We start from the raw sequence: 111978 nt of genomic DNA, 5'->3' as shown, positions 1-111978 counted from the left end.
CCGCACTCACGGATCGCGTTGTCCGATCGGATGACCCGCGGCCTTTCACGCCTGACGCGTGCGCACCCATTCCGCGACGACCTGGTCCAGCACGGCCAGCGGCAGCGGTCCGCCGCCCAACACCACGTCGTGGAACTCGCGGATGTCGAAGCGGTCGCCCAACGCCTCTTCGGCCGCCGCCCGGACGCGCAGGATTTCGAGCCGGCCCACCATGTACGCCAGCGCCTGGCCCGGCGCGGCGATGTAGCGGTCGACCTCGTTCTCGATCTCGATCAACGCCAGCGGCGTGTTCTCGTGCAGGTACGCGACGGCCCGCGCGCGGCTCCACCCGTGCGCGTGCAGCCCGGTGTCCACCACGAGCCGCCCGGCGCGCATCGAGTCCATCGCGAGCATCCCCAGCCGCGCCACGTCGCCGGAGTACAGGCCCATCTCGTCGGCCAGCCGCTCGGTGTAGAGCCCCCAGCCCTCCAGGTACGCCGTGACGTTCGCGATCCGGCGCAGCATCGGCAGCTCGGTGAGCTGCTGGGCCAGGGTGATCTGGAAGTGGTGCCCCGGCACGGCCTCGTGGAACGCGATCGCCTCGGCCTGGTAGCGGAACCGCTCGCGCACGCGGTGGGTGTTGGCGTAGTAGGTGCCGGGTCGCGCCCCGTCCGGCGACGGCGGCGCGTAGTAGGCGATCGGCGCGCCCGGCGCGTCGGCCGCGGGCACCGGCTCGACGTGGCAGCGCTGCTCGGGCACCCGGCCGAACCAGCGCGGCGCGGCCTGCTCCGCCCTGGTCACGGCCTCGCGCGCGGCCGTGATCAGCTCGTCCTCGGTGTTCCAGCGCAGGTCGGGATCGGTGCGCATGCGCTCCAGCACCTCGGCCACGTCGGAGGTGCCGAACACCCGCTGCCCCAGCTCGGCGTACTCCCGCGCCAGGCCCGCCATCACGTCCAGCCCGGTCTGGTGCAGCTCCTCGGGCGTGCGGTCGGTCGTCGTCTGGGTGCGTGCCAGCGCCGCGTACATCGCCTCGCCGCCCGGCAGCGCGCACAGGCCGACCCGGTCGTCCGGACGGCCCCCGATGCCCGAGATCACGTCCCGGTAGGCGGCGAACGCCGGCCGCACCACGTCGGCCAGCAGGCGCTCCCGCTCGGCGTCGAACGCCTCGCCGCCGGTCGGACGGGCCAGCGGGTCCTCGTCGGCGGCCAGGTACCGGTCCAGGTGCGCCACGGCGGCGTCCACGAGGCGCTGGACCGGCGTGCGGCCCGCCACCGCGCCCGCGAGCTGCCGTTCGGCGACCCGGCGCAGGAAGTCCGGTACCGCGGCGAGCCGGTCCAGGTAGGCCCGCTCGGAGTCCGGTCCGGACAGCACGGTCGTCGGCATGATCGACAGCAGCTCGCCCGCGGGTGCGAAGAAGGAGTCGGTGATCGTGTACTCGACGCCGAGCGCGTCGAGCTGGTCCACGATCGCCTCGGCCTGCTGGACGACCACCGCGCGCGTCACCGGGTCGTCGTCCGCGGGCAGGGCGCGCGCCCGGTCGGCGATGTCCGCGGCCCGCGCCCGCGCGGCCTGCTCGGCCTCCGCTCGGTGATCGGCCAGCAGGTGGTCGTACCCCGGCACGCCGTAGATGGTCGCGCCCATCGGCGACTGCGTGAACATCAGGTCGAGCAGTTCGTCGGCCAACTCCGCCGTCGTGCCCATGCGCACCCCCTGGTCATCGTGGAACCAAGATGGTACTTAGCCTAAGAAACGATTTACACCCGGTCCAAATAGGCGAGCACGGCGAGCACCCGCCGGTTGTCGTCCTCGGACATCGGCAGGTCCAACTTGCCGAAGATGTTCGCGATGTGTTTGCCGACGGCTTTCTCGGTGACGAACAGCCGCCCGGCGATCGCGCCGTTGGAACGTCCCTCGGCCATCAGCGACAGCACTTCCCGCTCACGCGGCGTCAACGTGGTCAGCGGCTGGTCGCGCGCACCCCGGGCGAGCAGTTGGGTGATGACCTCGGGATCCATCGCGGTCCCACCCGCGGCGACCCGGCGAATGGCGTCCACGAACTGCTTCACGTCCGACACCCGGTCTTTCAGCAGGTAGCCCACGGCCCCGCCGCGGTCGGACAGCAGTTCGCGCGCGTACAGCTGCTCCACGTACTGGGAGAGGACCAGGATCGGCAGACCCGGCACCTGCTTGCGCGCCTCGATCGCGGCGCGCAAGCCCTCGTCGGTGAACGTCGGCGGCAGGCGCACGTCGACCACCGCCACGTCCGGGCGGTGGTCGACCAGTGCCTTCAGCAGGGCGGGACCGGAGTCGACCGCCTCCACCACGTCGAAGCCGTAGGCCTCCAGGAGCCGGATCAGGCCGTCCCGGAGGAGGACGAGGTCTTCACCGAGGACAACTCGCACGGCAGCTCCATGGTCACGATGGTCGGCCCGCCCACCGGGCTCGCGATGCCGAGTGTGCCGTCGAACGCGGCCAGCCGGCGCTCGATCCCGCGCAACCCACCGCCCTCGGTCGCCTCCGCGCCGCCGCGCCCGTCGTCGCCGATCATGAGCGACAGCCTGCCGCCCTCGTGCCGCACCCGGATCCACGCGCCGCCGGCACCGCTGTGCTTGGCCACGTTGGTCAACGTCTCGGCCACCGCGAAGTAGGCCGCTGACTCGACCGGCGCCTCCGGTCGCCCGTCCAGTTCCACGTCCACCTCCACCGGCAACGGGTGCGCCAGCGCCAACGCGCGCAACGCGCCGTCCAGCCCGCGGTCGGCCAGCACCGGCGGGTGGATGCCGCGCACCAGGTCGCGCAGCTCGGCCAACGCCTGCGTGGACGACTGGCGCGCCTCGGCCAGCAGCTCCTGCGCCGCCCGCGGGTCACGGGCCAGCAGCTCCTCGGCCATGCCCAGGCTCAGGCCGAGCGCGACCAGCCTGGCCTGCGCGCCGTCGTGCAGGTCCCGTTCGATCCGGCGCAGCTCGGCGGCCTGGGCGTCCACGGTGTCGGCCCGCGAGTCGGCCAGCACCCGCACCCGGTCGGTGAGGGCGGCGGTGGCGCTGGGCGCGAGCAGCCACTTGGCGACGGTCGCGTGCAGCCGGGCGGCGCGGGGCGTGGCCCACCACGCCAGCGCCAGGAAGGCGATGCCCAGCAGCGGGGCGAGCACGAAGTTGCCCGGGGTGTCGTGGTCGAGCAGGACGTACTCGACGTGCCCGTGGTCGAGCCAGATCAGCGGCACCACGAACCCCAGCACGCCGTTGATCCAGAACCCGGCCGGCAGCACGCCGCAGAGGATCCCGACGATCGCGTTGACCGGCAGGAACGCCAGGTCCCGCCACGTCGCCGGGTCGGTGACGACGGTGCGGACCCTGGTCATCGGGCCCCGGTTGGCGGGCAGCCGGTACGGCGTCGGGATCGGCACGTCCAGCACCCGCGCCGCCCACCAGCGGAAGAACCCGGTGTAGCGGCGGGCCAGCGCGGTGAACAGCAGCAGCAACGGCACGCCGACGGTCACCAGGATCAGCGGGTAGGTGTACAGCTGGAGCGGGATCAGCAGCAGCCCCGCCACGCACAGCGGCGTCCGGGCCAGGCCGAGCGCGGCCTGCGTCAGCCGGGTGCGGGCGGCGCGTACCAGGTCGTGGTCCGTCATGGCGCGGATTCTTCCGGCTGTCCACCGGTGAATCGGTGGGTTTAACCCCCCAATGCGCCTCAGATCGCGATCACCGTGCCGTCGGCGACGAGCTCGACGCCCGCCTCGGTGATCTTCGCGTGCTCCGGCGACGCCGGGTCGAGCACCGGGTTGGTGTTGTTCAGGTGGGTGTAGATCCGCCTGGTCGTCGGGTGACCCCGCAACTCCGGCAGGCTGTGCGCGATCGGCAGGTGCCCCATCGCGGCCTGGCCGCTCGGCCGGCCGGTGGCCGCGCCCATCTCCGACGGCGCGTAGAACGTGCCGTCCAGCAGCACCACGTCGGCCTCCGCCACCAGCGCGTCGAACCCGGCCGGCCAGGACGCCAGGCACGGCGCGTACAGCAGCACCCCGCCGGTGGCCGGGTCGCGGAACCGGTAGGCCACCACCCAGTGGCCCGCCACCGGCGAGTCGGCGGCGTAGCGGGGCCGCTTGCCGCTGACCGGGAACGCGGTGACCTCCAGGCCGCCCGCGAGCACGACCGGCTGCTCCGGCTCCACCTGCCGCCACGACCACTCGCCGTAGGTCTCCAGCACGGCGCGCGTGGGCGCGAGCGCGTGCAGCACGGTCGCGGGCGCGTGCACCCGCAGCCCGGGCGCGCCGCGCAGCACCGCCAGGCCCAGCGTGTGGTCCAGCTCGGCGTCGGTGAACAGCACGCCGCGCACCGGCGTCTGCCGCGGGCCGGGGCCCGGCGCGAGCGCGGGCGTGGCGGCGAGCTGGGCGCCGATGTCCGGCGAGGTGTTGACCAGCCACCACTGCGCGCCGTCCGCGCTGATCGCCAACGCGTCCTGGGTGCGCGCGGGCAGCTCACCGGCCCGCACCGCCCGGCACGGCCCGCACGCGCAGTTCCACTGCGGCACACCGCCACCGGCGGCCGTGCCGAGCACGACCGCCTTCACCGCACGACCGCCTTCACCGCGACCGCCTTGACCGCACGACCGCCTTCACCGCACGACCGCCCGGTGCTCCACGTCCGCCGGACCGCCCGCGAGGATCGCCTCGACCAGCCCGTGGTGCGGCGACAGCGTGCACACCGGGTCGGTCGCCGCCGCGTCACCGGTCAGCTGGAACGCCTGGCAGCGGCACCCGCCGAAGTCCAGCTCACGCCGTGCGCACGACCGGCACGGGTCGCGCATCCAGTCGAAGCCGCGGAAGGCGGTGAACGCGGGCGAGGTGTGCCAGATGTCGGCCAACGGCCGGTCCCGCACGTTCTCCACGCCCAACCCGTCGATCACGCCCGCCGCCGGGCACGGCAGCACGTCGCCGTTCGGCGCCACGGTCAGCTGCCGCGCCCCCCACCCGTGCATGCACGGCTTGGGGTGCGCCTCGTGGTAGTCGGCGATCACGTACACGATCTCCATCGCCGACCGCGCCTGCGCGGCCGCCACCACCTCGCCCGCCCGCGCCAACTGCTCGCGGGTGGGCAGCAGCGCCGCCCGGTTGCGCAGCGCCCACCCGTAGTACTGGGTGTTGGCCAGCTCCAGGCGGTCCGCGCCCATCCGCTCGGCCAGCGCGACGATGTCGCCCACGTGGTCGAGGTTGAGCCGGTGCAGCACCACGTTCACGGTCAGCGGCAGGCCCGCGCCCCGGATCGCCTCGGCGGCCCGCAGCTTGTGCTCGAACGCCCGCACCCCGGCGATCCGGTTCGCGCTGGCCTCGTGCGCGTCCTGCACGGACAGCTGCACGTGGTCGACACCGCGCAGGTCCGCCAGCCGGTCCGGGGTGAGCCCCAGCCCGCTGGTCACCAGGTTCACGTAGCAGCCGAGCCCCGCCGCGTGGTCGACCAGCTCCGGCAGGTCCTTGCGCGCCAACGGCTCGCCGCCGGACAGGTGCACCTGCAGCACGCCCAACGCGCGGGCCTGGTCGAACACCTGGCGCCACCGCGCGGTGTCCAGCTCGTCGCCGCGGCCGACCAGGTCGACGGGGTTGGAGCAGTACCCGCACCGCAGCGGGCACCGGTGGGTCAGCTCGGCGAGCAGGCCGAACGGCGCGTCCGCCCGGGGTGCCTCACCCATCGACGTCCACCACCCTCCGCGCCACGAGCCGTTCGACGAGCTCGGCCACGTCGTCCGGCTCGACGCCCTCGAACTGCTCGGCCAGCCGCAGGGCGATGCCCTCGACGGACCTGAGCCCGTCGCACAGCCCGACCACCGCGGCCGCCGTCTCGTTGAGCACCAGCACGCCCTCCGGGAACAGCACCACGTGGCTGGCGCGGGTCTCGTCGTAGGTGGTCTTCACACCCCGGCGCAGGCGCGGCACCGCGCTCAGGGCCGTCACGCGCGGGCCGGTCATGAGTAGTAGTCCACGGCGTCGAGCAGCGCCCGCAGCACGTCGCACTTGAACGCGAGCGCGGCGACCGCCGCCTCCTGCTGCTCGCGCGTGCGGCAGTTGCGCACCACGATGTCCAAAGTGGACCTCCCTTCGTCGGCGATCACCTGGAGCCTGGTGGTGAAGTAGGTGAAGCCCTCCTCGGCGATCCACGGGTAGGCCTCGCGCATGTCCACCAGCCGGCGCGCCATCAGGCCGCGGGAGAACATCTCGGTCAGCCCGGACGCCACCGCCTCCACCCAAGGCCGGGTGCGGGCGAACGTCACGTAGGCGTCCACCGCGAACCGCGTGCCGGGCAGCACGTGCCGCTCGTCCAGCACCTCCTCGCGGGTCAGCCCGACCGCCTCGGCCAGGCGCAGCCAGTTCTCCGCGCCGCCCTCGCCCGGCCCGCTGCCGTCGTGCCAGACGATCCGCTCCCGCCACACCCGCCGCACCTCCACGTCCGGGCAGTTGGCCAGGATCGCGGCGTCCTTGCGGGGTATCGCCCGCTGGTAGTACCAGCGGTTGGCGGCCCACAGCTGCAGCTCGTGCTTGCTCAGCCGGCCCTCGTGCAGCCGGAGGTGGAACGGGTGGCGGTCCCAGTAGCGGGATGACAGGGCGCGCAGGCGCGCGGTGAACTCGGACGGGGTCAACGTCACGGGTTCCGACACCTCGGGACGAGGCATCCCGGGGTCGGACATCCCGAGGTCGGGCATCCCAAGGTCGGGCATCCCAAGGTCGGACATCTCGGCGTCGGGCACGACGGGCAGGCACCTCTCGGTCCGCGGCGGCGCGCCCCTCGCGGCACCGGCCGCCAGGGGCGCGGCCGGTGGCTAGCCGCGAGCCGCGTAGGCGGTGACTTCCATCGGGGTGTCGACGTCCCGGAAATCGGGCTTGACCCAGGGGCGCTTCTCGGGCTCGGTGGTCATGCGCTACTCCTCGGATGTCGGTGCTTCTCCGTGGGGCGGCGGTAACCCACCGTAGAGCCTCCGGCGGCTACCGCGCTAGTTGCGGGCGGCGGGCATGCGTCTCAACTGCTCCAGCACCACCGGGTCCTGCAACTGCATCCACTGGATCACCTCCGTGTAGGTGGCGCACACCGTCTCGGGCTTGACGCACACCTCGCCCAGGAACCCCTCGACGGCCTGGCTGAACGCGCCGCCCGCCCACTCGTTGAAGTGGTTGCCGATCACGATCGGCGCGCGGTTGCCGTTGACCGCCGCCTGGTACACCGACCGGTAGGTGTCCAGCACGATCCGCGTGTAGTCGGCGGCCTTGTCGGGCTCGTCCTTGGCGCCGTTGAGCGCGTACCAGAGGTTGAAGTCCATCATCACGACCTGCTTGCCCAGGGCGGGCACGCGGACCTCGGGCATGGGGAACTCCCACATCCCGTCCTGCACCGACGGCCACACCACGCCCAGGCTCACGTGGCTGGTGTCGTAGGCCAGGCCGTGCCCGCGCATCGCCGGGAACGCCTGCCCCCAGTCGCCCTCCAGGCACGGCGTGCGCCCACCGCGCACGGTCGCCGGGTCCAGCTTGAACCCCTGCCGCCTGGCGTTCTCCACGATCGCGAAGAACTGGTCCAGCTCCCGGTTCCACTGGTCGGTGTTCCAGGTGCCCACGTTCGGCTCGTCGCCGACGCAGAAGTGCCCGTTGTAGTGGGTGCCGATCTCGTGCCCGGCGGCGATGGCGGCGTTGAGGTAGTCGATGCGCAGCGCCACGTCCGCGCGGCTGCCGCCGAAGCCGATGGAGGACAGGCCCCGCGGGTGGCCGGGACCGGTGTAGGTGGCGGCGTCCTCGTCGGCCACCAGGTACACGCCCGACAGCAGGCCGGTGACGTGCGCGTTCACCTGCCGGGCCAGCGGCATGATCCGGTCCCAGTGCGGCTTGGACGCCGCGCCGTCGAACGAGAACAGCACGAACTGCGGCGGCTTCTCGCCCGGCTGCATGCGCCGCATCCACGACGGCGGCGATGCCGCGGCGGGCACGGTCGGCGCGGGGACGGTGCTCGTGCTGCCGGTCGTGCGCGGCGCCATCGGCAGCGGTGTGGCCACGTCGCCCACGTCGTACCCGGGTCTGGGCTCACGGGCTCCCAGCACGGCCAGCACCACCAGGGTCAGTGCCAACGCGACGCCCGTGCTCAGCCAGCCCCATCGCTTCACAACAACAGGACGACGCGACGTAGTCGGAGGTTGCCTCTTCGTGACGTGACCGCGGCCCGCCGCCGCGACAGCGCACGATCGGACCAACGCCCGACCGGGCCGGCGGACCGGGCCGGCGGGCAGGATCAGGGCACGGGCGTGGCGATCACGACCTGGTTCTCCTCGTACCCGGTGGCGCCGCCGACCCAGCGCCCGCCGCACGTCACCAGCACCAGCCGGTGCTCGCCGCGCGGACCGAACAGCTCGACCGCCCGGGTGGGCAGCGCGTCCTTGCGCACCGTCTCGACCCGGCTGACCCGGAACGAGAACGTCCGACCCGCCGTGTCGACCACCGTCACGCCCTGGCCGACCGCCGCGCGCCACAGCTCGTCGAACGGCCCGGTCACGCCCTTCCAGTTCACGTGCCCGGCCAGCACGGTCGCGCCCTCGGCCGCGCCCAGGTCGACGCCCCACCACGTCGCCTCGCCGACGCCCTCGGGGACCGGCAGCACGCCGTCGGCGGTCACCTCCTCGCGCACCAGCGTGGCCAACCCGCCCTCGGGCAGCCGCACCGTCCCCGGCTGCTGCTTGGGCGGCTCGGCGGGAGGCGGGGGCGGGGCGGGCGTGGTGGTCGTCGTCGTCGGCGCAGCGGTCGGGAGCCGCACGCCGGCCGGCATACCGGCCAGGTCCACACCCCGACCGGAGCGCGCGCTGTCACCCAACGGATGCGGCACCGCGGCGTCGGCGGGCGCCGCGCGGCCCGCCGCCACGACGTCCGGCGACCGGGTGGCGACCAGCGCGGCGGAGGCGAGCAGAGCCGCCACCGCCGCGCCGGTCAACAGGGCCTTCACCGCGGCGGGTCCCATCGGCGAGGACCTCACCGGCGGGCGGTCGCCCGTCGCCGCACCAGCAGCCCGGCGAACGCCGCGCCGAGCAGCACGACACCGCCGAACCCGACCAGGGCGCCGGTCGACAGCCGCGTGGTGTACGCCGCCTTGGCGACCACCCCGGCGCCCTCGGAGCCGGCGTGGATCGTGATGGGCACGACCGGTTTGTCCGGTTTGTTGGTCAACGCGAGCGCCAACGTCTGCCCGGCCGCGACGGTTCCGCAGACCTTGGGCGGCGCGTTGGGGTCGAAGAACTCCTCGTAACCCTTGGCCGGGGCGACCTCGATCACGCAGATCTCCTGCGGGGTGCGCAGGTCGGGCACCTCCACCGTGCCGTCCGCGGTGGTCTGGAGCACGATCGGCGTGCCCTCGGGGCCGGCCAGCGCGGAGTCGTCCTGCCGCTTGGCGGGCGACGTGCCGTCGGGCGCGGTCACCTTCAGCGCCACACCCGCGATCGCCTTGCCGCTCTCCGCGTCGGTCTTGCCGACCTTCACCGCGCCGGGCGCGGTCTTCGCGGTGGTCGACGCGTTCGCGGTCAGCTTCTTCTCGCCGCCGGTGGTGACGATCCGCTGCATGTTGTCGTCGGCCGGGATGTGCACCTTCGGCCGGTCGGCCGGGCTGTCCAGCCGCACCGTGACCGACGGGTTCGGCCCGGTCGGCACCACCTGCACGGCCAGCGCCTTGCCGTCGGTCGGGGTGGCCAGCTCGCCCGTCGCCGCGCCGGTCTCCAGCGTCGCGTCGGCCAGCTCCACCGTGACGGGGGCGCCGGCCACCTGACCGCCGCCGGTCTTGGTGATGTCCACCACCCACGTGTCCGGCGTGCCGATGATCTGCTCCTCCTGCGGAGCGCTCACCTTGGCCGTCCACGGCCCGCGGTTGGCCGCCGCCTCGGCCTCCAGCCGGCCGACCGCCTGCTGGGCCTGGCCGAAGCGCCCGAGCTGCTGGAAGTGGAAGTCGGCGTTGTAGGCGATGTGCTTGTAGTCGCTGTTCGGGTCGAGCGAGATGCCCTTGCCCGGGTCCTCGTACGCGGTCCACGTGTGCAGCAGGTGCGCCAGCGCCGCCGACTCGTCGGCCGACTGGGTGTTGGCGTACCTCAACAAGAGGTAGGAGATGGAGCCCGCGACGTCGTCGGCCAGCCGCGCGCCGCCCTTGGAGAGCAGCTCGTCGCCTTCCTTGTACTCCACGTTGCCGTCCGGTGCGAGCAGCGAGTACTGCACGCACCACACCTGCTGGCCACGCCACTTGTAGGAACCCAGCCAGTCGCCGCCCGCCGGTTTGCCCCGGTAGCCCTGCGCGTCGGTCTCGTGTCCGGCGCCCCTCTCCACCGCGGGCTGGGCCCCGCCGGTGGCGGGCACGGCGAGCAGGGCCAGACCGGCCGCGAGCACCGCGCCGGCGAGTCGTCTCCACACCATGATGTCCTGAACCCCTCAGGGCGAGCCGGTGGGCGTCGCCGGTCGGTGGGAACTGCCGTCGTCGAGCCTTACGGTGATGAGATCACGTCGGCAAGCCTCCGCAGGGGTGGAATGCCGACTACGCTCCGCAGCGCGGGCCGTGGATCCGAGATCGACAGCCCGAGTAAAGTCGCTTTTACCCGGACGGGAACCGATCGACTCGTGTGGTCGTTGAACCCCGTGACGGCGTCAGCACGCCACAGGAGGACGAGGTGCGTACCACCAGCAACCCCGCGTTCCGCAACCTGCCGACCGGCGGCGGTAGCGGTAACTACGCAGGCTTCGGCCAGCCCTACGAGGCGCAGCAGCAAGGCGGCTACCAGGCAGCGCCGCCGACCACCGGCGAGCGCCCCATCACGATCGACGACGTGGTCACCAAGACCGCCACGACGCTCGGCGTCGCCCTGGTCACCGGGTTCATCTCCGCGTGGCTGGTGCTGACCGGGCAGGTCGCGCCGTTCGCGCTGGCGGTCCCGGGCATGATCATCGGCCTGGTCCTGGCCCTGATCATCATCTTCAAGCGCACGCCGAGCGGGCCGATGGTGCTCGCGTACTCGGCGGCCGAGGGCGTGTTCCTCGGCGCCATCACCGGCGTGTTCGAGTCGATCTTCCCGGGCATCGCCTGGCAGGCGATCCTGGGCACGTTCGGCGTGTTCGGCGCCATGCTCGTGGTCTACAAGACGGGTGCGATCCGCGTCACGCCGCGCCTGACCAAGTGGATCATCGGCGCGACCGTCGGCGTGGTCGTGCTCATGCTGGGCAACCTGGTCATGGGCATGTTCGGCGTGAACATGGGCCTGCGCGACGGCGGCACCCTGGCGATCATCTTCAGCCTGGTCGTGATCGGCATCGCGGCGTTCAGCTTCCTGCTGGACTTCGAGGCCGCCAACGAGATGATCCGGGGCGCGCTGCCGGCCAAGTACGCCTGGCTCGCCGCGTTCGGCCTGATGACCACGCTCGTCTGGCTGTACCTGGAGATCCTGCGCCTGCTGTCGTACTTCCAGAACGACTAGCAGCACCCGCAACCGCGAAGGGCGCCCCGGCTCCGCCAGGGCGCCCTTCGCGCGTGTCCTACCTCCAGAACGCGCGTGTCCTACGTTCGCGTCGCGCGTGTCCTACGTTCAGAACGCGCGTGTCCTACCTTCGGAACGCGCGAGTCGTACGTTCGCGTCGCGCGAGTCCTACGTCCAGGACCCCCGAGTTCAACGCTCAGGACGCGTCCGGCCGGTCGTCAGTCGCGCCAGCCGCGGTCCTCGTCCATGGCCGAACCCACCCGGACCAGGCACGGCACGCACAGCGCCCCGCTCGGCGACCGGACCACCAGGTCCGGCGGCACCGAGTGGGCGCAGGCCGCCTCGAAGTACGCCTCCGAGGCCTGCGCCACGGAAAAGGCGTGGCACAGCCGGTCGTAACCGCTGTGCCACCACACGTACGGCATCGTCACCCGACCTCCCCTTACTCAAGGGTAGGACGCCGGGTAACAGTCAACGTGACGCGGTTCAGCTCAGTCGTTCGATGACCATCGCCATGCCCTGGCCACCGCCGACGCACATGGTCTCCAGGCCGAACTGCTTGTCGTGGAACTGCAGCGAGTTGATCAACGTCGTGGTGATCCGCGCACCGGTCATCCCGAACGGGTGACCCACGGCGATCGCGCCGCCGTTGACGTTGAGCCGGTCCAGGTCGATCCCCAGGTCCCGGTACGACGGGATGACCTGCGCCGCGAACGCCTCGTTGATCTCCACCAGGTCGATGTCCGAGATCGACATCCCGGCCAGCGCCAACGCCCGCCGCGACGCCTCGACCGGCCCGAGCCCCATGATCTCCGGCGACAACCCGGACACACCGGTCGACACGACCCGCGCCAACGGCGTGATGCCCAGCTCCTTCGCCTTCACGTCGCTCATGACCACCAGCGCCGCCGCGCCGTCGTTCAACGGGCAGCAGTTGCCCGCGGTGACCCGCCCGTCCGGCCGGAACACCGGCTTGAGCCCCGACACGCCCTCGACCGTCACGCCCGGCCGCGGGCCGTCGTCGGCCGACACGACCGTGCCGTCCGGCAGCGTCACGGGCGTGATCTCGCGCGCCCAGAACCCGTTGGCGATGGCCTTCTCGGCGAGGTTCTGCGACCGCACGCCGAACTCGTCCATCTCCTGCCGCGACACGCCCTTGGTCAACGCCAGGTTCTCCGCCGTCTGGCCCATGGCGATGTAGATGTCGGGCACCTGCCCGTTCACCCGCGGGTCGACCCACTCCGACGCGCCGGACTGCGCCACGGCGGCCGTGCGCGCCTCGGCGTCGGCGAAGACCGGGTTGTGCGTGCCCGGCCACGAGTCGGACGACCCGCGGGCGAAGCTCGACACCGTCTCCACGCCGGCGCTGATGAACACGTCGCCCTCGCCCGCCTTGATGGCGTGCAGCGCCATCCGGGTCGTCTGCACGCTCGACGCGCAGTAACGGGTCACCGTGGTGCCGGGCAGGCTGTCGTACCCCGCCAGCACGGACACCACGCGGCCCAGGTTGAAGCCCTGCTCGCCGCCGGGCAGCCCGCAGCCGAGCATGAGGTCGTCGATGTCGTTCGGGTCGAGCTGCGGCACCTTCGCCAGCGCGGCCTTGAGGACCTGCACGGTCAGGTCGTCGGCGCGCATGTCCTTGAGCGAGCCCTTGCCCGCGCGCCCGATGGGCGACCGGGCGGCGGAGACGATCACGGCCTCAGGCATTACGGAACTCCTTTGTTTCGCCGCAACGAGTGACGTGAAGCCTAGTTAACGCGCGTTCAGCGCGGCCACCACTCGTGACGAACGACGCCGATCTCCCGACGTCCGTCGTCCACCGGGCCGGCGGCCCCACCACCGATATACGCTCAGCGGGTCATCTCAAGAAGTGGAAGGTCCGTCGTGGAGTACGTCGAGAGCGTCGTCGACCTGGTCGGCAACACGCCGCTGGTGAAGCTCAACGCGGTGGCCGAGGGCCTCCGACCGCTCATCCTGGCCAAGGTCGAGTACCTCAACCCCGGCGGCAGCGTGAAGGACCGCATCGCGCTGCGCATGGTCGAGGCGGCGGAGCGCAGCGGCGAGCTCAAGCCCGGCGGCACGATCGTCGAGCCCACGTCGGGCAACACCGGTGTCGGCCTGGCGCTCGTGGCCCAGCGCAGGGGTTACAAGTGTGTCTTCGTCTGCCCGGACAAGGTCAGCGTGGACAAGCGCAACGTGCTCAAGGCCTACGGCGCCGAGGTGGTGGTGTGCCCGACCGCCGTCGCGCCCGAGCACCCCGACTCCTACTACAACGTCTCCGACCGCCTGGTCGCCGAGATCCCCGGCGCGTGGAAGCCCAACCAGTACGCCAACCCGGAGAACCCGGCCAGCCACTACCACGGCACCGGCCCGGAGGTGTGGCGGCAGACTGAGGGCCGCGTCACCCACTTCGTCGCGGGCGTCGGCACCGGCGGCACCATCTCCGGCACCGGCAAGTACCTCAAGGAGGTCTCCGGGGGCCGCGTGAAGATCATCGGCGCGGACCCGGAGGGCTCGGTCTACTCCGGCGGCACCGGACGGCCCTACCTGGTGGAGGGCGTCGGCGAGGACTTCTGGCCGGACGCCTACGACCGCGACGTGTGCGACGAGATCGTCGCGGTGACCGACGGCGACTCGTTCGAGCTCACCCGGCGACTGGCCCGCGAGGAGGGCTTGCTCGTCGGCGGCTCGTGCGGCATGGCGGTCGCGGCGGCGCTGCGGGTGGCCGAGAGCGCGGGCCCGGACGACGTGATCGTGGTGCTGCTGCCCGACGGCGGGCGCGGTTACCTGGGCAGCGTGTTCAACGACAAGTGGATGGCCCAGTACGGCTTCCTGTCGCCCGACACGTCCGGCGCGACGGTCGGCGACGTGCTGCGGCGCAAGGACGGCACGATGCCCGACCTGGTGCACGGCCATCCCAACGAGACGGTCGCCGAGGCGGTCGCGATCATGCGCGAGTACGGCGTCTCCCAGATGCCCGTCGTCAACGCCGAGCCGCCGGTGATGGCGGCCGAGGTCTCGGGCGCGGTCAACGAGCGCGACCTGCTCGACGCGCTGTTCACCGGCAAGGCGCAGCTGACCGACCGGCTGGACAAGCACATGTCGTTGAAGCTGCCCACGATCGGCGCGGGCGAGTCGATCAGCTCCGCCATGGCCGCACTGTCCTCAGCGGACGGTGCGCTGGTGCTGGAGGACGGCAAGCCGGCCGGAGTGGTCACCCGGCAGGACATCCTGGGTTTCCTCGCCGGCCGCTGATCGACCCCCGGCCGGTCGCCGAACCGTCCCGGCCCGCGTCACCGAACCGTCCCGGTCCACGTCGCCGAACCGTCCCGGTCCAGGTCGCGGATCGGGACGGGTTGACCGGTTGCCCGTGGCCAGGGCGGTCGCATCCGCTAGCGTTGGCCACCGACTCATACACCTACGGCCCGTGCCAAGGGGGTTGGAAACTCCGATGAACGCTCCGCAGCCGCCAGGAAACCAGCAGTTCGGCGGTCACAACCAGCAGGAGCAGGGGCAGGGTGCCCAGCCCCCGAACGCCGACGCGACCCAGGTCGTGCCGAGCGGCGGCCAGCCCCCTGCCTTCCCGCCGCCGGAGGCGACCCAGGTCGTTCCCTCCGGCCAGCAGCAGCCGCCGTCGAACCCCGACGCGACCCAGATCGTGCCGCCGGGCGCGACGCAGCAGCAGCCGTCGAACCCGTACGGCCAGCCGGTGCAGCAGCCGGGCTCGGGCGCGTTCCCGGCCCAGCAGCCACCCGGCTACGGGCAGCAGCCGCCCGCCCAGTACGGCCAGCAGCAGCCGTACGGCCAGCCGCAGTCCAACCCGTACGGTCAGCCGCCGTCGAACCCGTACGGCCAGCAGCAGCCGCAGTCCAACCCCTACGGCCAGCCGCCCGCGGCGAACCCGTACGGGCAGCCGCCGCAGCAGCAGGCGTGGGGCGCGCAGCCCGGGTACGCCGCCCAGCCCGCTTACGGTGCGCCCGCGGGCAACTACGCGGAGTGGGGCAGCCGCGCGGTCGGCGCGTTGATCGACTACCTCGCGCCCGGTCTCGTCGTCGGCATCCTGGCCGGCATCGGCGCGGCCACCGGCGACCCGACGATCGCGTTGATCCTCAGCGGTGTCGGGTACGTGGGCCTCATCGGCTTCATGATCTACAACTCCTGGTACCTGGCCGGCACCACGGGCCAGTCGATGGGCAAGAAGATCGCCAAGGTCAAGCTCATCAAGGAGGAGACGGGGCAGCCGATCGGCTTCGGCAACGCCTTCGTGCGGCACCTGTGCCACTTCGTCGACTCGCTGCCCTGCTACGCGGGCTGGTTCGCCCCGCTGTGGGAGGCCAAGAAGCAGACGTGGGCCGACAAGATCATGGGCACCGTCGTGGTCAACGCCCCTGCGGGCGCGGCCCCCGGCGGCTACCCCGGCACCGGCGGGTACGGCCAGCAGCAGCCGAACCCCTACGGCCAGCCGCCCGCGGCGAACCCGTACGGCCAGCCGCAGCAGCCCAACCCGTACGGTCAGCAGCCGCCCCAGCAGTGGTGACCGCACCACACCGCGATGTCCCCAACCGCCCGTCGGCCGCCAAGCCGACGGGCGGTTGCCTTTTCCGCCGCCGTACCCTGAGTCCATGACGGACACCGGCCACTACGGTTTCGCGACCAGGGCTATCCACGCCGGGCAGGACCCCGACCCGACCACGGGCTCGGTCATCGTGCCGATCCACGCCACCTCCACCTACGCCCAGGACGGCGTCGGCGGCCTGCGCGGCGGGTTCGAGTACTCGCGCACCGGCAACCCGACCCGTGCCGCGTTGGAGGAGTGCCTGGCGGCGCTCGAAGGTGGCCGGCACGCGCGGGCGTTCGCCTCCGGCATGGGCGCGACCGACGCGGCCCTGCGGGCCATGTGCCGTCCCGGCGACCACGTCGTCATCCCGAACGACGCCTACGGCGGCACGTTCCGGTTGATCGACAAGGTGCTGTCGCACTGGGGTGTCGAGCACACGCCCGCGCCGCTGTCCGACGTCGACGCGGTGCGTGCGGCGGTCCGGCCGAACACCAAGGTGATCTGGGTCGAGACGCCGACCAACCCGTTGCTCAACATCGCCGACATCGCCGTGCTCGCGCAGGTGGCGCACTCGGCCGGGGCGCGGCTGGTGGTCGACAACACGTTCGCCTCGCCGTACCTGCAGAGCCCGTTGGAGCTGGGTGCGGACGTCGTGCTGCACTCGACGACCAAGTACGTCGGCGGGCACTCCGACGTCGTCGGCGGGGCCCTGGTCACGTCGGACGACGACCTGGACGCGCAGTTCGGGTTCCTGCAGAACGGCGCGGGCGCGGTGCCGGGGCCGTTCGACGCGTGGTTGACGTTGCGCGGCCTCAAGACGCTCGAAGTGCGCATGGAGAAGCACTCGGACAACGCCGAGAAGGTCGTCGAAGCCCTCGTGCGGCACCCGAAGGTCACCCGCGTCTACTACCCGGGCCTGCCCGAACACCCCGGTCACGAGGTCGCCGCGAAGCAGATGCGCCGGTTCGGCGGGATGATCTCGTTCACCGTGGAGGGCGGTGAGGAGGCGGCGCTGCGCGTCTGCTCCCGCACCCGCCTGTTCACCCTGGCGGAGTCGCTGGGCGGCGTCGAGTCGCTGATCGAGCACCCGGGCCGGATGACCCACGCCAGCACCGCCGGCTCCCTGCTGGAGGTCCCGGCCGACCTGATCCGCCTGTCCGTGGGCATCGAGTCGGCCGACGACCTGGTCACCGACCTCCTGACCGCCCTCGCCTGACTCCCGGGACTCCAACCCCAGCCCTCGCGGGTCCTACCCCCAACCCGCGCGTGTCCTACGTTCAGAACGCGCGTGTCCTACGTTCAGGACCCCCGAGTTCAACGTTCAGAACACCCGGACCCCACGCTCGGCACCACGGGCGTGGGGTCCGTGCCGTTCCGAGCGTTGAACTCGGGGTACGCGAACGTAGGACACGCGGGACGCGAACGTAGGACACGCGGGACGTGGAGGTAGGACTCGCGGGACGGGAACGTGGGACTCGCGGGTTTGGGGGTAGGGCGCGGGGGTCAGCGGGGGCCGAAGCGGGCGGCGGAGCGTTCCTTGGCCTTGGCGGCCTCGACCTCGCGGTCACGGGGCGGCGCGTTCGTGACCAGCGCTTCGAGCAGGACGCGAGTCGCCTCGGCGACCGCCTCCACGGCGGCGTCGAACGCCTCCTGGTTCGCCGCCGACGGGCGGGCCGACCCGCTCACCTTGCGCACGTACTGGACCGCCGCCGCACGGACCTCGTCCTCGGTGGCGGGCGGTTCGAAGTTGTGGAGCACCCTGATGTTGCGACACATGGTTCCACTATCGCCCACAACGTCAGGGCTTGACGTCGTACCGCGCGTTCTCCACCCGCGGCACGGCGGGCAGGTCGTTGCCGTCCACGCACCCGCCGACGAACTCCACCACGCCGTCGCGCTCCACGAACCGGCCGGTGTCCGCGCACCCGGCGTGGGCCACGGTGAAGAAGGCCGCGCCGGTCAACGCCACGGCCGTGGCCACCGCTCCGACGAGCGGGAGCACCGCGGTGACCCGTACCGCGAGCGCCATGCCACCCTCCAGGTGAATGCTGTGTGAGGTGTCCCCGAACCGAGAGTACCGGTCCCGGCGCGCCCGGTACGGGCATCGTCAGCGTTCCGACAGAAAAGGCCGGCCCGGGGTGCCCGGACCGGCCCGTTGCCGTCCCAACGCCGGGTCTCGCCCGACGGTTCCAGCGGCGACCTAGAGGTTGCCCCGCCGTTCCTGCTCGCGCTCGATCGCCTCGAACAGGGCCTTGAAGTTGCCCTTGCCGAACCCGAGCGACCCGTGCCGCTCGATCAGCTCGTAGAACACGGTCGGCCGGTCGCCGACCGGCTTGGTGAAGATCTGGAGCAGGTAGCCGTCCTCGTCCCGGTCGACCAGGATCCGGTGCTCCTTGAGCACCTCGATCGGCACGCGCACCTCACCGATGCGCGCCCGCAGCTCCGGGTCGTCGTAGTACGAGTCCGGCGTGTCCAGGAACTCCACGCCCGCCGCCCGCATCGCGGTCAACGTCGCCACGATGTCGTTGGTCGCCAACGCGATGTGCTGCACGCCCGCACCGGAGTAGAACTCCAGGTACTCGTCGATCTGCGACTTCCGCTTGGCCACGGCCGGCTCGTTCAGCGGGAACTTCACCCGGTGGTTGCCGTTCGAGACGACCTTGCTCATCAGCGCCGAGTAGTCGGTGGCGATGTCGTCGCCGACGAACTCCGCCATGTTCACGAAGCCCATCACCCGGTTGTAGAACTCGACCCAGTGGTCCATCCGGCCGAGCTCGACGTTGCCCACGCAGTGGTCGACCGCCTGGAACAACCGCTTCGGCGCGCCCGCGGGCCGCACGACCGTGCTCTCCCGTGCCTGGTACCCCGGCAGGTACGGCCCGCGGTACCGGGACCGGTCGACCAGGGTGTGGCGGGTCTCGCCGTAGGTCGCGATGGCGGCGAGCCGGACGGTGCCGTGCTCGTCGGTGAGGTCGTGCGGCTCTTCGAGGACCGTCGCGCCCTGGGCACGCGCGTGCTCGACGCACCTGTCGACGTCGACCACCTCCAGCGCGAGGTCCACGACGCCGTCACCGTGCCGGCGGTGGTGGTCGAGCAGCGGGCTGTCCGGCCGCACCCCGCCGTTGATCACGAACCGCGCCGAGCCGGACTTGAGCACGAAGGACTTGTGGTCCCGCTGCCCGGTCTCCGGCCCGGAGTACGCGACGAGCTGCATCCCGAAGGCGACCTGGTAGAACCACGCGGTCTGGGTCGCGTTGCCGACCACGAAGACCACGGCGTCCATCGAGCGGACGGGGAACGGGTCGCGCGTCCCGTCGTAGTCGACCAGGCCCACGAGTTGGCGGAGCTGGTCGTAGCTCACGTCGTCAAGCTGCTGCGTCATGCTTCACAGGATGTGCGCACTGGTCAGGGTGAGCAACAGTCTCTGATTGCGCTGGTCATCTTGTACAGTGCTCTATGCCTTCGGACCCGCAAACTGAACACTCTGACCAGGTCGTCGACGCCTTGGACGCGCGGCTGTTGCTGCTGCTCACGGACGAGCCGAGGTTGGGCGTGCTGGAGTGCTCGCGGCGGCTCGGCGTGGCCCGCGGCACGGTGCAGGCCCGGCTGGACCGGCTGGTGGCGCGCGGCGTGCTCACCGGCTTCCCGCCCGCGCTGGACCTGGCCGCGATGGGCTACGGGTTGACCGCGTTCGCCGTGCTGGAGATCGCCCAGGGACGGCGGCACGAGGTGTCGCAGGGGCTGGCCGCGATCAACGAGGTGTGCGAGGTGCACGCGACGACCGGGCCCGGTGACCTGTTCGCGCGGGTCGTGGCCCGGTCCAACGCCGACCTGCAGCGGGTGATCGACTCGATCGTGGACGTGCCGGGCGTGCAGCGGCTGTCCACGTCGATCGCGCTCTCGACCCCCGTCCCGCCCCGCGTGCGGCCCCTGCTGGAACGCATCACGTGACGCGACAGCAGGAGGGCGGCCACCCCGCGCGGTGGCCGCCCTCCTGGTGTCTGGGGATCAGCCGGAGTAAGGCACGGCCTTGATCAGCGTGACCTTCATCGTGCTGCCGTTGGGCAGCTCGTACTCGCGTGCCTCGCCTTCCTTCGAGCCGAGCAGGGCCTTGCCCAGCGGCGACGAGGGCGAGTAGACCTCAAGGGCGCCGTGCGCGCCCTCCTCACGGGTGGCGAGCAGGAACTCCTCCGTCTCGTCGTCCCCGTCGTAGCGCACCGTGAGCACCATGCCGGGCGCCGCGACGCCCGTCACCGTGGGCGCCTCGCCGACCTTGGCGACCCTCAACAGCTCCTGCAGCTGGCGGATGCGGGCTTCCTGCTTGCCCTGCTCCTCGCGGGCCGCGTGGTACCCGCCGTTCTCGCGGAGGTCACCCTCTTCGCGACGCGCGTTGATCTCCGCAGCAATGACCGGGCGATTCTCGATCATCTCGTCCAGCTCCCCCTTGAGCCGGTCGTAGGCCTCCTGGGTCAGCCAGGTCACCTCAGTGTCGCTCACGGTCACCAACTCCTCGTCTTGCTCCGGCCCACGGCGTGGGCTGGCAGTTCCCGGGCGCACCAGCCCGGAACGGAAAAACACGGCCCGCGTCGGGGCCGTGCTGAAAGGCCAGAGTAACACGCAGGGAACGTTCGGCGACGGCGTTTTGTTCCCGGATCCGCCAGTAAACCCGCAGATCACCCGCTTGGCCGCTACCTCGTGGACAGGTACGCCGGAACCTGGTAGGAGCAGCCGAAGACCTCACCGGTGACGGGGGGTTTGGACGCCTTCAGCACGGTCGTCGCCCGCACCGTGCCGGCTCCCGGCTCGACCAGCACCTCCCGCCGCCCCGCCTCGTCGCCGTCCTGGGAACGCGCGCGCACGATGCACACCACGGGTTGCTCCGGTGTCTGCCTGACCACCTCGAACGTGATCCGCACCGAGTTGTCGCCCACCACCTCGAACGCGGTCTGCTTGGCCTCGACGGGCATGGTGCCCAGGTTGCGGTAGCCCACCCACGCGACGACCCCGCCGATCAGCACCGCGATCACGGGGAGTGACCACCTTGCCCACCTCGGCAGGGCCCTTCGGGGTGTGCCGTACCTGCCCTCGGGCAGTGCCACTGTCCGAACCCTTCCTGCCCGTGGGGAACAATGTCCCTCGACCGCCGCGTTGAGTGTCGCAGGGACCGGACCTGAAGGGTCCGGCAGGGGCGAGGAGGAGCACCACCGTCATGGTTGACAAGCTGCGCCTGATGGCGGTGCACGCGCACCCCGACGACGAGTCGAGCAAGGGTGCCGCGACGATGGCCCGCTACGTCGCCGAGGGCCACGAGGTCATGGTCGTGACCTGCACGGGCGGTGAGGCGGGCAGCATCCTCAACCCCGCCATGGACCGCCCCGAGGTGCTGGACAACATCGCCGAGATCCGCCGCGCGGAGATGGCCCGCGCGGCCGAGATCCTGGGCGTGCGACACCGCTGGCTGGGCTTCGTCGACTCGGGCCTGCCCGAGGGGGACCCGCTGCCGCCGCTGCCCGAGGGCTGCTTCGCGCTCGTGCCGCTGGAGGAGTCCACCCCGCCGCTGGTCGAGGTGATCCGCGAGTTCCGCCCGCACGTGATCGTCACCTACGACGAGAACGGCGGCTACCCGCACCCCGACCACATCCGCTGCCACGAGGTGTCGGTGGCCGCGTTCGACGCCGCCGGCGACCCGGAGCGCTACCCCGAGCTGGGCGAGCCGTGGCAGCCGTTGAAGCTGTACTACTCGCACGGCTTCTCCCGCGCGAAGCTGCTGGCGTTCCACGAGGCGATGATCGCGGCGGGCCTGGAGTCCCCGTACGCCGAGTGGCTGGCGGGGTGGGACGCCGACCAGCCCGACGTCATCGAGCGGGTCACCACCCGCGTCGAGTGCGCCGACTACTTCCCGGTGCGCGACGAGGCCCTCAAGGCCCACGCCACCCAGATCGACCCGGAGAGCCGCTGGTTCGCCGTGCCGCGTGACATGCAGCGCTCGGTGTGGCCGACGGAGGAGTACGAGTTGGCGCGGTCGCTGGTCGACAGCACCGTGCCCGAGGACGACCTGTTCGCGGGCGTCCGGGAGAGGGTGACCGCGTGACCTCGTTCGACCCGATCCCGTGGTCCCAGACCACGGCGGTCGTGCTGGCCCAGCAGCCGTCCACGGAGAAGGACCCGGGCGGCCAGCAGGAGGACTTCGGCAAGTCCTCCCCGCTGGGCCTGCTCGTCCTGGTGCTGTTCTTCATCGCCGTGGTCTTCCTGGTGAAGTCCATGAGCAAGCACCTGAAGAAGCTGCCCGCGTCCTTCGACGAGCCGGAGGCCGGGGCCGGACCGGAAGCGACGCCGGAGTCGGGGTCGGAGTCGAAGCCGGCGGGGTCGAAGCCGGAGGCCAAGGCCGGCAACGGCAAGCAGGACGACTAGCCGCAGGCTGCGCGCACCCCGGTCTGATCGATGAGTCCGGGGGTGGTCCGCGAATTACTGTGGGGCCATGACGAACCGGCTCTCGTCCTCGACCAGCCCGTACCTGCTCCAGCACGCCGAGAACCCGGTGCACTGGTGGCCGTGGTCGCCGGAGGCCTTCGACGAGGCCCGCGAGCGCGACGTGCCGGTGCTGCTGTCGGTCGGGTACGCGGCGTGCCACTGGTGCCACGTGATGGCGCACGAGTCGTTCGAGGACGAGGCCACCGCGGCCTACATGAACGAGCACTTCGTGAACGTGAAGGTGGACCGCGAGGAGCGGCCCGACGTGGACGCGGTCTACATGGCGGTCACGCAGGCCCTCAGCGGGCACGGCGGGTGGCCCATGACCTGCTTCCTCACGCCCGGCGGCGAGCCGTTCTACGCGGGCACGTACTACCCGCCGTCGCCGCGCCCGGGCCTGCCGTCGTTCCGGCAGGTGCTGGAGGCCATCGACCACGCGTGGCACGAGCAGGGCGACCAGGTGCGCGAGTCGGCGGCGGCGATCGTGGCGCAGCTGGCGTTCAAGCCGCTGCCGCAGTCCACTGTGGACGACGACGTGCTGGCGGGCGCGGTGGTGTCGCTGCTCGGGCACTTCGACCGGGCCAACGCCGGGTTCGGCGGCGCGCCGAAGTTCCCGCCGTCCATGGTGCTGGAGTTCCTGGTGCGCCACCACGAGCGGACGGGCTCGGTCCAGGCGCTGTCGATGGCCCGCGCGACGTGCGACGCGATGGCCAACGGCGGGCTGTACGACCAGCTGGCTGGGGGCTTCGCGCGCTACAGCGTGGACGCGGCGTGGGTCGTGCCGCACTTCGAGAAGATGTTGTACGACAACGCCCTGCTGCTCCGCGCCTACACCCACCTGAGCCGCCGTGAGGACGACCCGCGCTACCGGGCCGTGGTGCGCGAGACGGCGGAATTCCTGCTCCGCGACCTCGGCACGCCGGAGGGCGGGTTCGCCGCGTCGTTGGACGCCGACACCGACGGCGTCGAGGGCTCGACCTACGTGTGGACGCCCGCGCAGCTGGTCGACGTGCTGGGGTTGGCGACCGGAGCGCGCGCCGCGGCGCTGTACGGCGTGACGGACGAGGGCACGTTCGAGCACGGCACGTCGACGTTGCGGATGCTCGGCACGCCGGATCCGGAGATCGCGGCCAAGCTGCTGGAGGCGCGCGACCGGCGGCCGCAGCCGGGACGTGACGACAAGGTCGTGACGGCGTGGAACGGGATGGCGATCGCGGCGCTGGCCGAGGCGGGCGCGGTGTTCGGCGAGCCGCGCTGGGTGCGTGCGGCGGTCGACGCGGCCTCGCTGGTCCTGGACGTGCACCTGGTCGACGGGCGGCTGCTGCGCACGTCCCGCCACGGCGTCGCGGGCACGGCGGCGGGCGTGCTGGAGGACTACGGCTGCTTCGCCGACGGGTTGCTGGCGCTGCACCAGGCCACCGGTGACGTCAAGTGGTTCACCACCGCCTGCGGACTGCTGGACACGGCGTTGGCGCGGTTCGCGGGCGACGAGCCCGGCGTCTACCACGACACCGCCGACGACGCGGAGGCGTTGGTGCAGCGGCCGTCGGACCCGTCGGACAACGCGAGCCCGTCCGGCGCGTCGGCGCTGGCCTCGGCGCTGGTGACGGCGTCGGTGCTGGGCGGTCCGTCGTCCTACCGCGAAGCGGCCGAGGCCGCCGTCGCCCGCGCCGGCCTGCTGGCCGCCCGTGAACCCCGGTTCGCCGGGCACTGGCTGAGCGTGGCCGAGGCGTTGGCGCTCGGGCCGGTGCAGGTCGCCGTGGTCGGTGACGCGCCGGACCTGGTCGGCGCGGCCTGGCAGGGCGTGCACGGCGGCGGCGTGGTGGTGGCGGGCGCCCCCGACTCCGCGCCGCTGCTGGTCGACCGGCCGCTGGTCGACGGCCGTGCGGCGGCCTACGTGTGCCGCGGGTACGTGTGCGACCGGCCCGTGACGTCGGTGTCCGAGCTGACCGAGGCCCTGGCTGTCCACCGGTAGCGAACCGGGCTGAGCGGTCGACGTAACGCGCGTAGCGTCAGCATCATCGTAATCATGTAATCAGAGGTGGTGCGAGATGCGACGTGGATGGGGAGGCCGAGGCGGTTGGCAGCAGGCCGACCAGCCGCCGGCGGACGACGCGGCGGGCTGGTTCGGCGGCAGGCTGCCCGACGGCTGGTTCACCGAGGCGCCGGTGGTGACGGTGGACCGGGAGGAGATCCTGGTCGTCGGCACGCTGCCCGCGTTGGAGGGCGAGTTCGCCGACGACGCGGAGCGGACCGCGGCCGAGTCGGGCCGCATCAGCCGGTTCCGCGAGCAGACGAGGGACGAGCGGATCGAGATCGCCCGCCAGGCCGAGCACCGCTACCGGCGCAAGGTCGCCTGGGGCGCCCGGCTCGGCGGTACGGAGGAGCTGTTCACCACGCTGTCGGTGCCGGTCATGACCAGGCTGCGGCAGCCCGAGCGCAAGGTGCTGGACACCCTCGTCGCGGCGGGGGTGGCGCGGTCGCGGTCGGAGGCGCTGGCGTGGGCCGTGAGGTTGGTCGGCGAGCACGCCGACACGTGGCTGACCGAGCTGCGTGAGGCGATGACCCGGGTGGACGACCTGCGTGCGCAAGGACCCGACCTGGCGTGACGACCACCCCCGTTTCCCGGCCGATCCGGGAAACGGGGAAGTCGGCCCGGATCGCGCGGCCCTGGTAATTCGATTGCCCCGCACCCGGCCCGCACTACGCTGCGACCAATGACCGAGAGCGCGTTGACCGCGGCCGGGCAGGACTGGGACGAGCAGGCGCGGAACTGGATCGCCTGGGTGCGCAAACCCGGCTTCGACTCGTACTGGCGCTACCGCGACGCGTTCTTCGCGCTGGTGCCGCCCGCCGGCCGGGCCACCCTCGACCTCGGGTGCGGTGAAGGTCGGGTGTCGCGCGACCTCGTCGAGCGCGGGCACCGGGTCACCGGCATCGACGCCTCGCCGGCGCTGCTGGAAGCGGCGCGACAGGCCGACCCCGAGGGGCGGTACCTGTTGGCCGACTCGGCTGACCTGCCGTTCCCGGACCACAGCTTCGACCTGGTCATCGCCTACTGCGTGTTGATGGACGTCGACGACCTGCCGGGCACCGTCGGCGAGATCGGCCGGGTGCTCGAACCGGGCGGCAGGCTCTGCCTGGCGATCACCCACCCGATCACCAACACCGGCAGCCGGCGCGACGGCCTGTTCGTCCTGGACCGCCCCTACTTCGGCCGGCACCGCTTCGAGGCCGAGGTCGAACGCGACGGAATGCGAATGAAGTTCCACGGCTGGAACCACCCGCTGAGCGCCTACACCACGGCCCTGGAGGACTCCGGCCTGCTCATCGAGGCCCTCCGCGAACCACAGGTCGACAACGACCCGACCCCCTGGCACCTGTGGATCAGGGCAACCCGTCCGCTTTAGCCCGCTTCCGGGCTCCGCAAGAATCAAGCCAGTACGCCACGACTTCGGCGCCGAGCTCTCATCAGCTGAGCAGGTTCACTCCGTCGTGAGCGCGGGTGCGCACCTCGCGCTCGAACGCGTCGGTGACTCGGATCGCGTAGGCGGGCGTCATCGTCTCGCGCACTTCATCGAGTGTCATCCAGCGGACCGCAGCTGCTTCGTCGGTCGTGCGGCTGACTCCGCCCAGTGGGGTGCAGCGGTAGACCAGGGCCACGACGGCGCGCCGCATGTTCTTGTAGACACCGGTCAGGCGTTCCACGCGGACGGAGATGCCGGTCTCTTCGAGGACTTCTCGCCGTACGCCTTCCTCGAACGTCTCGGCGATCTCCAGCACTCCACCTGGCGGCTCCCACCGGCCGTTGTCCCTGCGGCGGATGACGAGTACCCGGCCGACGTCGTCGACCACGATTCCGGCGACGCTGACCGAATGCCGTGGTGTACCGACCATTCTTCTGCTTTACGCAGGTCAGGAGTAGATCGCGTACCAGATGGCGATGTAGTGGCACAGTGCCGCCAGCACGGTGGCCGCGTGGAAGAACTCGTGGTAGCCGAAGACCTGCGGCCAGGGGTTGGGCCAGCGGGAGGCGTAGAAGATGGCGCCCGCGGTGTAGAGCAGGCCGCCCACCAGCAGCAGCACGAGAGCCGCCACGCCGACGTGGTGCAGCAGGTCCGGCAGGACGAACACCGCCACCCAGCCGAGGGCGATGTAGATCGGCACCCCGAGCCACCTCGGCGCGTGCGGCCACGCCAGTTTCAGCGTCACGCCGCCCAGGGCGCCCAACCACACCACGAGCAGCACCACGTTGCCGGTGTTCGGCGGCATCGCCAGCAGCGCGAACGGCGTGTAGGTGCCGGCGATGAACACGAAGATCATGGAGTGGTCGAGGCGCTTCATCCACGTCCGCGCCCGCACGCTGACCCAGTTCACCCGGTGGTACAGCGCGCTGACGCCGAACAGGCCGAGCACCGTCACCCCGTACACGGACGTGGCGAGCGCGGCCTTCGCCGACACGGTGGCCGCGGCCAGGGCGATCAGCGTCGCACCGGTCGCCACGGACACGACGAACGACCAGAGGTGCAGCCAACCCCGCAGGCGAGGCCGCAGGGCGGGCTCGGGCGGCTGGGGATGAGTCGACGTGGTCACCCCGCTGAGGTTACGGGAGCGTAGGAGACCGGGTCAGCACACGACGGCGTGACCGCGCCCACCCGGCGTACGCTCTTCCAGCGTGGGTCTTCGCGAACGGGTCAAGAGCGTCCTGCTCAAGGGTTACGAGTTCCGCCTCAACCGATGGCTCGACGGCAAGCAACGACCACGTCACGTCGGCGTGGTGCTCGACGGCAACCGTCGCTGGGCCAAGGAGGCGGGCTTCGACGACGTCGCGCACGGCCACCGCGCCGGCGCCCGCAAGATCCTGGAACTGCTGAGCTGGTGCCGCGAGGCCGAGGTCGAGGTGGTCACGCTGTGGATGCTGTCCACGGACAACCTCAACCGGCCCGTCGAGGAGCTCGGACCGCTGCTCGACATCATCGCCGACATCGTCGACGAGCTCGCCGAGCCCGGCAACCCGTGGCGCATCCGGCACGTCGGCGCGCTGGACATGCTGCCCACGGAGACCGCCGCCCGGTTGTCCGCCGCGGCGCTGCGCACCAAGGCCCGCACCGGCCTGGAGGTCAACGTCGCGGTCGGCTACGGCGGCCGGCAGGAGATCGCCGACGCGGTCCGCAAGCTGCTCCAGAAGCACGCCGAGTCCGGCGGCACGATCGAGGAGCTGGCCGAGGTCCTGGACGTCGACCACATCGCCGAGCACCTCTACACCTCCGGTCAGCCCGACCCCGACCTGCTCATCCGCACCTCCGGTGAGCAGCGGCTGTCGGGCTTCATGCTGTGGCAGTCCGCGCACTCCGAGTTCTGGTTCTGCGAGGCCTACTGGCCGGAGTTCCGCCGCACCGACTTCCTGCGGGCCCTGCGCGACTACGCCGTCCGGCACCGCCGCTTCGGCTCCTAGCCAATACCGAAGAGCGGCGCGGTCATGCCGATGGACGGTGCTGTGATGCCGAAGGGCGGCGCTCCCCCGACCGGGGAGCGCCGCCCTCAGCGGACGATCAGCGCAGGACTCAGTCGTCGATCGACTGGCCGGTGTCGCTGTTGCCGTCGTCGTCGGTGTTGATGCAGTAGTTCTCGTCGTTGTTCGAGAGGATCGGGATCGCGAGCACGTTGACCTCGACCTCGCAGACGTTGATGTTGCTCAACAGGTCGGAGTCGTTGGCGAAGTTGATCAAGCCGAACTGGTCCGCGTAGTCACCGTCGGGCGCCTCGGCCAGGTAGTGGTTCTCGAACTCGCCGACCGCGGTGTAGTCGTCGCCGAACCCGTCACCGTGGTGGTGCGGCGTCGCGAACGCGGGAGAGCCCAGCAACATGAGACCAGCCGCGGCGATGGCGACGGCGCCTGCCTTCTTCAACATGTGAAACACACTCCTCTAGTGGGGAATTAATGTGACGCCCAGAACCTCGTTCCACATTCCGAGCATTCGGGGAGTCTGGCGGCTCAGGCGGTTTGCCCTCGCTCGGTAATTTACCGGCTTGTGTTGTGGATTGCATCCGGGCAACACCATCGTGTGAACAATGTTTTACCGGTTTGGGTTCTCGGGTTTGTTCCGGACAACGCGGCCACATACTCGCGCCGTCCATTCACGCTAATTAACGCCGGGGCGCGTGCCCCGTGGTCCTCTGCACGCCGTTCGCCGGCGACCGGCAGTCGTTCGGTGGCTCACGGCACGAGGTCGGTCCGGCCTGACCGGTTCGACCGGTCGGTCGCTCAGCCGCCGTCGTTGTCCGTGTTGATGCAGACCGCCTGGTCGTTGTTGGACAGGATCGGGATCGCGAGGACGTTGACCTCGACGTTGCAGATGTTGATGTTGCTGAGGACGTCCGAGTCGTCGGCGAAGTTGATCAGGCCGAACTGGTGGACCTCGCCACCCTCGTCGTCGTCCTGCTCCACCCACGCCTGCCAGTGGCCGTCCTCCGAGTGGCCGTGGCCGTGACCCTCGCCCGGCGAGTAACCGTCGCCGTGCTCGTGGGGTTCACCGGCAACGGCGAATGCCGGAGCGCCGACCATCATCAGTCCGGCCATGACCGCGACGACGGTGCCTGCCTTCTTCAGCACTTCAACACTCCTCTTTGTGGGTTTCCCCGTCGATCCAGCGCTGCTCGGAAGCCCGGATGTGGTTCGTCTGCGGGGCAAGCTACCGAACCTCAGGCCCCATATGGATCTCTATAACACCATTGTGTGATCCACCGAAGGGTGTTGTCCCCCATTGCGGTGCCTTCGGTGGTCATAATTCGTCGGCCCGGCGCTCTTGTGGTAAACCGTCCGGTCATCTCTATGCTCTATGGTCTTCAGTTCGTGGACGGCGACCGGATCGTGCGTGAGTACCTGCTGCTCGGGCTGCGGCTGGACAGGCTGTCGCCCGGCCTGGTCGACTCGTTCACCGGCGACCGGGCGCTGCGCCGCGCCGTGGACGGCGAGCCGAGGCCCCACCCGGTCGCGCTGACCGAGCAGGCCGCGCTGCTGCGCCGGGAGCTGCCCGGCGCCGACCTGGAGCCCGACCGCAAGCGCTTCCTGGACGCCCACCTGGTGGCCGCGGAGACGATCGCGCGCAAGCTCGCCGGTGTCCGCGTCGGCTTCGTGGACGAGGTGCGGGCGTACTTCCAGGTCGACGTCCGCCCCGGCCACCCCGACACCTACCGCCGCGCGCACGCGGGCCTGGACGAGCTGCTGCCCGGCACCGGCACGCTGGCCGAGCGGCTCGCCGACCACCGCGCGGCCGACGAGGTGCCACCTCGTCGCCTCAAGGCCGCCGTGCACGCCCTGTCGAGCGCGCTGCGCGACCGCGTGCGTCAGCGGTTCGAGCTGCCGGTGAACGAGGTGGTGGAGTACGAGGTCGTCGTCGACAAGCCGTGGAGCGGCTTCAACTACTACCTGGGCGGCTTCCGGTCGCGGGTGGCGATCAACGCCGACCTGGGCCACCGGATGTCCAACCTGCCGCACCTGGTCGCGCACGAGTCCTACCCCGGCCACCACACCGAGCACTGCCGCAAGGAGGTGGGCCTGGTCGGCAAGCGCGGGCACGCCGAGCAGGCGTTGTTCCTGATCAACACGCCGCAGTGCCTGATGGCCGAGGGCATGGCCGAGCTCGGCCTGCACGCCGCGGTCGGCCCGGGCTGGGGCCGTTGGGCCGAGGAGATCATGGCCGACCTCGGCCTGCGGATGGACGGCGAGCTGGCCGAGCGCGTGGAGAACGCGCTGTCCGGACTGCTCACCGTGCGTCAGGACGCCGCCCTCATGCTGCACGACCGGCGTGCCCATCCGGACGACGTGGTGGACTTCCTGTGCCGGTGGCTGCTGGTCCCCGAACGCCGTGCCCGCCACATGCTGCGCTTCCTCGGTGACCCTCTGTGGCGGGCGTACACCACGACGTACGTGGAGGGCGTGCGCCTGGTCCGCGCCTGGCTGGACCTGCGTGCGCCCGCGGACACTTTGGGTGACCGGTATTTGAGACTTCTTGACGAACCACTAGTGCCGGCGGCGTTGGCGGAGGAGGTCGCGGCCGGGGTGCCCTGGCTGAACCGCGACCCTGGGTGACCGACTGCCGCACATCCGGCCGCACCGGCTCTGAGCTGCGTGGACGAGGTGGTGTTGCGCCGATGTGACGGCCCCGCGTCGGCCGCCGGCACCCCATGTCGCCATCTTTCGCCCGTTTTGCGACGAAGTGACGAATTGGCGAATCACCTGTGTGGCTGCCTGCATAAGAGGGACTGGCGGAGGTAACTTCCGGTTGGCGGGACGCGTCCACTGCGGACCGCGCAGGGAGGCCCTGATCGTGGCTGTCGTCGTATCGCCGGTTCCGCCGGCGGTGATGAGCGCGAGGGGGCCGGCACCCGGCCCTCGTGGCCGGCACGCCTGAGCTAGCGAGGCGGTCCGGTCGATCAGGGTGGTGCCTGGCCCAGCGAGGAGCGGACGCGGGTGCCGCGTTCGTGAGGGAGTTGCCGTGAACGCACGACGACCCGCGAGCCGTTCCTCAGGCTCATCGCGCAGCACTTCCCGGCGCCGTGGCGCGCCGACGACCAACACGTACGTGGTGGACACGTCCGTGCTCCTCTCAGACCCCCTGGCCACCACGCGGTTCGCCGAGCACGAGGTCGTGCTGCCGCTCGTGGTGATCAGCGAGCTGGAGGGCAAGCGGCACCACCCGGAACTCGGTTGGTTCGCCCGGGAGGCGTTGCGCCTGCTCGACGACCTGCGACTGCGGCACGGCCGGTTGGACCACCCGGTCCCGACCGGCGCGGACGGCGGCACGCTGCGCGTGGAGCTCAACCACTCCGACCCGGAGGTGCTGCCCGCGGGTTTCCGCACGGACTCCAACGACGCCCGGATACTGGCCTGCGCGCTCAACCTCGCGGCCGAGGGCAACAACGTCACGCTGGTCACCAAGGACATGCCGCTGCGGGTCAAGGCGGGCGCCGTCGGCCTGGCCGCCGAGGAGTACCGGGCCCACGACGTCACGTTGTCCGGTTACTCCGGGATGTCCGACGTGGACGTCGACCAGTCCGTGGTGGACGCGCTGTACCGCGACACCGTGATCGACCCGGCGCTGTTCGACCTGGCGCACGTCGCCGAGCTGCCGTGCCACAGCGGGTTGCGGCTGCTGGCGGGCACGTCGAGCGCGTTGGGCCGGGTCACGGCGGACAAGCAGCTCCGGCTGGTGCGCGGCGACCGGGAGGCGTTCGGCCTGCACGGCCGGTCGGCCGAGCAGCGCGTGGCGCTGGACCTGCTGCTCGACACCGAGGTCGGCATCGTCTCGCTGGGCGGACGGGCCGGCACCGGCAAGTCGGCGCTCGCGCTGTGCGCGGGCCTGGAGGCGGTCATGGAACGCCGCCAGCACCGCAAGGTCGTCGTGTTCCGCCCGCTGTACGCGGTGGGCGGGCAGGAGCTGGGTTACCTGCCCGGCTCCGAGAGCGAGAAGATGCAGCCGTGGGCGCAGGCCGTGTTCGACACGCTCGGCGCGCTGGTCAGCCAGGACGTGGTCGAGGAGATCATGGACCGCGGCATGCTGGAGGTCATGCCGCTGACCCACATCCGCGGCCGGTCGCTGCACGACTCGTTCGTGATCGTGGACGAGGCGCAGTCGCTGGAGCGCAACGTGCTGCTCACCGTGCTGTCGCGGTTGGGCGCCAACTCGCGGGTGGTGCTCACGCACGACGTGGCGCAGCGTGACAACCTGCGCGTGGGGCGGCACGACGGGGTGGCTGCGGTCATCGAGAAGCTGAAGGGCCACCCGCTGTTCGCGCACGTGACGTTGACGCGGTCGGAGCGTTCACCGATCGCCGCGCTGGTCACCGAGATGCTGGAGGACTACGCCTCCTGACGGTCCGTCCTCGGAGGGGCCTGCCCGGTCACGGTGGTCGGGCGGGCCCCTCCCAGGTTTTTGTCTACGATCTGCATTATCCAGGCCAGAATTCCGGCGGCGACCAGCACGAACAGGGCGTTGCGCAGTGCGGTGCCGAAGCCGATGTCGGTCACGTCCAGGAACGGGTACGGGTACCAGTCCGTGAGCGCGCCGTGGGCGAATGTATACAGGATCCACAGTACCGGCCAGATCAGCAGCGCCTTGGTGATCGTCGCCCGGTCGACGCGCGGCCGCGGGCCGAACAGCAGCCAGCCGAGCACGGCCAGCACCGGCGAGAGCCGGTGGAAGCCCAAGTTCACCCACCAGGCCACACCGACCGGGTGAACCAGCGGGGCGAGCACGAGGGCGAACACGACGCCGGTGATCGTGATGCCGAGCAGCGCGTCCAGCCGCGCCACCCGCCAACCGCGGCCATCCCGGGCCGGGTTCACCGCCAACGTGACCGCCACGAAGAGCACGAACAGGTTGCTCTGGATCGTGAAGTAGCTGAACAACCGGATGAGCCGCACACCCAGCGCCACCTGCACCTCGGCGTGACCCGAGTTGACGTCCGCCCCACCGGTGAACAGCAGCACCAACTGGGTGATCAGCGACGCGGCGATCACGCCCGCCAGCACGCCGTGCCACACCCGCGAGCCGGTGTGCCGGGCGGTGGAACGCGGTCCGGTGCTCATCGCCCGATCATCGGGCCGCCGCCCCGGTCCTGCTAGTCGAGCGCCCGCCGCAGGAAACCGCGCATGCCCAGCGCGCCGAAACCCAGCACCGACGCGACGAGCACCACCAAGCACACCCACAGCGGGATGTGCTCGACCTCCGGCACCAGCACGGCGCGCATGCCCTCGCTGACGTAGGTGAGCGGGTTCAGCGCGCACAGCACCTGGAACCACCGCAGGCCGTCCAACGCCGGCCACGGGAACTGCGCCGAGCCGGTGAACAGCAGCGGGGTCAGGATCACCGCGAACATCACGGTGATGTGCCGCGCCGACACCGACGTGCCGATGACCATGCCCACCGCCGCACCCGCCAGCGAACCCAGGACGATCACCAGGAGCGCCGCGGGCAGCCCGGCCGCGGGCCAGCTCACGTCCAGCATGACGAACCCGATCGGGATCATCAGCAGCGCGGCGAGCAGCCCGCGCAACGCGCCGAACACCATCTTCTCCACCGCGACCAGCGGGATCGGGATGGGCGCCAGCAGGCGGTCCTCGATCTCGCGCGTCCACGAGAAGTCCAGCACCAGCGGCAGCGTCGTGTTCTGCAACGCGCCCAGGAACCCGTTCATCGCCACGATGCCGGGCAGCAGCACGGCGGCGAAGTCGTCCTGCACGAACCCGATGTCGCCGAGCACCTTGGCGAAGATGAACAGGATGAAGAACGGCTGGATGATCACCTGCGCGAGGAAGCTCGGCAGCTCGCGGCCGGTCACGAAGACGTCCCGCCACAGGATCGCGTTGAACGTGCGCAGCGACGTCATCGCAGCTCCCTGCCCGTCAGGTGGATGAACACGTCTTCCAGGCTCGGCGTGCCGATGGACAGGTCGGTGACCGGTGCGCCCAGCCGTTCGAGGGTCCGCAGCACCTCCGGCAGCGCCACGGCGGGCGCGACGTCGGTGTAGAGGCGGAACGTGCCCCGCACGTGCTCCACTCGTTGCACGCCCTCGACCTCGGTCAGGCCGTCGGTCACCGAGGCGGTCGACTCAGGGGCTGCGCCGTCCAGGGTGACGCTGACGCTGAGCGTGGTGCTGCCGGGCAGGGTCCTGGTGAGCTCGGTGGGCGTGTCGAGCGCGAGCAGCCTGCCGTGGTCGACGATGCCGACCCGGTCGCACAGCTTGTGCGCCTCGTCCATGTCGTGCGTGGTGAGCACGACCGTGACGCCGTCGGCGTGCAGGGCGGCGACGCGGTCGTGCACGAACAGCCGTGCCTGCGGGTCCAGGCCCGTCGACGGCTCGTCGAGGAACAGCACCTTCGGCCGGTGCATCAGGGCGCGGGCGATCATCAGCCGTTGCGCCTGGCCGCCGGAGAGCGTGTCCACCAGGCTCTTGGCGTGGTCCTCCAGACCCATCCGCGTCAGGACCTCGTCGGCCAACCGCTGCCGTTCGGCGCGGCCGACGCCGTGGTAGGCGGCGTGGAACAGCAGGTTCTGCCGCACGTTCAGCGCGCGGTCGAGGTTGTTGCGCTGGGGGACGACGGCGAGCAGCCGACGTGCCCGCCGGGAGTCGGCGACCACGTCGACGCCTTCCACCAGGGCCGTGCCGGACGTCGGCCGGACCCTGGTGGTCAGCACACCAACGGTGGTCGTCTTGCCCGCGCCGTTCGGGCCGAGCAGGCCGAACACCTCACCTCGGCGGACCGCGAAGCCCAGCCCGTCCACGGCCGGTTTCCGACCGCTCTTGTAGACCTTCACCAGGTCCGTCACCACCACGGCTTCGTCCACCGGTCGAGCCTAGTGACGGGTGGCGGTCACCAGCCCGACGGCAGCGGACGGCCCTCGGCGAACCCGGCGGCGCTCTGGACGCCGACGGTGGCCTTGGCGTGGAACTCCTCCATGGTCTGCGCGCCCGCGTAGGTGCAGGCGCTGCGGACGCCCGCGGTGATGGCGTCGATCAGGTCCTCGACGCCGGGGCTGCCGGGGTCCAGGCGCATGCGCGAGGTGGAGATGCCCTCCTCGAACAGGCCCTTCTTGGCGCGGTCGAAGGCGTTGTCGGTGCGGGTGCGCGCGGACACGGCCCGCTTCGACGCCATGCCGAACGACTCCTTGTAGAGCCGGCCCTGCTCGTCGCGCTGGAGGTCGCCGGGCGACTCGTAGGTGCCGGCGAACCAGGAGCCGATCATCACGCTGGACGCGCCGGCGGCGAGGGCGAGGGCGACGTCGCGCGGGTGGCGGACGCCGCCGTCGGCCCAGACGTGCCTGCCGAGCCTGCGGGCCTCCGCGGCGCACTCGGCGACGGCGGAGAACTGCGGGCGGCCGACGCCGGTCATCATCCGGGTGGTGCACATCGCGCCCGGGCCGACGCCGACCTTGACGATGTCCGCGCCGGCTTCGACCAGGTCGCGGACGCCCTCGGCGGTGACGACGTTGCCGGCGACGACCGGGACGGTCGGGCGGGCCTCGCGGACGGCCTTGAGGGCGGCGAGCATCTTCTCCTGGTGGCCGTGGGCGGTGTCCACGACCAGGGTGTCGACGCCGGCTTGGAGGAGTTGCTCGGCCTTGGCGGTGACGTCGCCGTTCACGCCGATGGCGGCGGCGACGCGGAGCTTGTCCGCGCTGTCGAGGGCGGGTTGGTAGACGCCCGCGCGCAGCGCGCCCAGGCTCGTCATGACGCCGCGCAGCCGGCCGTCGGCGTCGACGCCCAGCGCGACCCGCTGGGTGCCGCCGTGCAGCCGGTCGAAAACGTCACGCGGAAGGGTGTCCAACGGAAGGGTGACGATCCGCTCGTCGGCGACGTCGTGCAGCCGGGTGAACCGGTCGACGCCGGCGCACGCCGCCTCGTCCACCACACCCGTCGGCCGACCGTCGTCGTCGATCACGACCACCGCCCCGTGCGCCCGTTTGTGCAGGAGGTTGACCGCGTCGGCGACCGAGTCGCCGGAGTGCAGCGTCAGCGGGGTGTCCCACACGGTGTGCCGTGCCTTCACCCACTGGACGATCTCCGCGACCGCTTCGGGCGCCACGTCCTGCGGGAGCACCACCAGCCCGCCGCGGCGCGCCACGGTTTCCGCCATCCGGCGTCCCGCCACCGCGGTCATGTTCGCGACCACGATCGGGATCGTCGCCCCCGTTCCGTCGGAGGTCGACAAGTCGACGCCGAACCTCGAATCGACGGCCGATCGGCCGGGCACGAGGAAGACGTCGTCGTAGGTCAGGTCGTAGCTGGGCCGATGCCCTTCGATGAACCGCACGAGACCTTGACGATACCCGCGTCGGGGCCGATTCGCCCTGGTTGTGCGCACCAAGGGGGTGGATCGGTACGGGTCTGTGGTTGTGGGTTCCTCCAAAGCCGCACTCGTGCGGCTCCAGCGCCCTCACCGGCTCCTAGGCCACCACTCTCGCCGGCTCCTGTGCCAGCGCTTTCGTCGACTCCTGTGCCGGCGTCCTGCCGGCTCTCGCGCGGGCGGCCTTGCGGGCTCCCGTGTCGGCGGCTTTGCAGACGTCCCCGCCGGCGGCCTTGCGGGCTCCTGTGCGGCGTCCTTGCCGGCGCGCTTACCACCGTTCCGCTTGCGTCCGGTCCGGGCGGCTGGGTGGTTGGCGGCACGGGGCGGGTTGGTCGGGGTTCCTCTTCGTTTCAACCGAGGTGCGGTAACAGTGTTTCCGTACATTTTCCGGCGATGTTCACTCGATCGTGTCGCCCGGATCGTCCTGGTGCTTCGGGAGCAGGGCGCGGACCGCGTCGATCGTGTCCGCCTCACCCGCGTCCTTGTCCGGTCGGTACCGGAGCACCCGGGCGAACCGGAGCGCCACACCGCCCGGGTACCTGGGGCTCACCTGGACACCGTCCAACTCGATCTCGATCACCATCTCCGGTCTGACCACCACCGCCCAGTCCGTCTTCTCCGTCGCGATCGCCATCAACTCACGCGTCTGCCAAGCCAGCAACTCGTCGGTCAGCCCCTTGAACGTCTTGCCGACCATGATCGGCGGCCCGCCGTCCGGGTCACGCGCGCCCAGGTGCAGGTTCGACAGCAGCCCCTTCCTCCTCCCGCTGCCCCACTCGACGCCCAGCACCACCAGGTCCAGCGTGTGCACGGGCTTCACCTTCTGCCACGCCCGCCCCCGCCGCCCCGCCGCGTACACCGACCCGAGCGACTTCACCATCACGCCCTCGTGCCCGGCGGCCAGCGCCTCGTCCAGCACCCGCGCCGCCTCGTCCTCGGCCGGCGACACCGCCCCCGGGATCACGTGCCGCCCCGCCACCCGGCGCAACGCCTCCAGCCGCGCCCGCAACGGCTCGTCCAGCAGGTCGACCCCGTCCAGGTGCAGGCAGTCGAAGAAGAACGGGCTGAGCAGCAGCTCCCGCACGTCCTGCGCCCCGAACCGGCTCATCGTCTCCTGGAACGGCCTGGGCTTGCCGTCGTCGTTCAACGCCAGCGTCTCGCCGTCCAGCACCACCGACGTGCACGGCAGCGCGCGCACCAGCTCCACCAGCTCCGGCACGGTGCCGGTGATCTCCCGCAACGTCCGCGTGAAGACCCGCACCGCGTCACCCGACCGGTGCACCTGGATCCGCGCACCGTCGAGCTTGTGCTCCACCACGCACGACCCGAGCTCGGCCAACGCCTCGGGCAACGACTCCGCCGGCGACGCGAGCATCGGCCGCACCGGCCGCCCGACCTCCAGCCGGAACGCCTCCAACGACTTCACACCGCTCATCGCGGCCACGGCCGTCTCCGGCAGCTTCCCCGACAGCATGAACGCCCGCCGCACCACCTCGCCGGGCACGTCGGCCGCCCGCGCGATCGCGTCCAACATCACCCCTTCGAGTGCACCTTGGCGCAGTTCACCGGTCAGCAGCCGCCGCAGGAAGTCCTGCTCGGCGGCCGTCGCCCGGCCGAACAGGTCGGTCAACAACGCCGCCCGCCGCGCCGTCGAGCCCTTGCCGCCGATCGAGGCGAACGCGCCCAGCGCCTCGTCCACATCGGACACGGTGAGCGAAGGGGCCGCTGCCGGTGCCACGGCCAGGTCGAACACGGTGCGCCAACCAGCACCGATGCGCCCCTGGCTCGGCACGCCGACCAGGAACGACACCACCGCGGGCGTGCTCATCCGGCGGATCAGCTCGGCCAGGGCGGCGACCTTGGCCAGGCGGGACCGCGTCGCCCCCACGGCGGCGGACGTCTCGACGACTTCGGTGAACAACACCCGACCATGGTGCACCCGACCCCCGACAAAAACCGGCTCAGCCGACAGCCGGCTCGGCACACAGCCGGCTCGGCCGGGAAGCGGCTCGACGAAGGTGGGTCACACCGCCGCGCGCAGCTCCCGGACCGCCTCGCGGAGCCGGTCGGGCGTCAACGCCGCGTACCCGAGGACCAGCCCGGGGAACGTCGGCGTGCGGGCGTACCGGGCCAACGCGGGGGCGTTGACGCCACGCCGGGCCAGCCGCTCCTGCAACGCCACGTCGTCCGTCCCGGCCGGCAGCCTCACGACCACGTGCAACCCGGCCGCCACCCCGATCGGCTCCCACGCCGGCAGCACGGCCCGCAGCTCGTCCAGCAGCGCGTCCCGCCGCGCCCGGTACAGCTGACGGGTGCGCCGCAGGTGCCGGTCGTACCCGCCGGTGCTCAGCAGCCGGGCGAACGCGGCCTGGTGCAACGTCCCGGTGCCCAGGTCGTCCAAGCGCTTGCGGTCCACGACGACGTCGCGCAGCGCGGGCGGCAGCACCAGCCACCCCAGCCGCAACGCGGGCGCGAGGACCTTGCTCGCGCTGCCCTGGTACACCACGCGCGTCGGGTCCAGTGCCTGCATCGCGCCCAGTGCGGGCCGGTCGTAGCGGTGCTCGGCGTCGTAGTCGTCCTCCACGACCACGCCGTCGCACGCGCGCGCCCAGTCCAACAGGGCACGGCGACGTTCCGGGTGCAGCACGACGCCCAACGGGAACTGGTGCGCCGCCGTGACGAAGACCGCGCGGCAGTCCGTTGTGGACAGCAGGTCGACGCGGAGTCCGTTGTCGTCGACCGGGATCGGCCGGATCTCCAGCCCGTGCGACGCCAGCATCTCGGCGCCGCCGAAGTGGCTCGGCTCCTCCACCGCCACGCTGTGGTGCCCTGCCGCCTGCAACACGCGGCCCAGCAACGAGATCCCCTCCGCCGCGCCGTTGGTCACGACCACTTCGGACGGTCGTGCCGCCACCGCCCGCACCCGGCCGAGGTAGTCGGCGAGCTCCCGGCGCAACGGGCCGAAACCGGCCGGGTCCGGGTAGCCGAGGTCGTCTGTGGACAGGTCCGCCAACGCCGACTTCTGCGCCTGCAGCCACTCGTCGCGCGGGAAGGCGCTCAACGCGGGCACGCCGGGTTTCAGGTCGTACCGGAACCTCGGCGCGGGCTCCGGTTCGGCGGCGACCGCGCCCGGCCACGTGCAGGCGGCCGTGACGGTGGTGCCCGAGCCGTGCCGTGCGGTCAGGTAGCCCTCGCCGATGAGCTGCGCGTAGGCGGAGGTGACGGTGCCGCGGGCGACGCCGAGTTGGGCCGCCAGGTCGCGGCTGGAGGGCAGGCGGGTGCCCGGTGCGAGCCGCCCGTCCCGCACGGCGCGGCGCAGTTCGGACTCGACCGCGCGCCGCCCGGTCGAGGTGGGGAGGAGGAGCTCCCGGTAAGTGGTCCAGTTGGTTGGCATCGAAGTGGAGCTTAAACCTGGACCACTCGTCGACGAGGGTTCTGCACCATGAGAACCAGCAGAACCGCCATCGCGGCGGGCGCGACGTCGTCGGTGATCGTGGGTGCGTCCGTGCCGGTGACGGGCATGCTCCAGGCGTACCCGCTGCTCACGGGGCAGGCCATGCGGTACGCGCTGGGCGGGGTGGCGTTGCTCGGATGGGTGTTCCTGCGGGGCGGGCGGCTGCCGGTGCCGGGGCGGCGGGACTGGCCCGCGCTGCTGGCGCTGGTGGCGACCGGGATGCTCGGGTTCAACGCGTGCGTGCTGTGCGCGCAGCGGTACGCCGAGCCGGGGTTCGTCGCGGCCGTGCTCGGGGCAAGCCCGCTGGTGCTGGCGCTGGTCGCGCCGTTGTTGGCGGGGCGGAAGCCGGCCGTCGCGGCGGTGGTGGGCGCGGTGGCCGTGGTCGGCGGGGTGGTGGTGCTGTCCGGCGGTGGGTCGTGGTACGGGCCGGGGTTGCTGCTGGCGTTGTTGACGATGGCGGGGGAGGCGTCGTTCACGCTGTTCGCGGTGGGTGTGGTGCGGCGGATGGGCGGGTTGGCGGTGGCGACGTGGTGCTGCCTGATCGCGGCCGCGGTCGGTGGGGTGCTGGGCACGGTGTTCGGCGGGTGGCAGGTGCCGACGGTGCGCGAGGGGGTGGCACTGGTGGTGCTGGGGGTCGTGCTGACCGCGGTGGCGTTCGGGCTCTGGTACTTCGCGGTGGCGCAGCTGGGCGCCGACCGGGCCGGGGTGCTGATCGGGCTGATGCCGGTGGCCGGGCTCGTGGCGTCGGTGGCGTTGGGCGCGCAGGCGTTGACCGCGGTGGCGTTGGCGGGGGCGGTCGCGGTGGCCGTCGGGTGCGTGATCGGGCTGCGGGGGCGGACGGCCGACGTCGACCGCCCGCCCCTGCACGACCCACCCCGTCAGGACCCGAACGCCCAGCTCGCGCGTTCTGAGCGTTGAACTCGGGGGTCCTGAACGTAGGACACGGGTGACGCGAACGTAGGACACGCGCGTTCTGGAGGTACGACTCGCGGGTGCGGGTGCGGTTAGCGGTTGCCGTTGGCCATGCGGAGGACGTCGAGGGCTTGGTCGAGGTCGGCTTCGGAGAGCTTGGAGGGGACGTGGCCGCGTTCCAGGACGACCTCGCGGATGGTCTTGCGCTCGCGGAGGGACTGCTTGGCGATGGAGGCGGCCTCCTCGTAGCCCAGGTAGCGGTTGAGGGGGGTCACGATGGACGGCGACGACTCGGCGTACTCGCGCATCTGGTCGACCTGCGGTTCGACCCCGGTGAGGACCTTGTCGGCCAGCAGGCGGGCCACGGCGGCGAGCAGGCGCGCGGACTCCAGGACGTTGCGGGCGATCACGGGCAGCATCACGTTGAGCTGGAAGTTGCCCTGCGAGCCGGCGAACGCCACCGCGGCGTCGTTGCCGATGACCTGCGCGACCACCATCATCGTGGCCTCGGGGATCACCGGGTTCACCTTGCCCGGCATGATCGACGAGCCCGGCTGGAGGTCCGGCAGCGCCAGCTCGCCGAGCCCGGTGCGGGGGCCGGAACCCAGCCACCGCAGGTCGTTCGCGATCTTGTAGAGGCCCACGGCGGTGGCGCGCAGCTGGCCGGAGATCTCCACCACGCCGTCCTGGGTGGCCTGCGCCTCGAAGTGGTCGCGGGCCTCGGTCAGCGGCAGGCCGGTGACCGAGGCCAGTTCCGCCGACACGGCCGCGCCGAAGCCCGCGGGCGCGTTCAGGCCGCTGCCCACGGCCGTGCCGCCGATCGGCAGCTCGGCCAGGCGGGGCAGTGACGAGGTCAGGCGCTCGATCCCGTAGCGGACCTGGGTGGCCCACGCGCCCGCCTCCTGGCCCAGGGTGATCGGCACGGCGTCCATCAGGTGCGTGCGGCCGGACTTCACCAGCGACGTCCAGTCGGCGGCCCGGGCGTCCAGCACCGAGGCCAGGTGCTCCAGGGCCGGGACGACGTCACGCGCCACCGCCTCCGTCGCCGCGACCCGCAGCGTGGTCGGGAACGTGTCGTTGGACGACTGCGACGCGTTGACGTGGTCGTTCGGGTGCACCTCGCGGCCGAGCGCGCGGCTCGCCAGGGTGGCGATCACCTCGTTGGCGTTCATGTTCGACGACGTGCCGGACCCGGTCTGGAACACGTCCACCGGGAAGTGCTCGTCGTGCTCGCCCGCCGCGACGGCGTCGGCGGCCGACGCGATGGCCGCGGCGACTTCGGGTTCCAGTACCCCCAGCCGCTCGTTCACCCGGGCCGTGGCGGCCTTGAGCAGGCCGAGCGCCCGGATCTGCGCGCGCTCCAGACCACGTCCGGAGATCGGGAAGTTCTCCACCGCGCGCTGAGTCTGCGCACGCCACAGCGCGTCCACCGGGACCTTGACCTCGCCCATGGTGTCGTGTTCGACGCGGTACTCCTGTTCACCCATACCACCGAGTTTGGACCGCCTCCCCCAGGTCGGCCCGGGAAGGGTGGGAAGAGTGGCCTGGAACACCTAAGGTCGAGGACATGGAGCTTGAGGTCGACCTGCTGATCGTCGGTGCCGGCCCCACGGGTCTGTTCGCGGCGTACTACGCGGGCTTCCGGGACCTGTCCGTCGCGCTGGTCGACGCGCTGCCCGAGGCGGGCGGCCAGATCACCGCCATGTACCCGGAGAAGATGATCTTCGACGTGGCAGGGTTCCCGGCGGTGCGCGGTCGCGAGCTGGTGACCGCGCTCGTGCAGCAGGCGGACCAGTGGAAGCCGACGTACCTGCTCGGCAGGCAGGCCCGCACGATGTCCGATGTGGACGGTCGGCTGGAGGTCGGGCTCGCCGACGGCGGCGTGGTGCGGGCCGGCGCGGTGCTGATCACGGCGGGCATCGGCGAGTTCCGGCCCCGTCCGCTGCCCGCGGGCGACGGCTGGCTGGACCGCGGCGTGGTGCACTTCGTGCCCAAGCTCAACGTGCACACCGGCCAGGACGTGGTGGTCGTCGGCGGCGGCGACTCGGCGTTCGACTGGGCGCTCGCGCTGCACCCGATCGCGTCCAGCGTCACCGTGGTGCACCGCCGTGCGACGTTCCGCGCCCACCCGCCGACCGTGCGGCAGGTCCGCGAGCTCGGCGTGGAGATCATCACCGACGCGGAGGTGCTCGCGCTGCGCGGTGACCCGGACCTGGCCGAGGTGGAGCTCGGCCTGAAGGGCGGCGACCGCAAGGTGCTGCCCGCGCAGGCCGTGGTCGCGGCCCTGGGCTTCACCGCCGACCTCGGGCCGATCGAGTCGTGGGGCCTGGAGCTGGACCACCGGGCGGTGGTGGTGGACACCACCATGCGCACCGCCCGGGACCGCGTCTACGCCGCGGGTGACGTCGCCCAGTACCCCGGCAAGGTGAAGCTGATCGCCACCGGGTTCGGCGAGGCCGCCACCGCGGTGAACAACATCGCCGTGCTGCTCAACCCGGAGGCCCACCTGTTCCCGGGCCACTCCAGCAACGCGAGCTGAACGAGACCCTCAAGGCACTACCTGGACCTGCTAAGGCACTACCTGGACCTGCTCGCCCGGGAACAGGTTGTCGTAGAACACCACCGACTCCTGCGGGCCCAGGCGCACGCAGCCGTGCGACTGGGTGTTGGTGTCACCCTGGTGGAACGCGATGCCGCTCGTGGTGAAGTACACCGCGTTCGGCATCGGTCCGTTGTAGGGCACGCTCCAGTCGTCCTTCACCTTGCGCAGCACGGGGTACGTGCCGACCGGCGTCTGGTAGCCCGGCATCCCGTGGGACACCCGGACGGGGCCGTAGCTGGCGTTCCCGTTGTAGATCAGCCACGCCTGGTTGGTGGACAACTGCACGCACGCCCCGTTCTGCACGGAGCAGGGCGTACCGGTCGAAGCGGAGGCGGGGGTCGCGAGGCCGAAGGTCAGAGCCGCCGCGGCCAGCGCCGTCGTGCCGAGCATCTTCCTCATCATCGCAATCACTCCTCGGCACTCGGTTACCCCGTCCGAGTCGTTCGAACACTTTCAGTTATGCGGCGACCTGGACCTGGTCGCCCACCTGGAGGGTGTGGAAGTACTTCGCCGCCGCTTCGGGTGACAGGTGGATGCAGCCGTGGGACTCGTCGGTGAGGCTGCCCTCGTGGAACGCGATGCCATTGCTGACGAAGTACGTGGAGTACGGCATCTCGGCCATGCCGAAGTCGCGGCTGTAGTCGAGCTCCACCTTCCACAGCACCGAGAAGTAGCCGACGGGCGTCTCCCAGCCGGGCTGCCCGGACGTCGTCGGCACCGGCCCGTAGCTGATCTTGCCACCGCTGATCAGCCACGACTCGTTGGTCGACAGCCGCACGCAGGCGCCGTCGGTGATGTCGCACGGCGTGCCGGGCACGGTCATCGGCGGGGGCGGCGGCGCGGGCTGCGGTTCCGGCGTCTTCGTGGTCTCCGTCGTCGGCGCGGGAGTCGGCGCGGGCGCCGGGGCCGACGGTTCCGACGACGGTGCGGCGGAGGAAGAAGGAGCGGAAGGAGAAGAAGACGGAGACGGAGACGTGGCCGGGCCGGAGGCCTCGGACGTCCCGCAAGCCGTTGCCAGGAAAGCGATTACCACCAGTGCTGCTCTGCGCATCGCGCACCCCCCAGGGATCGTGCTGTGTACTGATCCTGGAGACGCCGTCCCGAGCCCCTCGGTTGCCGGCCGGTTGATAACGAATGGGGAAGGGCCGCCCCACCCAGAGGTGGGACGGCCCTTCGAACGCGCGGACGAGCGGTCTGGGCCGGGTGGCCCGGACCCGGTTGGGTCTAGACCGCGCCCGCGTACTGGCTGATCCACGAGCGGAACGCCGGCACGTCCATGTAGATCGACGGGCCGGTGGCGCAGGTGGAGCTGTTGTTGCCCGCGCGGCTCGTGGCGCCGACCAGCTGCCACACCCCGTTCACGGACTTGACCTGCGGGCCGCCCGAGTCGCCGTAGCAGGCGCCCGAGTTGCCGTTGGGGTTGTTCGTGCAGATCTCGACCGAGCCGTAGATGCCCAGGCAGCGGCTGTCCGCCACGATCGACGTGTTCAGCTCCTGCAGGGTGACCGGCGCGCCGCAGCCACCGCGCGGGGCGCAGGTCTGGCCCCAACCGATGATGCGGGTCGCCGTGCCGGCCGCACCGGACGTCGACGCCACCGCGATCGGCGTCTGGCCCACCGAGGTGGCCAGGCGCACCAGCGCGATGTCGTACGACGAGTGGGTGATCACCTGGGCGCCGGACGCGACCGTGCCGCCGCTGGTGCGGTTGGTCGTGCCGATGCGGGCCCGGATGGAGGACGCCGACCGGCCCTGCACGCAGTGCTTGGCCGTGACGACCCAGTTGGCCTTGATCAGCGAGCCGCCGCAGAAGTGGCTACCCGTGGTGCTCTGCAGGGAGACCATCCACGAGTAGGTCTGCGTGGCGTTGCCGCCGCCCACGATGAACGGGGTGACGCCGCCGTCGGTCGCCGGGGCCGCCGCCGCCCCGGCCGCCGAGGCGAGTGCCGCGCCGACCGCCACCGCGAACGCGGTGAACAGGGTACGAACCTTCATCGCTTCCTCTCCGTCCCCGGCGCAGGGTGCTCGGGGACGGATCGGAAACTAGGGATGAGCGCGGGGTGATCACTACAGCCGATCGGCCGGTAACGCTCGGTTCACAGTTGACAGCGCCCGGTAGGACTACGGCAGCGGCGGGAGCGCGTCCTCGCCCGTGATCGGGATGTCGAAGTCGACCGACGAGTACTCGCGCAGCTTGGTGAGCCGGTGGAAGCCGTCGATCATCCGCACCGTGCCGGACTTCGACCGCATCACGATCGACTGGGTCGTGCAGCCGCCCGCCCGGTAGTGCACGCCGCGCACCAGGTCGCCGTCGGTGACGCCGGTCGCGCAGAAGAACACGTTGTCGCCGCGCACCAGGTCGTCGGTCAGCAGCACCCGGTCCAGGTCGTGGCCCGCGTCCAGCGCCCTCTGCCGCTCGTCGTCGTCCTTGGGCCACAGCTTGGCCTGGATCGCGCCGCCCATGCACTTCAGCGCCGCCGCCGCGATGATGCCCTCGGGCGTGCCGCCGATGCCGACCAGCAGGTCGATGCCGGTGTTGGGCCGGGCCGCCGAGATCGCGCCCGCCACGTCGCCGTCGGAGATGAAGTGGATCCGGGCGCCCGCCGCGCGCACGTCGCGCACCAGCGACTCGTGCCGCGGCCGGTCCAGGATGCACACCGTCACGTCGGAGACGTCGCTGTGCTTGGCCTTCGCGATCCGGCGGATGTTCTCCGCGATCGGCGCGGTGATGTCGATGACGTCGGCCGCCTCCGGCCCGGTGGCGAGCTTCTCCATGTAGAACACGGCGGACGGGTCGAACATCGCGCCCCGCTCGGCCACCGCGAGCACCGCCAGCGCGTTCGGCATGCCCTTGGCCATCAGCGTGGTGCCGTCGATCGGGTCGACCGCCACGTCGCACTCGGGGCCGTTGCCGTCACCGACCTCCTCGCCGTTGAACAGCATGGGCGCCTCGTCCTTCTCGCCCTCGCCGATCACCACCACACCGCGCATGGACACGGTGCCGATCAGCTTGCGCATGGCGTCCACCGCCGCGCCGTCGCCACCGTTCTTGTCGCCGCGGCCCACCCAGCGCCCGGCGGCCATCGCGGCCGCCTCGGTCACCCGGACGAGTTCCAGCGCGAGGTTCCGGTCGGGTGCCTCGCGACGGCGCTCGGACGGGCTGCTGCCTGTGACCATGACGTTTCCTCCTGCGAAGATTACCGGCCGGTAAAGGCAATCCTCGCACGTCGTCAGGCCTCGGCCACGTCCTCCTCGGTCACACTGAGTGCTTGATCGATCCGTTCACGGGCCCCCGCGAGCTGCCGTTCGCAGGTCTTCGCCAGGGCCTCGCCGCGTTCCCACAGCGCCAGCGACTCCTCCAGCGACAGGCCGCCCGCCTCCAGCCGGCGGACCACCTCCACCAACTCGTCCCTGGCCTGCTCGTAGCCCGGCTCACTCACGTGGACAACTTCCCCAATCGGTTCTGGACGTGCACCACGACGGTCGCGACCGCCTGGTCGTAGCCGATGAAAGCCTCGGCGAACTCCGCGCCGTCACCCTCGCGCACCGCGTCGTCGATGCGGTGCTCGGCGTCGGCGACGCGCCTGCGGTGCACCGACCCGTGGCCGAGCCACCACCGCACCCCGGCGTACCCGCAGGTCGCCTCGGACAGGTCGTGCAGCCGGTTGATCAACGTCTGCCTGCCCGACGTGCAGCCGGCGACCAGCGACAGCCAGCAGTCGGCGGCGGCCCGGTCGGCCGACTCGGCGCGGTCGCGCACGGTGACGGCGCCCTCGTCGTCGCCGGCGCCCGCGGCGGCCACCGTCAAGGGCAGGAACGTGGGCTCACGTGCCGGGTTGGGCACCACCGCCTCCTCTCTCCGCCTCGTCGCCGCCCTCGGCGGCGGTGGCGGGATTGCCGTCTCCGCCGGCGGTGGTCACGACCGCGTGCACGGCGCCGTCGGCCACGCGCACCCTCAGCTGGGTGCCCGCGGGAGCTTGGGAGGTCGACCGGAGGACCCCGTCGACCCCGTCGGGGGTGACGAGTTGGACCACCGCGTACCCCCGCGCCAGCGTGGCGGCAGGCCCGAGGGTCGTCAAGCGCGCCGTGGTCGCGATCAGCCCCGCGGTCTCCGAGTCGAGCCGGTTGCGCACCGCCCGCCGGGCGCGCTCGCGCAGCCGGTCCACGTCCTCCGCGCGCCGGTCCAGCGGACCGTGCGGGTCGGAAAGCGCAGGTCGGGTCCGCAGCGCCGCGAGCAGCTTGCGCTCCCGGTCCACCCAGCCGTGCAGGGCGCGCCGACTGCGGTCGCGCAGCTGGCGGATCCGCTCGCCCTCCTCCGCGACGTCGGGCACCACCCGTTTGCCCGCGTCGGTCGGCGTGGAGCAGCGCAGGTCGGCCACGTGGTCCACCAGCGGGGTGTCCGGCTCGTGCCCGATCGCGGACAGCACCGGCGTGCGGCACTGCGACACCGCCCGGCACAGCGCCTCGTCGGAGAACGGCAGCAGGTCCTCCACGCTGCCGCCGCCGCGGGCCAGCACGATGACGTCCACCTCGGGGTCGCGGTCCAGAGTCGACAGTGCGGTGAGGATCTGCGGCACCGCCAACGCCCCTTGCACCGCAACGTTGACCACCCGGAACCGGGCGCCCGGCCAGCGGGCGTGCGCGTTGGTCAGCACGTCCCGCTCGGCGGCCGACGCGCGACCCGTGATGAGACCGATCTTGTTCGGCAGGAACGGCGGCTTGCGCTTGCGGCGCGGGTCGAACAGGCCCTCCGCGCCCAGCAGCTTGCGCAGCCGCTCGATCCGGGCCAGCAGCTCGCCGATGCCGACCTGGCGGATCTCGTCCACGCGCAGGCTCAGCGTGCCGCGGTTGGGGAAGAAGTTGGGCTTGCCGTGCACCACCACCCGGCTGCCCTCGGTCAACTGGAGCTCGCGCACCAGGCCGACGGGCGCGGTCAGCTGCATCGACATGTCCACCGACGGGTCGCGCAGGGTGAGGAACGCCGTCGCCGTGCCCGGGCGCGCGCTGAGCTGGGTGACCTGGCCCTCGACCCACACGTCGCCGAGCCGGTTGATCCAGTCGAAGATCTTGCGCGCGACCGTCCGCACCGGCCACGGGTTCTCGGGGCTGGACTTCTCCTCTGTCACTGCGTCTTGAGGTTCGCGATGCGGCGGGTGAGCATGCCGGTGAACTCGGGCCGGTCGGCGTGCGTGCGCTCGTGCGCCAGCAACTCCTCCAGGTCCTGCGCCGTCAACGTCCGCAGGCGGGCCCTCAGCTGCGCCAGCGACAGCTCGTCGTAGTTCGGCAGCACGGCGGGCGGCTCGGCGGCCAGCGCCTGCTCCTCCTCCGCCCACGGGTCGTCGGCCGTCTGCTCCCCGGCCGTCGGCACGCCGACCGTCTGCTCCCCGGCCGCCGGGACGCCGGGCATCGGCACGCCGGTCTCCGGCTCGTCCTCGTCGAACGTCGCCCACTCGGGTTCCTGCTCCACCGGGCGCAGCACGGACAGCACGTCGTCGCCCTTGATTGCGAGTTCCGTCACCCGCTGCTGGACCCGCATGGACAGCTGGAGGGCCTCACTGACCACGGTGACCGGGAGGCCCGCGAGTTGCCCCGGGAGCTTCCGGGCCTGCTCGACGGCGGTGGCCGCCAGTCCCGCGGCGAGGCGGATGGTCAGGGGCAGTGGCTTCATGCCCTACAGCCTGCCGCAGTCGGCGGTCGGATGCCTACATCCGGCACGCCGTACCCTGGGGGCCATGGACAAGCGAGTGCTCCTGGCCAAGCCGCGTGGCTACTGCGCCGGCGTGGACCGTGCCGTCGTGACCGTGGAGAAGGCGCTGGAGCAGTACGGCGCCCCGGTCTACGTGCGCAAGGAGATCGTCCACAACAAGCACGTCGTGGAGACGCTGTCCCGGCGCGGCGCGATCTTCGTGGACGAGACCGACGAGGTGCCCGAGGGCGCGCTCGTGGTGTTCTCGGCGCACGGCGTGTCGCCCGCCGTGCACGAGGAGGCGGCGTCGCGGCAGCTGCGCACGATCGACGCCACCTGCCCGCTGGTGACCAAGGTCCACAACGAGGCCAAGCGGTTCGCCCGCGAGGACTACGACATCCTCCTGATCGGCCACGAAGGACACGAGGAGGTCGAGGGCACGTACGGCGAGGCGCCCACGCACATCCAGCTCGTGGACACCGCCGAGGACGTCGACAAGGTCGTGGTGCGCGATCCGTCCAAGGTGGTCTGGCTCTCGCAGACCACGCTGTCGGTGGACGAGACGATGGTGCGGGTGCGGCAGCTGCAGGACCGGTTCCCGGACCTCCAGGAGCCGCCGTCGGACGACATCTGCTACGCCACGTCCAACCGGCAGACCGCGGTGAAGACGATGGCGCCGGAGTGCGACCTGGTGCTCGTGGTCGGGTCGAAGAACTCGTCGAACTCGGTGCGGCTGGTCGAGGTGGCGTTGCAGGCGGGCGCGCGGGCGTCGTACCTGGTCGACTACGCCCGCGAGGTCGACCCGGCGTGGCTGGAGGGCGTGTCGACGGTCGGTGTGACGTCGGGCGCGTCGGTGCCGGACATCCTGGTGATGGAGCTGCTGGAGTTCCTGGCCGAGCACGGCTACGGCGACGTCGAGGAGATCACCACGGCGAACGAGAAGATCGCCTTCGCCCTGCCGCGCGAGCTGCGCAAGGACATGGTCCGCTGACCTGACCTGACCTGACCTGACCTGACCTGACCTGCTCGGTGTCGGGTGCGGCCGCGGGTTCACCCCGCGGACTCGGCGGCCCGGTCGCGTCCGGGGTGGTCGAGGGCGTCCAGCTCGCGCCGCACCCGCTCGGCGTCGGTGTCGCGTTCCTGCGCCCGGTACTGCGCCAGCGCTTCGGTCCAGACCGCGCGGGCCCGGTCGTGTTGGTCGAGCGCGGCGTGGACGTGGCCGAGGGCGGCGAGGGTGTCGGTGGAGTAGTAGGTGTCGCCCAGGGTGCGGAACAGGGCGAGGGCCTGTCGGTAGTGGGCGACGGCTCGGCCGTGGTGACCGGTCCGGTGGTCGATGTACCCCAGGCTGTCGAGGGTGTGCGCCTGGCCCTCGGCGTAGTCGTGGCGCCGGGTCAGGGCGAGCGCCGTCTCGCAGTGCGCGCGGGCGGTGTCGTAGTCGCCCAGGCGAGCGGCGTACCAGCCGACCTGGTTGAGCGCGTGGGCCTCCCGGACCGGCCCCGCGAGGGTGCGGTAGAGGTCCAGGGCGCGTCGGGCGTGCTCCAGCGCCCGTCGGTCGTCGCCGCGCCGTTCCCAGGCCGACGCGAGCATGTGGTGGATGTGGGCCTGCTCGTCGACGTCCTGGTGCCGTTCGGCCAGGGCGAGTGCCCGGTGGAGGTGCTCGGCCGCTTCCTCGTGCCGCGCCACCTCGGCGTACGCGATGCCGAGGCTCCTGTGCACGTGGGCGAGGGTCGTGGGCGCGTCGAGGTGGGTGGCGGCGTCCAGCGCGACCCGCCACAGCGCCAGGTCGTCGTGGCGGAGCCCCCGGCGGGCGTTGAAGTTGGTCAGGGCCCAGGCCAGTTGCCACACCACCTGGTGCCGCTGGTGGGCGGCGGCGGTGCGCTGGGCGGCCGACACCTGGCGGTGCTCGGCGTCGAGCCAGGCCGACGCGGCCGAGTCGTCGGCCAGGGGGTGGGGTCGGGTGCCGGCAGCGGGCGGGTCGAGCTCGACCGGGTGCCGGTGCGGCGTCAGCAGGCGGGCGGCCGCGTGGGCGGTGTGCAGGTAGAAGTCCACGACGCGCTCCAGCGCCGCACGGCGGACGGGCTCGGCCAGGTCGTCGGCGACGGCGGTGGCGTAGCCGCGGACCAGGTCGTGCATCGTGTAGTGGCCGTCGGCGTGCAGGTCGACCAGTGAGGCGTCCTCCAGGGCGTGCAGCGCCCTGCGCGCCCGCGCTAGCGGCAGGGCGGCGAGGGAAGCCGCGGCCGGCAGGCCGATGTGCGGACCGGGTGCGACGCCCAGCAGCGCGAACACCGTGCGCTGCTCGGGGGTCAGGCGCTGGAGGGACCACGACAGCACCGTGGGCAGGCCGGCGGCCGGGTCGTCGTCCTCCAGCGCGTCCAGACCCAGTTCGCGCAGCTCGGCGGCCACGGTGGCGAGCGACCGGCGAGGACGGGCGTGGGCCGCGACGATGCTCAACGCCAGCGCGTACCCGCCGCACAGGCGGACCAGGTCGTAGACCGCGACCGACTCGCCCTCGACCCGTTCGGCGCCGAGGCGGTCGACCAGCAGCGCGCGGGCCTCGGCGTCCGACAGCACGCCCAACGGGAGGTGGTGGGCGCCCCGACCGGTGATCAGCCCCGTCAGCCGGTTGCGGCTGGTGACCAGGACGGCGCAGGTCGGGGCGCCCGGGAGCAGCGGGGTCAGCTGGGTGGTGTCGGCGGCGTTGTCCAGCACCAGCAGCACCCGCTTGCCCGCGACCAGGCTGCGGAACAGCGCGGCTTGGGCGTGCGGGTCGACGGGGACGCGGTCGGGCGCGACGCCCAGCGCGTCGAGGAACCCGCGCACCGCCACCGACGGCTCCATCGGCTCGCTGTCGGGGCTGAAGCCGCGCAGGTCCACGAACAGCTGACCGTCGGGGAAGCGGTCGGCGTTGCGGTGGGCCCAGTGCAACGCCAACCAGGTCTTGCCGATCCCGCCGGCGCCGCCGATGGCCGAGATGAGCACCGTGGCCGCCTGCCCGGCCGCGTCCAGCGCGGCGTCCAACCGGTCCAGCTCCTCGCGGCGGCCGACGAACGGCGCCGGTGCGGCGGGCAGCTGGCGGATCGGAGGACCTGCCGGGGTGCTGACGGAGGGCGTGGGATCGCCGGTCGTGCGGGTCAGGACCTCGGGATCGCCCGGGTACGGGTGGTCGGGCAGGGCGACCCACGCGGTGTCGCGGGTCTCCTTCACCGCTACCGGCACGGGCCGGAACGTCGTGGGGTCCAGTACGGCGGAGTGGCGGACGACCTCGTCGAAGACCCAGCGGGACACGACCAGCGCCAGCGCGCCCGGCGAGTCGGCGAGGGCGCGCTTCAGCGGTGCCGCGTCGACCAGCCGGAACGCCGTCGTCACGGCGGTGGAGGTGACGCCGTGGCCGTCGAAGGCGACCTCGCCGGCGTGCACGGCCACCCGCAACCGGACCCGCTGCTCGGGCGGGCCGCTGTCGTTGTGCTCGCGCAGCACCGCGGCGAGCGCTCCGGGCGCCACCTCGACCAGCGGTCCCTTGGGCACCTCGGGCGGCACGAGGACGAACACGCCGTCGCCGCGGTCCTCGTGGTAGCAGTCGGCCCACCGCACGCCGGCCGCCGTCAGCGCCCGTTCGACGGCCCGGTAGAGGACGGCGCGGGTCTGGAGCTGGCGGGGCAGCGTCCGCTGCCGGCCACCGAAGCCCTCCACGTCGACCACGACGATCGTGCGGTGCAGCGCCGGTCCCGCGGCCGCCATCCCCGCCGTCACGCGATCCGGAGGCCACCGGCAGGACCGCACTCGACCCGCGGTCGTGGCGTCGCCATGTCCGGCATCGTGCCGGTTCTCACGGCCCGTTCGCAGTGGCCGACCCGAGATGTACCCGAAAGCCGCAACCGCTGCGCGGGATCCGCGACCGCCCTGCCGCGCGAGGACGTGCCGCCGAAGCGCCCACGCCCGTGATTCTGAGGCGTGGGCGCTTCGCGGTTCTCAGCCCAGGTCGTAGCGGTGGTCGGGCGGGCTCGGCGGCCACGCCACGGAGGTGTCCTTGTACCAGATCGGGGTGCACTCGCCCCGCTGCGCGCACGCCTTCGCCCGCCCACGCCACCCGGCCATGGCCAGCAGGCCCGCCTTGTCGCCGCGCCACAGCACGTCGTTCCAGCTGGAGACGTCGTCCACGGTCCGCTGGCCCATGAGCGCGTGCTCGCCCTGGTACTCCGAGTTGTAGTGGTTGAGCCCCAGCTGGTGCCCGAGCTCGTGCATGACCTTCATCCCGATCTGGTGGCGGGCCTCCCGGTCGCCGGCCAGGCTGCGCTCGACGATGCGGTCCCACGTCGACAGGTGCGCGAAGCTGATGTTGCCGCCGGTGTAGACCAGGCCGCGCCGGTCGAGCCGCGTGCCGGGGTAGGCGATCCCCACCACGCCGGTCAGCTGGGTGTCGAAGGTGATGCTGATCTGGTTCGCCGGGCGCGGCGTGGTCAGGTAGTTCTCCTGGTCGTAGTCGAGGTACTCCAGGCGCCCGCCGACCCACTTGTTGGTCTCCAGCACGATGGTCGACATGACGTCGTCGAAACCCTCCAGCCACCGCTCCTCCTGCCGCAGGCGCGGGTCGTCCGCGGGCAGGCCGCGGCGGTTGCGGTAGAGCTTGACCGTGTAGTGGTCCATCAGCTCGTAGTAAGCCGGGTTGGCCAGGCCGCGCATCCGGGTGAGGTTGAACCCGTACGGGTTCTCCAGACCACCCGAATCGCCGGGCTGCGGGTCGACCAGCATCATGCCCGGCTGGTAGGGCGTGCGCCCGAGGGCCGGGTCGTACGGGGGTACGTCGGCCGAGGCGGGTGTGGCCACCACCGCCGTCGCCAGCGCCGCGACGACGGCGACGACACCGAGGCGTGCTCGACCGGGAAATGCGCGCATGGCTGTTCTCCACTCATGACGGAAATGGCCCGGGAATGCACAGGGGAATGGTCCACCCGGTGGGTTCCGGGTCGGGTCACTTCGACTTTCGGGACGAACCTTCCGGGTGTTAGCGCGCCTTGTGGTTGTTTTTTATTCCATTCCGTCGGAGCCGTGGCGGTAGCGGTGGAGGCCTCCGCCGCGATGGTGCCACGGCGGTATGACACTTCGGCTCCTGCGGGGCGTTGAGCTGCGCTGACGGCGTAAGTGGTTGGCGGCCGGGCGGAGTTCGCGTTTGCTGGAACGATGAGCACCGTGCTGATCGGGGTGGAGAACGTGGCCACCCCCAAGTGGGCCCGTCGCCGCGGTGGGACCTCCGTGAGCCTGGGCAAGGCCCTGAAGAGCCTGCCGTCGGCGGTCGCGATGGTGGTCCGGCTCGCCTGGCGCACCTCGCCCCGGCTCACCCTGCTGGCGGGCGTGGTGCACGTGCTGTCCGGCGGCGTCACGGCGTTCGGGTTGCTCGCCACCGCCGACGTGTTCGCCGCGCTGCTGCGGGGCGGCCCCACGCCGGAGCGCGTGGTGGAGGCGCTGCCCGCGCTGGCGGTGGTGGTGGCCTCGCTGGTGGTCCGCGCGTTGCTCGACACGGCGGTCGCGGCGGTCGAGAGCTCGCTGCGGCCCCGCGTCACGCGTGAGGCCAACGACGAGGTGACGGCGGTGCTGGTGCGCGCCTCACTGCTCGCGTTCGAGGACGCCGACTTCCGCGAGCTGGCCCGTCAGGGCGGCCGGCGCGGCGTCCGCTCCCTGGAGAGCAGCCTGCGGTACCTGGCGGACCTGGTGTCCGGCGGCATCTCGCTGATCGCGGCGGTGGTCACGGTCGGGCTGCTCAACCCGTGGCTGGCGCCCGCGCTGCTGCTGGCCGCGTTCGCGAACGCCTGGGCGTCGGCGCGGGCGTCCAAGCTGCGCTACGAGCACTTCCTCGACTCGGTCACCCGCAACACCCGCAAGGGCGTGGTCGAGGAGGTCGCGACCGACCGGGACTTCGCGCTGGAACGGCACGCGCTGACGTTGCAGGAACGCCTGCTCGCCGAGCACCGGCGCATCGCGGACAGCCTCGTGGTGGACGAGATCCGGATGGCGCACCGCACGAACCTGGTGCGGCTCACGGGGCGCGCGTTGGCCGGGGTCGGCACCGCGGTCGCCTACGTCGTGCTGGGCGTGCTGCTGCACACCGGTGGCATGGAACTGGCGTTGGCGGGCACGGCGGTGCTGGCCATGCGCACCGGGTTCTCGTCGCTGGCGAGCACCACCCGCGCGGTCAACTCGCTGTACGAGGACTCGTTCTACATCGACTTCTACCGCAAGCTGCTGGTCGAGGGCGCGGAACGGGCGCAGGGCAGCTCACCGGTGCACGCTCCGGCCGACCCGTCGCGGATCACGCTGACCGACGTGTCGTTCACCTACCCCGGCGGGAAGAGGCCCGCGCTGCGCGAGGTGAACCTGACCGTGGAGAAGGGCGAGGTCGTCGCGCTGGTGGGGGAGAACGGGTCGGGCAAGACGACCCTGGGCAAGGTGCTGACCGGCCTGTTCCCGGCGTCGTCGGGGACGGTCGCGTGGGACGACGTCGACCTGGCGACGGCCGACCCGCACTCGGTGCACTCGTCGATCGCGGTGATCGCGCAGGACCCGGCGCAGTGGCCGATGACCGCGCGGCACAACGTGACGGTCGGCCGGCTGGAGCGCGAGGACGAGGAGGCGTGGCGGGAGGCGGTGGCGAAGTCCGGCGCGGACGAGGTGCTGGCCGCCCTCCCGGCCGGGCCGGACACCGTGCTGTCGCGGCAGTTCAACGACGGCCAGGACCTGTCCGGCGGGCAGTGGCAGCGGATGGGCATCGCGCGCGGGATGTACCGGGACGCGTCGGTGCTGGTGGCCGACGAGCCGACGGCCGCGCTGGACGCCAAGGCCGAGGCGCGCGTCTTCGAAGGCCTGCGGGAGGCGACCGCGCGGCGCACGACGATCCTGGTCACGCACCGGCTGGCGAACATCCGCAACGCCGACCGGATCGTCGTGCTCGACCAGGGCCGGATCATCGAGCAGGGCACGCACGAGGAGCTGATGGAGTCGCGCGGGCACTACTTCGAGCTGTTCGAGCTCCAGGCCGCCGCGTACCGGGGCGGGCTGCTCGCGTCCTAGCGCGGTGCGGTGATCATCACCGGGTTGCCGTCCGGGTCGGCCACGAACGCGATCCGCTCACCCCACGGCGTGTCGTTCGGCTGCTGGAGCACGGGGTGGCCGCGGCGTTCCAGGTCGGTGACGGCCGCGTCCACGTCGTCGTGGTAGACGCACAGCTCGAACCGGTGGCCGGTGGCGGGGCGCTGGGGCGCGCCGTGCACGCCCTTGCCGTCCGGCGCGACCTGGCCGAGCCCGAGCTTCGACCCGTCACCCAGCTCGGCGGCCACGTAGAGCGGGTCGCCGTCGGCGGGGAAGCGGTAGGTCACGGTGAACCCGAGGCCGTCGCGGTAGAACTCCAGCGAACGCGCCAGGTCGTCGCACACCAGCATGGGAAACGCGGACCGGTAGGGCATGGTGTGGATGCTAGCGGCGGCCGGACCGCGGCCGGACCGCGTTCGACCGCCCGATCGTCTGCTCCACGTGGTCGAACAGTTGTCGGAAATAAGATTTTCGAGGTGGGCGGGAATTTGCTGACGAACGGTTGGCTGGGGCATTTCCCGGTACGTCCCCACGGGACGTTTCCGCTGCTCACCGCGTGGAGCGTCGGCATGTCGCCGGTGAATTCCACCTGGTGGAGACCTTTCGGTGTCGAACGATCGGCACATGGCCGACCGGGTTCGACGGCCATCGCCCGATGATCAGCCCTTGCCTGCTCCATTTGTGTGACCGTACGCGATTAATCGAAATATCTCCGCCTCGGAACGTATGGTCCAATCCTGTCGACCACAGGGTCGCCACTGCTCCAGGTGGAGGAAGAAATGAATTTCTTGCGAAGATCCGTGCTGCCCTCGGTGGCGGCTGTCGCGTTGCTCGCAGGCGTTTCCGCGCCGGCGCAGGCCGCGCCCGCGAAAGCGGTCGACGACGCGCTCCTCGTGTCGGCGGCACAGGAATTCCTGCAGCACCGGGCGGACACCCTGGTGACCGGGCGGGTGACCGCCCACGGCGTCACCGCGCTCGCCGGAGGCGCGGTCGGCACGGCCGCGGAGATCCGTTCGGCCGAGTCGGCGGCCTCCACGGCGCTGGGCGGGCGCAAGCAGCGGCTCGCGCAGGCGGGGGAGCAGTACACCGCGGCCCGCACCGAGATCACGTCCAGCGCGGTGCACCGCCGCGGCGCGGACGTCGAGCTCGTGGTCCAGGAGCAGACGACGCTCGACTACGCGCAGGTCAGGGGTGACGAGCCCGCCAACACGGGGTTCGCGGCGGAGCGCACCTTCCGGTTCAGCCGGGTCGGCGGTCAGTGGGTGCTCGCGTCCCAGCGCCTGACCGACCAGGGCGGACCGCTGCCGGTGACCGAACCCACCGTCGCGGGGCAGGTGGCGGCACAGCCGACGAAGGGGTCGGCGGCCACCGACAAGCCCACCACGACCGGTTCGGACAAGATCACCGCGGCCGCGTACAACTACCAGGCGATGGCCGACTACGCGGTCCGGTACGTCTACAACTACAACACCGCGTACCGCACGTTCGCCGACGTCGGCGGCGACTGCACCAACTTCATCAGCCAGGCGCTGGCCGCGGGCGGTTGGGGGCACGTGAGCGGCTGGTACCGGGACTACCGGTACTGGTGGTACAACTCGCTCAACGAGACGTGGTCGTGGATCAACGTGAACTTCTGGGCCAGTTTCGCGCTGCACAGCGGTAGGACCTACAACCTGTCGAACGTCTGGTCCCTGGGTCTCTCCGACATCCTGCAGATGGACTTCTCGGCGAACTCGTCGAAGGACCACTCGATGATCGTGACCTACCGCTCGTCCTCGATGCCCTACCTGACCTACCACACCTCGAACACCCTGAACCGGTCGCTGCAGAGCCTGCTCGACTCCTACGGCGGCGCCCTGTACTACGCGTTCCGCACCTGATACCCAGAGGGGAGGATCGCGCACGTCGGTGCGTGGTCCTCCCCTGGGACGGAGGCACGATGCCGGTTCGGCGATCGGTGTTGGCGATGGGGCTGGTCCTGCTGACGGCGTGCGCCGCGCAGCCACCGGCTCCGGACACCGCGGCACTGGACCAGTGGCTGCGGCGCTACGTCGACCTGCTCAACAGCGCCGACGAAGCCGGGCTGGCCGCGCACCTCAACCGGTCCGGCACCACCGACGCGTCGGACCGGATCAGCCGCTACGGCAGGCGCGGGCTGGTCGTCGACGGCATCACCAAGACCTCCGAGTTCGAACGCGTCTACCGCGTGCGGATCGAGGCGACGGCGGCCGACGGGCAGCGCGTGACCATGGACGAGACGGCGGAGTGGGACGGTGCCCGCTGGATGGTCGCGCCGCTGACGGCCTAGCTAAGCCGTCAGCTCCAACGACGACCCCTCGCGGGCCTTCCGGACGCGCAACCTGGTGGGGATGCGCTGCCGCAGCTCCTCCACGTGCGAGACGAGGCCGACCACCCGGCCGCCCGCGCGCAGCTCGTCCAACGTGGTCATCACCAGTTCGAGGGTCTCGGCGTCCAGCGTGCCGAAGCCCTCGTCGATGAACAGCGTGTCCAGCACGGCGCCCGCCGCGACCACGTCGGCCAGCCCGAGCGCCAGCGCCAGCGACGCCAGGAACGACTCGCCGCCCGACAGCGTCTTCGCCGGCCGCTGCTGCCCCGAGTAGTCGTCCATGACGTCGAGGCCCAACCCGCCCCTGGTGCCCCGCGGCCCCGCCTCGATCGAGTGCACGAACCGGTAGCGGCCCTGGCTCATGCGTTCCAGCCGGGTGCTCGCGGCCACCGCCACCTCCTCCAGCCGGGCGGCCAGCACGTAGGTGCGCAGGGTCATGTTCTTGGCGTTCTGGCCCATGCCGTTGATCACGTCGGTCAACGCGTCCAGCTCGGCGTACTCGGCCTCCACCGGCTCCAGCCGCAGCCACGCGGCGCGCAGCTGCTCGGCCAGGTCGGCGGCGCGCGCGGCCCTCGTGCGGGCGTTCGTCAAGGTCGTGGTGGCGTCGGTCGACCGGTCGCTCGCCACCCGGAACCGCTCCTCGGCGCCCGCCACGTCGACCTCGGCGTCCGGGTCGGTGCCGGGCAGCTCGGCCAGCGTGCTCTCGGCCGCGGTCCTGGTCTTCTCGACATCGCGGATCCGGGTCTCCAGCTCGGCGACCGCGGTTGCCGGGCGTGCCGCGGCCAGGGCGTCCGCCACGTCGGCGAACCCGGCCAGCGACGCCAGCCGCGACACCTCCAGCCGCTGGTCGGCCAGGCGCTCCTCGTGCTCGGTCACGGCGGCGCGGCGTGCCGCCAGCGCGGTCAGCGCGTCGGCCAGGTCGCCCAGGTGCGCCCGGCGCGTCACCACGTCCGGGAAGTCACCGCGCGCCTCCTCCAGCCGCGCGCCGCGCTCCTCGACCGCGTCGGCCAACTCCTTGCGCTGCGCCCCGGCCTCGGCCAGGTGGCGTTCCAGCGCGCCACGCTCTTCGAGCGCGCGCTGCACCTTCGCCTCCAGCTCGGCCAACGCCGCCTGCGCGCGTTCCAGCTGCTCGGCGCGAGCCGCCACGGACCGGTGCTCGCGTTCCAGCTCGGCGGGCGGCCGGTCGCCCAACTGCTCGCGCAGCAACGCCAGCCTCGCGTCCAGCCGCTGCGCCTCCTGCTCGGCCCGCTGCCGCAGGTCGAGCGCGCGCTGGTCGGCCTCGGCGGCGCGTTCCTCGTCGGCCGCCGTCACCGAACCCAGCATCGGCTGCGCGGGCGCCGGGTGCTCGGCCGATCCGCACACCGGGCACGCGTGCCCCGCGGCCAGCTGCCCGGCCAGCTCGACGGCCATGCCGTCCAGTCGTTCCCGGCGGATCCGGAGCAGCTTCTCGCGGGCCTTCTGCTGCGCGTCCACCGCGGCCCGCCGCGCTTCGTCGGCCTCCCGGAACGCCCGCTCGACCCGCGGCAACTCGGACGCCGCCGCCGCCAGGCCCGACACCTGCGGCAGCCGTGCCGCGGCCTCCGCCGACTCCTCGACCGCGGCCTTCGCGGCGGCCAGCCGGGGCGGCACCTCGTCCAGCTGCGTGACCAGCGCCGCCAGCTGCCGCGACGTCGCGGTCACGTCGCGGTCCAGCTGCGCGATCCGCCGCTGGTCGGCGCGCTGCCGCTCGGCGTCGGCGGCCAGGCCGGTCAGCCCGCCCGCCTCCTCGCGCAGGCGTTCACCGTCGCCGCGCAGGTCCGTGCCCTGGTAGCCGAGCGCGGCCACGGCGGCCGCCGCGGCCCGTTCCTGGGCGACCGCGGCGTCGAGCTCACGGGCCAGCTTCACCGCGCGGTCCTGCGCGGGCACCACGACCGCGGCCTGCCGGGCCGCGTCACGTTCGGCGACCCACGCCCGCAGGCTCGGCTCGACCTCGGCGTACCGGTCGAGGTTGCGGCGCGCCTCCCGCACGCGGCGCACCCGTTCGTGCCGCGCCCGGGCCTCCTGCCAGTCCCGCTCGGCCGCGGCACGCCGGTCGGACGCCTCGGCCGCGAGCTGGTCGGCGTCGCGCTCGGCCTCGTCCAGCCGCTTGAGCAGGGAGCTGAGCCACTCCTGGTCGCCACCGCCCTCCGGCGGGTCCTCCAACGCCACCTCCGCGACCCGCTGCACCAGGTCGCGGTGCACCAGGCCGAGCTGCTCGACCTCGCGCTTGCGCTCCTTGCGCCGCTCGCGGAACCACTTCTCCACGTCCAGGAAGCGCTCCGTGCCGAACAGCTTCTCCAGCAGCTTCTCCCGCTCGGCGGTCTCCGCGCGCAGGAACCGGGCGAACTCGCCCTGTGGCAGCAGCACCACCTGGAAGAACTGCTCGGCCGTCATCCCGAGCAGGCCCTCGACCTCGCGGGCCACGTCGTCGATGCGGCTGTGGCCCTCGCCGGTCCACCCGCTGACCCACGTCAACGACACCTGCGCCTGCTGCCGGGTCGCGCCGTCACCGCGCTTCTTCGGCCGCTCGTACTCGGGGCTGCGCTTGATCCGGAACCGCCGGCCGCGCACGGTCAGCTCCAGCTCCACGTACGTCTGGGTGTCGCGGTCGGCGTAGTCGCACCGCAACCGCTTCACGTCACCGCGCGCGCCGGGCACCTTGCCGAACAACGCGAACGCCACCGCGTCGAGCAACGTCGTCTTGCCCGCGCCCGTGTCACCGTGCAGCAGGAACAGGCCGTCCGCGCCGAGCAGGTCGAAGTCGACCTCCTCGCGCGCCGCGTACGGGCCGAACCCGCTGACCGCCAACCGGTGCAGCTTCACGACGCCTCCTCGCGGTTCACGACTCGTCCTCCCGTGCCGCGGCGGCGAAGGCCTCGCGCAGCAGGGCCAGTTCCCGCGTGCCCGGCTGGTCGCCGCGCACGTCCTCGATGAAGCAGCAGGCGATCTCCTCGTCGGTGCGGCCGCGCACCCGCTCGGCGAACCGCAGCTCACCGGTCCGCCCGCCCTCCGGCCGCCACTCCACGTGCACCGCGTGCGCGAACCGGGTCTGCAGGCGCCGCAACGCGTCCAGCGGGCGCACCCGGTCGGTCAGCGTCACCGACAGGAAGTGGTCCTCGACCGGCTCGTGCTCCGGGTCCAGCAGCAGGTCGTCCAGCGCGCCGTGCAGCGTCGACAACGACCGCGGCACCGGCAGCGAACGGCGCTCCACCCCGGCCAACCCGCCCGCGCCCAACTCCACCAGCCACACCGACTTGTGGTGCCGCGCCTCGGAGAACGAGTACGCCACCGGGCTGCCCGAGTACCGCAGGTGCTCGGCCAACGTCTGCTGCCCGTGCAGGTGGCCCAGCGCCACGTAGTCGACCCCGGCGAACACCGCGCCCGACACGTCCTGCACACCGCCCACCGCGATCGTGCGCTCCGACTCGCACGGCTCGCCGCCGGTCACGAACGCGTGCGCCAGCACCACCGACCGCGTGCCCTCCCGGGCGGCCAGGTCCTGCTTGACCAGCCGCATCGCCTCGGTCAGCACCCCGCCGTGGCCCTTGGCCTCGACGCCCAGCGCGTGCCGCGCCGTCTCCGGCTCCAGGAACGGGATCCCGTACACCGCCACCGGCCCGTGCGCGTCGGCGAACAGCACCGGCTCGTGCAACTCGGCCACGCGCGTGCGCAGGTGCAGCCCGCCCGCCTCGGCGAACGCGCCCAGGAAGCCCAGCCGGGCCGCCGAGTCGTGGTTGCCGGGCGTGATCACGATCTGCGCGCCCGCCGCCCGGATCCGCCTGAGCACCCGCGAGCACACCGCGACCGCCTCGGCGTTCGGCACCGCCCGGTCGAACAGGTCACCCGCCACCACGACCGCGTCCACCCGCTCGTCCGACACGGTGTCGGCGAGGCCGCCGAGCACCGATTCCTGCTCTTGCAGCAGGTCACGGCCGTGGAAGGTGCGCCCCACGTGCCAATCGGACGTGTGCAGGATCTTCACGCCGGCCACGCTAGGGCCGCCCGGCCCTCCGACCCGGAACCCCGCTCGGCGTGTCGCTCGAACGTGTGATCGGACACCAGTCCGGGCAGATCTGGTGTTGCGCGATGATCGTGGCATGACAGCGGTCCTCAGCACGGCGGCGGTGGTCGTGGCGCTCCTGCTCGCGGGTGCGCTGCTGTTCCTGTGGCGGCTCTACCAGGACAGCGTGCGGCGCACGGACGCCGCGCTGGCCGCGGTGCAGGCCGAACGGGAACGCGGCGACGCCCAGTGGGCGGCGTTGCAGCGCTACGAGGTGGCGTTCTCCTCGGTCAGCGGTCGCGGTGAGCTCGGCGAGAAGGTGCTGGTGGAGACCGCGCGGGTGTTGGGCCTGCGCGAGGGCATCCACTTCGACCTGCAGGTGGACGTGGCGGGCGGCGGTTCGGTGCGGCCGGACCTGGTGCTCAACGTCGGCGGCGGTCGGCGGGTGCCGGTGGACGCCAAGATGAGCATGGCGACGTGGGCGGAGGCGGTGGAGACGGACAACGCGTCCGAGCGGGTCGACGCGTTGCGCGTGCACGTCCGGAACATCCGTGCGCGTGCCGCGGAGCTGGCGGGCAAGGGCTACCAGCGGTGGGCCGACGCGATCTACGGGACGATCATGTTCGTGCCGAACGACGGCGCGGTGGTCGCGGCCCTGGACACCGACCCCGAGCTGCTGCGGTGGCTGCTCGACCGGCGGGTGTTCCTGTGCGGGCCGACCGGGTTCGCGGTGATCGCGTCGGCGGCGATGTTCGCGGTGACCGACCGCGCGCTGGCCGACGACGTGGAGCAGGTCAGGGCGGCCGCTTCACGCGCGCACCGGGCCGCCGACACGGCCGTGGACGCGGTGAACCTGTCGAGCACGCACCTGCAGCGGTTCCTGTCCGCGCGGCGGCGCGAGCTGGACGCGTTGGAGGGTTTCCGGGCGGCGGTGGAGCCGTTGAGCAACGCGTCGTCCGACGTCACACCGCTGCCGTTGGTGCGGCGGACGGACGACGCCGGCCTCGGTGCACCCCTCGGTGCACCCTTGGACGCTCGGGAGGCGTAATAGAGTGTGTCGGGACTGAGCCGAACGAGGAGTGTGCGTGACCGCTGCTATGCGTGACGACTCGCGCAGCGAGCCGGAGGACGAGGAGCTTTCCGCCGTCCGCTGGAACGACCGCGCCATGTTCGGCAGCTTCCGGGGTCTGCCCTGGTGGTCGGCCGTGCTCATCGCGTTCGTGGTGGCGATCGTCGGCACGTTCGTCGACGTGAACTCGGCCGCGAAGACGGTGGGCTGGGTGTTCGCCATCACCTTCTTCGTGGGCTGCGTCGGGGCGGTGGTGTTCGTCGAGCGGCGCTCGATGTTCGGCCCGATCGTCCAGCCGCCCCTGGTCCTGGCCATCGTGGTGCCGGTGCTGGTGGTGTTCACGCAGGGGATGCCCAGCGGTGGGCTGCCGTCGGTCGGGCTCACGCTGGGCAAGCCGTTGATCGACGGTTTCCCGGCGATGGCGATCACGACCGCGTGCACCGTGATCATCGGCATCGTCCGCGTGATGACGCAGAAGGACCCGAACCGGCTGACCAAGGACGAGATCCGCGAGGCCAAGCGCAAACCGGACAAACCCCGCCGCGCCGAGCGTGCCGACCGGTCCGACCGCGCCGACCGCCCTGACCGCGCCGAACAGCCACAGCCGGACGACCGCCCCAAGAAGCGCCCCCGCGCCGACCGCGCCGACGCCCCCCAGGACCGCCGCCGCCCCACCGCCCCCGCCGCCGACGAGGACCGCCCCAAGCGCCCCCGCCCCCCGGCCTCGGGCACCTCCGACCGCCCCCGCCGCCCCGCCCCACCACGCGAAGGCGGCCGCCCCCCACGCCGCCCCCGCCCACCGCGCGACGAGGACTGAGCCCACGAGGGCTCGGCTCGCGCAGGCGGACCACGGAACGGTCACGGAGTCTCGGCGATCGAGTTGCCGACGGCTCGCCGATGCGAGTCCCGCCTGCGCGTGAGCATGATCGGTCGCGGGTCAGGGCCTGCCCAGCCTCCGGGCGATGCGGATTATCACTCCGACTGCGATCAGGACACCTGCGCCGAAGAACGCGGCATCACGACCACGTCCCTCGACGGTCGACACCGTTCGTTCCGGGACGGCAGGCGGCTCGCCGGCAGGGGGTCGAGGGTCCTCGGCTGGGTCCCGAGGTCTCCCGGCGCTGCCTTGACCGCGACCCGACAGGAGCGCGAGGGCAAGTGTCACCAGGGCAATGACGACTGCCTGGAGTGTGATCACAAAAGCCATGTACTCGTGCCAGCCCTGCAGCGTTTCGTCGCAGCCGTTCCCGGACGACGGCAGCGCTGACAGGGCCAGTACCTCGCCGCCGAGCAAGACCAGTACGGCATTGATCGTGATCGCTCGGCTGCTCGCCTCCTGCATGTTTCGCGAGAAGAACTTGGCTTCGAGTCCGACGGCTACGAGCAACAAGGGGATTATCTGACTGACCTGTGCGAAATACTCCTGGTCGACCACGTTGGAGCACAGGGAATTCGCGTAGTTCGCGTACTCGGTCAAGCTCGCCGAGTTCAGGAGTTCTTTCTCCTCGTCGGTGAACCTGATGTCGCGCTCGGTCCGGTTGGTGCCTACGTCCAAGACCCGCCACAGGGTCGACCCCACATAGGCGGCAAGGGTGCCGAACAGGAGGGGAATGGCCACCTGGTACCGCAGCCATGCTTCAGGGTTGTGCCTGCGCAGTCTGGCGGAGATCAAGCTGAACGGGTTGGCGCCAACGGTCGCCGCCAGGATCGTGGCGAGAGCTGCGACGTAGCCCACGGAGACGAGCAGATCTCCCCAGACCGGGAAGGTCAGCGTTTCGAGCAGGTCCAAGCCAAGCGTGACGGCCGCGCCCGTCAGCCACCAAGCGACCATCCGCCACTGGAGCGCGATACGTGATTTCCAGTAGAAGATCCGGGTGATGAGCAGGACGAGCAGCAGAAGAGCGGCGTCCACAGACCCCAGGAGCCACCATGGCCACTTTGCCCGGTCCGGCTCCTTGTTCACGGCCTCGATCAGGTCGGCGCTGAAGACGAGGGGGATGAGCAACGCTGTGACCAGGAGCAGTATCCACGAATCGGATCTGCCCGGCCCTTGAGGATTGCTCCTGGCTGACACGGTTCCTCGCAGCTGTCGGTGCAGCCCGAAGACGACCCGGCCTGCGGCAAGATCGATACGTTACCCATCACCGCGTCGTGGGACCGCTGACGGTCGATGGTCGACCGATGTCGGTGAAGTCCTGAATCGCGGGGGGAGCGAGGGTGCCCCGGAGGACCGCGGTTTTCTCCCCATCACCAAAGACCGACGGTTCGCGGCTCCGACTGCGGATCTGTGGTCGACTCGACCGGCCGTGAACAAGTGCCCACTCAGGCCTCGTGGGCCAGCAGCCACCGCTTCACGTCCGCGCCCCAGCGGAAGTTGCCGGTCGCGCCGCCCGTGCGGATCACGCGGTGGCACGGGACGAACAAGGTGGCGGCGTTGCGGGCGCACGCACTGGCGGCGGCGCGCACCGCGGTCGGGCGGCCGGCCAGCAGGGCGTAGTCGGCGTAGCTGATGGGCTTGCCCGCCGGGACGGTGCGCAGGGCGTCCCACGCCCGCCCCATGAACTCACCGCCGCGCTGCCGGACCCGCACGTCGGCGATCGCGTCCAGGTCACCCGCGTGGTACGCGCGGACGGCCCTGGTCACCTCGCCCAGGTCACGGCGGTGCGCGAGCGTCGTCGGGCGCAGCGACGGCGAGACCTGGGGGAGCAGGTCGTCCGCGCTCGCGGTCCACCCGCTGGCCAGCACGGCGCCGTCCATGGCGACGATGGCGGTGAAAGGGCTGATCGGGGTGTCGATGGTCGACACGTGGCCGGTGCTCACGCGGTCCTCCTGAGGTGCATCGCGGCGTACGAGCGCCAAGGGCGCCACGCGATGTTGTCGCTGGTCAAAGGGATGTCCGGGGCGCCGAGAACCCGCATCACGACGTACGAGGCGACCTGCGGGCCGACACCGGGGAACGCCGACAGCTCGGCGTGCAGCTCGTCCGCGTCACGACCGACGTCCACCTTCAACGTGCCGTCGGCCAACGCCCGCGCCACCGGCGAGTCGACCGCCGTCGGCGCCGGGTACAGGTGCGTCACCGGCCCGTCGGGGTGGTCCAGCGGCTCGCCCGGCTGGTCGTGGCCCAGCGCCCTGAGCAGTGTTTCCGCGCCGTCGACGCTGCCGGGCAGCCGCACGCCCGGCCGGGCGAGGACGGACGGGCGCAACGCCGGGTCGGCGGCCAGGAAGTCGTCCACGGCCACCGGGTCGGCGTCCAGGTCGAGCAGCCGCCGCACCCGGCTCACCGCGCTGCCCAGGTCACGCAGGTCGGTCAACCGCAACGAGCACGACACGTACCCCGCCGCCGGTTCCAGCCGCACGGTCGCCTGACCGTGCGGCAGCCGCAGCGAACGCGCGTAACAGCCGTCCGTCACGTCCTCCACGCCCGCGATCGCGTGCGCCCGGAAGTACGCCAGCAGACCCGCCGCGTCGAACGGCGGCCGGTACGGCAGGCGCAACGTGATGCGGCCCGCGGTGGTCGAGACGGCACGGGTCGAGCGCATCGCCGACGGCGTGGTCGCGAACACCGTCCGGACGGTCTCGTTGAACTGCCGCACGCTGGCGAAACCGGCCGCGAACGCGATGTCGCCGAACGACAGGTCGGTCGTCTCGATCAGCAGCCTCGCCGAGTGCGCCCGGTGCGCGCGGGCCAGGGCCAGCGGTCCGGCGCCCAGTTCGGCGGTCAGCACGCGCGTCAGGTGGCGCTCCGAGTAGCCCAGGCGCGACGCGAGCCCCGGCACGCCCTCCCGCTCCACCACGCCGTCGGAGATGAGGCGCATGGAGCGTGCCGCGAGGTCGGCCCGGAGGTTCCACTCGGGCGAGCCGGGCACGGCGTCGGGCAGGCACCGCCGGCACGCCCGGTAACCGGCGGACTGGGCGGCCGCGGCGGTCGGGTAGAACTCGGCGTTGCGGCGCTTCGGCGTCACGGCGGGGCAGGACGGTCGGCAGTAGATGCGGGTCGTGCGCACCGCGAGGATGAAGCACCCGTCGAAGCGGGCGTCGCGGGCGGCGACGGCCCGGTAGGCGCGTTCGTCGTCGAGGAGCATGCGGCCCACTCTGCCGGCGGCGGGACGTTGGGTCTCGCGGGAATCGGACACGGCGTTGGGGCGCGTAGACTCACCCACCGTGAGTTTGACCCTCGGCATCGTCGGCCTGCCCAACGTCGGCAAGTCCACCCTGTTCAACGCCCTCACGCGCAACGACGTGCTGGCGGCGAACTACCCGTTCGCGACCATCGAGCCGAACGTCGGGGTGGTGCCGCTGCCGGACGAGCGCCTCGGCAAGCTCGCCGCGATCTTCGCCTCCGAGCGCGAGGTGCCCGCGGTGGTGTCGTTCGTCGACATCGCGGGCATCGTGAAGGGCGCGTCGGAGGGGGCCGGCCTCGGCAACAAGTTCCTCGCCAACATCCGCGAGGCCAACGCGATCTGCCAGGTCATCCGGGTCTTCGACGACTCCGACGTGGTGCACGTCGACGGCCGCGTCGACCCCGGCGCCGACATCGAGACGATCAACACCGAGTTGATCCTGGCCGACCTCCAGACGTTGGAGAAGGCCATCCCGAGGCTGGAGAAGGAAGCCCGCACGCAGAAGGACCGCCGTCCCGCGCTGGAGGCGGCGCAGCAGGCGCGCGACGTCCTCGACGGCGGCCGCACGCTGTTCGCCGCCCAGTCCGAAGTGGATGGTGAGCTGCTGCGGGAGCTGAGCCTGCTCACCGCGAAGCCGTTCCTGTACGTGTTCAACGCCGACGAGGCCGTGCTCACCGACGAGGCGAGGCTCAAGGAGCTGCGCGAGATGGTGGCGCCCGCGGACGCGGTGTTCCTCGACGCCAAGGTCGAGGCGGAGCTGCTGGAGCTGGACGAGGAGTCCGCCCGCGAGCTGCTGGAGTCGATCGGCCAGCACGAGCCGGGCCTGTACTCGCTGGCCCGCGCCGGCTTCCACACCCTCGGTCTGCAGACCTACCTGACGGCGGGTCCGAAGGAGTCGCGGGCGTGGACGATCCCCCAGGGCGCGACCGCGCCGCAGGCGGCGGGCGTCATCCACACGGACTTCGAGCGCGGCTTCATCAAGGCCGAGGTCGTGTCCTTCACCGACCTGGTGGAGGCGGGCTCCATGTCGGCCGCGAAGGCCGCCGGCAAGGTCCGCATGGAGGGCAAGGACTACGTGATGGCCGACGGCGACGTGGTGGAGTTCCGCTTCAACGTCTGACCGGCTGAGCGCCCGGTGCTTCAGAGTGGTACGACATCTGGTACCAGAGTAGAGGGGGTTTCCGCCGTGTCCATCACCGCGAGCGAGGCCCGCAAGGATCTTTTTCCGCTGATCAAGAAGGTCAACGACGACCACGACGCGATCGAGATCGTCTCCAAGCACGGGAACGCCGTGCTCGTCTCCGCCGAGGACTACGCCGCCCTGCGTGAAGGCTCCTACCTCCTGCGCTCGCCCGCGAACGCTCGTCGGCTGCTCAAGGCCTACGAGAACGCGTTGAGTCGGATCAAGCTCTCCGAGCACGCGCTGATCGATCCCGATGCCCCGATGGGCAAGGGCGGCGAGTGAGGCTCGTCTTCGAAGAGCACGGCTGGGAGGACTACACGTCCCGGCTCAAGAACGACCGCAAGGTGCCCGCCCGGATCTACAAGCTCATCGAGGACGTCCTCCGCGACCCCTTCACCGGGATCGGTAAGCCCGAGCCTCTCAAGCACCACCTCCCGGGGGCTTGGTCGCGGCGGATCGACGACGAGCACCGGTTGGTCTACCTCGTCGCCGACGACGAGATCGTCATCCTCGCGGCCCGCTACCACTACTGATCGCCGAGTCATCGCACGGCCACTGGAGAAGGAAACCCGCACCCGGAATGGGCCGCCGTCTGGTGCTGGAGATGGCGCAGAAGGCGCAGGCTCCATCTCGGCCGCGAAGGCCGCCGGCAAGGTCCGCACGGAGGGCAAGGACTACGTGATGGCCGACGGCGACGGGGTGAGCAAGCACGAGGCCGCAGTGCGCGCGATCACCGACGCCGCCGCCCGGCGGGTCAAGGAAGATCGGGTCCGCGCGCTCTCGCGTGACGGGCGGGAACGTTACGCGGCGCTGCTCGACCGGCTCGCGCGGTGAACCCCGAGTGCCTGACGTTGGAAGAGCTGCCGGCGCTGGCCGACGACCTCGGCGTGCCCAAGGTGCGTGACCTGGGTCTGCTGGACTCGGCCGCGCACCGGCCGCGGTCTTCGCTGATGGGGCAGGACGCGTACGGCAGCCTGGACGAGAGGGCCGCCGTGTTGATGGAGTCGATCCTGCGCAACCCCCCGTTGGTCGACGGCAACAAGCGGCTGGGAGCTGGACCCGCCCGGTGTGACCGGCGGGCGGTCAGTGGCGCGGCATGAGCTTGGCGAGGTCGATGTCGATCCCGAACGGCACGGAGACGTGGAGCGAGTCGCGGAAGATGCCCGTCGGCAGGTAGGCCTTGGTCGGCTCGTCCAGCTCGTAGACGTGCACGACCGGCCCGACGGCCTCGTCTTCCACCAGCCAGTAGTGCCGGATGCCGGCCGCGGCGTACTTGCGCAGCTTCACCGTCCGGTCCCGGAAGGTCGACTCGGGTGAGACGACCTCGACCACCAGCAGCACATCGGCCGGCTCGAACCAGGTCCGGACCGGGTCGAAGGACGCGGACGTGACGAGGATGTCGGCTTCGGGTCGGTTGCGGACGTCGAGCCGGATCGTCATCTCGCGCTCCACCTCGATGCCGGCCGGCGTCTGCCGGCCGAGCGCGAGCGTGAGTTCGGTGACGAGCCGACTGTGCCAGGACCGCTGCGGGGCCATCGTGAAAACGAGCGCTCCGTCGATCAGTTCGGTGTGGCGGGGCGCCTCGGGCAGTCGGTCCAGATCCTCCGCGAACCAGCCTTCCTCGCGCGGTGGGCGCATCCAGTCGGGCAACTCGGCCATGTCGTCACCGTAATCCGGTCCGATGACTTGAGCAGCGAGCACGGGTGATCGACTCCTCGGCGTGGCGTCGCTCGGAACGCCAGGCCGTGCGCCAGTGCCCCGGTAGTCGCACGATGGCGTGCCCTCCACGCCGCCGCGGACCGGTGGTACCTGATCACGGGCCGTGGAGACGACTCGGGGCGGTGCGTCGGACGCACCGCCCCGAGGTACTGTGCTCTGGCGTCAGCGCACCTGGTTGCGACTGTGGCGGGCCAGGGCGAAGACGCCCCCCGCGGTGGCGAGCATGGCCAGGGCGGAGGCGGTGAATACGACGATGTCGGTGGTCATGCGATTTACCCCTTGCGTTGATCTCCCACTCGTCTTGACGTCCGGGTACCCGGTTTCGTGGCCCGACAGTCGTGTAATTCACACGATCGTGGAGGTAGGGCAGTGAGTTCGCGCGCACTTGAAGGGCGAGTGCTCGCCTTCGCACCGTGGATCCTGGGCTTGTCCCTGCTGGGACACCTGGCCATGGTGGCGTTCCAGACGAAGATGACCATGGTGGACCTGATGGTCTACCGGAACGCCTCACCGGAGCTGTTCACCGGCCTGCTCTACGACTGGCGCCTCAAGGAGTTCTCCGACCAGTTCGCCCTGCCGTTCACGTACCCGCCGTTCTCCGCGCTGGTCTTCGTGCCGTTGTCGTGGATCTCCTGGGGCGCGGCCCGGTGGTTCTGGCAGCTGGTCAGCCTCGCCTGCCTGTGGTTCACCACCCGCAAGTCGCTCCAGCTCGTCGGCGCCAACGACCCGCGCCGCGCGATGCTGTGGACCGGCCTGTTCGTGTGGGTCGAACCGGTGCGCACCACGCTGAACTACGGCCAGATCAACCTGGTCCTGGCGGCCCTCCTGCTCGGCACGATGGTCAGCGCGCGCGGCTGGGTGCAGGGCGCGGGCGTCGGGATCGCGGCCGGGTTGAAGCTCACGCCCGCCATCTCCGGCCTCTACTTCCTGGTCACCCGTCGCTACCGGGCGGCCGCGTGGTCGATCGCGGCGTTCTTCGGCACGGTCGGGCTCGGCTACCTGATCTCGCCGAGCCAGTCGAACGAGTACTGGTTCCACCTGCTCGGGGACGCCTCCCGCGTCGGCCCGGTCGGCTCGGCGATCAACCAGTCGCTGCGCGGCGCGCTGTCCCGCTCGGTCGGGTACGACATCGAGACCGGCCCGATCTTCCTGGGCGCGGTGGTGGTGGCGGCGGTGCTCGCCGGGTTCGCCCTGCACGCCGCGGTGAGGGCGAAGGACACGTTGGCGATGATCGTGTCCGTCCAGTTCCTCGGCCTGCTCGTGTCGCCGATCTCGTGGAGCCACCACTGGGTGTGGGCGGTGCCCGCCCTGATGTGGCTGGTCCACGCGGCCGGGCACCGGCTGGCGAAGATCACCGCGGTCGCGTGGGTCCTGGCCGTCGGCAGCTACCTGATCTCGTTCCTGCTCAAGGCGCAGCCGTCGATCTGGATCATCCCCCGCCCCTGGTACTACTCGGCGCTGGGCTGGGTGTACCCGGCGGTGGGCCTGCTCACGCTCGTCACGATCGCCGTGGTGCTGCGGGAGCGGACCCGGCGGTCACAGGAAGACGTCGAGCACCCCGTCGATCTCCTCCGCGAGTGACACGTCCAGGGCGGTGATCCCGCCGCTGGAGTGCGTGGCGCACCGGAACGTCAGCGTGCGCCAGCGGATGTCGATGTCGGGGTGGTGGTTGTCGTTCTCCGCGATCTCGGCCACCCGGTTCACCACCTGGAGCGCCTGGGCGAAGCTCTCCAGCTCCACCGTGCGCACGAGCGCGGCGTCCTGCGCCCGCCACGAGGGCAGCGAGGTCAGCGAGGCGGTCACCTGGTCGTCGGTCAGCAGCTCGGCCATGGCCCTGATCGTCCCACCGCGCGGGGTAGGCTGCGCGTTCGCCACGGGAGTCCGGTGCTGCGCCGGGCTGAGAGGAAGGCGCGCGAGCCTTCGACCGTCCACACCTGATCCGGGTCATGCCGGTGTAGGGAGAGATGATGTTCCGACGAGTGCTGCCCGCCGTGACCGCGTTCGCGCTGCTCACGGCCTGTTCGGTGACCACGTCCAGCACACCTCCGCCGGGGGAGCGGGTCGTCACCCTGGTGACGCACGACTCGTTCGCCGTCAGCCCGGAGCTGCTGGAGAAGTTCAAGACCGACACCGGCATCACGATCAAGCACCTGGCCAGCGGTGACGCCGGTGAGGTCACCAACAAGCTGGTGCTGACCAAGGAGGCCCCGATCGGCGACGTCGCCTTCGGCGTGGACTCCACGTTCGCCTCCCGCGCCCTCAAGGAAGGTGTGTTCGCCGAGTACGCGAGCCCCGAGGCGCAGAAGGGCGCGCAGCGCTACCAGCTCGACCCGCCGAACCGGCTGCACGCGGTCGACGTCGGCGACGTGTGCCTGAACATCGACGTCGCCGCGTTCAAGGACATCGGCGCGCCGGAGCAGTACTCCGACCTGGTCGACCCGAAGTACAAGGACATGCTGGTCGTCGAGGACCCGGCCACGTCCTCGCCGGGCCTGGCGTTCCTGCTCGGCACCATCGCGCGGTTCGGCGAGCAGAGCTGGACCGGCTACTGGGGTCAGCTCAAGGCCAACGGGGTGAAGGTCGTCAGCGGCTGGGAGGAGGCCTACACCCAGGACTTCTCCGGCTCCAGCGGCAAGGGGCCGCGGCCGATCGTGGTGTCCTACGCGTCGTCGCCGTCGGCCGAGATCGGTGACGACGGCACGCCGCGCACCAAGGCGCTGCTGGACACCTGCTACCGCCAGGTCGAGTACGCGGGCGTGCTGAACGGCGCGAAGAACCCCGAGGACGCCAAGAAGGTCGTGGACTTCCTGCTGGGCGAGCAGGTGCAGGCCGACGTGCCGGGCCAGATGTACGTCTACCCGTCGCGGGAGGGCGTCGCGCTGCCCGAGGCGTGGACGAAGGCCGCGCCGCAGCCCGCCACCGCGCGGTCGCTGCCCGCCGCCGAGGTCGACGCGAACCGCGAGCGGTGGGTGCAGCAGTGGCGCACGTTGGTCCAGGGCTGAGCCCGAGGCTGACCTGGTCGCTCGCCGCGCTGCTGCCCCTGGCGTTCCTCGGGGTGTTCTTCGCGTGGCCGGTGCTGGCGATCGTCGGGCTCGGCCTGGGCGAGGGCGGCGTGCTGCCGGTGCTGGCCCGCGCCGACACGTGGGACCTGGTCGGGTTCACCCTCGGCCAGGCCGCCGCGGCGACGGCGTTGGCGCTGGTCACGGGCATGCCGATGGCGTTCCTGCTGGCCCGCTGCCGGGTGTGGGGCACGGGGGTGGTGCGGGCGGCGGTGATGGTGCCGTTCGTGCTGCCGACCGTGGTCGTGGGCCTGGCGTTCCGGGCGTTGTGGCCCGACGGCGGTGTGCTGCCGATCGTGCTGGCCAACGCGTTCTTCAACGTCGCCGTGGTCGCCCGCACGGTCGGCGGCCTGTGGGCGCGGGTCGACCGGCGCGCGGAGGACGCGGCACGGGCGCTGGGCGCGTCACGCGTGCGCACGTTCACCTCCGTCGTGCTGCCGTCGTTGGCGCCGGCGATCGGGTCGGCGGCCTCGGTGGTGTTCCTGTTCTGCGCCACCAGCTTCGGCGTCGTGCTGGTGCTCGGCGGCGCGCGCCACCGCACGTTGGAGACCGAGATCTACCTGCGCACGGTGGAGCTGTTCGACCTGTCGGGCGCCGCCGCGCTGTCGTTGCTGCAGTTCGTCGCGGTGGTCGCGGTGCTGGTGATCGGCGGTCTGGCGCGTCGCAGGCGGGAGAAGGCCCTGTCGCTGCGGGTCGAGCCACCCCGTCGGCCCACCGGCGGCGAGTGGGGCGTGGTCGTGGCGGCGTGGCTGGTGGTGGCCGCGCTGCTCGCCCCGGTCGTGGGGTTGCTGCTCAGGTCGCTGGCCACCGACGACGGCTGGAGCCTCGCCGGGTACGCGGCGCTCGCGGGCACGGGGGAGCGCGGCACGCTGGCGGTCTCCGGGCTGGACGCGGCGGTGAACTCGGTGCGCACGGCCACCGACGCCACGCTGGTGGCGCTGCTGGTCGGCGTCGTGTCGGCGGTGGTGCTGGTGGGCCTGCGGCGGCACGGGTCGTGGTTCGCGGAAACGCTGGACACGGCGTTGATGCTGCCGCTGGGCGTGTCCGCGGTGACGCTCGGCTTCGGCTACCTGATCACGATGGACGCCCTGCCCGGTGACTTCCGCACGTCACCGCTGCTGGTGCCGTTGGCGCAGGCGCTGGTGGTGACGCCGCTGATCGTGCGGATCGTGCTGCCGGTGCTGCGGGCCGTGGACGAGCGGCTGCGGCAGGCGGCGGCGACGTTGGGCGCGAACCCGTGGCGGGTGTGGCGCGAGGTGGACCTGCCGCTGGCGTCGCGGTCGCTGCTGGCGGCGGCCGGGTTCGGGTTCGTGGTGGCGTTGGGCGAGTTCGGCGCGACCAGCTTCCTGGCCCGGCCGGACGCGCCGACGTTGCCGGTGGTGATCGCGCGGCTGATGTCGCGGCCGGGTGAGCTGAACAGCCAGATGGCCTACGCGGCGTGCGCGTTGCTGATGGTCGTGACCACGGTGGCGGTGCTGGTGATCGAGCGGTTGCGCGTGCCGAGCGGCGGGGAGTTCTGATGTCGTTGCGGGTCGACGGGGTGAGCGTGAGCTACGGCGGCGTGGCCGCGGTGTCCGGTGTGGACCTGTCGATCGCGGACGGCGAGGTGGTGGCGCTGCTCGGGCCGTCCGGGTGCGGCAAGTCGACGTTGCTGCGCGCGGTGGCCGGGTTGGAGCCGCCGGGCGCCGGGACCGTGTCGTGGGACGGCGTCGACCTGGCCGGGACGCCCGTGCACCGGCGTGGTTTCGGGCTGGTGTTCCAGGACGGTCAGCTGTTCCCGCACCGGGACGTGGCGGGCAACGTCGCGTTCGGCCTGCGGATGCGGGGGGTGGAGCGGGAGGCGCGGGAGAAGCGGGTGGCGTCGCTGCTGGAGCTCGTGGGCCTGGCCGGGTTCGGGCGGCGGCGGGTCACGTCGTTGTCCGGGGGCGAGCAGCAGCGGGTGGCGCTGGCCCGTGCGCTGGCGCCCCGGCCGAAGCTGCTGCTGCTCGACGAACCGCTGTCCGCGCTGGACCGGGCGTTGCGGGAGCAGCTGGCGGTGGACCTGGCGCGGCTGCTGCGGGAGACGGGCGCCACGGCGCTGGTGGTGACGCACGACCACGACGAGGCGTTCACGGTGGCCGACCGGGTGGCGGTGATGCGCGCGGGTCGGATCGTGCAGGTCGGCGTGCCGACCGAGGTGTGGCGGCGGCCGGTCGACGTGGAGACCGCGAGGTTCCTCGGCTGCGGCAAGGTCCTGTCCGCCGACGTGGCCCGGGACCTGGTGGGCGTCCACGCGCGGGTCGGTTTGCGGGCGACGGCGTTGCGCGTCGACCCGGACGGCCCGATCGGGGCGGAGGTGCTGCAACGCGTCCACCGCCGTGACCACGTCCGGCTGCTGGTGCGGCTGGACGGCGAGGACTTCGAGGCCGTGGCGCCGGTGGCCGAGCCCCCGTCGCCCGGTGACCGGGTCACGCTGTCCGTGGACCACGACGGGGTGGCGGTCATCGGTTGAGCCCGGTGGCCCAGCCCCGTGGCTCAACCCAAGAATCGGCCCAGGAGCTTGCCGACCACGAAACCGGCGGCCTCGCCGAGGCCTTCCACGACCGAGGCCATGAACCCTCGGAAGCTGGTCTCGGTCCGCTTGGCGAAGAGGTTGTTGGCCTTGGCGCTGCCCTCAAGGATGTCGAGCAGCCGTCGGCACGTGTCGACGAGCCGGTCGATGGCCAGGTGGACGTCGCCGGCCGAGAACGCGTGACCGCACGAGCAGTGGAACGTGGATGACATGATGTCCCACGGCTCATCGCAGGAACCGCACTTGACCATTCGCGAGCGCGGTTCGACTTCCACGTCGCCGGCACAGCCCTGATGACGTGAAGTTTCCCAGGACGAGCCGCACGATGGGCATTCGGGAAAGGGCAGCGGCAGGTAGGTGCGTGCGGTCGTCACGGCCGCAGCCGATTTGCCTTGGCCCGTTCGATACCGTTCTGCCACCCCTTGTTCACCGCATACCGCATGTCGCGGATGAATTCGTCGATGTTCTTCACCGTGTAGCCGAGCATCTCCGCGATCGACTGGAGGGCCACGGAACAGAACTTGCGGAACGAGACCTCGTCGGCGGCGAGCCGCCGCGTGTCGCTGGCGCTCATCTTCCCCATGAAGGAGTGAAGTCGGTCGGCGATCACGTCCCACTCGGCGTCGCCCGGTGAGATGTCGTGGCTCACGGCGCCCGCCGCCCGTCATCGGCGTGCCGGCGGTTCGACTTGATCCACTCGAGCAGGCGCGGGTCGACCAGGTCCGTGAAGTCGGCGACGTCTGCGACCCGGCCCAGCAACCACGCCCGGTTCTCCGGCGCGTGCGCGCCGACCTTCTCCATCAGCAACTCTAGGTTGTACCGGCGGGTCGCCGAGTAGCAGACCACGCTGTCCTGCGCCCGCGGCACCTCGGCACCGAGGGCTTCTTCGAGGAACCTCGTGTAGAGGTGGATCGTCTCCTCCTGCTCCGGGCTCGGGATATTGGCCTGCTTGAGCCATGCCGTCTCGCCCGGGTGGACCCGGTCGATCTTGTTCGCGGCGAATACGATTTTGTCGATCAGGCTGGCGCCTCCCATCCGGCGCAACCGGCGCAACGCCACCTCGATGGGCGAGATGGTCCGACTGGGCGCGTCGACGACCCAGATCGCGACGTCGACCTTGGGCAGGGTGTCGAAGTAGGTGTCGTAGTGCCGCTCGTCGGCCGCGAGGTTCTCGCCGAGGCCCGGCATGTCGTAGACGATCATGCTGCCCCGCCGGCCGGTGTACTCGAACAGGTCACCCTCGAGCGGCTGCGCGAACTGCGTGCACGGCCGGTAGTGGCCCACGGCGGCGCCGGCGTTGAACAGCGCGTTGATGGTGGACGATTTGCCGACCCCGGCGAGGCCGATCAAGGCGATCGTCGGTAACGGCGCCTCGTCCATCTTCTGCTGCAAGGAGCTCTCCGTGTTCGCCCACTGCTCGTCAGTCACCTGCGGGTTGCCGACGCGTAGCAGTTCCATGGCTTTTTTGAGTTGCTTCTTCGGGTCGAACATCGATCGCTGCCCCACTTCAACCGGTCGGCGCGTCTTGTCGGAAATGGCAAGCGCGCAATGCGCTTTTGTTTTGTCTGCTCGCCCCTGTGTCGTGGAGTGCGACGACCGTGTTACAAACCGTTCGGAGCCTTTCCGCAAAAGCAGGGGTCCCCTGGGCGGGGACCCCTGCGGAGCGTCGTCGGGAAGGCTCAGCTGGAGCCGGAGATCTTCCAGTAGCCGACGGTGGGCAGGGTGTCCGGTCCGACCGGGCCCCTACCCCAGAAGTAGTCGTCGAAGTTCGCGATCCACGAGCTGCCGATCGGCCCCATGGTCGCCCACCGCACCCACGACGGCTGGGTGTCGATCGACGCCTGGGCCCACGCCACGCGCACCTTCATCGGCCGCAGGAAGTTCAGGAACGGCCTGCGCAGCAGGTAGTTGCCGTACCGGGAACCGAACCCGCTGCTCTGCACCACCCCGGTCTCGAAGCTGTTGATCTGGTGCAGCCCCCGGAACGCCGGGCCCCACCGCTGCCACCACATCTGGCCGCTCGCCGCGTTCTGCAGCAGGTTCGGCGTGTACAGGCTCATCCACTCGGCGTCCCGGTTGCCCCAGCGCGCCTCGGTGTTGCGCAGCGTGCTGTCCGTGACGGCACTGCACCCCGCGAACGACAACCCGAACGCGCCGCCCCGACCGTGGTAGTAGGTCATGTCGACGTCGTCGGCGTACACGTGGTCCTGCCCGCCCACGAACGCCGGGTCCTTGAAGTCCTGCTCCCACGAGTTCGGGCCGGTCCAGCTGAACTGCACCGGGATCCCCGCGTTGGTGAAACGGGTGTTGAAGCCGGTGATGTCGGTCGGCACGCCGGACAGGGACTGGCACGTCCCGGTGCCGGAGCTGCCGACGTCGATCCGCGTGGTCCACTGCGCGCCCACGTCGGCGGTCGCGGCGGCGCCCACGTCGGCGGTTGCGGCGGCACGCGCACGCGGCGGCACCGACGGGTCCGGCGCCGGGGTGGAGCTGCCCTGCACGGCGGGCAGGTAGAACACCGGCGACGACTCGCCCGGGTCCACGCCCTGGCAGCGGAAGAACGGCTCCAGGTGCGTGATGCCCGCCCCGAGCAGACCGGACGGGTAGGCGTAGGTCACCGAGCCGAGCGGTGCCGGGCCCATGACCTCGACGCACTTCTGGTAGCCGTGGTCGAGCGGGAGGACCGGCTTGAGGCCGGCGGCGGTGGTGGTGCGGGCGGCGTAGGTGAGCTGCGTGACCGCGCCCGTGCCGTCCAGGGAGACCCGGATCTTCGAGCCGGGGCCCTCCAGCGCGACGCCGCCGAGCTGGAACGCGAACGACACCGTGGTGTCCAGCGGCGCGCTGACCACCGTGTTGCCGTTGGCGTCGGCGATGTCGAGCGTCGTGTGCGACGCGTTGGGCGTGGCCTCGGCGGGCAGCAGCCCGACGCCGCGCAGGGTCTCGGTGACGCGCTTGGTGGCGTCGGCGAGGGGAACGGCCCGCAGCCCGCGGATGGCGGTGAGGTCGAGCTGGGTCTGGCTGGTGGCCTGCCCGCTCTCGTCGGGCGTGCCCGTGCCGCGGTCGATGCCGGGCACGCGCAGGTGGCGGTCCTCGTCGGTGAACGTGACGACACCCTCGGCGGTGCGTTCGACGGTCTTGAGCCCGAACGCCCGTTGCAGGGTCGCGGCCTGCTCCTGGGTCAACCCCTCGGAGCGGACGGCGTACACGGGTAGCTCGTCCGCGGCGGCCGCGGTGCCTGTGGTGGCACCGGTGAGCGCCGCGGCGCCCAGCAAACCGGACAGGGCGAGCACCGTTGCTCCCCGTCGTCTGGTGGTGGACATGCGCTTCCTCCTTCTGCGCCGCGGGGCAGGGCCCGTGGCACGTGGGGAGGACTCGGGCGGACGGGCTTTGATACCGGACCTGCCGGACATCCACTCGATCGGAGCCAATCTTGTAACGGCGTTGCCGCACAAGGGATTCTTAGGCGGAGGAGTCTGCCTACGCAGTGCCCTGACCTGCGTCGCTCCACAGTGGACCGAACGGTCGGGTCGACGGTGACCGCACATCGGCGGTCGGCGCGGTTCGGGGGTCCGCAGGCGCCGCGCCGCGCGTCACGGGCGGAGGTCCAGGGCGTATTCCACGTCGCCGTGTTCGGCGCCCTCGATGTACTCCGGCCACTGCTCGTGGAACGTCCGCACGTGCTTCAGCCCGACCTTCTCCAGCACCCGCCGCGACCCGGTGTTCACCGCCATCGCGTACGCCACGACCCGGCGCAGCCCGGTCGCGGCGGCGTGCTCCACCAACGCCGACGCGCCCTCCGTGCCGTAACCGCGCCCCCAGAAGTCCGGGTGCAGCCGGTAACCCAACTCGGCCACGCCGTCGCCCGCCGGGCTCAGCTCGAACCAGCCGATGAACGCGCCCGACGCGTTCTCGTGCGCCGCCCACCAACCGCCGCCCAGCAGCTTCGGCAGCACGACCCGCTCCACGTCGGCCCGCGACACCGGCCTGCCGTCCTCGATGTACCGCATCACCCGCGGCTCGCCGAGCAACCACACCAGTGAGTCCACATCGGACTCGACGAACCCGCGCAGCACCAACCGGGCGGTGTTCAGCGGCGACGACATGGGCCGATTATCGGTCAACGAGCGTTCCGCAACCGCATGGGGGTGAACAGGACCGCGCCGGTTTGTCGGTGGCGGGTGCCACACTCGCGCCATGCCCGCGAGATCACTCGACCCGGCGGAACTCCGGCCGCACGTCGACCGCTTCACCGCACGCGTCGACCGCACCACGGGGTGCTGGCTCTGGTCGGGGTCACGACGCCACAGCGGCTACGGATCGATGCAGGTCAACGGTCGAGGCATCGGCGCGCACCGCTTCGCGTACACGGTCTGGCGAGGGGTGATCCCGGACGGGCTCGAACTGGACCACCTCTGCCGGGACCGGGCCTGCGTGAACCCCGAGCACCTGGAACCGGTGACCCGGGCGGAGAACCTCGCCCGGCGCGACGCCGCCAACCCCGGCGACTTCTCCAGCTGGGTGCCGCTGCTGGGGCGCATCGAGTCGCGGCTCGACACCGCGAAGGACGGGTGCCGGCTCTGGACGGGCGCCCTGGTCAGGGGCTACGGCGTCATCTCGGTCGACGGACGCACGCGGTACGTGCACCGCGAGCTCTGGCGGCTGACCAACGGTCCGATAGCGGACGGGATGACGCTCGACCACCTCTGCCGCAACCCCCGGTGCTGCCGTCCGGACCACCTGGAGGTGGTCACCCGTTCGGAGAACGCCCGCCGAGCGGTCATGTCCCGCTTCCCGAGTGGTCGAGCCCGGACGGGTGGCGCGAGGTCGGCAACGACCCGGAAGCGGCAGGGGCGGCGCACCTTCGACCCCCGGGCGACCGCGTGCCGTCGAGGGCACGACTACGCCGTCCACGGGCGGTACAAGAGCGGTGACTGCCGCGCCTGCTACCGACTTCGCGCGGGGTTGCCGTTGACCCCTTATGTACCGCCGCGGACGAACACGACCACGCACTGCGCGCAGGGCCACGAGTACGCCGAGGTCGGGCGTTACCCGTCCGGCGGCTGCAAGGCGTGCCAACGCCGGAAGGATGTCGCGCGCCTCAAGGGACCTCAGCCCGCGCGGCAGTTCTGCCCGGCCGGTCACGACGTCTCGGTCGTGGGTCGAAGTCCCGGCAACGGCGGGTGCCGCGAGTGTGCTCGCGAGTACGCCCGCAGGAAGTACGGTTACTCGAGAACGCGGGCGGACGTCGACGTCGCGTGCCGCAACGGTCATCCCCGCACCGCGGAGAACACCCGCGAGGTCAAGCGCAACCGCAACGGCAAGGCCTCCGTCGAGCGCATGTGCCTCGAATGCCGGTCCGCGGTCAACGCCCGCTACGAGCGGAAGGCGGCGACACGTCGCGACTAGCGACACACCGCCGCTCACCCCGCCTCCGCCGCCCCCCGGCCGAACCCCTCCGACCCTCCACCGGCGCGGGCTAGTTGTCCTTGGTGGCCAACCGCATGGCCGCCAACGACAGCCCGATCACCACGTAGCACCCGGCCAACGCCGTGCTGCGCCACAGCTCCTCGGTCGGCAACGGGTCGCGCATCACGTCGATCAGCCCGTTCCACGCCGACGTGATGAGGTACGGGTGCAGCCAGTCCAACGCGCTGAACACGCCCAGCACCGCGAACACGATCACACCGGCCATCGTCGCGGCCATCACCACCAGCGGGTGCTCGGTGCACGCCGAGATCGCCATCGCGATCGCCGCCACACCCCACACCTGCACGGTGACCAGCAGGATCGTCAGCACGATCCGCCCGAGCGCCGCGCCGAACGACAGCGTGGAACCCGACAGCGTGAGCATCCCCTCGCCGCCGAACAGCACCGCACCGGTGATGGCACCGACGAACGCGATCAACGTGACCGCCAGCAACGTCATCGTGGCCACGCCGAACGCCTTGATGCCCAGCAGCCGGAGCCGGCCCACCGGCGAGATCATCAACCCGCGCAACGTGCCGTGCTGCGCCTCGCCGGCCAGCCCGTCGGCCGCCCAGATCGCACCCACCAGCGGCAGCAGCAGGGGCAGCGCCAGGAACAGCGTGAACACCGGCAGCACCAGGCCGTTGCCCGCGATGATCGCGGCCAGCCCGGGCCCGGCGGGGCCGTCGCCGTCGGTGGCGAACCACAGCCCGATCCCGGCCAGGATCGGCACCAGGCACAGCGACGCGAGCCCGATCACCGTCCGCGGCCGGCGCACGATCCAGCGCAGCTCCGAGCGCAGTTGCCTGCCCAGCGGAGCACGCGTGGCGACCAGCGCGCTCATCGGACCCCCTCCTCGATCGTGTCCACCGCGGACAGGTTGTGCTCGGACTCCTCCGCCTCGGTGAGCCGGGCGAACAGCTCCTCCAGACCGGTGCGGTGCCGGCGTGCCTCGTGCACCGCGACCCCCGCGCGCACCAGCGTCTCCACCACCACGGGCGCGGTCGTGCCGATCAGCTCGATCCGCACGCCCTGCGCGGTCTCGTCGTCGGAGGTGCCCGCGGCCATCGGCCGCGCCGAGATCCGCCCGGCGCGCAACGCGTTGAGCGCGTCCTCCACGTCCGGCGTGACGACCAGCAGCGAACTGCTGTCCGCGTGCAGCAGCTCGGCCAGCTCACCCTGCGCGACCACGGTCCCGCGGTGCAGCACGGCCACGTGCGTGCACGTCGCCTCGATCTCGCTGAGCAGGTGCGACGACACGACGACCGTGCTGCCCGCCTCGTGCAGGTCCGCGATCACCTTGCGCACCTCGCGCGTGCCGGCCGGGTCGAGCCCGTTGGTCGGCTCGTCCAGCACGATCAGCTTCCGCTTCACCAGCAGCGCCGAGGCCAGCCCCAGCCGCTGCTTCATGCCCAGCGAGTACCCCCGGTACCGCCGGTGCGCGGCGGCGGCGAGGCCGACCCGCTCCAACGCGTCCTCCACCGCCTGCCGGATGTCACCGGTGGCGAGCAGCGGCTCGAACGCCGCCGCCCTCCGCAGGTTCTCCCGACCGGACAGGAACGGGTGGAACCCCGGACCCTCGACCAGCGCGCCCACGTGCGGCAGCGCCTGCGCGACGCCGTCGGGCAACGCCTTCCCCAGCAGCTCGACCTCCCCCTCGGTCGGCCGCACGAGCCCGAGCAGCATGCGGATCGTGGTGGTCTTGCCCGACCCGTTCGGGCCGAGCATCCCGAGCACCGCCCCCTGCGGCACGTCGAGGTCCACCCGGTCCACCGCGACCGTGCGCCCGTACACCTTGCGCAGTCCCCGCGTCCGGGCCGCGAGGACCGGGGTGGAGCCGGTGTGCACCGGCTCCACCCGCGCGCTGGTCGAGGTGGTCACTTGACCTGACCGATCGCGTCCACCAACACCTGCTCGGGCACCGCGCCCGCGGCGACCCGGCCGTCGTCGGCGATCAGCACGCCACCGACCCGCGTGGTGATGAGCGTGCCCGAGCCCCAGTCGCCGCTGACCTGCTTGCCCAGCTGCTTGAGCAGGCCCTGCACGTCGATCTCCTGACCCTCGCCGTGGTCCTGCCAGCGACCCTCGCGCCGACCCTGCTCCTGCGCCTCCGCGAGACCGGCCAGGGCGTTCTCGGGCATCCGCGCGGCCAGCACGACGTCCCAGCCCTCGCCGACGACCTGCGGGTTCGCCTCGGTGAACGCCTGCTCGGCGGCCGCCTTGTGCTCCGCCGACGGCGCACCGACCTCCGGCTCGGTCACCTTCGCCCCGGGAGGCGGGGTGAACGCGAACAGCGACGCGTCCTGCGGTCCGACGTGCAGGTCGGCGAACCCGACCTGCACGGCGGGCGCGTCCGTGCCGTTGGTCAGCACGGCCACCCGCAGCGGCACCCGCAGCTCCGAGTCGACCGCCACGCGCACCTCGCGCAGCACCGTCTTCTCGGTCGGCTTCGGCGTCAGCACCAGCTCGTACACCGGCCGGTTGGCCACCCGCGCGGTGCCGTCGACGGTGACGTCGCTGAACTCCTGGATCGCCGCCACCACCTGCCGCGACAGCGTCACCGGGTCCGTCGGCGCGGCCTTCGCCTCACCGCTGAGGTCCGGCTTGCCCTCCGCGAACGCACCGTGCGGCATCTTGGTGACGGTCTGCCCGGCCGAGTCCCACATCCACGCGGTCTCGCCGTCGTCCACGAACGTGCGCTCGGAGTCGCCGCCGGGCAGCTGCGCCCGCAGCTTGCCCTGGCCGTCGGTCCAGACCCGCAGCGAGCTCGCGCCGTCCGACAGCTGCGGCACACCGGCGATCGCCGGGATGCCCAGGTCGTTGTTCACCTCCACCGAACCGCCGAACGCGGTCGGCTTGGCGTTGAGCACGGACTCGACCAGCGCCTCGGCGGTCACGTCCGGCAGCACCGGTGCGGGCCCCGCGCCGGCGGGCATCGCGAGCAGCCCCAGTCCGGTCGCACCGGCGACCACGCCGACCGCCGCCGCCACGACCGTCACCCTTCTCCGGTTCATGTCCCCTCCTCCTACCGGGCAGCCCCTTGCGACCCGACAACCCAGACACTCCTCCGACCGCCCTGAGATCGTGCTGAGAGCTGCCGCGAGGCTGAGAGCGGACTGAGACTCCCGCGCCGATTGTCCTCTTCACGAGGCATGCTGTGGGCGTGAGACCTCGGGTGCTGGTGGTGGACGACGAGATCGGCGTGCGGCGGGCGTTGGAACGCGGCCTGTCCGCTGAGGGCATGGAGGTGGTCACCGCCGCGGACGGCCCCAACGCCCTGCGGGTCGCGTTGACCGGCGCGTTCGACGTGGTGCTGCTGGACATCATGCTGCCCGGCCTGTCCGGCTACCGGGTGCTGCAGCGGATGCGCGCCGAGGGCGTGCGGACACCCGTGCTGATGGTGTCGGCCAAGGACGGCGAGGTGGACCAGGCCGACGGCCTCGACCTCGGCGCCGACGGCTACCTGGTGAAACCGTTCTCGTTCGTGGTGCTGGTGGCGCAGGTGCGGGCGTTGCTGCGGCGCAACTCGGTCGACCTGGCGCGGCGCAGGCTCAAGCTCGGCGAGCTGGTGGTGGACCGCGCGATGCGCGAGGTGAGCTGGGCGGGCGAGCCGGTGTCGCTCTCGCCGCGCGAGTACGCGGTGCTCGACGTGCTGGCCAGCCGTGCCGGGTCGGTCGTGACCAAGGACGAGCTGCTGCGCTCGGTGTGGGGCGACGAGCAGGCGGCGACCCGCAACGCGGTCGAGGTGTACGTCGGCTACCTGCGGCGCAAGCTCGACGCGATGGGCGCGGGCGAGGTCGTGCGGACCGTGCGCGGGCACGGCTACCTGGCGTCCACGCCCGACCTCGACGCGGCGCTCGGTTCGGCGGGGACCAGGCGCAGGTGAACCCGCGCCGGTGGTGGCTGCGGCGGACCCTGCGGTTCCGGATCACCGTCGTGGCGACCGGCATGGCCCTGCTGTGCCTGCTCGCGTTCACCCTGCTGGCCCCGCAGCTCATCGGGTTCGTGCAGGTCAGCGCCGTGGACCGGGAGCTGGCCAAGGCGGAGAACGCGCGCGTGCTCGACACCGCGGGCAACCCGCTGGACGGCGGCCCGCGACCGGACCTCACCCCGGCCGAGATCCGCAGGCTCAAGGCGGGCGAACCCGTGCTGCGGATCGACGGCCCCAGCGCGCACCGGTGGATCGGACGGGTGGAGTTCGCGCCCGACGGCACGCCCCGGCTGCACGTCGCCGGCGACACGCTGGTCGGCTACCGCGAGGCCAACACGCTCGGCACGCGCTGGCTCGCGGTGGCCGCGGTACTGGTCGCGGGGCTGGTCGGGATAGCGACGTGGCTGGCCGTGCGGTCGTCGTTGCGGCCGGTGGAACGGATGCGGGTGGCCGCCGAGGAGCTGCCGCGCGGTCAACGCCTGCCCGTGCCGGCCGCGCGCGACGAGCTGCAAGCGCTTGCGGAGGCGTTGAACGCCCTGCTCGCGCGGCGCGACGAGGCCACCGAACGGCTGCGCCGGTTCACCGGTGACGCCGCGCACGAGCTGCGGTCGCCCGTGACGTCCGTGCGGGCGCAGGCCGAGGTCGCGGTGGCGCACCCCGACCCGGACTTCTCCATCGAGGTGCTGGAATCGGTGGTGGAGGAGTCCGAACGGCTGTCCGCGCTGGTCGACGCGTTGCTGCTGCTGGCCCGTGCGGACACCGGCGAGCTGCCCCGCGCCGAGCCCGTCGACCTCGTGCTCCAGGCGCAGGCGGCGGTGGACCGGCTGGGTGAGACCGAGCTGCTGGTGCGGCTCGCCGCGCCGATGAGCGCGTGCCTGATCTCCGCCGCGGGCACCGAGGTGGAGCTCGTGCTGGACAACCTGCTGCGCAACGCGGCCCGGCACGCCCGCACGTTCATCCGGATCTCGGTGCTGCCGGCCGTGCGCGAGGTGCGGTTGCTGGTGGACGACGACGGGCACGGCATCCCCGAGGAGCACCGGGAGAAGGTGTTCGACCGGTTCTACCGGGTCGAGTCCGACCGCGGGCGGGCCACCGGCGGCTTCGGCCTCGGGTTGGCGCTGGTGGCGCACCTGGTGCGGCGTCGGCGGGGGACGATCCGGGCGGGCGAGTCGCCCGAGGGCGGCGCCCGGCTGGAGGTGCGCTGGCCGCTGTACCGGTGAGGACGCCGGTGGCGGGCCGCGGCTCTGACAGGATGGGCGACCGTGCCCGAGTTGAGAACCACCACCCTGGTCGACGCGCCGCTGCGGACGGTCGCCGCCGCGTTGCTGGACGCCCGGCTGCTGGCACGCGCCGTGCGCGGCCTGGGCGTGCGGATCTCGGGTGGCGGGCCGGTGCTGTTCGTCGGGGCGACGCTCGCCGGGTCCGTGGGTCCGGTCAACGGGACGCTGGTCGTGACGCGGGCGGACACCACGGGCGTGTCCGCCGAGCTGGTCGGCGGGCCGTTGCCGCGGTTCACGCTGGTCACGGACCTGCTGCACACCGGTGGCGGCACGATGGTGGTCGACTCGGTGGAGTGGTCCAGCCCCGGCGGGCCGTTCGGGCGGCTGGCGGACGTCCTGGTGGGACGCGGGCTGGCCCTGAAGGTCTTGGAAGCGCGTGCCGCCGCCGTGTCCGCGCGCAGCATCGCCCTGCTGGACGCGCGCGCGGTGGTAGGTGCCGCCATCGTCCACAACGGCCTGCTGCTCGCCCAGCAACGCAGCTACCCGCCCGAGGCCGCGGGCAAGTGGGAGCTCCCGGGCGGCCGCGTGGAACCGGACGAGACGGACCACGCCGCCGTGATCCGCGAGTGCGCCGAGGAGCTGGGCGTCACCGTCGTCCCGGGCGCGCAAGTCGGCCCGGACGTCCCCCTGCGCCCCGACCTGATCCTCCGCGCCTACACCGCCACGCTCGCCTCGGGCACCCCGACCCCGACCGACCACCAGGCGATCCGCTGGCTGGCCTCGGCCGACCTGGACACCGTCGACTGGCTCCCCGCCGACCGCGTCCTCCTCCCCTCCCTCCACCCCCTCCTCTAACCCGCGAGTCGAACCTCCAGGTCCCGCGTGTCCTACGTTCAGGTCCCGCGTGTCCTACGTTCAGGACCCCCGAGTTCACCGTTCGGAACGGCGAACTCGGGGGTCCTGAAGGTTCGACTCGCGGGTCTTGGAGGTTCGACTCGCGGGGGTCAGCCCAGGCCGGACATGCGGAGGGCGGCGTCGAGGCGGTGGCCGCAGCGCTCACGGGAACGCTCGGCGCCGTGCGCACGTGCCCGGTCGAGCTCGGCGGGGTCGTTCAACAATCCCTGCGTCACCTCCCGCACGGACCGCAGCTCCTCGACCACGGCCTCTGCGGTGACCTCCTTCAACTCCGCGTAGTCGGTCAGCGAACCCGCCAGCTCGTGCGGGTCCTTGCCCGTGCACGCGGCCAGGATCTCCAGCAGGTTCGCCACGCCCGGCTGCGCCTCCGGCGCGTAGCGCACCTCGCCGAGGTCGTCGGTCACCGCTCGCCGGATCTTGCGGCGCACCAGGTCCGGCGGGTCCAGCACGAACACCGTGCCCGCCGCGTCCTTCGCGGTCTTGGCCATCTTCCGCGACGGATCGGCCAGGTCACGGACCCGCGACGCGGTCGGCGGCAGCACGGACCGGGGCATCACGAACACCTCGCCGTACGTGCCGTTGAACCGCCGCGCCAGCACCCGCGCCAGCTCGACGTGCTGCCGCTGGTCGTCACCGACCGGCACCTCGTGCGCGCCCTGCAGCAGGATGTCGGCCGCCATCAGCACCGGGTAGGTGAGCAGGCTCAACCTCACCGACGACCGGCCCGCCGACTTCTCCTTGAACTGGATCATCCGGGCGGCCTCGCCGTAGGTGCAGGTGCACTCCAGCACCCACGTCAACGCGCCGAGCTCGCGGACCAGGTCCGACTGCACGGCCACCGACCTCGGGTCGACGCCGGCGGCGATGAGCACCGCCAACTGCTCCCGGGTCAGCGAGCGCAGCCGTGACGGGTTGTGCGACGTCGTCATCGCGTGCAGGTCGCTGATGAAGTAGACGTCCTCTTCGGTGCCCTCGGCGGCCCACCGCCTGATGGCGCCGAGGTAGTTGCCCAGCTGGACGGGGCCGGACGGGGTGATCGCGGACAGCCTGATCATGGTGATCCCTTCGGGTGTGCCCGCTCGAAGTGACCCCGAACATGCCGAAGGCCGCCCCAGCGGGCGGCCTGCGTTCGTCTGACGCGCAGTTCTCAGGGCCGCCGGAAGGCGGACCACCAGAACGGGTAAAGAGTGCGCATAGCCGCGATTCTAGCGTGTTACGCCGGTGTGGCGGAGGTCTACATTTCTTCTATGTACGTCGTGCTGCTGGAGTACACCGCAACGCTGGACGAGGTCGACTACACCCTCCCGGACCACGTGGAGTGGCTGGCGAAGCAGTACGAGGCCGGGCACTTCCTGGCCTCGGGCCGTCAAGTGCCCCGCGTGGGCGGCGTGATCATCGCGCGGCCGATGGCACGCGGGAAGCTGGACGCGCTGCTGGCCACCGACCCGTTCGCGGTCCGCAAGCTGGCGAAGTACCAGGTGGTGGAGTTCCAGGCCACCCGGACGGCGCCCGAACTCGCCAGGGTGAACGAAGCGGTGCTGGGCTAGCCACCCGCCCACGGCCCACCCCACCCGGCGTCGGCCGGGCGGCGGGTGTCACGCGGCCGACTCGCGGGCCTTCTTCCCCGCCTTCTTCCCCTTCTTCCCCGCCTTCTTGCGCTCCTGCTTGGCGGCCTTCTTCGCGGCCTTCTCCCTGGCCTTGAGCAGCACCACCACCGGACAGCTCTTGCACCGCGGCGTCGAACGGCAGCACTTCTTCTTCACCTTGACCTTGCCCACGCGGCGTGCTCCACTCATCCGGGTGTACTCAGAGTAGGTGAGGCTGACCTCACCTGCTGTCCGTGTGTGGTAAGGGCGCTCGGACCGGTAAGCTGTACTCAGGCTGCGCGCGATCCACGTCCGGCGCCTGGCTTTCCTCGCACAAACAGCTCTAGGAGTTCCGCGTGCCCACGGCCACCGCGTCGATCAAGGAAACGCTGGTCCGCAACGACCTGCGCAACGTCGCGATCGTCGCGCACGTTGACCACGGCAAGACGACCCTCGTCGACGCCATGCTCCGCCAGTCCGGCGCCTTCTCCGCACGAGCCGAGCTCGTCGACCGGGTCATGGACTCGGGCGAGCTGGAGCGCGAGAAGGGCATCACGATCCTCGCCAAGAACACCGCGGTCCGCCGCCACACGCCCGACGGCCCGGTCACCATCAACGTGGTGGACACCCCCGGCCACGCCGACTTCGGCGGCGAGGTCGAACGCGGCCTGGCGATGGTCGACGGCGTGGTGCTGCTGGTGGACGCCTCGGAGGGCCCGCTCCCGCAGACCCGGTTCGTGCTGCGCAAGACGCTGGCCGCCGGTCTGCCGGTGATCCTGGTGGTGAACAAGGTCGACCGCCCCGACGCCCGGATCTCCGAGGTCGTCGACGAGGCCCACGACCTGCTGCTCGACCTGGCCAGCGAGGTCGGCGCCGACGACTCGGTGCTCGACCTGCCCGTCGTCTACGCCTCGGCGCGCGCCGGCCGGGCGTCGCTCAACCAGCCCGAGGACGGCGGCCAGCCCGACGAGGAGAACCTCGACGTCCTGTTCGAGGTCCTGTTCAAGCACATCCCCGCCCCGATGGGTGACGCCGACGCGCCGCTGCGCGCGCTGGTGACCAACCTCGACGCGTCGTCGTTCCTCGGCCGCATCGCGCTGTGCCGCATCGAGGCCGGTCGCATCCGCAAGGGCGAGACCGTGGCCTGGTGCCGTGAGGACGGCTCCATCCACAAGGTCCGCATCACCGAGCTGCTGATCACCGAGGCGCTGGACCGCGTGCCCGCCGAGCAGGCCCGGGCGGGTGACCTGGTCGCCATCGCCGGCATCCCGGAGATCACCATCGGCGACACGCTCGCCGACGTGGACAACCCGGAGCCGCTGCCGCGGATCACCGTGGACGAGCCCGCGATCTCGATGACGATCGGCGTCAACACCTCGCCGCTGGCCGGCCGCAACGGCGGCACGAAGCTGACCGCGCGCGTGCTCAAGGCCCGGTTGGACTCGGAGCTGGTCGGCAACGTGTCGGTGCGCGTGCTGCCCACCGAGCGCCCGGACACCTGGGAGGTGCAGGGCCGCGGTGAGCTGGCGCTGGCCATCCTGGTCGAGCAGATGAAGCGGGAAGGCTTCGAGCTGACCGTCGGCAAGCCGCAGGTGGTCACCAAGACCGTCGACGGCAAGCTGCACGAGCCGTTCGAGCGGCTGACCATCGACGCGCCGGAGGACCACCTGGGCGCCATCACCCAGCTGCTGGCCAACCGCAAGGGCCGGATGGAGAACATGGCCGGCCACGGCAGCGGGCGGATCAAGCTGGAGTACGTCGTGCCGTCGCGCGGCCTCATCGGCTTCCGCACCGAGTTCCTGACCGAGACCCGCGGCACCGGCATCGCGAACGCGGTGTCCGAGGGCTACGGCCCGTGGGCCGGCGAGATCCGGACCAGGCACAACGGCTCGCTGGTGGCCGACCGGTCGGGCCAGATCACCGCGTACGCGATGATCCAGCTCGCCGACCGCGGCACGTTCTTCGTCGAGCCGGGCGCCGACGCGTACGAGGGCATGGTCGTCGGCGAGAACCCGCGCGCCGAGGACCTGGACGTCAACGTCTGCCGTGAGAAGAAGCTGACGAACATGCGCACGTCGACCGCCGACGTGATGGAGACCCTCGCCCGGCCGCGGAAGCTGTCGCTGGAGGAGGCGCTGGAGTTCTGCGCCGCCGACGAGTGCGTCGAGGTCGCGCCGGAGGTCGTGCGGGTGCGCAAGGTGACGCTGGACGCCAACCAGCGCGGCCGCGAGCGCAACCGCAACAAGCTGCGGGGCTGAGCACCCGCTCCTTATATATAGGGTGTGCTGACGGGCACCCCGGGCTTCGGCCCGGGGTGCCCGTCGTTTCAGCGGTGTTTCCGCCGGTCGCCCGACACCACCGCGGTTACGGCCGGCACCCGCCGACGGGTGTCGTGCGTCACGCCCGCGCGCGGGGTGGCGGAAGTCGCGCGGTGGGAGTCGTGGGGTTGGGCGTCAACTGTCAGCGCCGTCTGGCACGCTCGTACCCATGGGGAAGCGAACGGTTCTCGCGGTGTTGGCTGCGCTCGCGCTGGCGGGCTGCACGGCGACGCCCCCGCCGCCCCTGGTGCCCTCGACGCCGGGCATGTCGGTCGTGCCGAAGGAGAAGCTGAACGAGATCGTGGTCGGGATGGACGACGTCAAGGGTGGCTACAACCCGCACACGTTGGCCGGCCAGAGCACGGTCACCACGGCGCTGGCCGCGCTGCTGCTCCCGTCGACCTTCCGGACCGCCGCCGACGGCAGCCCGCGGCTCGACCTGGACCTCGTGGTGAGCGCCGAGGTGACCAGCGCGGAGCCGTACACGGTGACGTACACGTTGCGCCGCGATGCCAGCTGGTCCGACTCGGCGCCCATCGCGGCGGAGGACTTCGTCTACCTCTGGCAGCGGATGCGGGAGGAGCCCGGGGTGGTCGACCCCGCCGGGTACCGGCTGATCGACGACATCGCCAGCCGCGAAGGCGGCAAGGTCGTCGAGGTCGTGTTCGACCGGCCCTACCCGGGGTGGCGGAACCTGTTCCGCCACCTCCTGCCCGCCCACCTGCTCAAGGACGCCCCCGGCGGGTGGAGCGCGGCGTTGGCGGACAGCTTCCCGGCCACCGCCGGGCCGTTCGCGGTCCGCACGCTCGACCAGCCGCGCGGCGAGATCGTCCTGGAGCGCAGCGACCGGTTCTGGGAGGCCCCGCCCGCGCTCGACCGGCTGATCCTGCGCCGCGCGAGCCAGCACGACACGATCGAGGCGTTGAACACCGGCGACGACCAGGTCGCCCTCATCCGCGCGGACGCCATCGCGACCAAGGACGTCGAGGAATTGGCCAAGACCACCTCGCTCGCCTCGGTCGTCGTCCCCCGTCCGGAGGTCGTCCAACTCCTCCTGCGCCCCGCCTCGCCGCGAATGCAGGACGTCCGCGTCCGCACCGCCGTGATGAACCTGCTGGACCGCGAGGAGCTGATCGCCGTCGGCACCCGCAGCGGTCCCAGCGCGGGCCTTCGCGCCGACGCCCAGGTGGTCCCGCCGAGCAAGCCCGGCTACACCCCGACGATGCCCGCCAAGGCCGGTGACCCGGTGCAACTGCTCACTGAGTCGGGTTACACCCGACCGGAGGGCGGGCAGTGGGGGCGGGACAACAAGCCGCTTGAGCTGACCATCGCCGCACCGGCCGGGATCGAGCCGTACGTGACCATCGCGAACCGCGTTCAGCGTCAACTGTCATTGTCCGGAATCGCCGCACGCGTCCTGACAACGCAGCCCAATCAGTTGTTCGGCCAAGATCTGTCGGATACCGCCGCTTCCAATGAGGCCATCGACATTGCCGTCGTGCCGCAGCTCGACACCGGCGATTCCGCGGCGGTTCTGGCTTCCACATTCGGCTGCCGGCCGTCACCCGAGGACGGCGGTACACCCATTCCGGCGAATCTGTCCGGTTTCTGCGACCAAGCGGTCCAACCGGTGATCGAACAGGCCCTCAGCGGCGAGGTGCTGCTCACCGACGCGCTCCGGACGGTCGAGCCGGTGCTCTGGCAGCAGGCCGTCGCGATGCCGTTGTTCCAGGTAGCGGACCTGTTGGTGATCCTCCCGCAGGCCGACAACGTCACCGCGGGCGCGCCGTTCGCCGGTCCGCTCAGCGCCGCCCGCACGTGGCGGCGTGAAGATCGTTGACCGTTGACATCCCCGAAACACTGGCTTCAAGATGCGTTCGCGGTGCAGTATTGACAGTATTCCCGTCGTCCGGTTAACGAACGCTCCCGCCCGGTAACGACGGAGTCGCGTGCTGCGACCAACGTGTCACCCTTTGGTCACGATCGGCCGAGGGGCAGTGACCGTGCCGCGCACTGGTTCTTATCGTGCTGCAACGGTGTGTCGGTTCGGGGCGCGTTTGGCACATCACGGTTATGGGTGGAAGTCGGCCCAAACGGTCGCTCCAACCCAGTGCTAGGAGGGCACGTGTCGATGAGGAGATCAAAGGCTGTCACGGCGTTCGCGCTGCTGACCTCGGCCACGCTCGTGTTGAGCGCGTGCGGTGGCGGCGGCACGAGCGGCGATCAAGGTGGTCAGCAGAACGCCGACCCCGGCAAGATCGGTTCACAGGACGAGGTGTTCCAGCGTCCGAAGGTTGACGACATCGGCGAGATCGCCATCGCCGTCGAAGAGGGCTTCGACGACTACCAGAACTTCATCGGTGCGTCGAACAGCTTCGCGAACACGATCGCGTTGACCAACGTGACGCCTTCGCCCTACTTCACCGACTTCGTCGACGGCAAGCTGGTCATCAAGGTCGACGGCGACCTGATGGAGTCGATCAAGGTCGTCTCCAGTGACCCGCAGGTCATCGAGTGGAAGGTGCGCAAGGAGGCCGTCTGGTCCGACGGCGAGCAGGTCGACTGCGACGACTTCTACCTGAAGTGGCTGGCGGCGACGAGCAAGGCGACCGTCAAGGGCGACGACGGCACCGAGGCGTCGATCTGGGACACCACGCCGACCGGGTACGAGAACATCGAGAAGATCGAGTGCTCGGACAACGACAAGACCGTCAAGACCTCGTTCTTCAAGGACAAGCCGTACGCCGACTACCGAGGCATCTTCTCCAGCCCCGGTAGCGACGCGCTCCTCCCGGCGCACATCCTCGAGAAGCAGACCGGCATCGCCGACATCATGAAGGTCACGCCGGAGCAGAACGACGACCAGGTCAAGAAGGCGGCCGAGTTCTTCACCAAGGGCTGGCGCGGCTTCGACAAGGCGCTGTCGCTGTCCGCGGGCCCCTACGTCATCGAGTCGTCGGACCTGAAGGACCAGACGGTCCTGGTCCGCAACCCGAAGTGGTGGGGCAACCCCGGCGGTCCGGCGCGGGTCATCCTGAAGACCAACACCGACTCGCAGTCGGCGACCCAGCAGCTGCAGAACAAGGAAGTCGCCGTGATCGCGCCGCAGGCCGACCCGGCGGTGGCGCTCCAGCTGCGCGGCGACAGCGCGTTCAACGTCTTCGCGGCCGGTGGCCAGACCTTCGAGCACGTCGACTTCAACATGTCGCTGCCCCTGTTCAAGCAGAACAAGGAACTGCGGCTGGCGATCGCCCAGTGCTTCGACAACCAGGGCCTGGTCGACAAGCTGATCAAGGACGTGGACCCGAACGCCAAGCCGCTCGGCAGCCTGGTGATGATGCCCAACGAGGTCGGCTACGAGGACCACTACAGCGACGTCGGCAAGGGTGACGTGGCCGCGGCCAAGAAGACCCTCGAAGACGCCGGTTGGAAGCAGGGCGCCGACGGCATCTACGCCAAGGGCGAGTTCCGCGCGTCGTTCAAGCTGGGCCACAAGATCGTCCAGCGTCGCGCCGACACGGTCCGCATCCTGCAGGACAAGTGCAAGCAGGCCGGCATCGAGATCATCGACGACCAGGCGGACGACTTCAACTCCAAGCGGCTCACCGCGAGCGAGTTCGACGCGGCGCTGTTCGCGTGGGTCGGCCAGCCCCTGAAGGCCGGTGCCTACGGCAACTACGCGTCGAAGGACGCGGGCGGCTCGGGCAACTACAACCTGTACTCGAACCGGCAGGTCGACGAGAAGTGGAAGGCCGCCAACGGCGAGCTGGACTACGCCAAGCGCCTCACCATGATGAACGAGGTCGACAAGCTGATGCGGGACGACCTGCACAGCGTCCCGCTGTTCCAGCTGCCCGACTTCGCGGCGAGCGACGCGAACATCGGCCCGATCGCCTACGTCGGCGTCGGTGGCGGTGTCACGTGGAACCTCTTCGCGTGGCAGAAGAAGTAGCAAGCAGGTTCAGCCGGATCGCTTGAGCTGTAGAAGATGAGTCCGGCCCGGGGGGTCGGTGCCGACCGCACCGACCCCCCGGACGGTGTCCGCGTTCCGGTGGGTGGGATCGCCGGCCGTCGCAGGCGGCTGGCCTGCCTGGGAAGACAAGAGACTTGTCATGTTCCGTTACATAATCCGGCGGTTGCTGATCGCAATTCCGCTGCTGATCGCCGCGTCATTCCTCTGCTTCGGACTCACCGCCGCCATGGGCGACCCCCTGGACGAGTGGAAGCTCCAGAAGCCGCGGACCCAGGCGGAGATCTCGCTCGCCTACGAGCGCACCGGCTACAACAAGCCGTTCGTCGAGCGCTACGTCGACTGGGCGGGCAAGTTCGTCACCGGTGACTGGGGCGAGTCCGTCGTTCCCGGCAACGCCGGCAAGCCCGTCAAGGACGACCTGTTCAAGGCGTTCGTCGTCACGCTGCGCCTGATCGTCGGGGCCGAGTTGATCGCACTGGTCCTCGGTATGGCGATCGGCGTCATCGGCGCGGTCAAACAGTACTCGATATTCGACTACACAGCGACCGGAATAGCGTTCGCCATGTTCTCGATGCCGCTGTTCTGCGTCGCCCTCATCCTGAAGGCGGGCGGCATCCAGCTCAACAACTGGCTGGAGTCGATAGGCGCGGACCGGTGGATCATCACCGCTGGTCCGCCGGGTGACGGCTTCAAGGGTTCCTTCGGCGAGCAGCTGTTCCAGTACAGCGGCGCCTACATCCTGCCGACCATCTGCCTGGTCGTGATCCAGTTCGCGCTGTACAGCCGGTTCCAGCGCGCCTCGATGCTGGAGACCCTCAACGCCGACTACGTGCGCACCGCGCAGGCGAAGGGCATCTCGCAGGGGCGGTCCATCTTCCGGCACGCGTTCCGCAACGCCCTCATCCCGATCATCACCGTCTCGTCGCTGAACATCGGCGCCGGCTTCGGCGGCGCCGTGATCACCGAGACCGTCTTCGGCTGGTCCGGCATGGGCAAGTTCCTGATCGACGCGATCACCAAGAAAGAGCCTTACCAGGTGCTCGGCTTCATGATGGTGACCGCCGTGTTCATCATCGTGTTCAACCTGATCGCGGACATCCTTTACGCCTACCTGGACCCGAGGATTCGCCTTGACTGAGATCGGATCTCCTGTGGCGCAGGCTCCAACGCCCACCTCAGCCGAGGCAAGTCAGTTCGACACCACCTCGGCCCGCAAGCAGTGGCAGGTCATCCTGCGCCGCTTCCTGCGACACCGCGCCGCCGTCGTCGGCCTCGCGCTGTTCGTCGTGCTCGTGCTGTTCGCCTTCCTGGGCGGCCTGATCTGGAAGTACTCCTACACGGACCTGGGCTTCCAGCGGTACCTGCCGCCCAGCGGCGACCACCCGTTCGGCACCGACCGGCTCGGCGGCGACATGGTCGCGCTGATCATCCGCGGCTCCCAGTTCTCGTTGCAGATCGCGATCGTGGTCGCCCTGGTGTCCACCGTGATCGGCGTCGTGCTCGGCGCGCTCGCGGGCTACATGCGCGGCTGGGTCGACAGCCTGATCAGCCGGTTCATCGACCTGCTGCTGGTCATCCCCGCCTTCGTCATCGCGGCGGTGCTGGTCCGCAACAGCTTCGTGCTGTCCGTGGCGGGCGGCAGCGGCAGCAACTGGCTCATCGTGGCGCTGTACCTGGGCCTGATCGGCTGGCTGTCGATCGCCCGCGTCATCCGCGGCATGGTGCTGTCGCTGCGGGAGAAGGAGTTCGTGGAGGCGGCCCGCGCGCTCGGCGCGTCCACCTCCCGGATCATCTTCCGGCACATCCTGCCCAACACCATCGACGTGATCATCGTGAACGCGACGCTGGCGGTCGCGCAGGCGGTGCTGCTGGAGGCGGCGTTGTCGTTCATCGGCCTCGGCGTCCAGCCGCCGGACACCTCGCTGGGGTTGATGATCAGCCTGAACAAGAACGAGCTGACGCTGCACCCGTGGCTCTTCTTCATCCCGTTCACCTTCATCGTGCTCATCTCGCTGTCGGTGAACTTCATCGGTGACGGTCTCCGGGACGCCTTCGACCCGCGGCAGAAGAGGGTGAAGGCATGAGCGAAGTGGACGTGATGGACGCCCCGGACCCGATCTCCGACCGCGCGGGCGGCGAGAAGCTGCTGCGGGTCGAGAACCTGTCGGTCGACTTCCCGACCGACGACGGCACCGTGCACGCCGTGCGCGACGTGTCGTTCACCCTCGGCCCCGGCGAGGTGCTGGGCGTCGTGGGCGAGTCGGGCTCGGGCAAGTCGGTGTCGTCGATGGCGATCATGGGCCTGCTGCCCAAGACCGCGAAGGTCGGCGGGTCGATCAAGTTCAAGGACCGCGAGCTCGTGGGCCTGAACTACAAGCAGATGCAGCCCGTGCGCGGCAACGGCGTCTCGATGATCTTCCAGGACCCGATGACGTCGCTGAACCCGGTGTACACGGTGGGCTGGCAGCTCGCCGAGGCCTACCAGGCGCACCACGACGTGTCGAAGAAGGCCGCCTGGGCCAAGGCCGTCGAGGTGCTGGAACTCGTCGGCATCCCCCAGCCGGACCGCCGCGCCTCGCAGTACCCGCACGAGTTCTCCGGCGGCATGAGGCAGCGCGCGATGATCGCTATGTCGATCATCAACGACCCGGACGTGATCATCGCGGACGAGCCGACCACGGCGCTGGACGTGACCGTGCAGGCGCAGATCCTGGACACGCTGCTGCGCATCCGGGACGAGACGAACGCGGGCATCATGGTCATCACGCACGACCTGGGCGTGGTCGCGGGCATGGTGGACCGCGTGCAGGTGATGTACGGCGGCACGGTCGTCGAGCAGGGCACCGTGGACGAGGTGTTCGAGGCGCAGCGGATGCCGTACACGGTCGGCCTGCTGGGTTCGATCCCGAACCCGAACCTGCTGGGCAAGCGGCTCACCCCGATCAAGGGCGCGCCGCCGTCGTTGATGAACCTGCCGCAGGGCTGCTCGTTCTCGCCCCGGTGCCCGCTCGTGATCGACGAGTGCCGCGAGACCGAGCCGCTGTTGCTGGAGACCGACCGGGCAGGCCACTTCGCGCGGTGCCACCGCTCCGCGCACCTGGCCACCATCGAGAACCCGCAGCGGCTGTTCGCCCACGACGAGATCGGCGTGGTGGAGAACCCCGCGTCGCTGACCATGGCCAACCCGGACATGCCGGTGAGCGAGGACCTCGACGTGGTCGAAGCGCGGATGCACGAAGAGGAGAAGCCGACCTCATGACCTCGACAGACGTGAATTCCGGGGCTGTGAACCCCCAGGCCGGGGGACTCGCCTCGGGCGGTCGTCCGGGCGAGACCCCGCTGTTGGAGGTCAAGGACCTGGTCAAGTCGTTCCCGGTGCGCGGCGGCGGCATCATCCCGCGCACCGTGGGGCAGGTCCAGGCGGTGTCCGGGGTGAGCTTCGACCTGTACGCGGGCGAGACGCTCGGCCTGGTCGGCGAGTCCGGCTGCGGCAAGTCCACCACCGGTCGCGCCCTCCTGCAGCTGCACAAGCCCACGTCGGGCTCGGTGAAGTTCGAGGGCCGCGAGCTGACCACGTTGCGGGGCAAGGGCCTGCGGTCCGTGCGCCGGGACATGCAGATCGTGTTCCAGGACCCGTACGCGTCGCTGAACCCGCGCTGGCAGATCAACGAGCTGATCTCCGAGCCGTTCAAGATCCACGGCGTGCCGGACGACGGCGGCTCCGACGTGCAGCACCGGGTCAACGAGCTGATGGAGCTCGTCGGCCTGAACCCGGAGCACCGCAACCGGTACGCGCACGAGTTCTCCGGCGGCCAGCGCCAGCGCATCGGCATCGCCCGGGCGCTCGCGCTCAACCCGAAGCTCGTGGTGCTGGACGAGCCGGTGTCCGCGCTGGACGTGTCGGTGCAGGCGGGCGTGGTGAACCTGCTGGAGGAGCTGCAGGAACGGCTGGGCCTGGCGTACCTGTTCGTGGCGCACGACCTGTCGGTCGTGCGGCACATCTCCGACCGGGTCGCGGTGATGTACCTCGGCAAGATCATCGAGATCGGCGACCGGGAGGACATCTACGCCCGGCCGATGCACCCGTACACGCAGGCGTTGCTGTCCGCGGTGCCGGTGCCGAACCCGAAGGTGGAGCGCCGGCGTCAGCGGATCGTGCTCACCGGTGACGTCCCGTCGCCGGTGAACCCGCCGTCGGGCTGCCGCTTCCGCACCCGGTGCTGGAAGGCGCAGGACATCTGCGCGGTCGAGGAGCCCAAGCTGGAACGGCGCGGCGACGGCGCGGGCACGCTCTCGGCGTGCCACTTCGCCGAAGTGGTGCCCGCGCTGGTCGGGTAGTGCCGGTGCCGTCAGGGCCACCGCTGGTGCGGTGGCCCTGACGGCGTCCTGAGCGGGGCCGACTACTACTCTTTTCCGGTGACGCTCACCGCTCCACCACGGTTGCTGCTGGTACACGCACACCCCGACGACGAAAGCCTGTGGACGGGGGGCACCATCGCCCACTACTCGGCGATGGGCGCGCACGTCACCGTGGTCACCTGCACCCTGGGCGAGGAGGGCGAGATCATCCCGCCGGCGCTCCAGGAGCTGACCGCGGACGCCGCCGACCAGCTCGGCGGGTACCGGGTCGCCGAACTCAGGTCGGCGTGCGCCGCGCTCGGCGTGACCGACCACAGGTTCCTCGGCGGCATCGGCCGCTGGCGGGACTCCGGGATGGCGGGCGTCGCGGCGAACGACCACCCGCGCGCGTTCGTCAACGGCTCGTTCGACGAGCAGGTCGCCGCGCTCTCGGAGATCATCGGCTCGGTGAAGCCGCACGTCGTGGTCACCTACGACGCGTTCGGCGGGTACGGCCACCCCGACCACATCAGGGCCCACCAGATCACCACGGCGGCGGCGGTGGACGTGGACCGCGTGTTCCACACCGTGACGTCGCGTGCGGCGACCGAGGCGGGCGCCGCCGCGCTGGCGGAGATCCCGGACCTGCCGTGGCGGCTGCCCGCCGAGGGCGAGCTGCCGGTCACCGACGACGCGGCCATCACCAGCACGATCGACATCTCCGAGCACCTGGTGGCGAAGCTGCGGGCGTTGCGCGCGCACTCCACGCAGATCAGCGTGTGGCAGGACGGCGCGGGCCGGGCCGCCTACGCCCTGTCCAACGGCATCGCGCAGCCCGTCGTGCAGGCCGAGTACTACGTGCTGGCCAAGGGCCCGGCGGAGGGCGCGGGGACGGACCTGTTCGGGGGGCTCGATTGACCGATCGCCTGGCTCTCGTCGGGATCGCGGTCGCGGCGTTCGTGCTCGCGGTGCTGGAGCTGTTCTTCCTGCCGGTGCGGCTGGACGGCACGCTGCTGCCGCGGGTGGACGACCTGCCGTTCCCGATCACGGTGGTGCTCGCGATCGTGACCACGCCGCTGCTGGTGGTCGCCGCCTCGCGGCACGCGCACCGCACGATGGCCGCGGTGTCGCCGCTGCTGGTGTGGATCGGCACGTTGCTGCTGTTCGGCCTGTTCGGTCCGGGCGGCGACGTGGTACTCCTCAACGACTGGCGCACCCTGGTGCTGTTCGCCGGGGGCGCGTTGCCGGGCGCCATCGCGGTGGGCGCGCACATGGGGAGGACCGCCGGTGGCCGAGACGATCACTGACCGGGACGTGGTGCGGGCGCTGCGGCCGTTCGTGCGGGCGACCGGGCCGCTGCTGGACACCCTGCGCGACGCGAACCTGCTCGGCCTGCGCGACCGCGAGGTGGAGCGCGACGCCGACCGCAAGCTCGTGGACAAGCTGTGGGACCAGCTGGCCGCGGTGAAGGTGCCCGGCACGGCCGCGTGGACGCAGATGGACGTGCTCCAGCGCGACGAGTTCTGGCTCAACCGGGTCGGCCGGGTGGTGTCGCTGGTCGCCGCCCTGCCCGGCATCGGCGGCGTGCTGGCCGACCGGCTGCCGATCCAGTCCGCGCTCGGCGCGGCGGGGCAGGGGCTGCTGCTGTCGGCGATCGCGGGCGAGCACGGGTTCACCTCGACCGAGGACCGGGTGCGGCTGCTCGCGCACGTGCTGTTCCAGCGCGAGGTCGACGGGCTGCCGGTGGACCGGCACAAGGAGGACGAGCAGACCGCCGAGCTGACCGAGGAGCTGCGGGAGCGGTCCACGTTCCGGGCGATCGGCGCGACGATCTGGAAGCTCGCCAAGGTCCTCTGGAAGCTGGAGGACGAGCTGGACAAGCGCCCCCAGGGCAGGCTCTACCACCAGGCGCTCGGCATGTTGCCCGTCGTCGGCGTGGTCGGCGACTACTTCGGCGAGCGCTCGGCGTTGAAGCGGGTCCGCAAGGCCGCCTACGCGTGGTTCGACACCCAGTAGCGGTAGCGGTGGTGCTCGACGCAGCCCAGCGACTCGTAGAGCGTGATCGCGGGCTTGTTGTGCTCGGCCACCTGCAGCGCGCACGTCGTCGCGCCCCGGTCGAGCGCCCACGCGGCCAGTCCGCCCATCAGCCGGCGGCCCAGGCCCAGCCTGCGCGCCCCGGGCCGCACGGCCAGCCGTGCCACGTGCAGCAGGTCTCCGACGACGGCGCCGCGCACGGCGGCCAGCACCTCGCCGTCGCGGACGACCGAGCCGAACCCGACCTGCGGGCCGGACGCCAGCACGTGCCGTTGCGCGGGGGTGGGGTCGCGTTGCGCGGCCAGCTCCCACCATCCGGGAGAAGGGGTGTCCGAAATGTCCACATCGGCGTCCTTCGGGGTGGCGAACCGATCCAGCCGACCGGTCATCACCAGCGACTCCGCCCCGCCCGGGTGATCCACATCGACCCGCCAGCCCGCCGCCTCGACCTCGGCCTCGGCGGGTGCGCCGATCACCACGTGGGCGGTCGGTTCGATGCCGTTGGAGGTCGCGAAGTCGATCACTTCGACGAGTGCGTCGTGCACCGGGATGCCCGGATCGCCCGTGGTCAGGGCGCTGTTCGCCCGCCCGGTGAACCCTCCGGCGGCCCGCAGCCGCCACTGGCCGAGCGGCCGGTCGACCAGCGCCGGCCACGCGTCGGCACACCGCTGCTCCAGCTCCGTGACCGCCTCCACCCCCGCATCGTGCCCCGCGCAGGTGAACGGCGGTCTGTGAGCTGGAGCACGGTGCTGATAAGGCGGGCCTGAGCGTTGGACAATCGACTCCGCCGCGTACTCTCCGGCTTGCGCGGTGTGGACCAGAAAAGAGCAGGAGAGCGCAGTGACCTATGTGATCGCCCAGCCGTGCGTGGACGTGCTCGACAAGGCGTGCATCGAAGAGTGCCCCGTCGACTGCATCTACGAAGGCGACCGGATGCTCTACATCCACCCGGATGAGTGCGTCGACTGCGGTGCTTGCGAGCCGGTGTGTCCCGTGGAGGCCATCTACTACGAGGACGACGTGCCGGACGAGTGGAAGGAGTACACGAAGGCCAACGTGGACTTCTTCGACGAGTTGGGCTCGCCCGGTGGCGCCTCCAAGGTCGGCAAGGTCAGCGCGGACCCGGCGTTCGTCAAGGCTCTCCCCCCGCAGGCGTCGCACGAGTGACCTCCGGTACCTCACGGAGGCTGCCGGACTTCCCCTGGGACTCGCTGGCCGACCACGCCGCCAAGGCGCGCGCGCACCCCGGTGGCGTGGTCGACCTGTCCATCGGCACGCCGGTGGACCCGGTCCCGGAGCTGATCCGGCACGCCCTCGGCACGGTCGCCGACCAGCCCGGGTACCCGACCACGCACGGCACCCCGGCGTTGCGCGAGGCGGTCGTCGGGGCGTTGGCGCGGCGGCACGGGATCGCGGGCCTGGACCCGGTGGCCGTGCTGCCGACCATCGGGTCGAAGGAGCTGGTGGCGTGGCTGCCGACGTTGCTGGGCCTGGGGCCCGGTGACGTGGTGGCCATCCCGGCGTTGGCGTACCCGACGTACGAGGTGGGCGCGCGGTTGGCCGGTGCCTCGGTGGTGCGGCTGGCCGATGGCGAGCCGCCGCCGTCCGGGACGTCGCTGGTGTGGCTGAACTCGCCGTCCAACCCGACGGGCCGGGTGCTGCCGGGGGCGCACCTGGCGCAGGCGGTGGCCGACGCGCGGGCCGTCGGCGCGGTCGTCGCGTCCGACGAGTGCTACCTGGCGCTGGCGTGGGACGCGCAGCCGGTGTCGGTGCTGGCGCCGTCGGTCAACGGCGGTTCGCTGGACGGGGTGCTGGCGGTGCACTCGCTGTCGAAGTCGTCCAGCCTGGCCGGGTACCGGGCGGGGTTCGTGACGGGCGACCCGGCGTTGGTGGCGTCGTTGCTGGAGGTGCGCAAGCACGCGGGGATGATCGTGCCCCGGCCCGTGCAGGCGGCGATGACGGCGGCGATGAACGACGACGCGCACGTGGCCGAGCAGCGCGAGCGGTACCGGGCGCGGCGTGACGTGCTGCTGCCCGCGTTGACGGCGGCGGGCTTCACCGTCGACCACTCGGAAGCGGGCCTGTACCTGTGGTCGACCCGGGACGGCGAGAACGCCTGGGACACCGTGGCGTGGCTGGCGGAACGCGGCATCCTGGCCGCACCGGGCACGTTCTACGGCCCGACCGGCGACCGGCACGTCCGCATCGCCCTGACGGCCACCGACCACCACATCGCCACCGCCACCACCCGCCTAACCCCTTAACCCGCGAGTCGAACACTCGCGTCCCGCGAGTCCCACGTTCGCGTCCCGTGAGTCGAACGCTCAGGACCCCCGAGTCCCACGTTCGCGTCCCGCGAGTCGAACGCTCAGGACCCCCGAGTTCCACGCTCAGGTCACGGTGCCTGAACGTGGAACTCGGGGGTCCCGGAGGTTCGACTCGCCCGGCCTGGAGGTTCGACTCGCGAGACCTGAGGGTTCGACTCGCGGTCAGTCGTTGGTGTGGAGGGCGGCGTTCAGGGCTACGCCGGTGCCGGCGCGGGGGAGGACCTTGACGACGCCGGTGGTGGAGTCGCGGATGAACAGCAGGTTGGAGAGGCCGGACAACTGGCCCGCCTTGACGACGGTGCCGTCGGCGCCGGTGACCTTGGTGCCCGCGGTGATGTAGAGGCCCGCCTCCACCACGCAGTCGTCACCGAGCGAGATGCCCACGCCGCCGTTCGCACCGATCAGGCACCGCTCGCCGACGGAGATGACCTGCCTGCCGCCACCGGACAGGGTGCCCATGATCGACGCGCCACCGCCGATGTCGGAGCCGTCGCCGACGACCACACCGGCCGAGATGCGACCCTCCACCATGGACGTGCCGAGCGTGCCCGCGTTGAAGTTCACGAAACCCTCGTGCATCACGGTCGTCCCGGACGCGAGGTGCGCACCCAGCCGCACGCGGTCGGCGTCGGCGATCCGGACCCCGGTCGGCACGACGTAGTCGACCATCCGCGGGAACTTGTCGATGCCGTACACGGTGACCGGCCCACGGGCGCGCAGCCGCAGCCGCGTCTGCTCGAACCCGTCCACCGCGCACGGACCGAAGTTCGTCCACACCACGTTGCTGAGCAGCCCGAACACCCCGTCGAGGTTCGCGCCGTGCGGCCGCACGAGCCGTGACGACAGCAGGTGCAGCCGCAGCCACACGTCGTAGGTCGAGGTCGGCGCGTCGGACAGCGAGCCGATGCCGACCCGGACGCCGACGACCTCGACGTCACGTTCGGCGTCCGCGCCGAGCTGCTTGGCGGCGGCCTCACCGAGCGCGGCCGAGACCTCCGCGGACGACAGCAGCGCCACGCCGGGCTCCGCGGTCCCGAGCGACGGCGCCGGGAACCACGTGTCCAGCACAGCGCCGGTGGGGGTGACGGTGGCCAGTCCGACGCCGTACGCGCCGGTGGGATTTGCGGTGCTCACGGGTGTCAACGGTAACGTGCGCCAAGTGGCCGACACCTTGCACCTATCCGCCGATCCCGTCGAGCTGACCGCCGCGCTGGTGGACATCCCCAGCGTCTCCGGCGACGAGGACCGCATCGCGGACCTCGTGGAACGCGCGCTCAAGGAGCAGACCTCGCTCGAAGTGGTGAGGTCCGGCAACACGGTCATGGCCCGCACGAACCTCGGCCGCCCGTCCCGGGTCGTGCTGGCGGGCCACCTGGACACCGTGCCCATCAACGACAACCTGCCGTCCCGCCTGGAGGACGGCGTCCTGCACGGCTGCGGCACGGTCGACATGAAGGGCGGTGACGCGGTGATGCTGCACCTCGCCGCCACCGTCATCGACCCGCGCCACGACCTCACGTTCGTGTTCTACGACTGCGAGGAGGTCGAAGCGGTCCGCAACGGCCTCGGTCGCATCGAGCGCGAGCTGCCGGAGTGGCTACGGGGCGACCTGGCGATCGTGTGCGAGTCGTCCAACGCGGTGATCGAGGCCGGCTGCCAGGGCACCATGCGCATCGAGCTGCGCACCAAGGGCGTCCGCGCGCACACCGCCCGCGGCTGGATGGGCGTCAACGCGATCCACGCCATCGGCGACGCGCTGAACCGGTTGCGGGCCTACCAGCCGCGCCAGGTCGAGATCGACGGCTGCTCGTACCGCGAGGGCCTGCAGGCGGTGCGGATCAGCGGCGGCGTGGCGGGCAACGTCGTGCCCGACGAGGCCGTGCTCACGGTCAACCACCGCTTCGCCCCCGACCGCAGCCCCGAGCAGGCCGAGCAGCACCTGCGCGAGCTGTTCGACGGCTACGACATCACGGTCACCGACATGTCACCGGGCGCCCTGCCCGGCCTGGACGCGCCGACCACCAGGGAACTCGTGGCGGCCGCCAGCGGCACCCCGGTCGCCAAGCTCGGCTGGACCGACGTGGCCCGCTTCGCCGCCCTCGGGATGCCCGCGGTCAACTTCGGTCCCGGCGACCCGACGCTCGCCCACACCCAGCACGAGAACGTGCCGGTCGAGGACATCGCCCGGTGCGTCGACGTGCTGCGTCGCTTCCTGGGCTGACGTGCGGCCGCCGCTAGACTCCACCCAATGACGGACAGCGTGGACGAGCACCCCAGGGAGAAGCGGCGCGGACCGGTCGTCCTGCGTCGTGAGCAGCGGGATGAGCTGACCACGACGGACCAGCGGTTGCTGGACTCGCGGGGACCGAGCGACTGGGTGCACACCGACCCGTGGCGCGTGCTGCGCATCCAGGCGGAGTTCGTCGAGGGGTTCGGCGCGCTGGCCGAGGTGCCGAGCGCGGTGACGGTGTTCGGCTCCGCCCGCACCGGCCGCGACCACCCGGAGTACGAGACCGGCCGCAAGCTGGGCGGCGCGCTGGCCGAGGCCGGGTTCGCGGTGATCACCGGCGGCGGTCCGGGTGCGATGGAGGCGGTCAACCGGGGCTGCTCGGAGGCCGGCGGGTTCTCCATCGGCCTGGGCATCGAGCTGCCGTTCGAGCAGGGCCTGAACCCGTGGGTCGACCTGGGCGTGAACTTCCGCTACTTCTTCGTGCGCAAGACCATGTTCATCAAGTACTCGCAGGCGTTCATCTGCCTGCCGGGCGGGTTCGGCACGCTGGACGAGCTGTTCGAGGCGCTGACCCTGGTGCAGACGAAGAAGGTCACCAAGTTCCCGGTGGTGCTGTTCGGCAAGGCCTACTGGCAGGGGCTCTACGACTGGGTGCGCGACTCGGTGCTGGCCAGCGGCAAGGTCAGCGAGAAGGACCTGGACCTGCTGTACCTGACCGACGACATCGACGACGCCGTGCGCGTGGTCAACGACGCCCACAAGGCGTGGGCGGACGCGCACTGAGCCTGCTCGTTTCCCGACGACGTCAGCCGCCGGGAAACGAGCCGCCGGGAACGGTCTCAGCTGATCGTGGCCTCGTCCAGGCCCCGGGCGGCGGCCAGGCGGGTGGCTTCCTCGGCGAACATGCCCGGGTCCAGCGGCACGAACGGGGAGACCTTGACGTCCAGGCGGGAGCCGGTCGCCTTGGCCTGCCAGGTGCCCAGGACCTCGCCGTCGACCAGCAGCGCGCCGCGCCGGCCCAGGATGCGCCACACCTGCTTCTGGTGCGCCTTGTCCGGCACGAGCAGGTCGCGGTCGCGGGCGTTGAGGTACGGGTCCAGCGGCGGCAGCAGGCGCACCACCTCGGGTTCCGGCGGGTTCTCGAACGCCTCGACGCGGTCGGCGGGCAGCCACGCCCGCTTGGAGATCGCGACCAGGTCGTCCGGCCACACGTCCTTCACCTCGCGCACCGGCGCGCCGAAGTAGTTCGCCACCTCCGACGGTCCGGCGGGGCCGTGCAGCCGCAGGTAGTCGGCGATCAGGACGTCGAAGCCGCGGGAGGCGTCCGGGACGTCCTGCCTGCCTTCCAGCGGCACGAACGTGACGGTCCGGCCCGCCGGGTCGAACCGCAGCCCGGCGGGCAGCACGGCGATGCGGAAGATCGGGTCCAGCACGTGCGTGGCGTCGCAGCCCCGGCACCAGGCGGTCAGCTCGGGCCGCACCCGCGGCGTGAGCCGGGACGACGCCTCGCCCTTCGTCATCGGCCCCGTCACCACCTCCCGCAACGCCGACGCGACCTCGTGCAGCGCCGCGAGCCCGTCCGGCACCGGCGGCCGGTTCATCCGGGCCACCGCGTCGGCGTCGCTCAACGGCCACAGCCGGGCCGCCAGCGCGGGCACCTCGTCGGCGCGGTGCCAGTGCGGCGCGCCACGCACGCTCCACGTGAGCGTGAACGCGTCGAGGTCGGGCACCCGGTCCAGCCGGGCTGCCAGCGCGGGCGCCGCCGACCGTTCCGAGTCCTGCACGCCGAGGTCGAACACCCGCAGGTCGGAGGCCTCGGCGACGGTGCGGTCGAACTGGTGCGCGGCGACCCGGTAGGCGATCACCCGTTCCCGGTCAGCCAAGGTCGTGGTCCAGGACGATCAGCTCGTGCTCCAGCCGGGCGGTGCCGGAGATGCCGGCCAGCTCACCGGTGCCCGACCCCGGCACGATGTGGCCCCAGAACTGCGCGTCCTCGCCCGACATGATCGCGCCGTGCTGCAGCACGAACGTCCCGGACCGGCCCTCCAGCGTGCCGACGAACCGCTCGGTGCCCACGTAGCCCGCCGAGCCGTCCGACGGTTGGCACATCGTCAGCTCGGCGGTGCTCGTGCCCTCCATCACCCCGCGGTAGGCCTTGTCCACGAGCGCCCGGCCCAGCTGCGGCTCCGCCTCGTCGTAGACGGTCTGGTCCCACCGGGTGATCTTGAACGTCGACTTGGATTCCATGCGGGGATCCTTACAGGAAATCCTGTCAGCTGCTGTCAGGTGCGCGGCACCCTCAGCCACGAGTCCGCGCCGAACGCGACCGTCGAGCCGAGCGCGCTGGAGCCCCTGTACCGGGCGTCCACGGTGTCCACGACCAGCACCAGCCGGTTGCCGGCCGACACGTTCCACACCACCGGCTCCAGGTCCAGGTCGACCGCGCGGGTCGCGGTGCCGGTGATCGTCACCGGCTTGTGCGTGACCAGCGCGCCCAGGCCGAGCGCGTTCACCTCGTACAGGTAGGCGTAGAGCGTGGTCCTGGCGGCGCTCGGCGTCACGGTGAGGTGCACGCGCGGCGTGCCGCTGACCGAGGTGGCGGTCCACTGCACCGGTCCGCGCCACACCGCCGCCGCACCCCGGTCGATCAACGGCGTCGAGACGCCCACCGGGATGTTCAGGAAGCCCTGCAACGCGCCGGACAGCATGACCGTGCCGCTCTCGGCGATGGTCGGCCACCCCGCGCCGATCCGGTCCGCGGTCAACGGCACCGTGTCCGTGCGGGTGGTCGCCGCCGCCCACGACGGGAACGAGCGCCAGCCGCCGCCGTTGTTCGGCTTGACGTGCACGGGCTGTTCGAGGTCGATGCCGTTGGCCACGCCCTTGAGGTGGTGGTCGAACCAGCGGCCGACCGACGCCCAGATCTCGTTGGGCAGCCCGGCCGCGCCGAACAGCTCGGCGGTGGCGTGGTCACCGGGCGAGAGCATCAGCCGCTTCGGGCCGGTCAGCGCGGCGAAGAAGTCGGTGACCTGGCCCGGCGCGAACAGCCCGTCGTTCCACGCGTTGCCGATCATCACCGCGGCCTTGATGGACGACACCTTCGACGCGGGGGAGCGGGGCGGCGAGATCGGCAGCACGTCCTGGAACCGGTTCTCCCGGTAGGCGGCCTCCGCCTCGCGCAGCACCGGCCCCGGCCGCCCGGTCAGGTGCCCGGCGGCCAGCAGCAGCTCGACGGCCTGCGCGCTGACCGTCTCGTTCGGGTACAGCGAGCGGGCCAGGTCGGTCCACGTGCTCAGCGCCGCCACGGCCTTGATCCGCGGGTCCGCGGCGGCGGCCAGCAGCGACTGGCCCGCGCCGTAGGAGATGCCGCCGACGCCGATCCGCGCCGGGTCGCCGTGGGCGTGCGCGAGGCCCCAGTCGACCACCCGGCTGACGTCGGCCACGGTGTCCGGTCCGGCCACGTCGATCTCGCCGGCCGAGTCGTAGAACCCGCGCGAGGTGTAGCTGATCACCGAGTACCCGGACTCGTAGGCGAGCTTGGCCGCCGCGCCGACGTACTCGATGTTGTTCACGTCCCAGCTCGACGGCAGCACGATCAGCGGGAACGGTCCGCTGCCGCGCCCGGTCGGCGTGACGACGAAGGCCTTGAGCGGCGTGCCGCCCTGGCCGGGGATGGTCTCGTAGGCCACCGCGAAGCCGGGCGCGGCCTGGGCGGGTGGTGCCAGGACGAGCGCCACGAGGGCGGCGAACAGCAGGGGGAGTGATCGGCGCACGAGGTCCTCCTTGACCGCGACCGGGATCACGCAGGGTGTTACCGGCGAGTAAACACGAACTTTACTCGCCGGTAGGAGAGGTCTGTGACGCGGCTCACTCGGCGGATGACGTGGCACGATGCGGTCATGCGGTTCGGTTCACGAGAGGTCGCCGGAGATCGCGCGCTGGTCATGGCGATCGTCAACCGGACGCGCGACTCGTTCTACGACCGCGGCGCGACCTTCTCCGACGAGGCCGCCATGGCCGCGGTGGACCGGGCGGTCGCCGACGGCGCGGACATCGTCGACATCGGCGGGGTCAAGGCGGGTTCCCGGGGCGAGGTGGTGGACGCCGCCGAGGAGGCGCGGCGGGTCGTGCCGTTCGTCGCCGCGGTCCGCGAGCGGCACCCCGACCTGGTGATCAGCGTCGACACGTGGCGGCACGAGGTGGGCCGCGCGGTGTGCCGGGTGGGCGCCGACCTGATCAACGACACGTGGGCGGGCGCGGACCCGGCGCTGGCCGAGGTGGCGGCCGAGTTCGGCGTCGGCATCGTCTGCTCGCACACCGGCGGCCTGCCGCCGCGCACCGACCCGCACCGCGTCCGGTACGCCGACGTGGTGGCGTCCGTGGTGGCGGAGCTGGTCGGGCGGGCCGAGCGGATGGTGGCGCTGGGCGTGCCCGCGGCGGGCGTGCTGATCGACCCGACCCACGACTTCGGCAAGAACACCTGGCACGGCCTGGAACTGCTGCGGCGGCTGGACGAGCTGGTGGCCACCGGCTGGCCGGTGCTGATGGCGTTGTCGAACAAGGACTTCGTCGGCGAGACGCTGGGCGTGGAGCTGGAGGACCGGGTGGACGGCACGCTGGCCGCGACGTCGGTGGCGGCGTGGACCGGCGCGAAGGTGTTCCGGGCGCACCAGGTGCGGCAGACCAGGCGGGTGGTGGAGATGGTGGCGAGCATCGCGGGCACGCGTCCGCCCGCGCGGGTGTTGCGGGCGCTGGCCTGATGGCGGACTGGTTCGCGGCCAACACGTGGCAGAGTCCGCGGTGGACGATCCCGGAACTGGTGGCCGCCAAGGGGAACCGCACGGTCAGCGTCGTGCTGCCCGCGTTGGACGAAGAGGCGACGGTCGGCGACGTGGTCGGCGTGGTGCGACCGCTGCTGGGCGGCTTGGTGGACGAGCTGGTGGTGGTGGACTCGGGTTCCACGGACGACACGGTGGCGCGGGCGGCGGCGGCCGGGGCGCGGGTCGTGCACCGGACCGACGTGCTGCCGGAGTTCCCGCCCCGACCCGGCAAGGGCGAGGTGCTGTGGCGGTCGTTGGCGGCGACCTCCGGTGACCTGGTGGTGTTCCTGGACTCCGACCTGGTCGACCCGGACCGCGAGTTCGTGCCCGCGCTGCTCGGCCCGCTGCTGACCCGCGACGTGCACCTGGTGAAGGGCTTCTACCGGCGGCCGCTGCGGCTGGAGAGCACCGGCGGCGGCCGGGTCACCGAGTTGGCGGCCCGGCCGCTGCTCAACGCCCTGCGGCCGGAGCTGGCCGGTGTGGTGCAGCCGTTGGGCGGCGAGTACGCGGGCACGCGGGAGTTCCTGGAGTCGGTGCCCTTCGCCCCCGGTTACGGCGTGGAGATCGGGTTGCTGCTCGACGCGCACGCCCGGTACGGGCTGGACGGGATCGCGCAGGTCAACCTGGGTGTGCGCAAGCACCGCAACCGGGACCTGTGGCAGCTGGGGCCGATGGCGGCTCAGATCGCGGTCACGC

The 111978-nt window shown here is 71.5% G+C and carries 113 protein-coding genes and 1 riboswitch (1 of these 114 cut by a window edge); of the genes, 51 read left to right on the top strand and 62 right to left on the bottom strand.

Annotation, left to right across the window (positions count from 1 at the left end; genetic code table 11):
• Positions 1–45: 45 nt before the first annotated feature.
• From AB0K14_RS25110 to AB0K14_RS25060, 11 genes are all read right to left on the bottom strand, one after another.
• Entirely contained in the window at positions 46–1680 is a 1635-nt protein-coding gene (locus AB0K14_RS25110) for a DUF885 domain-containing protein (RefSeq protein ID WP_360453362.1), read from the bottom strand.
• A gap of 53 nt (positions 1681–1733) precedes the next feature.
• Positions 1734–2381 carry a response regulator transcription factor gene (locus tag AB0K14_RS25105; protein WP_360453365.1) on the bottom strand — a complete coding sequence of 216 codons (648 nt, stop codon included), beginning with the start codon at positions 2379–2381 and terminating at the stop codon, positions 1734–1736.
• Positions 2333–3610: a sensor domain-containing protein gene (locus tag AB0K14_RS25100; RefSeq protein ID WP_360453367.1), complete on the bottom strand. Its 1278-nt coding sequence runs from the start codon at positions 3608–3610 to the stop codon at positions 2333–2335. The genes AB0K14_RS25105 and AB0K14_RS25100 overlap by 49 nt, the downstream gene beginning before the upstream one ends.
• Positions 3611–3669: 59 nt before the next feature.
• The gene (gene pqqB / locus AB0K14_RS25095; RefSeq protein WP_360453370.1) at positions 3670–4545 is read right to left on the bottom strand and encodes a pyrroloquinoline quinone biosynthesis protein PqqB; all 876 of its coding nucleotides are present in this window, start codon (positions 4543–4545) and stop codon (positions 3670–3672) included.
• A 45-nt stretch (positions 4546–4590) separates the two neighbouring features.
• A complete protein-coding gene (gene pqqE / locus AB0K14_RS25090; protein ID WP_360453373.1) occupies positions 4591–5661 on the bottom strand; it encodes a pyrroloquinoline quinone biosynthesis protein PqqE in 1071 nt (356 codons plus the stop codon).
• Entirely contained in the window at positions 5654–5938 is a 285-nt protein-coding gene (gene pqqD, locus AB0K14_RS25085; protein WP_360453376.1) for a pyrroloquinoline quinone biosynthesis peptide chaperone PqqD, read from the bottom strand. The genes pqqE and pqqD overlap by 8 nt, the downstream gene beginning before the upstream one ends.
• Positions 5935–6639 carry a pyrroloquinoline-quinone synthase PqqC gene (gene pqqC, locus AB0K14_RS25080; protein WP_360453826.1) on the bottom strand — a complete coding sequence of 235 codons (705 nt, stop codon included), beginning with the start codon at positions 6637–6639 and terminating at the stop codon, positions 5935–5937. The genes pqqD and pqqC overlap by 4 nt, the downstream gene beginning before the upstream one ends.
• A 147-nt stretch (positions 6640–6786) precedes the next feature.
• Entirely contained in the window at positions 6787–6882 is a 96-nt protein-coding gene (pqqA, locus tag AB0K14_RS25075) for a pyrroloquinoline quinone precursor peptide PqqA (protein ID WP_360453379.1), read from the bottom strand.
• Between the two features lie 75 nt (positions 6883–6957).
• Positions 6958–8115, bottom strand: a complete 1158-nt coding sequence (locus AB0K14_RS25070; protein ID WP_360453382.1) for a polysaccharide deacetylase — start codon at positions 8113–8115, stop codon at positions 6958–6960.
• Between the two features lie 125 nt (positions 8116–8240).
• Positions 8241–8960 (bottom strand): class F sortase, encoded by a 720-nt coding sequence (locus tag AB0K14_RS25065; RefSeq protein WP_360453385.1) that lies wholly within the window; start codon positions 8958–8960, stop codon positions 8241–8243.
• Between the two features lie 11 nt (positions 8961–8971).
• Entirely contained in the window at positions 8972–10393 is a 1422-nt protein-coding gene (locus tag AB0K14_RS25060) for a hypothetical protein (protein WP_360453388.1), read from the bottom strand.
• 251 nt (positions 10394–10644) lie between these two features.
• Between AB0K14_RS25060 and AB0K14_RS25055 the strand changes: the two genes are divergently transcribed.
• The gene (locus tag AB0K14_RS25055) at positions 10645–11445 is read left to right on the top strand and encodes a Bax inhibitor-1/YccA family protein (protein ID WP_360453391.1); all 801 of its coding nucleotides are present in this window, start codon (positions 10645–10647) and stop codon (positions 11443–11445) included.
• A gap of 218 nt (positions 11446–11663) precedes the next feature.
• Here the strand turns inward: AB0K14_RS25055 and AB0K14_RS25050 are convergent, their stop codons facing one another.
• Both AB0K14_RS25050 and AB0K14_RS25045 read right to left on the bottom strand, forming a co-directional pair.
• The gene (locus AB0K14_RS25050; RefSeq protein WP_360453394.1) at positions 11664–11876 is read right to left on the bottom strand and encodes a hypothetical protein; all 213 of its coding nucleotides are present in this window, start codon (positions 11874–11876) and stop codon (positions 11664–11666) included.
• Positions 11877–11931: 55 nt separating this feature from the next.
• Positions 11932–13152, bottom strand: a complete 1221-nt coding sequence (locus AB0K14_RS25045; protein WP_360453397.1) for an acetyl-CoA C-acetyltransferase — start codon at positions 13150–13152, stop codon at positions 11932–11934.
• Positions 13153–13329: 177 nt separating this feature from the next.
• On the opposite strand from AB0K14_RS25045, the gene AB0K14_RS25040 reads away from it, so the two are divergent.
• The 3 genes from AB0K14_RS25040 to AB0K14_RS25030 all read left to right on the top strand — a co-directional run bounded on the left by AB0K14_RS25040 (position 13330) and on the right by AB0K14_RS25030 (position 17219).
• On the top strand, positions 13330–14700 hold the full coding sequence (locus tag AB0K14_RS25040) for a cystathionine beta-synthase (RefSeq protein WP_360453400.1): 1371 nt from the start codon (positions 13330–13332) through the stop codon (positions 14698–14700).
• Positions 14701–14896: 196 nt separating this feature from the next.
• Positions 14897–15982: an RDD family protein gene (locus AB0K14_RS25035; RefSeq protein ID WP_360453403.1), complete on the top strand. Its 1086-nt coding sequence runs from the start codon at positions 14897–14899 to the stop codon at positions 15980–15982.
• 85 nt (positions 15983–16067) lie between these two features.
• Positions 16068–17219, top strand: a complete 1152-nt coding sequence (locus AB0K14_RS25030) for a cystathionine gamma-synthase (protein WP_360453406.1) — start codon at positions 16068–16070, stop codon at positions 17217–17219.
• Between the two features lie 287 nt (positions 17220–17506).
• Here the strand turns inward: AB0K14_RS25030 and AB0K14_RS25025 are convergent, their stop codons facing one another.
• From AB0K14_RS25025 to hppD, 3 genes are all read right to left on the bottom strand, one after another.
• Complete coding sequence (locus AB0K14_RS25025; protein ID WP_360453408.1) at positions 17507–17779, bottom strand: DUF2277 domain-containing protein; 273 nt, start codon at positions 17777–17779, stop codon at positions 17507–17509.
• A gap of 22 nt (positions 17780–17801) precedes the next feature.
• A complete protein-coding gene (locus AB0K14_RS25020) occupies positions 17802–18032 on the bottom strand; it encodes a hypothetical protein (protein ID WP_360453411.1) in 231 nt (76 codons plus the stop codon).
• A 171-nt stretch (positions 18033–18203) separates the two neighbouring features.
• Positions 18204–19385, bottom strand: coding sequence for a 4-hydroxyphenylpyruvate dioxygenase (gene hppD / locus AB0K14_RS25015; RefSeq protein WP_360453414.1), 1182 nt, complete (start codon positions 19383–19385; stop codon positions 18204–18206).
• A gap of 74 nt (positions 19386–19459) precedes the next feature.
• Between hppD and AB0K14_RS25010 the strand changes: the two genes are divergently transcribed.
• Positions 19460–19954, top strand: a complete 495-nt coding sequence (locus tag AB0K14_RS25010) for an Lrp/AsnC family transcriptional regulator (RefSeq protein ID WP_360453417.1) — start codon at positions 19460–19462, stop codon at positions 19952–19954.
• A 57-nt stretch (positions 19955–20011) separates the two neighbouring features.
• Here AB0K14_RS25010 and greA read toward each other — a convergent pair whose 3' ends face one another.
• Both greA and AB0K14_RS25000 read right to left on the bottom strand, forming a co-directional pair.
• Positions 20012–20506, bottom strand: coding sequence for a transcription elongation factor GreA (greA, locus tag AB0K14_RS25005; protein ID WP_360453420.1), 495 nt, complete (start codon positions 20504–20506; stop codon positions 20012–20014).
• Positions 20507–20691: 185 nt separating this feature from the next.
• Complete coding sequence (locus AB0K14_RS25000; RefSeq protein ID WP_360453423.1) at positions 20692–21102, bottom strand: DUF4307 domain-containing protein; 411 nt, start codon at positions 21100–21102, stop codon at positions 20692–20694.
• Positions 21103–21212: 110 nt separating this feature from the next.
• On the opposite strand from AB0K14_RS25000, the gene mca reads away from it, so the two are divergent.
• From mca to AB0K14_RS24975, 5 genes are all read left to right on the top strand, one after another.
• On the top strand, positions 21213–22094 hold the full coding sequence (gene mca / locus AB0K14_RS24995; protein ID WP_360453426.1) for a mycothiol conjugate amidase Mca: 882 nt from the start codon (positions 21213–21215) through the stop codon (positions 22092–22094).
• On the top strand, positions 22091–22414 hold the full coding sequence (locus tag AB0K14_RS24990; protein ID WP_360453429.1) for a hypothetical protein: 324 nt from the start codon (positions 22091–22093) through the stop codon (positions 22412–22414). Before mca ends, AB0K14_RS24990 begins: the two co-directional genes overlap by 4 nt.
• A 67-nt stretch (positions 22415–22481) precedes the next feature.
• Entirely contained in the window at positions 22482–24449 is a 1968-nt protein-coding gene (locus AB0K14_RS24985) for a thioredoxin domain-containing protein (protein ID WP_360453432.1), read from the top strand.
• 76 nt (positions 24450–24525) lie between these two features.
• Positions 24526–25083 carry a hypothetical protein gene (locus tag AB0K14_RS24980; protein WP_360453435.1) on the top strand — a complete coding sequence of 186 codons (558 nt, stop codon included), beginning with the start codon at positions 24526–24528 and terminating at the stop codon, positions 25081–25083.
• A 108-nt stretch (positions 25084–25191) separates the two neighbouring features.
• Positions 25192–25884, top strand: coding sequence for a class I SAM-dependent methyltransferase (locus tag AB0K14_RS24975; protein WP_360453438.1), 693 nt, complete (start codon positions 25192–25194; stop codon positions 25882–25884).
• A 61-nt stretch (positions 25885–25945) separates the two neighbouring features.
• Here AB0K14_RS24975 and AB0K14_RS24970 read toward each other — a convergent pair whose 3' ends face one another.
• Both AB0K14_RS24970 and AB0K14_RS24965 read right to left on the bottom strand, forming a co-directional pair.
• Entirely contained in the window at positions 25946–26371 is a 426-nt protein-coding gene (locus tag AB0K14_RS24970; protein ID WP_360453441.1) for an NUDIX domain-containing protein, read from the bottom strand.
• Between the two features lie 18 nt (positions 26372–26389).
• Positions 26390–27067 carry a hemolysin III family protein gene (locus tag AB0K14_RS24965; RefSeq protein WP_360453444.1) on the bottom strand — a complete coding sequence of 226 codons (678 nt, stop codon included), beginning with the start codon at positions 27065–27067 and terminating at the stop codon, positions 26390–26392.
• Between the two features lie 82 nt (positions 27068–27149).
• Between AB0K14_RS24965 and AB0K14_RS24960 the strand changes: the two genes are divergently transcribed.
• Complete coding sequence (locus tag AB0K14_RS24960; protein ID WP_360453446.1) at positions 27150–27929, top strand: isoprenyl transferase; 780 nt, start codon at positions 27150–27152, stop codon at positions 27927–27929.
• A gap of 109 nt (positions 27930–28038) precedes the next feature.
• Here the strand turns inward: AB0K14_RS24960 and AB0K14_RS24955 are convergent, their stop codons facing one another.
• Together AB0K14_RS24955 and AB0K14_RS24950 are read right to left on the bottom strand one after the other, a co-directional pair.
• Positions 28039–28386, bottom strand: coding sequence for a hypothetical protein (locus AB0K14_RS24955; RefSeq protein WP_360453449.1), 348 nt, complete (start codon positions 28384–28386; stop codon positions 28039–28041).
• A 353-nt stretch (positions 28387–28739) separates the two neighbouring features.
• Positions 28740–29087, bottom strand: a complete 348-nt coding sequence (locus AB0K14_RS24950; protein WP_360453452.1) for a hypothetical protein — start codon at positions 29085–29087, stop codon at positions 28740–28742.
• 219 nt (positions 29088–29306) lie between these two features.
• Here AB0K14_RS24950 and AB0K14_RS24945 point away from each other — a divergent pair, with 219 nt between their 5' ends.
• Together AB0K14_RS24945 and AB0K14_RS24940 are read left to right on the top strand one after the other, a co-directional pair.
• Positions 29307–30566, top strand: a complete 1260-nt coding sequence (locus tag AB0K14_RS24945) for a DUF885 domain-containing protein (RefSeq protein ID WP_360453455.1) — start codon at positions 29307–29309, stop codon at positions 30564–30566.
• A gap of 493 nt (positions 30567–31059) precedes the next feature.
• Positions 31060–32349 (top strand): PhoH family protein, encoded by a 1290-nt coding sequence (locus AB0K14_RS24940; protein ID WP_360453458.1) that lies wholly within the window; start codon positions 31060–31062, stop codon positions 32347–32349.
• On the opposite strand, the gene AB0K14_RS24935 is transcribed toward AB0K14_RS24940, so the two are convergent.
• The 6 genes from AB0K14_RS24935 to AB0K14_RS24910 all read right to left on the bottom strand — a co-directional run bounded on the left by AB0K14_RS24935 (position 32337) and on the right by AB0K14_RS24910 (position 39717).
• Positions 32337–33065 (bottom strand): Pr6Pr family membrane protein, encoded by a 729-nt coding sequence (locus AB0K14_RS24935; RefSeq protein WP_360453461.1) that lies wholly within the window; start codon positions 33063–33065, stop codon positions 32337–32339. The two genes, AB0K14_RS24940 and AB0K14_RS24935, sit on opposite strands and share 13 nt — an antisense overlap.
• Before the next feature lie 32 nt (positions 33066–33097).
• On the bottom strand, positions 33098–33865 hold the full coding sequence (locus AB0K14_RS24930; protein ID WP_360453464.1) for an ABC transporter permease: 768 nt from the start codon (positions 33863–33865) through the stop codon (positions 33098–33100).
• A complete protein-coding gene (locus AB0K14_RS24925) occupies positions 33862–34824 on the bottom strand; it encodes an ABC transporter ATP-binding protein (RefSeq protein ID WP_360453467.1) in 963 nt (320 codons plus the stop codon). The genes AB0K14_RS24930 and AB0K14_RS24925 overlap by 4 nt, the downstream gene beginning before the upstream one ends.
• Before the next feature lie 26 nt (positions 34825–34850).
• The gene (locus AB0K14_RS24920) at positions 34851–36290 is read right to left on the bottom strand and encodes a GuaB1 family IMP dehydrogenase-related protein (protein ID WP_360453470.1); all 1440 of its coding nucleotides are present in this window, start codon (positions 36288–36290) and stop codon (positions 34851–34853) included.
• Between the two features lie 430 nt (positions 36291–36720).
• A complete protein-coding gene (locus AB0K14_RS24915; protein ID WP_360453473.1) occupies positions 36721–38247 on the bottom strand; it encodes an ATP-dependent DNA ligase in 1527 nt (508 codons plus the stop codon).
• A 99-nt stretch (positions 38248–38346) separates the two neighbouring features.
• Positions 38347–39717 (bottom strand): PLP-dependent aminotransferase family protein, encoded by a 1371-nt coding sequence (locus AB0K14_RS24910; protein WP_360453476.1) that lies wholly within the window; start codon positions 39715–39717, stop codon positions 38347–38349.
• Between the two features lie 48 nt (positions 39718–39765).
• On the opposite strand from AB0K14_RS24910, the gene AB0K14_RS24905 reads away from it, so the two are divergent.
• The gene (locus tag AB0K14_RS24905) at positions 39766–40695 is read left to right on the top strand and encodes a DMT family transporter (RefSeq protein WP_360453479.1); all 930 of its coding nucleotides are present in this window, start codon (positions 39766–39768) and stop codon (positions 40693–40695) included.
• Between the two features lie 86 nt (positions 40696–40781).
• Here AB0K14_RS24905 and AB0K14_RS24900 read toward each other — a convergent pair whose 3' ends face one another.
• Positions 40782–42176, bottom strand: coding sequence for a class II fumarate hydratase (locus AB0K14_RS24900; protein WP_360453481.1), 1395 nt, complete (start codon positions 42174–42176; stop codon positions 40782–40784).
• A gap of 80 nt (positions 42177–42256) precedes the next feature.
• Between AB0K14_RS24900 and AB0K14_RS24895 the strand changes: the two genes are divergently transcribed.
• Entirely contained in the window at positions 42257–43228 is a 972-nt protein-coding gene (locus AB0K14_RS24895; RefSeq protein WP_360453484.1) for an NAD(P)/FAD-dependent oxidoreductase, read from the top strand.
• 30 nt (positions 43229–43258) lie between these two features.
• On the opposite strand, the gene AB0K14_RS24890 is transcribed toward AB0K14_RS24895, so the two are convergent.
• From AB0K14_RS24890 to AB0K14_RS24855, 8 genes are all read right to left on the bottom strand, one after another.
• Positions 43259–43693 carry a L,D-transpeptidase gene (locus AB0K14_RS24890; RefSeq protein ID WP_360453487.1) on the bottom strand — a complete coding sequence of 145 codons (435 nt, stop codon included), beginning with the start codon at positions 43691–43693 and terminating at the stop codon, positions 43259–43261.
• Between the two features lie 55 nt (positions 43694–43748).
• Positions 43749–44114 (bottom strand): L,D-transpeptidase, encoded by a 366-nt coding sequence (locus AB0K14_RS24885; RefSeq protein ID WP_360453490.1) that lies wholly within the window; start codon positions 44112–44114, stop codon positions 43749–43751.
• Positions 44115–44515: 401 nt separating this feature from the next.
• Positions 44516–45283, bottom strand: a complete 768-nt coding sequence (locus AB0K14_RS24880) for a serine protease (protein WP_360453493.1) — start codon at positions 45281–45283, stop codon at positions 44516–44518.
• A 126-nt stretch (positions 45284–45409) separates the two neighbouring features.
• A complete protein-coding gene (glpX, locus tag AB0K14_RS24875; RefSeq protein WP_360453496.1) occupies positions 45410–46465 on the bottom strand; it encodes a class II fructose-bisphosphatase in 1056 nt (351 codons plus the stop codon).
• Positions 46466–46518: 53 nt separating this feature from the next.
• Positions 46519–46728: an exodeoxyribonuclease VII small subunit gene (locus AB0K14_RS24870; RefSeq protein ID WP_053719410.1), complete on the bottom strand. Its 210-nt coding sequence runs from the start codon at positions 46726–46728 to the stop codon at positions 46519–46521.
• On the bottom strand, positions 46725–47132 hold the full coding sequence (locus AB0K14_RS24865; RefSeq protein ID WP_360453501.1) for a sugar ABC transporter substrate-binding protein: 408 nt from the start codon (positions 47130–47132) through the stop codon (positions 46725–46727). Before AB0K14_RS24865 ends, AB0K14_RS24870 begins: the two co-directional genes overlap by 4 nt.
• On the bottom strand, positions 47113–48414 hold the full coding sequence (gene xseA / locus AB0K14_RS24860) for an exodeoxyribonuclease VII large subunit (RefSeq protein ID WP_360453503.1): 1302 nt from the start codon (positions 48412–48414) through the stop codon (positions 47113–47115). The genes AB0K14_RS24865 and xseA overlap by 20 nt, the downstream gene beginning before the upstream one ends.
• Positions 48411–48956 (bottom strand): lipid droplet-associated protein, encoded by a 546-nt coding sequence (locus AB0K14_RS24855; protein ID WP_360453506.1) that lies wholly within the window; start codon positions 48954–48956, stop codon positions 48411–48413. The genes xseA and AB0K14_RS24855 overlap by 4 nt, the downstream gene beginning before the upstream one ends.
• A gap of 64 nt (positions 48957–49020) precedes the next feature.
• On the opposite strand from AB0K14_RS24855, the gene AB0K14_RS24850 reads away from it, so the two are divergent.
• Entirely contained in the window at positions 49021–49965 is a 945-nt protein-coding gene (locus AB0K14_RS24850) for a 4-hydroxy-3-methylbut-2-enyl diphosphate reductase (RefSeq protein WP_360453509.1), read from the top strand.
• 59 nt (positions 49966–50024) lie between these two features.
• On the opposite strand, the gene AB0K14_RS24845 is transcribed toward AB0K14_RS24850, so the two are convergent.
• Both AB0K14_RS24845 and AB0K14_RS24840 read right to left on the bottom strand, forming a co-directional pair.
• The gene (locus AB0K14_RS24845; protein ID WP_360453512.1) at positions 50025–52724 is read right to left on the bottom strand and encodes a tetratricopeptide repeat protein; all 2700 of its coding nucleotides are present in this window, start codon (positions 52722–52724) and stop codon (positions 50025–50027) included.
• 219 nt (positions 52725–52943) lie between these two features.
• On the bottom strand, positions 52944–53867 hold the full coding sequence (locus tag AB0K14_RS24840) for a hypothetical protein (protein WP_360453515.1): 924 nt from the start codon (positions 53865–53867) through the stop codon (positions 52944–52946).
• 285 nt (positions 53868–54152) lie between these two features.
• Between AB0K14_RS24840 and AB0K14_RS24835 the strand changes: the two genes are divergently transcribed.
• Positions 54153–56036 carry an ABC transporter ATP-binding protein gene (locus AB0K14_RS24835; protein ID WP_360453519.1) on the top strand — a complete coding sequence of 628 codons (1884 nt, stop codon included), beginning with the start codon at positions 54153–54155 and terminating at the stop codon, positions 56034–56036.
• Here the strand turns inward: AB0K14_RS24835 and AB0K14_RS24830 are convergent.
• Complete coding sequence (locus AB0K14_RS24830; RefSeq protein WP_360453522.1) at positions 56033–56428, bottom strand: VOC family protein; 396 nt, start codon at positions 56426–56428, stop codon at positions 56033–56035. The two genes, AB0K14_RS24835 and AB0K14_RS24830, sit on opposite strands and share 4 nt — an antisense overlap.
• A gap of 405 nt (positions 56429–56833) precedes the next feature.
• Between AB0K14_RS24830 and AB0K14_RS24825 the strand changes: the two genes are divergently transcribed.
• Positions 56834–57934, top strand: a complete 1101-nt coding sequence (locus tag AB0K14_RS24825; RefSeq protein WP_360453525.1) for an amidase domain-containing protein — start codon at positions 56834–56836, stop codon at positions 57932–57934.
• 59 nt (positions 57935–57993) lie between these two features.
• Positions 57994–58362, top strand: coding sequence for a hypothetical protein (locus tag AB0K14_RS24820; protein WP_360453528.1), 369 nt, complete (start codon positions 57994–57996; stop codon positions 58360–58362).
• Here the strand turns inward: AB0K14_RS24820 and AB0K14_RS24815 are convergent, their stop codons facing one another.
• Together AB0K14_RS24815 and AB0K14_RS24810 are read right to left on the bottom strand one after the other, a co-directional pair.
• Complete coding sequence (locus AB0K14_RS24815) at positions 58363–61242, bottom strand: SMC family ATPase (RefSeq protein ID WP_360453531.1); 2880 nt, start codon at positions 61240–61242, stop codon at positions 58363–58365.
• Positions 61243–61258: 16 nt separating this feature from the next.
• Positions 61259–62401 carry an exonuclease SbcCD subunit D gene (locus AB0K14_RS24810; RefSeq protein ID WP_360453534.1) on the bottom strand — a complete coding sequence of 381 codons (1143 nt, stop codon included), beginning with the start codon at positions 62399–62401 and terminating at the stop codon, positions 61259–61261.
• 115 nt (positions 62402–62516) lie between these two features.
• Here AB0K14_RS24810 and AB0K14_RS24805 point away from each other — a divergent pair, with 115 nt between their 5' ends.
• Together AB0K14_RS24805 and AB0K14_RS24800 are read left to right on the top strand one after the other, a co-directional pair.
• The gene (locus AB0K14_RS24805; protein WP_360453536.1) at positions 62517–63467 is read left to right on the top strand and encodes a DNA recombination protein RmuC; all 951 of its coding nucleotides are present in this window, start codon (positions 62517–62519) and stop codon (positions 63465–63467) included.
• A 37-nt stretch (positions 63468–63504) separates the two neighbouring features.
• On the top strand, positions 63505–64305 hold the full coding sequence (locus AB0K14_RS24800; RefSeq protein WP_360453539.1) for a DUF6542 domain-containing protein: 801 nt from the start codon (positions 63505–63507) through the stop codon (positions 64303–64305).
• A gap of 120 nt (positions 64306–64425) precedes the next feature.
• Here the strand turns inward: AB0K14_RS24800 and AB0K14_RS24795 are convergent, their stop codons facing one another.
• From AB0K14_RS24795 to AB0K14_RS24785, 3 genes are all read right to left on the bottom strand, one after another.
• A complete protein-coding gene (locus tag AB0K14_RS24795) occupies positions 64426–65562 on the bottom strand; it encodes a hypothetical protein (protein WP_360453542.1) in 1137 nt (378 codons plus the stop codon).
• Positions 65563–65810: 248 nt separating this feature from the next.
• Complete coding sequence (locus AB0K14_RS24790) at positions 65811–66308, bottom strand: methylated-DNA--[protein]-cysteine S-methyltransferase (protein ID WP_360453545.1); 498 nt, start codon at positions 66306–66308, stop codon at positions 65811–65813.
• Positions 66305–67573 (bottom strand): AlkA N-terminal domain-containing protein, encoded by a 1269-nt coding sequence (locus AB0K14_RS24785; RefSeq protein ID WP_360453548.1) that lies wholly within the window; start codon positions 67571–67573, stop codon positions 66305–66307. Before AB0K14_RS24785 ends, AB0K14_RS24790 begins: the two co-directional genes overlap by 4 nt.
• A gap of 79 nt (positions 67574–67652) precedes the next feature.
• Here AB0K14_RS24785 and ychF point away from each other — a divergent pair, with 79 nt between their 5' ends.
• From ychF to AB0K14_RS24760, 5 genes are all read left to right on the top strand, one after another.
• Positions 67653–68732: a redox-regulated ATPase YchF gene (gene ychF / locus AB0K14_RS24780; protein ID WP_360453551.1), complete on the top strand. Its 1080-nt coding sequence runs from the start codon at positions 67653–67655 to the stop codon at positions 68730–68732.
• Between the two features lie 66 nt (positions 68733–68798).
• On the top strand, positions 68799–69077 hold the full coding sequence (locus AB0K14_RS24775; protein ID WP_360453554.1) for a type II toxin-antitoxin system prevent-host-death family antitoxin: 279 nt from the start codon (positions 68799–68801) through the stop codon (positions 69075–69077).
• Positions 69074–69328 (top strand): Txe/YoeB family addiction module toxin, encoded by a 255-nt coding sequence (locus AB0K14_RS24770; RefSeq protein WP_360453557.1) that lies wholly within the window; start codon positions 69074–69076, stop codon positions 69326–69328. Before AB0K14_RS24775 ends, AB0K14_RS24770 begins: the two co-directional genes overlap by 4 nt.
• Before the next feature lie 148 nt (positions 69329–69476).
• The gene (locus AB0K14_RS24765; RefSeq protein WP_360453560.1) at positions 69477–69629 is read left to right on the top strand and encodes a CopG family transcriptional regulator; all 153 of its coding nucleotides are present in this window, start codon (positions 69477–69479) and stop codon (positions 69627–69629) included.
• Entirely contained in the window at positions 69626–69895 is a 270-nt protein-coding gene (locus tag AB0K14_RS24760; RefSeq protein WP_360453563.1) for a Fic family protein, read from the top strand. The genes AB0K14_RS24765 and AB0K14_RS24760 overlap by 4 nt, the downstream gene beginning before the upstream one ends.
• On the opposite strand, the gene AB0K14_RS24755 is transcribed toward AB0K14_RS24760, so the two are convergent.
• The gene (locus tag AB0K14_RS24755) at positions 69879–70454 is read right to left on the bottom strand and encodes a Uma2 family endonuclease (RefSeq protein ID WP_360453566.1); all 576 of its coding nucleotides are present in this window, start codon (positions 70452–70454) and stop codon (positions 69879–69881) included. The two genes, AB0K14_RS24760 and AB0K14_RS24755, sit on opposite strands and share 17 nt — an antisense overlap.
• Before the next feature lie 456 nt (positions 70455–70910).
• Between AB0K14_RS24755 and AB0K14_RS24750 the strand changes: the two genes are divergently transcribed.
• Positions 70911–72095 carry a mannosyltransferase gene (locus AB0K14_RS24750; protein ID WP_360453569.1) on the top strand — a complete coding sequence of 395 codons (1185 nt, stop codon included), beginning with the start codon at positions 70911–70913 and terminating at the stop codon, positions 72093–72095.
• Here AB0K14_RS24750 and AB0K14_RS24745 read toward each other — a convergent pair.
• Positions 72051–72344 carry a 4a-hydroxytetrahydrobiopterin dehydratase gene (locus AB0K14_RS24745; RefSeq protein ID WP_360453572.1) on the bottom strand — a complete coding sequence of 98 codons (294 nt, stop codon included), beginning with the start codon at positions 72342–72344 and terminating at the stop codon, positions 72051–72053. The two genes, AB0K14_RS24750 and AB0K14_RS24745, sit on opposite strands and share 45 nt — an antisense overlap.
• 33 nt (positions 72345–72377) lie before the next feature.
• Positions 72378–72494: riboswitch (TPP riboswitch) on the top strand.
• Here AB0K14_RS24745 and AB0K14_RS24740 point away from each other — a divergent pair.
• The 3 genes from AB0K14_RS24740 to AB0K14_RS24730 all read left to right on the top strand — a co-directional run bounded on the left by AB0K14_RS24740 (position 72482) and on the right by AB0K14_RS24730 (position 76064).
• Complete coding sequence (locus AB0K14_RS24740) at positions 72482–73516, top strand: thiamine ABC transporter substrate-binding protein (RefSeq protein WP_360453829.1); 1035 nt, start codon at positions 72482–72484, stop codon at positions 73514–73516. Its footprint overlaps the riboswitch before it by 13 nt.
• Positions 73517–73545: 29 nt before the next feature.
• Positions 73546–75093, top strand: a complete 1548-nt coding sequence (locus AB0K14_RS24735; protein ID WP_360453832.1) for an iron ABC transporter permease — start codon at positions 73546–73548, stop codon at positions 75091–75093.
• Positions 75093–76064, top strand: a complete 972-nt coding sequence (locus tag AB0K14_RS24730; protein ID WP_360453575.1) for an ABC transporter ATP-binding protein — start codon at positions 75093–75095, stop codon at positions 76062–76064. The genes AB0K14_RS24735 and AB0K14_RS24730 overlap by 1 nt, the downstream gene beginning before the upstream one ends.
• Before the next feature lie 23 nt (positions 76065–76087).
• Here the strand turns inward: AB0K14_RS24730 and AB0K14_RS24725 are convergent, their stop codons facing one another.
• The 5 genes from AB0K14_RS24725 to AB0K14_RS24705 all read right to left on the bottom strand — a co-directional run bounded on the left by AB0K14_RS24725 (position 76088) and on the right by AB0K14_RS24705 (position 80227).
• On the bottom strand, positions 76088–76498 hold the full coding sequence (locus AB0K14_RS24725; protein ID WP_360453578.1) for a hypothetical protein: 411 nt from the start codon (positions 76496–76498) through the stop codon (positions 76088–76090).
• Positions 76495–76773 (bottom strand): hypothetical protein, encoded by a 279-nt coding sequence (locus tag AB0K14_RS24720; RefSeq protein ID WP_360453581.1) that lies wholly within the window; start codon positions 76771–76773, stop codon positions 76495–76497. The genes AB0K14_RS24725 and AB0K14_RS24720 overlap by 4 nt, the downstream gene beginning before the upstream one ends.
• Complete coding sequence (locus tag AB0K14_RS24715) at positions 76770–77615, bottom strand: GTPase (protein ID WP_364338807.1); 846 nt, start codon at positions 77613–77615, stop codon at positions 76770–76772. Before AB0K14_RS24715 ends, AB0K14_RS24720 begins: the two co-directional genes overlap by 4 nt.
• A 188-nt stretch (positions 77616–77803) precedes the next feature.
• Complete coding sequence (locus AB0K14_RS24710) at positions 77804–79444, bottom strand: DUF6345 domain-containing protein (RefSeq protein ID WP_360453586.1); 1641 nt, start codon at positions 79442–79444, stop codon at positions 77804–77806.
• A 270-nt stretch (positions 79445–79714) separates the two neighbouring features.
• Positions 79715–80227, bottom strand: coding sequence for a GNAT family N-acetyltransferase (locus AB0K14_RS24705; protein ID WP_360453589.1), 513 nt, complete (start codon positions 80225–80227; stop codon positions 79715–79717).
• A gap of 91 nt (positions 80228–80318) precedes the next feature.
• Between AB0K14_RS24705 and AB0K14_RS24700 the strand changes: the two genes are divergently transcribed.
• Positions 80319–81530 carry an HNH endonuclease signature motif containing protein gene (locus tag AB0K14_RS24700; protein WP_360453592.1) on the top strand — a complete coding sequence of 404 codons (1212 nt, stop codon included), beginning with the start codon at positions 80319–80321 and terminating at the stop codon, positions 81528–81530.
• 70 nt (positions 81531–81600) lie between these two features.
• Here AB0K14_RS24700 and AB0K14_RS24695 read toward each other — a convergent pair whose 3' ends face one another.
• Genes AB0K14_RS24695 through AB0K14_RS24685 form a run of 3 tightly spaced genes read right to left on the bottom strand, consistent with a single transcriptional unit; the run spans position 81601 to position 84604 of the window.
• Entirely contained in the window at positions 81601–82434 is an 834-nt protein-coding gene (locus AB0K14_RS24695; RefSeq protein WP_360453595.1) for an ABC transporter permease, read from the bottom strand.
• Positions 82431–83471, bottom strand: a complete 1041-nt coding sequence (locus AB0K14_RS24690) for an ABC transporter ATP-binding protein (protein ID WP_360453598.1) — start codon at positions 83469–83471, stop codon at positions 82431–82433. The genes AB0K14_RS24695 and AB0K14_RS24690 overlap by 4 nt, the downstream gene beginning before the upstream one ends.
• Positions 83468–84604: a hypothetical protein gene (locus AB0K14_RS24685; RefSeq protein WP_360453601.1), complete on the bottom strand. Its 1137-nt coding sequence runs from the start codon at positions 84602–84604 to the stop codon at positions 83468–83470. The genes AB0K14_RS24690 and AB0K14_RS24685 overlap by 4 nt, the downstream gene beginning before the upstream one ends.
• Positions 84605–84753: 149 nt before the next feature.
• Between AB0K14_RS24685 and AB0K14_RS24680 the strand changes: the two genes are divergently transcribed.
• The 3 genes from AB0K14_RS24680 to AB0K14_RS24670 are packed head-to-tail and all read left to right on the top strand — an operon-like array spanning position 84754 to position 87596.
• Positions 84754–85476: a response regulator transcription factor gene (locus tag AB0K14_RS24680; RefSeq protein ID WP_360453604.1), complete on the top strand. Its 723-nt coding sequence runs from the start codon at positions 84754–84756 to the stop codon at positions 85474–85476.
• Positions 85473–86741 carry an ATP-binding protein gene (locus AB0K14_RS24675; RefSeq protein WP_360453607.1) on the top strand — a complete coding sequence of 423 codons (1269 nt, stop codon included), beginning with the start codon at positions 85473–85475 and terminating at the stop codon, positions 86739–86741. The genes AB0K14_RS24680 and AB0K14_RS24675 overlap by 4 nt, the downstream gene beginning before the upstream one ends.
• 42 nt (positions 86742–86783) lie before the next feature.
• A complete protein-coding gene (locus tag AB0K14_RS24670; protein WP_360453610.1) occupies positions 86784–87596 on the top strand; it encodes an NUDIX domain-containing protein in 813 nt (270 codons plus the stop codon).
• A 149-nt stretch (positions 87597–87745) separates the two neighbouring features.
• On the opposite strand, the gene trpS is transcribed toward AB0K14_RS24670, so the two are convergent.
• Positions 87746–88711 carry a tryptophan--tRNA ligase gene (gene trpS / locus AB0K14_RS24665; protein ID WP_360453613.1) on the bottom strand — a complete coding sequence of 322 codons (966 nt, stop codon included), beginning with the start codon at positions 88709–88711 and terminating at the stop codon, positions 87746–87748.
• Between the two features lie 192 nt (positions 88712–88903).
• Here trpS and AB0K14_RS24660 point away from each other — a divergent pair, with 192 nt between their 5' ends.
• On the top strand, positions 88904–89203 hold the full coding sequence (locus AB0K14_RS24660) for a YciI family protein (RefSeq protein WP_360453615.1): 300 nt from the start codon (positions 88904–88906) through the stop codon (positions 89201–89203).
• Between the two features lie 48 nt (positions 89204–89251).
• Here the strand turns inward: AB0K14_RS24660 and AB0K14_RS24655 are convergent, their stop codons facing one another.
• Complete coding sequence (locus AB0K14_RS24655; protein ID WP_360453618.1) at positions 89252–89434, bottom strand: hypothetical protein; 183 nt, start codon at positions 89432–89434, stop codon at positions 89252–89254.
• A gap of 164 nt (positions 89435–89598) precedes the next feature.
• On the opposite strand from AB0K14_RS24655, the gene typA reads away from it, so the two are divergent.
• From typA to AB0K14_RS24605, 10 genes are all read left to right on the top strand, one after another.
• Positions 89599–91500 (top strand): translational GTPase TypA, encoded by a 1902-nt coding sequence (gene typA / locus AB0K14_RS24650; RefSeq protein ID WP_360453621.1) that lies wholly within the window; start codon positions 89599–89601, stop codon positions 91498–91500.
• Between the two features lie 229 nt (positions 91501–91729).
• Complete coding sequence (locus AB0K14_RS24645; protein ID WP_360453624.1) at positions 91730–93400, top strand: ABC transporter family substrate-binding protein; 1671 nt, start codon at positions 91730–91732, stop codon at positions 93398–93400.
• Positions 93401–93691: 291 nt separating this feature from the next.
• Positions 93692–95512, top strand: coding sequence for an ABC transporter family substrate-binding protein (locus AB0K14_RS24640; RefSeq protein ID WP_360453627.1), 1821 nt, complete (start codon positions 93692–93694; stop codon positions 95510–95512).
• Positions 95513–95597: 85 nt separating this feature from the next.
• The gene (locus AB0K14_RS24635; RefSeq protein WP_360453630.1) at positions 95598–96671 is read left to right on the top strand and encodes an ABC transporter permease; all 1074 of its coding nucleotides are present in this window, start codon (positions 95598–95600) and stop codon (positions 96669–96671) included.
• Complete coding sequence (locus AB0K14_RS24630) at positions 96664–97617, top strand: ABC transporter permease (RefSeq protein WP_360453633.1); 954 nt, start codon at positions 96664–96666, stop codon at positions 97615–97617. Before AB0K14_RS24635 ends, AB0K14_RS24630 begins: the two co-directional genes overlap by 8 nt.
• Entirely contained in the window at positions 97614–98792 is a 1179-nt protein-coding gene (locus AB0K14_RS24625; protein WP_360453636.1) for an ABC transporter ATP-binding protein, read from the top strand. Before AB0K14_RS24630 ends, AB0K14_RS24625 begins: the two co-directional genes overlap by 4 nt.
• Positions 98789–99871 (top strand): dipeptide ABC transporter ATP-binding protein, encoded by a 1083-nt coding sequence (locus AB0K14_RS24620; protein ID WP_360453639.1) that lies wholly within the window; start codon positions 98789–98791, stop codon positions 99869–99871. Before AB0K14_RS24625 ends, AB0K14_RS24620 begins: the two co-directional genes overlap by 4 nt.
• A 78-nt stretch (positions 99872–99949) precedes the next feature.
• Positions 99950–100789 carry an N-acetyl-1-D-myo-inositol-2-amino-2-deoxy-alpha-D-glucopyranoside deacetylase gene (gene mshB, locus AB0K14_RS24615; protein WP_360453642.1) on the top strand — a complete coding sequence of 280 codons (840 nt, stop codon included), beginning with the start codon at positions 99950–99952 and terminating at the stop codon, positions 100787–100789.
• Positions 100786–101178, top strand: a complete 393-nt coding sequence (locus AB0K14_RS24610) for a hypothetical protein (protein WP_360453645.1) — start codon at positions 100786–100788, stop codon at positions 101176–101178. The genes mshB and AB0K14_RS24610 overlap by 4 nt, the downstream gene beginning before the upstream one ends.
• Positions 101159–101887, top strand: a complete 729-nt coding sequence (locus AB0K14_RS24605) for a hypothetical protein (RefSeq protein WP_360453648.1) — start codon at positions 101159–101161, stop codon at positions 101885–101887. The genes AB0K14_RS24610 and AB0K14_RS24605 overlap by 20 nt, the downstream gene beginning before the upstream one ends.
• Here AB0K14_RS24605 and AB0K14_RS24600 read toward each other — a convergent pair.
• The gene (locus AB0K14_RS24600) at positions 101863–102600 is read right to left on the bottom strand and encodes a GNAT family N-acetyltransferase (RefSeq protein ID WP_360453650.1); all 738 of its coding nucleotides are present in this window, start codon (positions 102598–102600) and stop codon (positions 101863–101865) included. The genes AB0K14_RS24605 and AB0K14_RS24600 overlap by 25 nt on opposite strands.
• Positions 102601–102745: 145 nt before the next feature.
• Between AB0K14_RS24600 and fdxA the strand changes: the two genes are divergently transcribed.
• Positions 102746–103072: a ferredoxin gene (fdxA, locus tag AB0K14_RS24595; RefSeq protein ID WP_033430540.1), complete on the top strand. Its 327-nt coding sequence runs from the start codon at positions 102746–102748 to the stop codon at positions 103070–103072.
• Positions 103069–104169 (top strand): succinyldiaminopimelate transaminase, encoded by a 1101-nt coding sequence (gene dapC, locus AB0K14_RS24590; protein ID WP_360453654.1) that lies wholly within the window; start codon positions 103069–103071, stop codon positions 104167–104169. The genes fdxA and dapC overlap by 4 nt, the downstream gene beginning before the upstream one ends.
• Positions 104170–104394: 225 nt before the next feature.
• Here the strand turns inward: dapC and dapD are convergent, their stop codons facing one another.
• Complete coding sequence (gene dapD, locus AB0K14_RS24585) at positions 104395–105366, bottom strand: 2,3,4,5-tetrahydropyridine-2,6-dicarboxylate N-succinyltransferase (protein ID WP_360453657.1); 972 nt, start codon at positions 105364–105366, stop codon at positions 104395–104397.
• 25 nt (positions 105367–105391) lie between these two features.
• Between dapD and dapE the strand changes: the two genes are divergently transcribed.
• Together dapE and AB0K14_RS24575 are read left to right on the top strand one after the other, a co-directional pair.
• Positions 105392–106453 (top strand): succinyl-diaminopimelate desuccinylase, encoded by a 1062-nt coding sequence (gene dapE, locus AB0K14_RS24580; protein ID WP_360453659.1) that lies wholly within the window; start codon positions 105392–105394, stop codon positions 106451–106453.
• 27 nt (positions 106454–106480) lie between these two features.
• Positions 106481–107245: a TIGR00730 family Rossman fold protein gene (locus tag AB0K14_RS24575; protein WP_360453662.1), complete on the top strand. Its 765-nt coding sequence runs from the start codon at positions 106481–106483 to the stop codon at positions 107243–107245.
• Positions 107246–107301: 56 nt separating this feature from the next.
• Here AB0K14_RS24575 and AB0K14_RS24570 read toward each other — a convergent pair whose 3' ends face one another.
• Genes AB0K14_RS24570 through AB0K14_RS24560 form a run of 3 tightly spaced genes read right to left on the bottom strand, consistent with a single transcriptional unit; the run spans position 107302 to position 110235 of the window.
• Positions 107302–108345, bottom strand: coding sequence for a crosslink repair DNA glycosylase YcaQ family protein (locus AB0K14_RS24570; protein ID WP_360453665.1), 1044 nt, complete (start codon positions 108343–108345; stop codon positions 107302–107304).
• Complete coding sequence (locus AB0K14_RS24565) at positions 108338–108709, bottom strand: DUF3224 domain-containing protein (RefSeq protein ID WP_360453668.1); 372 nt, start codon at positions 108707–108709, stop codon at positions 108338–108340. Before AB0K14_RS24565 ends, AB0K14_RS24570 begins: the two co-directional genes overlap by 8 nt.
• A 35-nt stretch (positions 108710–108744) precedes the next feature.
• Entirely contained in the window at positions 108745–110235 is a 1491-nt protein-coding gene (locus tag AB0K14_RS24560; protein WP_360453671.1) for a CocE/NonD family hydrolase, read from the bottom strand.
• Between the two features lie 126 nt (positions 110236–110361).
• Between AB0K14_RS24560 and folP the strand changes: the two genes are divergently transcribed.
• Together folP and AB0K14_RS24550 are read left to right on the top strand one after the other, a co-directional pair.
• Complete coding sequence (gene folP, locus AB0K14_RS24555) at positions 110362–111222, top strand: dihydropteroate synthase (RefSeq protein ID WP_360453674.1); 861 nt, start codon at positions 110362–110364, stop codon at positions 111220–111222.
• Positions 111222–111978, top strand: partial view of a glucosyl-3-phosphoglycerate synthase gene (locus AB0K14_RS24550; RefSeq protein WP_360453677.1) — the 5' portion only. 143 nt of this gene lie beyond the right edge of the window; the window shows 757 of its 900 coding nt (coding positions 1–757); its start codon is at positions 111222–111224; its stop codon lies beyond the right edge, outside the window. Before folP ends, AB0K14_RS24550 begins: the two co-directional genes overlap by 1 nt.

It is taken from the genome of Actinosynnema sp. NPDC050801 (assembly GCF_040673975.1).
GTDB lineage: Bacteria > Actinomycetota > Actinomycetes > Mycobacteriales > Pseudonocardiaceae > Actinosynnema.
The sequence above is the reverse complement of the archived record's forward strand: the minus strand, read 5'-3'. Positions and strand labels throughout refer to the sequence as shown.

Excerpts from the sequence above, each read along its gene's own strand:
- AB0K14_RS25110 (WP_360453362.1), bottom strand. The coding sequence starts at position 1,680 with ATGGGCACGACGGCGGAGTTGGCCGACGAACTGCTCGACCTGATGTTC.
- AB0K14_RS25100 (WP_360453367.1), bottom strand. The coding sequence starts at position 3,610 with ATGACGGACCACGACCTGGTACGCGCCGCCCGCACCCGGCTGACGCAG.
- pqqE (WP_360453373.1), bottom strand. The coding sequence starts at position 5,661 with ATGGGTGAGGCACCCCGGGCGGACGCGCCGTTCGGCCTGCTCGCCGAG.
- pqqD (WP_360453376.1), bottom strand. The coding sequence starts at position 5,938 with ATGACCGGCCCGCGCGTGACGGCCCTGAGCGCGGTGCCGCGCCTGCGC.
- pqqC (WP_360453826.1), bottom strand. The coding sequence starts at position 6,639 with ATGCCTCGTCCCGAGGTGTCGGAACCCGTGACGTTGACCCCGTCCGAG.
- pqqA (WP_360453379.1), bottom strand. The coding sequence starts at position 6,882 with ATGACCACCGAGCCCGAGAAGCGCCCCTGGGTCAAGCCCGATTTCCGG.
- AB0K14_RS25065 (WP_360453385.1), bottom strand. The coding sequence starts at position 8,960 with ATGGGACCCGCCGCGGTGAAGGCCCTGTTGACCGGCGCGGCGGTGGCG.
- AB0K14_RS25060 (WP_360453388.1), bottom strand. The coding sequence starts at position 10,393 with ATGGTGTGGAGACGACTCGCCGGCGCGGTGCTCGCGGCCGGTCTGGCC.
- AB0K14_RS25045 (WP_360453397.1), bottom strand. The coding sequence starts at position 13,152 with ATGCCTGAGGCCGTGATCGTCTCCGCCGCCCGGTCGCCCATCGGGCGC.
- AB0K14_RS25035 (WP_360453403.1), top strand. The coding sequence starts at position 14,897 with ATGAACGCTCCGCAGCCGCCAGGAAACCAGCAGTTCGGCGGTCACAAC.
- AB0K14_RS25030 (WP_360453406.1), top strand. The coding sequence starts at position 16,068 with ATGACGGACACCGGCCACTACGGTTTCGCGACCAGGGCTATCCACGCC.
- AB0K14_RS25025 (WP_360453408.1), bottom strand. The coding sequence starts at position 17,779 with ATGTGTCGCAACATCAGGGTGCTCCACAACTTCGAACCGCCCGCCACC.
- AB0K14_RS25020 (WP_360453411.1), bottom strand. The coding sequence starts at position 18,032 with ATGGCGCTCGCGGTACGGGTCACCGCGGTGCTCCCGCTCGTCGGAGCG.
- hppD (WP_360453414.1), bottom strand. The coding sequence starts at position 19,385 with ATGACGCAGCAGCTTGACGACGTGAGCTACGACCAGCTCCGCCAACTC.
- AB0K14_RS25010 (WP_360453417.1), top strand. The coding sequence starts at position 19,460 with ATGCCTTCGGACCCGCAAACTGAACACTCTGACCAGGTCGTCGACGCC.
- mca (WP_360453426.1), top strand. The coding sequence starts at position 21,213 with ATGGTTGACAAGCTGCGCCTGATGGCGGTGCACGCGCACCCCGACGAC.
- AB0K14_RS24985 (WP_360453432.1), top strand. The coding sequence starts at position 22,482 with ATGACGAACCGGCTCTCGTCCTCGACCAGCCCGTACCTGCTCCAGCAC.
- AB0K14_RS24980 (WP_360453435.1), top strand. The coding sequence starts at position 24,526 with ATGCGACGTGGATGGGGAGGCCGAGGCGGTTGGCAGCAGGCCGACCAG.
- AB0K14_RS24975 (WP_360453438.1), top strand. The coding sequence starts at position 25,192 with ATGACCGAGAGCGCGTTGACCGCGGCCGGGCAGGACTGGGACGAGCAG.
- AB0K14_RS24970 (WP_360453441.1), bottom strand. The coding sequence starts at position 26,371 with ATGGTCGGTACACCACGGCATTCGGTCAGCGTCGCCGGAATCGTGGTC.
- AB0K14_RS24955 (WP_360453449.1), bottom strand. The coding sequence starts at position 28,386 with ATGTTGAAGAAGGCAGGCGCCGTCGCCATCGCCGCGGCTGGTCTCATG.
- AB0K14_RS24945 (WP_360453455.1), top strand. The coding sequence starts at position 29,307 with ATGCTCTATGGTCTTCAGTTCGTGGACGGCGACCGGATCGTGCGTGAG.
- AB0K14_RS24935 (WP_360453461.1), bottom strand. The coding sequence starts at position 33,065 with ATGAGCACCGGACCGCGTTCCACCGCCCGGCACACCGGCTCGCGGGTG.
- AB0K14_RS24930 (WP_360453464.1), bottom strand. The coding sequence starts at position 33,865 with ATGACGTCGCTGCGCACGTTCAACGCGATCCTGTGGCGGGACGTCTTC.
- AB0K14_RS24910 (WP_360453476.1), bottom strand. The coding sequence starts at position 39,717 with ATGCCAACCAACTGGACCACTTACCGGGAGCTCCTCCTCCCCACCTCG.
- AB0K14_RS24905 (WP_360453479.1), top strand. The coding sequence starts at position 39,766 with ATGAGAACCAGCAGAACCGCCATCGCGGCGGGCGCGACGTCGTCGGTG.
- AB0K14_RS24900 (WP_360453481.1), bottom strand. The coding sequence starts at position 42,176 with ATGGGTGAACAGGAGTACCGCGTCGAACACGACACCATGGGCGAGGTC.
- AB0K14_RS24895 (WP_360453484.1), top strand. The coding sequence starts at position 42,257 with ATGGAGCTTGAGGTCGACCTGCTGATCGTCGGTGCCGGCCCCACGGGT.
- AB0K14_RS24890 (WP_360453487.1), bottom strand. The coding sequence starts at position 43,693 with ATGATGAGGAAGATGCTCGGCACGACGGCGCTGGCCGCGGCGGCTCTG.
- AB0K14_RS24885 (WP_360453490.1), bottom strand. The coding sequence starts at position 44,114 with ATGACCGTGCCCGGCACGCCGTGCGACATCACCGACGGCGCCTGCGTG.
- AB0K14_RS24880 (WP_360453493.1), bottom strand. The coding sequence starts at position 45,283 with ATGAAGGTTCGTACCCTGTTCACCGCGTTCGCGGTGGCGGTCGGCGCG.
- glpX (WP_360453496.1), bottom strand. The coding sequence starts at position 46,465 with ATGGTCACAGGCAGCAGCCCGTCCGAGCGCCGTCGCGAGGCACCCGAC.
- AB0K14_RS24855 (WP_360453506.1), bottom strand. The coding sequence starts at position 48,956 with ATGAAGCCACTGCCCCTGACCATCCGCCTCGCCGCGGGACTGGCGGCC.
- AB0K14_RS24850 (WP_360453509.1), top strand. The coding sequence starts at position 49,021 with ATGGACAAGCGAGTGCTCCTGGCCAAGCCGCGTGGCTACTGCGCCGGC.
- AB0K14_RS24840 (WP_360453515.1), bottom strand. The coding sequence starts at position 53,867 with ATGCGCGCATTTCCCGGTCGAGCACGCCTCGGTGTCGTCGCCGTCGTC.
- AB0K14_RS24835 (WP_360453519.1), top strand. The coding sequence starts at position 54,153 with ATGAGCACCGTGCTGATCGGGGTGGAGAACGTGGCCACCCCCAAGTGG.
- AB0K14_RS24830 (WP_360453522.1), bottom strand. The coding sequence starts at position 56,428 with ATGCCCTACCGGTCCGCGTTTCCCATGCTGGTGTGCGACGACCTGGCG.
- AB0K14_RS24825 (WP_360453525.1), top strand. The coding sequence starts at position 56,834 with ATGAATTTCTTGCGAAGATCCGTGCTGCCCTCGGTGGCGGCTGTCGCG.
- AB0K14_RS24820 (WP_360453528.1), top strand. The coding sequence starts at position 57,994 with ATGCCGGTTCGGCGATCGGTGTTGGCGATGGGGCTGGTCCTGCTGACG.
- AB0K14_RS24805 (WP_360453536.1), top strand. The coding sequence starts at position 62,517 with ATGACAGCGGTCCTCAGCACGGCGGCGGTGGTCGTGGCGCTCCTGCTC.
- AB0K14_RS24785 (WP_360453548.1), bottom strand. The coding sequence starts at position 67,573 with ATGCTCCTCGACGACGAACGCGCCTACCGGGCCGTCGCCGCCCGCGAC.
- AB0K14_RS24765 (WP_360453560.1), top strand. The coding sequence starts at position 69,477 with ATGGCCGACGGCGACGGGGTGAGCAAGCACGAGGCCGCAGTGCGCGCG.
- AB0K14_RS24755 (WP_360453566.1), bottom strand. The coding sequence starts at position 70,454 with ATGGCCGAGTTGCCCGACTGGATGCGCCCACCGCGCGAGGAAGGCTGG.
- AB0K14_RS24745 (WP_360453572.1), bottom strand. The coding sequence starts at position 72,344 with ATGGCCGAGCTGCTGACCGACGACCAGGTGACCGCCTCGCTGACCTCG.
- AB0K14_RS24740 (WP_360453829.1), top strand. The coding sequence starts at position 72,482 with ATGTTCCGACGAGTGCTGCCCGCCGTGACCGCGTTCGCGCTGCTCACG.
- AB0K14_RS24730 (WP_360453575.1), top strand. The coding sequence starts at position 75,093 with ATGTCGTTGCGGGTCGACGGGGTGAGCGTGAGCTACGGCGGCGTGGCC.
- AB0K14_RS24715 (WP_364338807.1), bottom strand. The coding sequence starts at position 77,615 with ATGTTCGACCCGAAGAAGCAACTCAAAAAAGCCATGGAACTGCTACGC.
- AB0K14_RS24710 (WP_360453586.1), bottom strand. The coding sequence starts at position 79,444 with ATGTCCACCACCAGACGACGGGGAGCAACGGTGCTCGCCCTGTCCGGT.
- AB0K14_RS24705 (WP_360453589.1), bottom strand. The coding sequence starts at position 80,227 with ATGTCGTCGCCGCTGAACACCGCCCGGTTGGTGCTGCGCGGGTTCGTC.
- AB0K14_RS24700 (WP_360453592.1), top strand. The coding sequence starts at position 80,319 with ATGCCCGCGAGATCACTCGACCCGGCGGAACTCCGGCCGCACGTCGAC.
- AB0K14_RS24695 (WP_360453595.1), bottom strand. The coding sequence starts at position 82,434 with ATGAGCGCGCTGGTCGCCACGCGTGCTCCGCTGGGCAGGCAACTGCGC.
- AB0K14_RS24685 (WP_360453601.1), bottom strand. The coding sequence starts at position 84,604 with ATGAACCGGAGAAGGGTGACGGTCGTGGCGGCGGCGGTCGGCGTGGTC.
- trpS (WP_360453613.1), bottom strand. The coding sequence starts at position 88,711 with ATGATCAGGCTGTCCGCGATCACCCCGTCCGGCCCCGTCCAGCTGGGC.
- AB0K14_RS24660 (WP_360453615.1), top strand. The coding sequence starts at position 88,904 with ATGTACGTCGTGCTGCTGGAGTACACCGCAACGCTGGACGAGGTCGAC.
- AB0K14_RS24645 (WP_360453624.1), top strand. The coding sequence starts at position 91,730 with ATGGGGAAGCGAACGGTTCTCGCGGTGTTGGCTGCGCTCGCGCTGGCG.
- AB0K14_RS24640 (WP_360453627.1), top strand. The coding sequence starts at position 93,692 with ATGAGGAGATCAAAGGCTGTCACGGCGTTCGCGCTGCTGACCTCGGCC.
- AB0K14_RS24625 (WP_360453636.1), top strand. The coding sequence starts at position 97,614 with ATGAGCGAAGTGGACGTGATGGACGCCCCGGACCCGATCTCCGACCGC.
- AB0K14_RS24620 (WP_360453639.1), top strand. The coding sequence starts at position 98,789 with ATGACCTCGACAGACGTGAATTCCGGGGCTGTGAACCCCCAGGCCGGG.
- AB0K14_RS24575 (WP_360453662.1), top strand. The coding sequence starts at position 106,481 with ATGACGGACAGCGTGGACGAGCACCCCAGGGAGAAGCGGCGCGGACCG.
- AB0K14_RS24565 (WP_360453668.1), bottom strand. The coding sequence starts at position 108,709 with ATGGAATCCAAGTCGACGTTCAAGATCACCCGGTGGGACCAGACCGTC.
- folP (WP_360453674.1), top strand. The coding sequence starts at position 110,362 with ATGCGGTTCGGTTCACGAGAGGTCGCCGGAGATCGCGCGCTGGTCATG.